The sequence below is a fragment of the Thiomonas bhubaneswarensis genome, from assembly GCF_001418255.1.
In the GTDB taxonomy this organism is placed as follows: Bacteria; Pseudomonadota; Gammaproteobacteria; order Burkholderiales; family Burkholderiaceae_C; genus Thiomonas; species Thiomonas bhubaneswarensis.
In genome coordinates this window covers 167,996-257,041 of record NZ_LIPV01000006.1, presented here as the reverse complement: position 1 = coordinate 257,041, position 89,046 = coordinate 167,996, and the positions used below count along the sequence as shown (strand labels likewise).

General features: G+C 65.0%; 77 protein-coding genes, 1 tRNA gene, 2 pseudogenes and 1 riboswitch (1 of these 81 running past the window's edge). Of the genes and pseudogenes, 29 read left to right on the top strand and 51 right to left on the bottom strand.

The features are described 5' to 3' along the window. Positions 1 to 1,251 (bottom strand): annotated as a pseudogene (locus tag ASC45_RS10080) (IS256 family transposase); the annotation flags it as partial. Positions 1,252 to 1,462: 211 nt separating this feature from the next. Between ASC45_RS10080 and ASC45_RS10075 the strand changes: the two are divergent. Continuing rightward, complete coding sequence (locus ASC45_RS10075; protein ID WP_055450895.1) at positions 1,463 to 2,398, top strand: alpha/beta hydrolase; 936 nt, start codon at positions 1,463 to 1,465, stop codon at positions 2,396 to 2,398. Here ASC45_RS10075 and ASC45_RS10070 read toward each other — a convergent pair. From ASC45_RS10070 to trhA, 3 genes are all read right to left on the bottom strand, one after another. Then, positions 2,368 to 4,644 (bottom strand): bifunctional diguanylate cyclase/phosphodiesterase, encoded by a 2,277-nt coding sequence (locus ASC45_RS10070; RefSeq protein ID WP_245610021.1) that lies wholly within the window; start codon positions 4,642 to 4,644, stop codon positions 2,368 to 2,370. The genes ASC45_RS10075 and ASC45_RS10070 overlap by 31 nt on opposite strands. Positions 4,645 to 4,877: 233 nt before the next feature. Beyond that, positions 4,878 to 6,563: an electron transfer flavoprotein-ubiquinone oxidoreductase gene (locus tag ASC45_RS10065; RefSeq protein WP_055450893.1), complete on the bottom strand. Its 1,686-nt coding sequence runs from the start codon at positions 6,561 to 6,563 to the stop codon at positions 4,878 to 4,880. Between the two features lie 91 nt (positions 6,564 to 6,654). Then, entirely contained in the window at positions 6,655 to 7,317 is a 663-nt protein-coding gene (trhA, locus tag ASC45_RS10060; RefSeq protein WP_055450892.1) for a PAQR family membrane homeostasis protein TrhA, read from the bottom strand. Between the two features lie 146 nt (positions 7,318 to 7,463). Between trhA and ASC45_RS10055 the strand changes: the two genes are divergently transcribed. Both ASC45_RS10055 and ASC45_RS10050 read left to right on the top strand, forming a co-directional pair. Beyond that, complete coding sequence (locus tag ASC45_RS10055) at positions 7,464 to 8,696, top strand: MFS transporter (protein WP_055450891.1); 1,233 nt, start codon at positions 7,464 to 7,466, stop codon at positions 8,694 to 8,696. 76 nt (positions 8,697 to 8,772) lie between these two features. Further along, on the top strand, positions 8,773 to 9,183 hold the full coding sequence (locus tag ASC45_RS10050; protein WP_055450890.1) for a hypothetical protein: 411 nt from the start codon (positions 8,773 to 8,775) through the stop codon (positions 9,181 to 9,183). Positions 9,184 to 9,192: 9 nt separating this feature from the next. Here the strand turns inward: ASC45_RS10050 and ASC45_RS10045 are convergent, their stop codons facing one another. The 3 genes from ASC45_RS10045 to ASC45_RS10035 all read right to left on the bottom strand — a co-directional run bounded on the left by ASC45_RS10045 (position 9,193) and on the right by ASC45_RS10035 (position 12,585). Next, positions 9,193 to 9,777, bottom strand: a complete 585-nt coding sequence (locus tag ASC45_RS10045; RefSeq protein WP_055450889.1) for a Tll0287-like domain-containing protein — start codon at positions 9,775 to 9,777, stop codon at positions 9,193 to 9,195. A 179-nt stretch (positions 9,778 to 9,956) separates the two neighbouring features. Continuing rightward, positions 9,957 to 10,736, bottom strand: coding sequence for a 2OG-Fe dioxygenase family protein (locus ASC45_RS10040; protein ID WP_082454353.1), 780 nt, complete (start codon positions 10,734 to 10,736; stop codon positions 9,957 to 9,959). Positions 10,737 to 10,815: 79 nt separating this feature from the next. Then, the gene (locus ASC45_RS10035) at positions 10,816 to 12,585 is read right to left on the bottom strand and encodes a glutamine--tRNA ligase/YqeY domain fusion protein (RefSeq protein WP_055450888.1); all 1,770 of its coding nucleotides are present in this window, start codon (positions 12,583 to 12,585) and stop codon (positions 10,816 to 10,818) included. Positions 12,586 to 12,753: 168 nt separating this feature from the next. On the opposite strand from ASC45_RS10035, the gene ASC45_RS10030 reads away from it, so the two are divergent. Continuing rightward, positions 12,754 to 13,125: a hypothetical protein gene (locus tag ASC45_RS10030; RefSeq protein ID WP_055450887.1), complete on the top strand. Its 372-nt coding sequence runs from the start codon at positions 12,754 to 12,756 to the stop codon at positions 13,123 to 13,125. Positions 13,126 to 13,136: 11 nt separating this feature from the next. Here the strand turns inward: ASC45_RS10030 and ASC45_RS10025 are convergent, their stop codons facing one another. Next, positions 13,137 to 14,651, bottom strand: a complete 1,515-nt coding sequence (locus tag ASC45_RS10025; protein WP_055450886.1) for a helicase HerA-like domain-containing protein — start codon at positions 14,649 to 14,651, stop codon at positions 13,137 to 13,139. 123 nt (positions 14,652 to 14,774) lie between these two features. Here ASC45_RS10025 and ASC45_RS10020 point away from each other — a divergent pair, with 123 nt between their 5' ends. After that, positions 14,775 to 15,497 carry a YebC/PmpR family DNA-binding transcriptional regulator gene (locus ASC45_RS10020; protein WP_055450922.1) on the top strand — a complete coding sequence of 241 codons (723 nt, stop codon included), beginning with the start codon at positions 14,775 to 14,777 and terminating at the stop codon, positions 15,495 to 15,497. A 9-nt stretch (positions 15,498 to 15,506) separates the two neighbouring features. Continuing rightward, positions 15,507 to 16,790: a phosphoribosylamine--glycine ligase gene (gene purD, locus ASC45_RS10015; RefSeq protein WP_055450885.1), complete on the top strand. Its 1,284-nt coding sequence runs from the start codon at positions 15,507 to 15,509 to the stop codon at positions 16,788 to 16,790. A 30-nt stretch (positions 16,791 to 16,820) separates the two neighbouring features. On the opposite strand, the gene ASC45_RS10010 is transcribed toward purD, so the two are convergent. From ASC45_RS10010 to apbC, 3 genes are read right to left on the bottom strand one after another with little or no spacing between them, the layout of a single operon-like run. Continuing rightward, positions 16,821 to 17,768, bottom strand: a complete 948-nt coding sequence (locus ASC45_RS10010) for a 1-phosphofructokinase family hexose kinase (protein ID WP_055450884.1) — start codon at positions 17,766 to 17,768, stop codon at positions 16,821 to 16,823. 18 nt (positions 17,769 to 17,786) lie between these two features. Further along, the gene (locus ASC45_RS10005) at positions 17,787 to 21,497 is read right to left on the bottom strand and encodes a hydantoinase B/oxoprolinase family protein (protein ID WP_055450883.1); all 3,711 of its coding nucleotides are present in this window, start codon (positions 21,495 to 21,497) and stop codon (positions 17,787 to 17,789) included. A gap of 14 nt (positions 21,498 to 21,511) precedes the next feature. Then, positions 21,512 to 22,603, bottom strand: a complete 1,092-nt coding sequence (gene apbC, locus ASC45_RS10000) for an iron-sulfur cluster carrier protein ApbC (RefSeq protein ID WP_055450882.1) — start codon at positions 22,601 to 22,603, stop codon at positions 21,512 to 21,514. A gap of 124 nt (positions 22,604 to 22,727) precedes the next feature. Between apbC and ASC45_RS09995 the strand changes: the two genes are divergently transcribed. Beyond that, on the top strand, positions 22,728 to 23,951 hold the full coding sequence (locus ASC45_RS09995) for an MFS transporter (RefSeq protein ID WP_055450881.1): 1,224 nt from the start codon (positions 22,728 to 22,730) through the stop codon (positions 23,949 to 23,951). On the opposite strand, the gene metF is transcribed toward ASC45_RS09995, so the two are convergent. The 8 genes and pseudogenes from metF to ppnP all read right to left on the bottom strand — a co-directional run bounded on the left by metF (position 23,948) and on the right by ppnP (position 32,047). Beyond that, positions 23,948 to 24,787, bottom strand: coding sequence for a methylenetetrahydrofolate reductase [NAD(P)H] (metF, locus tag ASC45_RS09990; protein WP_245610020.1), 840 nt, complete (start codon positions 24,785 to 24,787; stop codon positions 23,948 to 23,950). The genes ASC45_RS09995 and metF overlap by 4 nt on opposite strands. 5 nt (positions 24,788 to 24,792) lie before the next feature. Further along, the gene (gene ahcY, locus ASC45_RS09985; RefSeq protein ID WP_055450879.1) at positions 24,793 to 26,211 is read right to left on the bottom strand and encodes an adenosylhomocysteinase; all 1,419 of its coding nucleotides are present in this window, start codon (positions 26,209 to 26,211) and stop codon (positions 24,793 to 24,795) included. Positions 26,212 to 26,270: 59 nt separating this feature from the next. Then, positions 26,271 to 26,397: riboswitch (S-adenosyl-L-homocysteine riboswitch) on the bottom strand. A gap of 53 nt (positions 26,398 to 26,450) precedes the next feature. Continuing rightward, positions 26,451 to 27,104: a LysE family translocator gene (locus tag ASC45_RS09980; RefSeq protein WP_055450878.1), complete on the bottom strand. Its 654-nt coding sequence runs from the start codon at positions 27,102 to 27,104 to the stop codon at positions 26,451 to 26,453. A 65-nt stretch (positions 27,105 to 27,169) separates the two neighbouring features. Next, positions 27,170 to 28,123, bottom strand: a complete 954-nt coding sequence (corA, locus tag ASC45_RS09975; protein WP_245610019.1) for a magnesium/cobalt transporter CorA — start codon at positions 28,121 to 28,123, stop codon at positions 27,170 to 27,172. Between the two features lie 332 nt (positions 28,124 to 28,455). Beyond that, positions 28,456 to 28,803: pseudogene (locus ASC45_RS09970) on the bottom strand (type II toxin-antitoxin system VapC family toxin); the annotation flags it as partial. Between the two features lie 22 nt (positions 28,804 to 28,825). Further along, positions 28,826 to 30,247 (bottom strand): HDOD domain-containing protein, encoded by a 1,422-nt coding sequence (locus tag ASC45_RS09965; RefSeq protein ID WP_167344849.1) that lies wholly within the window; start codon positions 30,245 to 30,247, stop codon positions 28,826 to 28,828. 116 nt (positions 30,248 to 30,363) lie between these two features. Further along, a complete protein-coding gene (gene argG / locus ASC45_RS09960; protein ID WP_055450875.1) occupies positions 30,364 to 31,704 on the bottom strand; it encodes an argininosuccinate synthase in 1,341 nt (446 codons plus the stop codon). Between the two features lie 16 nt (positions 31,705 to 31,720). Beyond that, on the bottom strand, positions 31,721 to 32,047 hold the full coding sequence (ppnP, locus tag ASC45_RS09955) for a pyrimidine/purine nucleoside phosphorylase (protein ID WP_055450874.1): 327 nt from the start codon (positions 32,045 to 32,047) through the stop codon (positions 31,721 to 31,723). An 80-nt stretch (positions 32,048 to 32,127) separates the two neighbouring features. On the opposite strand from ppnP, the gene pip reads away from it, so the two are divergent. Beyond that, entirely contained in the window at positions 32,128 to 33,078 is a 951-nt protein-coding gene (gene pip / locus ASC45_RS09950; protein ID WP_055450873.1) for a prolyl aminopeptidase, read from the top strand. A gap of 28 nt (positions 33,079 to 33,106) precedes the next feature. On the opposite strand, the gene metK is transcribed toward pip, so the two are convergent. Next, positions 33,107 to 34,300, bottom strand: a complete 1,194-nt coding sequence (gene metK, locus ASC45_RS09945; RefSeq protein WP_055450872.1) for a methionine adenosyltransferase — start codon at positions 34,298 to 34,300, stop codon at positions 33,107 to 33,109. Positions 34,301 to 34,517: 217 nt separating this feature from the next. On the opposite strand from metK, the gene ASC45_RS09940 reads away from it, so the two are divergent. The 7 genes from ASC45_RS09940 to ASC45_RS09910 all read left to right on the top strand — a co-directional run bounded on the left by ASC45_RS09940 (position 34,518) and on the right by ASC45_RS09910 (position 41,241). After that, on the top strand, positions 34,518 to 35,390 hold the full coding sequence (locus tag ASC45_RS09940; protein ID WP_055450921.1) for a lysophospholipid acyltransferase family protein: 873 nt from the start codon (positions 34,518 to 34,520) through the stop codon (positions 35,388 to 35,390). Continuing rightward, positions 35,387 to 36,292 (top strand): LpxL/LpxP family acyltransferase, encoded by a 906-nt coding sequence (locus ASC45_RS09935; RefSeq protein ID WP_055450871.1) that lies wholly within the window; start codon positions 35,387 to 35,389, stop codon positions 36,290 to 36,292. The genes ASC45_RS09940 and ASC45_RS09935 overlap by 4 nt, the downstream gene beginning before the upstream one ends. A gap of 2 nt (positions 36,293 to 36,294) precedes the next feature. Beyond that, positions 36,295 to 37,158: a diaminopimelate epimerase gene (gene dapF, locus ASC45_RS09930; protein ID WP_055450870.1), complete on the top strand. Its 864-nt coding sequence runs from the start codon at positions 36,295 to 36,297 to the stop codon at positions 37,156 to 37,158. Between the two features lie 14 nt (positions 37,159 to 37,172). Further along, positions 37,173 to 37,844 (top strand): DUF484 family protein, encoded by a 672-nt coding sequence (locus tag ASC45_RS09925; RefSeq protein WP_055450869.1) that lies wholly within the window; start codon positions 37,173 to 37,175, stop codon positions 37,842 to 37,844. Between the two features lie 28 nt (positions 37,845 to 37,872). Next, entirely contained in the window at positions 37,873 to 38,907 is a 1,035-nt protein-coding gene (locus tag ASC45_RS09920) for a tyrosine recombinase XerC (RefSeq protein ID WP_245610018.1), read from the top strand. After that, on the top strand, positions 38,904 to 40,085 hold the full coding sequence (locus tag ASC45_RS09915; protein WP_055450867.1) for a class I SAM-dependent rRNA methyltransferase: 1,182 nt from the start codon (positions 38,904 to 38,906) through the stop codon (positions 40,083 to 40,085). The genes ASC45_RS09920 and ASC45_RS09915 overlap by 4 nt, the downstream gene beginning before the upstream one ends. 67 nt (positions 40,086 to 40,152) lie before the next feature. After that, complete coding sequence (locus tag ASC45_RS09910) at positions 40,153 to 41,241, top strand: CobW family GTP-binding protein (RefSeq protein ID WP_055450866.1); 1,089 nt, start codon at positions 40,153 to 40,155, stop codon at positions 41,239 to 41,241. A 299-nt stretch (positions 41,242 to 41,540) separates the two neighbouring features. Here the strand turns inward: ASC45_RS09910 and ASC45_RS16200 are convergent, their stop codons facing one another. Next, the gene (locus ASC45_RS16200) at positions 41,541 to 41,852 is read right to left on the bottom strand and encodes a hypothetical protein (protein WP_141655770.1); all 312 of its coding nucleotides are present in this window, start codon (positions 41,850 to 41,852) and stop codon (positions 41,541 to 41,543) included. Positions 41,853 to 41,889: 37 nt separating this feature from the next. Between ASC45_RS16200 and dksA the strand changes: the two genes are divergently transcribed. The 4 genes from dksA (at position 41,890) to hslU (ending at position 46,287) form a co-directional block, all read left to right on the top strand. After that, the gene (dksA, locus tag ASC45_RS16195; RefSeq protein WP_055450865.1) at positions 41,890 to 42,378 is read left to right on the top strand and encodes an RNA polymerase-binding protein DksA; all 489 of its coding nucleotides are present in this window, start codon (positions 41,890 to 41,892) and stop codon (positions 42,376 to 42,378) included. Positions 42,379 to 42,442: 64 nt separating this feature from the next. Further along, complete coding sequence (locus ASC45_RS09900) at positions 42,443 to 44,380, top strand: STAS domain-containing protein (protein WP_055450864.1); 1,938 nt, start codon at positions 42,443 to 42,445, stop codon at positions 44,378 to 44,380. 58 nt (positions 44,381 to 44,438) lie between these two features. Then, complete coding sequence (hslV, locus tag ASC45_RS09895; RefSeq protein ID WP_055450863.1) at positions 44,439 to 44,978, top strand: ATP-dependent protease subunit HslV; 540 nt, start codon at positions 44,439 to 44,441, stop codon at positions 44,976 to 44,978. A 4-nt stretch (positions 44,979 to 44,982) separates the two neighbouring features. Next, the gene (gene hslU / locus ASC45_RS09890; RefSeq protein ID WP_055450862.1) at positions 44,983 to 46,287 is read left to right on the top strand and encodes an ATP-dependent protease ATPase subunit HslU; all 1,305 of its coding nucleotides are present in this window, start codon (positions 44,983 to 44,985) and stop codon (positions 46,285 to 46,287) included. Between the two features lie 44 nt (positions 46,288 to 46,331). Here hslU and ASC45_RS09885 read toward each other — a convergent pair whose 3' ends face one another. The 4 genes from ASC45_RS09885 to uraH all read right to left on the bottom strand — a co-directional run bounded on the left by ASC45_RS09885 (position 46,332) and on the right by uraH (position 50,462). Next, on the bottom strand, positions 46,332 to 47,120 hold the full coding sequence (locus ASC45_RS09885; protein WP_055450861.1) for a type III pantothenate kinase: 789 nt from the start codon (positions 47,118 to 47,120) through the stop codon (positions 46,332 to 46,334). 81 nt (positions 47,121 to 47,201) lie between these two features. After that, the gene (locus ASC45_RS09880; protein WP_055450860.1) at positions 47,202 to 48,653 is read right to left on the bottom strand and encodes a nucleobase:cation symporter-2 family protein; all 1,452 of its coding nucleotides are present in this window, start codon (positions 48,651 to 48,653) and stop codon (positions 47,202 to 47,204) included. A gap of 127 nt (positions 48,654 to 48,780) precedes the next feature. Further along, on the bottom strand, positions 48,781 to 49,986 hold the full coding sequence (locus ASC45_RS09875; RefSeq protein WP_055450859.1) for a urate hydroxylase PuuD: 1,206 nt from the start codon (positions 49,984 to 49,986) through the stop codon (positions 48,781 to 48,783). A gap of 122 nt (positions 49,987 to 50,108) precedes the next feature. Continuing rightward, complete coding sequence (uraH, locus tag ASC45_RS09870) at positions 50,109 to 50,462, bottom strand: hydroxyisourate hydrolase (protein WP_055450920.1); 354 nt, start codon at positions 50,460 to 50,462, stop codon at positions 50,109 to 50,111. A gap of 222 nt (positions 50,463 to 50,684) precedes the next feature. Here uraH and ASC45_RS09865 point away from each other — a divergent pair, with 222 nt between their 5' ends. The 5 genes from ASC45_RS09865 to ASC45_RS09845 all read left to right on the top strand — a co-directional run bounded on the left by ASC45_RS09865 (position 50,685) and on the right by ASC45_RS09845 (position 56,229). Next, entirely contained in the window at positions 50,685 to 51,407 is a 723-nt protein-coding gene (locus tag ASC45_RS09865) for a GntR family transcriptional regulator (protein ID WP_055450919.1), read from the top strand. A gap of 33 nt (positions 51,408 to 51,440) precedes the next feature. After that, the gene (puuE, locus tag ASC45_RS09860) at positions 51,441 to 52,388 is read left to right on the top strand and encodes an allantoinase PuuE (protein WP_055450918.1); all 948 of its coding nucleotides are present in this window, start codon (positions 51,441 to 51,443) and stop codon (positions 52,386 to 52,388) included. A 2-nt stretch (positions 52,389 to 52,390) separates the two neighbouring features. Next, positions 52,391 to 54,178, top strand: a complete 1,788-nt coding sequence (gene uraD / locus ASC45_RS09855) for a 2-oxo-4-hydroxy-4-carboxy-5-ureidoimidazoline decarboxylase (RefSeq protein WP_055450858.1) — start codon at positions 52,391 to 52,393, stop codon at positions 54,176 to 54,178. Then, positions 54,175 to 55,446, top strand: a complete 1,272-nt coding sequence (locus ASC45_RS09850; protein WP_055450857.1) for a M20/M25/M40 family metallo-hydrolase — start codon at positions 54,175 to 54,177, stop codon at positions 55,444 to 55,446. The genes uraD and ASC45_RS09850 overlap by 4 nt, the downstream gene beginning before the upstream one ends. 213 nt (positions 55,447 to 55,659) lie before the next feature. Then, positions 55,660 to 56,229 (top strand): hypothetical protein, encoded by a 570-nt coding sequence (locus ASC45_RS09845; RefSeq protein WP_055450856.1) that lies wholly within the window; start codon positions 55,660 to 55,662, stop codon positions 56,227 to 56,229. Positions 56,230 to 56,236: 7 nt separating this feature from the next. Here ASC45_RS09845 and ASC45_RS09840 read toward each other — a convergent pair whose 3' ends face one another. Both ASC45_RS09840 and ASC45_RS09835 read right to left on the bottom strand, forming a co-directional pair. Continuing rightward, a complete protein-coding gene (locus ASC45_RS09840; protein WP_055450855.1) occupies positions 56,237 to 57,469 on the bottom strand; it encodes a nucleoside recognition domain-containing protein in 1,233 nt (410 codons plus the stop codon). Positions 57,470 to 57,497: 28 nt separating this feature from the next. Continuing rightward, positions 57,498 to 59,480, bottom strand: a complete 1,983-nt coding sequence (locus tag ASC45_RS09835; protein ID WP_055450854.1) for a DEAD/DEAH box helicase — start codon at positions 59,478 to 59,480, stop codon at positions 57,498 to 57,500. A gap of 254 nt (positions 59,481 to 59,734) precedes the next feature. Between ASC45_RS09835 and ASC45_RS09830 the strand changes: the two genes are divergently transcribed. Continuing rightward, complete coding sequence (locus tag ASC45_RS09830) at positions 59,735 to 60,769, top strand: peptidoglycan-binding protein (protein ID WP_055450853.1); 1,035 nt, start codon at positions 59,735 to 59,737, stop codon at positions 60,767 to 60,769. 412 nt (positions 60,770 to 61,181) lie between these two features. After that, the gene (locus tag ASC45_RS09825) at positions 61,182 to 62,819 is read left to right on the top strand and encodes an OFA family MFS transporter (protein WP_055450852.1); all 1,638 of its coding nucleotides are present in this window, start codon (positions 61,182 to 61,184) and stop codon (positions 62,817 to 62,819) included. 96 nt (positions 62,820 to 62,915) lie between these two features. Here ASC45_RS09825 and ASC45_RS09820 read toward each other — a convergent pair whose 3' ends face one another. Beyond that, complete coding sequence (locus ASC45_RS09820; protein WP_055450917.1) at positions 62,916 to 63,941, bottom strand: hypothetical protein; 1,026 nt, start codon at positions 63,939 to 63,941, stop codon at positions 62,916 to 62,918. Between the two features lie 23 nt (positions 63,942 to 63,964). Then, positions 63,965 to 65,233 carry a lipoprotein-releasing ABC transporter permease subunit gene (locus ASC45_RS09815; protein WP_055450851.1) on the bottom strand — a complete coding sequence of 423 codons (1,269 nt, stop codon included), beginning with the start codon at positions 65,231 to 65,233 and terminating at the stop codon, positions 63,965 to 63,967. A gap of 107 nt (positions 65,234 to 65,340) precedes the next feature. Between ASC45_RS09815 and ASC45_RS09810 the strand changes: the two genes are divergently transcribed. After that, on the top strand, positions 65,341 to 66,405 hold the full coding sequence (locus tag ASC45_RS09810; protein ID WP_055450850.1) for an MraY family glycosyltransferase: 1,065 nt from the start codon (positions 65,341 to 65,343) through the stop codon (positions 66,403 to 66,405). 25 nt (positions 66,406 to 66,430) lie between these two features. On the opposite strand, the gene ASC45_RS09805 is transcribed toward ASC45_RS09810, so the two are convergent. From ASC45_RS09805 to rpsO, 22 genes are all read right to left on the bottom strand, one after another. Continuing rightward, a complete protein-coding gene (locus tag ASC45_RS09805) occupies positions 66,431 to 66,964 on the bottom strand; it encodes an NUDIX domain-containing protein (RefSeq protein WP_211263359.1) in 534 nt (177 codons plus the stop codon). Positions 66,965 to 67,116: 152 nt separating this feature from the next. Continuing rightward, positions 67,117 to 67,434, bottom strand: coding sequence for a DUF2818 family protein (locus ASC45_RS09800; protein WP_055450849.1), 318 nt, complete (start codon positions 67,432 to 67,434; stop codon positions 67,117 to 67,119). A 191-nt stretch (positions 67,435 to 67,625) separates the two neighbouring features. Continuing rightward, positions 67,626 to 69,092 carry an NADH-quinone oxidoreductase subunit NuoN gene (nuoN, locus tag ASC45_RS09795; RefSeq protein ID WP_055450848.1) on the bottom strand — a complete coding sequence of 489 codons (1,467 nt, stop codon included), beginning with the start codon at positions 69,090 to 69,092 and terminating at the stop codon, positions 67,626 to 67,628. A gap of 11 nt (positions 69,093 to 69,103) precedes the next feature. Further along, entirely contained in the window at positions 69,104 to 70,588 is a 1,485-nt protein-coding gene (locus ASC45_RS09790; RefSeq protein WP_055450847.1) for an NADH-quinone oxidoreductase subunit M, read from the bottom strand. A 20-nt stretch (positions 70,589 to 70,608) separates the two neighbouring features. Next, a complete protein-coding gene (nuoL, locus tag ASC45_RS09785) occupies positions 70,609 to 72,633 on the bottom strand; it encodes an NADH-quinone oxidoreductase subunit L (protein ID WP_055450846.1) in 2,025 nt (674 codons plus the stop codon). Between the two features lie 4 nt (positions 72,634 to 72,637). Beyond that, positions 72,638 to 72,952, bottom strand: coding sequence for an NADH-quinone oxidoreductase subunit NuoK (nuoK, locus tag ASC45_RS09780; protein ID WP_055450845.1), 315 nt, complete (start codon positions 72,950 to 72,952; stop codon positions 72,638 to 72,640). A 3-nt stretch (positions 72,953 to 72,955) separates the two neighbouring features. Next, positions 72,956 to 73,585, bottom strand: coding sequence for an NADH-quinone oxidoreductase subunit J (locus tag ASC45_RS09775; protein WP_055450915.1), 630 nt, complete (start codon positions 73,583 to 73,585; stop codon positions 72,956 to 72,958). A gap of 99 nt (positions 73,586 to 73,684) precedes the next feature. Beyond that, positions 73,685 to 74,173, bottom strand: a complete 489-nt coding sequence (gene nuoI, locus ASC45_RS09770; protein ID WP_055450844.1) for an NADH-quinone oxidoreductase subunit NuoI — start codon at positions 74,171 to 74,173, stop codon at positions 73,685 to 73,687. Between the two features lie 9 nt (positions 74,174 to 74,182). Beyond that, positions 74,183 to 75,244, bottom strand: coding sequence for an NADH-quinone oxidoreductase subunit NuoH (nuoH, locus tag ASC45_RS09765; protein WP_055450843.1), 1,062 nt, complete (start codon positions 75,242 to 75,244; stop codon positions 74,183 to 74,185). Positions 75,245 to 75,349: 105 nt separating this feature from the next. Next, entirely contained in the window at positions 75,350 to 77,755 is a 2,406-nt protein-coding gene (gene nuoG, locus ASC45_RS09760) for an NADH-quinone oxidoreductase subunit NuoG (RefSeq protein WP_055450842.1), read from the bottom strand. A 35-nt stretch (positions 77,756 to 77,790) separates the two neighbouring features. Beyond that, a complete protein-coding gene (nuoF, locus tag ASC45_RS09755) occupies positions 77,791 to 79,119 on the bottom strand; it encodes an NADH-quinone oxidoreductase subunit NuoF (protein WP_055450841.1) in 1,329 nt (442 codons plus the stop codon). Then, a complete protein-coding gene (gene nuoE, locus ASC45_RS09750) occupies positions 79,116 to 79,616 on the bottom strand; it encodes an NADH-quinone oxidoreductase subunit NuoE (protein ID WP_055450914.1) in 501 nt (166 codons plus the stop codon). The genes nuoF and nuoE overlap by 4 nt, the downstream gene beginning before the upstream one ends. 38 nt (positions 79,617 to 79,654) lie before the next feature. Next, positions 79,655 to 80,908: an NADH-quinone oxidoreductase subunit D gene (locus ASC45_RS09745; RefSeq protein ID WP_055450913.1), complete on the bottom strand. Its 1,254-nt coding sequence runs from the start codon at positions 80,906 to 80,908 to the stop codon at positions 79,655 to 79,657. A gap of 1 nt (position 80,909) precedes the next feature. Beyond that, entirely contained in the window at positions 80,910 to 81,554 is a 645-nt protein-coding gene (locus ASC45_RS09740) for an NADH-quinone oxidoreductase subunit C (RefSeq protein WP_055450840.1), read from the bottom strand. Positions 81,555 to 81,611: 57 nt separating this feature from the next. After that, positions 81,612 to 82,088 (bottom strand): NuoB/complex I 20 kDa subunit family protein, encoded by a 477-nt coding sequence (locus ASC45_RS09735; RefSeq protein WP_013106540.1) that lies wholly within the window; start codon positions 82,086 to 82,088, stop codon positions 81,612 to 81,614. Between the two features lie 74 nt (positions 82,089 to 82,162). Further along, the gene (locus ASC45_RS09730; RefSeq protein ID WP_055450839.1) at positions 82,163 to 82,522 is read right to left on the bottom strand and encodes an NADH-quinone oxidoreductase subunit A; all 360 of its coding nucleotides are present in this window, start codon (positions 82,520 to 82,522) and stop codon (positions 82,163 to 82,165) included. Between the two features lie 57 nt (positions 82,523 to 82,579). Beyond that, positions 82,580 to 82,664: transfer RNA gene (locus tag ASC45_RS09725), tRNA-Leu, on the bottom strand. A 409-nt stretch (positions 82,665 to 83,073) separates the two neighbouring features. Beyond that, on the bottom strand, positions 83,074 to 83,502 hold the full coding sequence (gene secG, locus ASC45_RS09720; protein WP_055450838.1) for a preprotein translocase subunit SecG: 429 nt from the start codon (positions 83,500 to 83,502) through the stop codon (positions 83,074 to 83,076). An 80-nt stretch (positions 83,503 to 83,582) separates the two neighbouring features. Continuing rightward, positions 83,583 to 84,326 (bottom strand): triose-phosphate isomerase, encoded by a 744-nt coding sequence (gene tpiA, locus ASC45_RS09715; RefSeq protein ID WP_055450837.1) that lies wholly within the window; start codon positions 84,324 to 84,326, stop codon positions 83,583 to 83,585. A 38-nt stretch (positions 84,327 to 84,364) separates the two neighbouring features. Next, positions 84,365 to 85,345 carry an NAD(P)H-quinone oxidoreductase gene (locus tag ASC45_RS09710; RefSeq protein ID WP_055450836.1) on the bottom strand — a complete coding sequence of 327 codons (981 nt, stop codon included), beginning with the start codon at positions 85,343 to 85,345 and terminating at the stop codon, positions 84,365 to 84,367. A gap of 14 nt (positions 85,346 to 85,359) precedes the next feature. After that, positions 85,360 to 87,519 carry a polyribonucleotide nucleotidyltransferase gene (pnp, locus tag ASC45_RS09705; RefSeq protein WP_055450835.1) on the bottom strand — a complete coding sequence of 720 codons (2,160 nt, stop codon included), beginning with the start codon at positions 87,517 to 87,519 and terminating at the stop codon, positions 85,360 to 85,362. A 264-nt stretch (positions 87,520 to 87,783) separates the two neighbouring features. Then, positions 87,784 to 88,053 carry a 30S ribosomal protein S15 gene (gene rpsO / locus ASC45_RS09700; protein ID WP_055450834.1) on the bottom strand — a complete coding sequence of 90 codons (270 nt, stop codon included), beginning with the start codon at positions 88,051 to 88,053 and terminating at the stop codon, positions 87,784 to 87,786. A gap of 237 nt (positions 88,054 to 88,290) precedes the next feature. Here rpsO and ASC45_RS09695 point away from each other — a divergent pair, with 237 nt between their 5' ends. Beyond that, positions 88,291 to 88,749, top strand: coding sequence for an Hsp20/alpha crystallin family protein (locus tag ASC45_RS09695; protein ID WP_055450833.1), 459 nt, complete (start codon positions 88,291 to 88,293; stop codon positions 88,747 to 88,749). 171 nt (positions 88,750 to 88,920) lie between these two features. Then, positions 88,921 to 89,046, top strand: the 5' portion of a protein-coding gene (locus ASC45_RS09690; RefSeq protein ID WP_055450832.1) for a metallophosphoesterase. The gene runs 642 nt beyond the window's last position; the window shows 126 of its 768 coding nt (coding positions 1-126); the start codon lies at positions 88,921 to 88,923; its stop codon lies off the right edge, out of view.

Here is an 89,046-nt window from a genome sequence, read left to right as displayed (position 1 = left end):
TTTGCGTGAATCGGTCGGCGTACAGGATCGCGAATTGGTTCATCGCCACCTTCCAGTCATGCGCGGCACGGCCCCAGTCGGCCGTGATGTTGCGCAGCGCCAGCCAGATCAGCTTCGTGGCCGCGTCGTCGCTGGGAAAGTGCCCGCGGGTCTTGATGATTTTGCGTAGCCGCGAGTTGATGCTCTCGATGGCGTTGGTCGTGTAGATCACTTTGCGCACGGCTGGGGGAAATGCGAAAAACGGAATCACCTTGTCCCAGGCCCGGCGCCAGGCCATGGCCACCGTGGGGAACTTGGCGCCCCAGGGGCCTTGCTCGAAGGCCTCGAGCTCGGCCAGGGCGGCTTCGGCGCTGGGCGCGCTGTAGATCGGCTTGATCGCCGCGGCCAGCGCCTTGCGATCCTTCCAGCTGGCATAGTCCAGGCTGTTGCGGATCAGGTGCACGATGCACGTCTGCAACGTGGTGGCTGGGAAGACCGCGCCCAGCGCTTCGCCCATACCCTTGAGGCCATCGGTGACGGCGATCAGGATGTCGCCCACGCCGCGCGTCTTCAGGTCGTTGAACACCTTCATCCAGAACTTCGCGCCCTCGGTGGTCTCGATCCACAGCCCCAGAATATCGCGGGTGCCGTCAGGCAAGACGCCCAGCGCCAGGTACACCGCCTTGTTGCGCACCACCGCGTCCTCGCGGATCTTGACCCGCAGCGCGTCGAAAAACACCACCGGATACATCGGCTCCAGAGGCCGCGCCTGCCAGGCGGTGACCTCGGCCATGACCGCGTCCGTGACCGAGCTGATGAACTCCGGCGAGACCTCCGTGCCGTACTGCTCGGTGAGAAAGCCTTGGATCTCGCGCACCGCCATCCCGCGCGCATACATGGCCACGATCTTGTCGTCGAAGCCCGTAAAACGTCGCTCGTGCTTCGGGATGAGCACAGGCTCAAAACTGCCCTCGCGGTCGCGCGGCACCTCGATGCGCAGCGGACCGTCTTCCGTCAAGACCGTCTTGCCGCTTCGTCCATTGCGCTGGTTGTTCGTTTGATCGGGCTTCGTGGCCCCCGGCGCGTAGCCAAGATGGTGGCTGAGCTCGGCGCCCAACGCGCGCTCAATCAGCGCCTTCTTGAACGCCATCGAGGCAGCGTTCACCGCCTCGGCGCTCATCGGGCCGCTGACAAACTGGTCAATCAATTCCTTCGGAATCGACGGCAACGCGCCGTCGCGGCCGCAGCCGCTGTCTTCGTCTTGCGTGGCATACATGCTCCTGGTCGTCATGCTATGCCCCAAACACAAAATTCCTGACAGGCTCCCCATAGCCCGAGCTATGGGGCAAAAAGCCGCTGCCGCAGGGCGCCACAGGGCCATTTTGCAGCCCGCGATCCTCAAGTCCGACAGACTCCAAGCATCAAAAACCACCATTGGAACCGATCTGCCACCGCATCCATGCGCCTGTAAACTGTGCGCCCCATGCCGCGCTCCAGACTCGTGTCCTCTGTGCTGCCCACGGTGCTGCCGTGGATGGCCACGCCGCCGCTGCGCCCTTTGCTGCACTGGGGGCTGCGCCGCAGCCTACGCGCACCGCGTCTGGCGCACACCCGCAGTCCGGCGGATCTAGGGCTGGCCTTCACGACAGCGCGCATCGCAACCGCCAATGGCAAAACCCTGCATGCCTGGCTGATTCCACCGCCTGCGTCCGCGGCGCGGCCTGCGCCTGCCATGGTGGTCGTGCATGGCTGGGGCAGCAACGCTGATCTGATGCTGCCCCTGGCCCCGGCGCTGCATCAGGCTGGACTGGCTCTGCTGTTCATCGATGCCCGCTGCCACGGCGCCAGCGACGGCGACACCTTCGCCTCGTTGCCACGTTTTGCCGAAGACACGGTGCACGCGGTGGATTGGCTGGCGGCGCGGCCCGACATCGACCCGCGCCGCATCGCCCTGCTCGGCCACTCGGTCGGTGCCGGCGCGGTGCTGCTTGCGGCGAGCTGGCGGACGCAGATCGCCGCCGTGGTGAGCCTGGCCGCCTTTGCCCACCCGGCCGAGATGATGCAGCGCTGGATGGCCGAGCAGAACCTGCCCAGCGAGGTGATCGGCCCACTCGTGCTGCGCTACGTGCAGCGCACCATCGGCTACCGCTTCGACGCCATCGCCCCCATCAACACCCTGCCGCAACTGCGCTGCCCCGTGCTGCTGATGCACGGCGAGGACGACACCGTGGTTCCGGTGACCGACGCCCACCGGCTGATGGCAGTTGCGGATTCAAGCCGGGTGCAACTGCACATCGGCCCCGGCGGACACGACTCGATGGAAGCGTTTCTGAGCGTGATCGACCGGGTCAGCCGGTTTCTGGCGGCGCATGTCAGAAACACCATCTCTCAGTCTGAAATCTCCGGCCGCCCCCAGTAGTAGCCCTGCCCCCAGTCGACGCCGATGTGGCGCATGGCCTCGGCGGTGGCCTGGTCTTCGATGCCCTCGGCAATGGTGAGAATGCCGAGCTCGTGCGCCATGCTGTTGATCGAGCGCACCATCGCCTGCGCGCGCGGGCTGTGGGCGGCTTCTCGCACCAGTTCGGCCTCGATCTTGAGATACTTCACCGGCAACTTGAGCACGTAAAGGTAAGACGAATAGCCGCTGCCGAAATCGTCCACCGCGAGCTGGAAGCCGAAGTCGATCAGCGGCTGCACCAGCTTGCGCACCGCCTCGGCGTCGCCGATGAGCTGGCGCTCGGTGATCTCGATGACCATGGGCTTTTCGCGCCCCGTCATGTCGACGGCGCAACTCTCGCAGTAGTGCTGGGCACGGTCGAGCAGTTGCTGCACATCCTCCGGGCGACTGAGGAAGTCGGCCGAGCAGTTGATCATGTACTTCATCGGCGCGCCGGTCGCCTCGATGCGCTGGCTGCAGTGCGCCATGACCTGTTTGGACACGCGCGCGTCGATGCGGTGCTCCAGACGCAGGCGATTGGCCACGTCGATGAACTGACCGGCGGGAATCACTTCGCCATCTTCCCCGACCAGCCGCGCCAGCGCCTCGTAACCGACGACCTTTCCATCGGCGAGCGACACCAGCGGCTGGTAGGCCGCGCGGATACGGTCGTACTCGATGGCGCGCTTCAAGGTGAAGCCCCGCAGATAGTCCTGCGCCGATTTGCCCTCGAACTGCCTGACGCGGTTGCGCCCGCCCGCCTTCGCGTTGTAGAGCGCCGAGTCGCACTGGCCCAGCAGCTCGGCGATGGTCAGCCGGGCTGCGGGCTCCCAGGCCGAGACGCCGAAGCTCGCCGTCAGCCGCAACTCCGCTCCCCCTACCGACATGCGGGTATGGGCGATGAGGTCGCGCATCTTCTCGGCCGCAGCACGCGCCGTCTCCAGCGTGGAGTCGGGCAGCAGCACCAGAAATTCCTCGCCGCCCCAGCGCGCCACATGATCTTCCTTGCGCACGCGGGTCTGCAGAAGATGCGCCACCTGCTGCAGCACGGCATCGCCCGCGGCATGGCCGAAGCCGTCGTTGATGAGCTTGAAGTGATCGAGATCGAACAGCACCAGCGCGTAGCCGATGCCGTCCTGCTGCGCCCGGTCGTGGGCCCGCTGGAGGTGCTCGCCCATGCCGCGGCGGTTGAGCAGGCCGGTCAGACTGTCCTGATTGGCCAGCCGGTACATGATTTCGGCACGGTCGCGCAGTTGTGCGCTCTCGCGCTCGGTCTGCCGCGCCACCAGGCGATAGGTCAGGGTGAGAAGTCCGGTCCAAAGCGCCAGAATGCTCAGCGCAGGCCAGTAGGCACGCCAAAAGTCGCGCCAGAGTACGGCCTTTGGCACCGTCATGGTCACCACCACGCCGTATTTCGGCAGCCGTACCCAGGCGCCGGTGCGGGGCGTGCCATCCGAGTCCACCTTCCCGTCGAACAGGCCCGAAGGTGCCTGCGGCGCGTCGCGCGTGGCTGCCGCCAGCGCGCCCTGTCGGCGCGTGCCGTAGAACCGCTGCAGGTCAGGCGTCTGGGGAGTCGGCCAGCGTGCCAGCAAATAGCCATCGCTGCGTATCAGCGCCATCGACATGCCCGGCATGGTGTGCTGGGCAGCAGCCACCGAACGGCGCCAGCGGTCGAGAAACTCGTTGAGTTCGACCGGCACGGCGATCAAAACGACAGGCCGCCCCGCGGCGTCCTTGACCATCATGCGCAGCGGAATCACCCAGCGGTGCAGCATGGGCCCATAGACTGCCTTGCCCACTTCCAGGCTCTTCATCCGCGTGGCCTGCTCGATGCCGGACCAGATGTCGTGATGGGCTGCCAGGTTCGGCAGCTTTTCCTTCGAGACGACGGTCGAGGCGAACATCTGCCCGTCCGGGCGGGAGAGATTGATCGCCAGCGCCTGCTCCGGCCCGAGCAGCGCGCGGTAGCGCTGCAACAGCGGCGTGAGCTGATCGGGTGTTGCAAGGAGTTCGGGCCGACTCAGCAGATCGTTGCCCAGCGCCGACATGACCGATTCGTAGCGCTCGAAGTAGGAAGTAGCGGCGTCCGCCAGAAAGGCGGTCTCCACCCGCAAGGTGCTGTGCAGCATCTCGCCTTGGCGCTGCCAGTTAAGCCAGGCCAGCCACGCGCCGAAGAGCACGGTCAGCGCCACCAGCCCCCAATAGCCGCGACGAAGCCTGCGCCGCATGGACGAAGGGCCCTCAGGCGCCCGGAACTGGGCAGGGGTCAACAGCGGGGATGAACCGGGCATGCAAAAAAAGAGGGAGGATGGGGCCGATGGCCGCCGCCGTGGTCAACCCGGCGGTCTCGGCATTCGAGTGGGCGAAGTGTAAAGGTCGAACCGCCCCGCTCTTTGTCAATTTGTTCACACTTTCAGGCCCATCCCCCTGAACGCGCGTGTCGGGCGGCGGTTTCCCAACATCACATGCCGACGTAATTCGGCCCGCCCCCGCCCTCTGGCGCCACCCAGACGATGTTCTGCGTCGGGTCCTTGATGTCGCAGGTCTTGCAATGCACGCAGTTCTGCGCATTGATCTGCAGCCTGTCGCCGCCGTCCGGGCCCTTGACGAACTCGTACACCCCGGCCGGGCAATAGCGCGACTCGGGCCCGGCGTAGGTCTTGAGATTGATCTGCACCGGCACCGACACATCCTTGAGGGTGATGTGCGCAGGCTGGTTTTCCTCGTGATTGGTGTTGCTGAGATAGACCGAACTGAGCCGGTCGAAGGTGAGCACGCCGTCGGGCTTGGGGTAATCGATGCGCGGACAGTCTGCCGCCGACTTGAGCATGGCGTGATCGGGCACATGGTGGTGGATCGTCCACGGCGGCGACTTGATGCCCAGACGCGGCAGCAGCCAGCGCTCGATGCCGGTCATCAGCGTACCCACCAGACGGCCTTTCTTGAACCATTGCTTGAAATTACGCGCGGTCTTGAGCTCGGCATGCAGCCACGATTGCTCGAAGGCCTCGGGATAGGCGCCGAGTTCATCCTGCGCGCGGCCTGCGGCCAGGGCGTCGGCGATGGCCTGTGCCGCCAGCATGCCGGTCTTGATCGCGGCGTGGCTGCCCTTGATGCGCGAGGCGTTGAGAAAGCCGGCTTCGCAACCCACCAGGCAGCCGCCGGGAAACACCAGCTTGGGCAGCGACAGCAGACCGCCCGCGGTGATGGTGCGCGCGCCATAGCCCAGACGCTTGGCGCCGTCGAACAGGCCGCGAATCGCCGGGTGGGTTTTCAGCCGCTGGAATTCCTCGAACGGGCTCATCCACGGATTGGTGTAGTCCAGCCCGACGACAAAGCCGATGGCCACCTTGCGGTCTTCGAGGTGGTAGAGGAAGCCGCCGCCGTAGGTGTTGGCGTCGAGCGGCCAGCCTGCGGTGTGCAGCACCAGCCCGGGCTGGTGTTTGTCGGGAGCGACTTCCCAGACTTCCTTGATGCCGATGCCGTAGCTCTGCGGATCGCGGCCCGCGTCGAGCTTGAAACGGCCGATCAGCTCGCGGCCCAACTGCCCGCGCGAGCCCTCGGCGAACACGGTGTACTTGGCCCGCAATTCCATGCCGAGCGCGAAGTGATCGGTCGGCTCGCCATTCTTGCCCAGGCCCTGATTGCCCGTGGCCACGCCGCGCACCCGTCCCTGCTCGTCGTACAGCACCTCGGCCGCGGCGAAGCCGGGGAAGATCTCGACGCCAAGACTCTCGGCCTGTTGCGCCATCCAGCGCACCAGATTGCCCAGGCTGATGACGTAGTTGCCGTGGTTCTTGAAGCAGTCGGGCAGGAAGGCGGCGGGCGCGGGCTTGGCGTTGGTCTCGCTCAGAAACAGAAACTGATCGGCCGTCACCGGCTGGTTCAGCGGCGCGCCCATGGCTTTCCAGTCCGGGAACAGCTCGGTCAGCGCGCCGGGGTCCATGATGGCCCCGGACAGGATGTGTGCGCCGGGCTCGGAGCCCTTTTCGAGCACGCAGACCGAAATCTCGCGTCCAGCCTTCTGCGCCAGTTGTTTGAGATGGATGGCCGTGGCCAAGCCGCCGGGGCCGGCGCCGACGACGACGACGTCGTAGTCCATGGCCTCGCGCGGGCCGAATTGTTCCAAGAGTTGATGCGGGGTCATCGCGATCTCCACGGTCTGTCTGCCTGGCTCGGGATTCTAGCCACGGCGGCCACAAAAAAGAACGGTCGTTCGATTTTATGGCGACTGGGTTTCAGACAGCGTAATAAAGCACGGCGAAGAAATGACAGACGGTGCCAGCGAGGACGAACAGATGCCAGACGAAATGCGCGTAGCGCCAGCGCTCGTCAAAGACGAAGAACACCACGCCCAGGGTGTAGGCCACACCCCCGGCCACCAGCCAGAACAGGCCCATCGGCGCGATGCGCTCGGCCAGGGGCACGATGGCGATGAGCACCACCCAGCCCATGCCCAGATAGAGCGCGGTGGACAGGCGTGGAAAGCGCACCCCGGCCAGCGCCTTGAGCAGCAGGCCCATCGCCGCCATGCTCCAAACCAGCCCGAACAGCGTCCACCCCCAGCCCCCGCGCAACACGCCCAGGGTGAACGGGGTGTAGGTGCCGGCGATGAGCAGAAAGATCGCGGCGTGATCGAGCCGCTGCATCACGGCCTTCACCCGCGGCTGCGGCAAGGCGTGATACAGCGTGGAGGCCAGGTAGAGCAGGATGGCCGAGGCGCCAAAAATGCTCGCGCCGACGACACTGGCTGCCGGTTGATGCTGTACGGCATGCACGATCAGCACGGGCAGCGCGGCGACCGACAACAGCAGCCCGAGACCGTGGCTGATGCTGTTGGCGATTTCCTCGCCCAGACTCTGCGCACGCAGCGCGGCGGGGGCATTTGCGTTTTGTGCCATGCAGCAAATGGTAAGCCGGTTGAAAGCGCGGTGCGCCTTCTGCCGCAAAAATCCCTGCCTGTGCAAACAAGTCCGCGACGCACTATTCTTGCGCGAGCGCAAATTCGGGAATTTGCGCGCCCCTGCACTCTCCACAAGAACCGACCGTGAGTTCCACACCAACCACCGCCACGCTCGCCCCTGTCGGCGACGCCCCAGCGGAACAGACCCGCTTTCGCATCCTCGGTGCCATCAGTTTTTCGCACTTTCTCAACGACATGATCCAGTCGTTGATGCTGGCGATCTACCCGTTGTTCAAGACTGATTTTCACCTCAACTTCGCCCAGATCGGGCTCATCACCCTCACCTATCAGTTCACCGCCTCGCTGCTGCAGCCGCTGGTGGGCGCCTATACCGACAAGCATCCCAAGCCGTTTTCGCTGGCGGTGGGCATGGGGTGCACGCTGGCCGGGCTGCTGACGCTGTCGGTGGCGCCGAGCTTCCCCATTCTGCTGCTGGCCGCGGCCATGGTGGGCACCGGCTCGTCAATCTTCCACCCCGAGTCGTCGCGCGTGGCGCGCATGGCCTCTGGCGGTCGGCATGGGTTGGCGCAGTCCATCTTCCAGGTGGGTGGCAACGCCGGCACGGCCACCGGTCCGCTGCTGGCCGCGTGGATCGTGCTGCCGCATGGGCAGAAGAGCATCGCCTGGTTCTCGCTGGCCGCGCTGCTGGCCATCATCGTGCTCGCGGGCGTGGGGCGCTGGTACGGGCATCAGCATCGTCAGCCGAAGAAGACCGCTGCGGTCAAGCATTCACCCGTCCCGCCGCATCTGGTGCGTCGCACCCTGGCCGTGCTGCTGGCGTTGATCTTCTCCAAGTTCTTCTACCTGGCGAGCATCAACAGCTATCTCATTTTTTACCTCATGCACAAATTTCACGTCAGCACCGAGGTGGGGCAGTATCACTTGTTCGTGTTCCTGTTTTCGGTGGCGGCCGGCACCCTGCTGGGCGGGCCGATCGGTGATCGCATCGGGCGCAAGGCGGTGATCTGGGTGTCCATCCTCGGTGTGGCGCCGTTTACCCTGCTGCTGCCTTACGCCAGCCTGGAAACCTCGGCCATTCTCAGCGCCATCATCGGTTTCATGCTGGCTTCGGCCTTCCCGTCGATGGTGGTTTATGCGCAGGAACTCATCCCCGGCAAGGTGGGGACGGTGGCGGGATTGTTCTTCGGCCTGGCGTTCGGCCTGGGCGGCATCGGCGCTGCGGTGCTGGGCCAACTGGCCGACATGTGGGGCATCGACGCGGTGTACAAGCTGTGCTCCTTCCTGCCGCTGATCGGCCTGCTGGCGGTGTTTCTGCCCAACCTGCATCAACCGCGGGTTTCGATGAAGCGAAGCTGAAGGCGCCCGCGCACGCTGAACCTCGCTCGAGCTGGCCGGTCTGATCCCGCAGGCTTTGTCCTGAAAGGAGATCAGCATGTTTTCCACGCATCACGCCCTGCGCCGGGGCGCTTTGATCGGCGCGCTTGCCATCGGTTTTCTCAGCCCCGGCTTAAGCCAGGCCGCCGAGGTGCATCACAGCGGGGATGTGTCATATGCCTGCGGCGGCGTGGGAGAAGACAACCTCAAGGCATTGCAGGCCATGGCGCCCCGGTTCAACCTCGGCTTCTGGATGGTCGAAGGCCCGCAAGGTGCTTACTTGGCCAATGTGCCCATACAGGTCAAGCACGAAGGCAAGACCGTTGCGGCATTCACCGCAGACGGCCCACTCTGTTACCTGAAAGTACCCTCGGGGAGCTACACCATCGAGGGCACGCACCGGCAGCAAAAACAAAGCATCACGGTGCAGACGGGCAACAAGAATGCCTATCTGCGCTGGACGCAGTGAGCGCGACGCTTACAGCGGACGGCTGATGACCACCGCGCCGCGCAACTGGCCAGGCGCGTAGCCAGTGGCTTGATCATGCGGGTAGTTAGCCTTGAGTTTGTCGGCCACACCCGGCGCGAGCTGGGCCGCGGTGCCGTGGCAGGCGAGGCATTGCGTCTGCAACACGATGGCCTTGGCGTAGTGCAGGGTGGGCATGCCGTTTTCGGTGACCACCTCGCTCCACTCCAGGGTTTCGGGCTTGGCGCCCGACTTCAGGTCGGCGTTGAGATGGGCCAGCGCCTTGTGCTGCCAGACGTTGGGGGTGCCCATGTCGACGTTGCGCACGCGGGTTCCCACGCGGGTGATCTTCCAGCCGGTCTTGTCGGCCAGGCCGAGGGCGATCTGCGGGGCGATGGTCTTGCACACCGAAATGGACTCGGCGGGGCCGTTGGCCTTCATACTCTCCTGCAGCTTGCCGCTGAGGGTCTTGAGCAGCTCGCCGGTGACGGCGCGAGTAGCCTGCATTTGCTCGGGCGTGGCGGCAGACTCGGCCTGAGCCAGCATGGGGGTTGAAGCCAAGGCCAGGGCGGCCAGCAGGGAAGGCATGGGACGCATGTCGATCTCTCCAGAAAAGGTGCCCCGACAACTTGCCGGACGACATGGCGCATTGTGTAACAAAACGTGTTTTTTGATCTGCCTATCGCAGACTAGCGCAATGTGGTTTGATCGAAATCAATGCAAATGGGCACACCCGTCGGAGCGCGGCAACATGCCGCAGAGCGGGCCAACCCGCCTCATTGCGGAGGCTGCGGATCGAGAAAACCTCCGGCCCGGTAGGTCAGCACCAGGGTGTCGCGCCAGCCTGCTGCCGCTTCGCCCTCGGGCAGAACGGGCGTGCTCTCGTGAATCACCCGGGTGTCATCCATCAGCAGCACGCTGCACGGTTCGGTCAGGGTGAAGCGCACACCGCGATGACCGTCCAGCTCGAACACCCGGGTTTCGCCGCCGCGAATGCCGTGCCGGGCAATGAGTACCACGGCGACGAAATCGACACCGTCGCGGTGTGCGCCTTCCGGCGTGGGACGGCCCACGCCCTCACGGGTGTCGATGCGGAACTGATGCGCCTCGATGAACCACTGCGGCGTCGACCGGACCTGATCGAACAGCAGGCCCAGACCCGTGAGCAAAGGCTGCCAGAAAGCGGCCTGCAGCAAGGACTCGCCGAGCGGCGCGAACCAGCGCGACATGCCGCCGTGCAGCGCGTTGTAGACCGTGGGCTGCCAGTGGGCGCGATGCGGCACGGCCCAAAGCAGCGGCTGGCCTGCCTCAGGCCTCAAGGTCTGGATGAAGCTGCCGTGGCGACGGAAGCGGTAGTGACCACCGTCCTTGAGGTAATCGTCGGCGGGAAGGTCGTTCCAGGAGGCGAACGCTGCTGCGCAGTCAGGCAGCGCGAACCCGGCCATGTCGGCAAACTCGCGGGCGCGGAGCACGCAAAAGCCCTGCTGCCGCAGTCGCTGCAGTGCACTGCTGCCGCTGGGCAGGGGCGCGCCGAAGCTCAGCGTGTCAAAGCTCATGAGAAAACAACGCCGGGCCGCCCCAAGGTTTCTCCTCCCCCTCGGGGGGCCTGACGCCATGCGGCAGGTCTGGGGGCCCTCATTTGCCCCAACTGTCTTTGAGGGTAGTGGTGCGATTGAACACCGGCGCCCCCACAGCATGATCGACACGATCGGCGACGAAGTAGCCGTGACGCTCGAACTGGAACGACGCCCCGGCAGGCGCGGCCGCCGCCGCAGGTTCGACATAGGTCTGCACCGTCTGCTTGCTCTGCGGGTTGAGCACCGACAGAAAGTCGCGCCCGCCGACGTCGGGGTGCGCGTCGGTGAACAGGCGGTCGAACAACCGCACCTGCGCGGCCACGCCACGGCTGGCGCTCACCCAGGTAATCACGCCCTTGACCTTCACCGTGTCGGCGCCGGGGGTGCCGCTCTTGGTGTCGGGCAGCAGTTCGGCCAGCACCTTGACGACCCGGCCCTCGGCATCCTTTTCGCAGCCGGTGCAGCGGATCACATAGCCGTACTTCAGCCGCGCCATGCTGCCGGGGGTGAGACGGTGATAGCCCTTGGGCGGCACCTCCATGAAGTCCTCGCGCTCGATCCACACCTGCGAGGTGAGGTCGAAACTGCGCCGCCCCATCTCGGGGTGTGCCGGGTGCACGGGGGCGCTGCAGGGCTCGGCGTGGTCTGCGCTGCCGAACACCTCGGCCCAGTTGGTGAGTTCGAGCCTGAGCGGGTCGAGCACGGCCATGGCGCGCGGGGCGCGGGCGTCGAGATCGTCGCGCAGCGCCTGTTCGAGCACGCTGTAGTCGATCCAGGAATCGGCCTTGCTTACGCCGATGCGGTCGGTGAACAGGCGCAGGCTCTCGGGCGTGTAGCCGCGTCGACGCAGGCCCACCAGCGTGGGCATGCGCGGGTCGTCCCAGCCATCTACATGGCGCTCGGCCACGAGCTGCGCCAGCTTGCGCTTGCTCGTCACCACATACGTGAGGTTGAGCCGGGCGAACTCGTACTGGTGCGGGCGCGGGCTGGCCACCAGACCCAGCCGCACGAGATGATCGAGCAGCCAGTCGTAGAACGGCCGCTGGTCTTCGAACTCGAGGGTGCAGATGCTGTGGCTGATGCACTCCATCGCATCCTCGATCGGATGGGCGAAGGTGTACATCGGATAGATGCACCACTGGTCGCCGGTGCGGTGGTGATGGGCGAAGCGGATGCGGTAAATCGCCGGATCGCGCAGATTGATATTGGGCGAGGCCATGTCGATCTTCGCCCGCAGCACCATGCTGCCTTCGGGGTGCTGGCCCGCGCGCATCTCTTCGAAACGGCGCAGGTTCTCTTGCGGCGAACGCGCACGCCAGGGGCTTTCCACGCCCGGCTCGGTGAGGGTGCCGCGGTTGCGGCGCATGTCGTCGGCGCTCTGCTCGTCCACATAGGCCAGGTCGTCTTCGATCAGCGCGCAGGCGCAGCGATACATAAAGTTGAAATAGTCGCTGGCGTAGAACAGGTGCGAGACGCCGCCCACGTTCCAGTCGAAGCCCAGCCAGCGCACGGCGTCCAGAATGGCATCGACGTATTCCTGATCTTCCTTTTCGGGATTGGTGTCGTCGAAGCGCAGATGGCAGATGCCGCCAAAGTCTTGCGCCAGGCCGAAATTCAGGCAGATACTCTTGGCGTGGCCGATGTGCAGATAGCCGTTGGGCTCGGGCGGAAAGCGGGTGCGGATGCGCGCCGGATCGGGCTGCCCCGCGGCATGCCCGGCGGCATCCGCCGGATGACCTGCAAAGCGCCGATTGGCATAAGTGCCTTGCGCCAGATCGCGCTCGATGATCTGACGCAGGAAATTGGAGGGTTTGTCAGCGGATTCCATAGCCCCGCTATTTGAACAGGTCTGCAAACGACAGGTCGGTGCCGTGTTGCAGTGCAAACAAACGCTGAACACTAACGAGCCCAGAAAAAATTCACACTTGCTGTCGGCAAGAGGAAATTCCTGCCGTTGTTCCAACACTAACGACATGAAGATCAGGAGGTTTCCGCCATGTTCCGCCAACTCGTTCTCGCCCTCGCTGGCAGCGCAGCGCTCATGACCGCACCGGCGGCGCATGCCGACCGGGTGTTCTGGTCGGTCAATGTCGGCGTGCCCGGCGTGGTCACTTCGTTCTCGAATGCCTACCCGGTGTATGCGCCGCCACCCGCCCTGCCCCCGGTGTATTTCGCGCCGCCGCCCCCGCCCCCTCCGCCGCGGCCGGTGTATTACGGCTACGGTCAGGTTTACACCCCGGCAGGAATCGTCCCTGCACCACAGTATTACAGCTATTACGGTGTTCCGGTGCGCCGCTGGGACCGCGATCACTGGCGGCATGATCATGGCCACGGCTGGGGCCACCGCCGCGACTGGGACAACCGCTGAGCGGGCCTTGGTCAGCGCCGCTTGCTGCCCCCCAGCAGGCCGCCGAGCACGCCGCGAATGATTTCGCGGCCCACCGTGCTCCCAATGGTGCGTGCAGCCGACTTGGCCAGGGTTTCGAGCAACGAGTCCTTGCGCCCCGATCCGCGCGCCAGACCGCCCAGCCCCTGCCCCAGTGAATCGAGCAGGCCGCCGCCGGATGGAGCGCCCGCCGGCGCGGCGGTACCGGGTTCGGCACTTGGCGTCGTCGCCTCGACCCGTCCTTTGAGCAGTTCGTAGGCGGACTCGCGGTCCACCGTCTTTTCGTACACCCCAGCCACCAGCGAACCCTGCAGCAGCGCCTTGCGCTCTTCTGGCGTGATGGGGCCGATGCGGCTGCCCGGCGCCAGCATCCACACGCGCTCGGTCGGCGTGGGGCGGCCTTTTTCGTCGAGCAGCGACACCAGCGCCTCGCCCACCGCAAGCTCGGTGATGGCCTGCGCCACGTCCAGACCGGGGTTGGGGCGCATGGTGTCGGCTGCGGTCTTGACCGCCTTCTGATCGCGCGGCGTGAAGGCGCGCAGCGCATGCTGGATGCGGTTACCCAGTTGGCCGAGCACGGTGTCGGGAATGTCCAGCGGATTCTGCGTGACGAAGAACACCCCCACGCCCTTGGAGCGGATCAGACGCACGACCTGCTCGATCTTTTCCAGCAGGGGCTTGGGCGCATCGTTGAACAGCAGATGGGCCTCGTCGAAGAAAAACACCAGCTTCGGCTGATCGGGGTCGCCGATCTCGGGCAGACGCTCGAACAACTCCGACAGCAGCCAAAGCAGGAAGGTCGCGTACAGGCGAGGCGCCTGGTAGAGCTTGTCGGCGGCAAGAATGTTGACCATGCCGCGCCCTTGCCCATCGGTCTGCATCAGATCGACGATGTTGAGCATGGGCTCGCCGAAAAACCTGTCGGCGCCCTGCGACTCGAGCTGCAGCAGCCCGCGCTGAATGGCGCCCACGCTGGCCGCGCTGATGTTGCCGTACTCGGTGGTGAAGCTCGCCGCGTTGTCGCCCACCTCTTGCAGCATGGCGCGCAGGTCTTTCAGGTCGAGCAGCAGTAGGCCGTTGTCATCGGCGATTTTGAACACCAGATTGAGCACCCCGGTCTGCGTCTCGTTGAGTTGCAGCAGCCGTGCCAGCAGCAGCGGCCCCATGTCGGAGATGGTGGCGCGCACCGGGTGCCCCTGCTCGCCGAACACGTCCCACAGCGTCACCGGACAGGCGCCGAAGGTCGGCTCGGGCAGGCCGAGGGTCTTGAGCCGATCGGCCAGCTTGGGGCTCATCGCGCCGGCCTGGGAAAGCCCGGTCAGATCGCCCTTCACATCGGCCATGAAGACCGGCGTGCCGATGCGTGAGAACGCCTCGGCCAGCACCTGCAGGCTCACGGTTTTGCCGGTACCCGTGGCGCCGGTAATCAGTCCGTGACGGTTGGAAAGGCGCGGCAGCAGGTGGCATTGCACCTTGCCATGCTGGGCGATGAGAATGGGGTCGGACATGGCTGTAGCCTTGCTGTGAGGGGGGCGGGCGAACGGCGCGAAAGTAGAATCCGCAGTCTATCAACGCCCATGCAGCGCGCTTTCGCCCTGCCGCAGGGCTTCCCTCAGGAGCATCGCACCACCATGGCCGGACATTCCAAATGGGCCAATATCCAGCACCGCAAAGGCCGCCAGGACGAAAAGCGCGGCAAGGTCTGGACCAAGATCATCCGTGAAATCTCCGCAGCAGCCCGTCTGGGCGGCGGCGACCCCAGCGCCAACCCGCGTCTGCGCCTGGCGATCGACAAGGCCAAGGCGGCCAATATGCCGGCCGACACGGTGAAGAAGAATATCGACAAGGCCACCGGCGCGCTCGAAGGCGTGCATTACGAAGAAATCCGCTACGAAGGCTATGGCGTGGGCGGCGCGGCCATCATCATCGACTGCCTCACCGACAACAGAGTGCGCACCGTGGCCGAAGTGCGCCACGCGCTTTCCAAGCACGGCGGCAATCTGGGCACAGAAGGCTCGGTGGCGTTCCAGTTCAGGCATTGCGGCCAGTTGGTCTTTGCGCCCGGCACCTCGGAAGACAAGGTGATGGAGTCTGCGCTCGAAGCCGGTGCCGACGACGTCATCACCGATGACGACGGCGCCATCGAGGTGCTCACCCCGCCAGCCCAGTTCGAGACCGTGCGCGCCGCGCTGCAGGCCGCCGGGCTGCAGCCAGAGCTGGCCGTCATCACCATGCGTGCCGACAACACGGTCGAACTCGCGGGCGACGACGCCGAAAAAATGCAAAAACTCATCGACGCATTGGAAGACCTCGACGATGTGCAAGAGGTCTATCACAACGCCGTCTTCGGTTAAGGCGCCCACATGAAACTCCTCGTCATCGGTTCCGGCGGACGTGAACACGCGCTTGCCTGGAAGCTGGCGCAGTCGCCCCGAGTGCAGACCGTTTATGTCGCGCCGGGCAATGGTGGCACCGCGCTCGATTCCCGGCTGGAGAACCTGCAGGTCGCCAACGCCGAAGAACTGGCCGAGTTCTGCGTGCGCGAGAAGATCGCCTACACCGTGGTCGGGCCCGAAGCGCCGCTGGCTGCGGGCATCGTCGATGGGTTTCGCGCCCGTGGGCTGAAAATTTTCGGCCCCACGCGCGCCGCGGCCCAACTCGAAAGCTCCAAGGCCTTCTCCAAGGCTTTCATGGCGCGGCACCACATCCCCACTGCGGCCTTCGCCACGTTCGAAGATGCCGCGCAGGCCCATGCCTACGTCGATCAGCACGGCGCCCCCATCGTGGTCAAGGCCGATGGCCTGGCCGCGGGCAAGGGCGTGGTCGTGGCGCAGACCGCAGACGAGGCCCACGCCGCCATCGACGACATGCTGCAGGCCAACCGCTACGGCGTGCAGCACAACGCTGGCCGCGCGCGCGTGGTCATCGAAGAGTTCTTACAGGGCGAGGAAGCCAGCTTCATCGTCATGGTCGATGGTCAGCATGTGCTCGCGCTGGCCTCCAGCCAGGATCACAAACGCCTGCTCGACGGCGACCAAGGCCCGAACACCGGCGGCATGGGCGCCTATTCGCCCGCGCCCGTGGTCACGCCCGAAGTTCACGCCCGGGTAATGCGCGAGATCATCCTGCCCACGGTCAAGGGCATGGCCGCCGACGGCATTCCCTTCACCGGCTTTCTCTATGCCGGGCTGATGATCGACGCCTCCGGCCGCGCCAAGACGCTGGAATTCAACTGCCGCATGGGCGACCCCGAAACCCAGCCCATCATGGCCCGCCTCAAGAGCGATCTTTCCGTGGTGTTCGAGAAGGCCATCGCCGGTCAGCTCGATCAGGTGGAGCTGGAGTGGGATCGCCGCACCGCTCTGGGTGTGGTGCTCGCCGCGCACGGCTACCCCGAGAGCCCGCGCAAGGGTGACGCGATCACCGGCATTCCTCCCGAAGCGGACGACTGCATCACCTTCCATGCCGGCACCACGCTCGACGCCCAGGGCGTGCTGCGCACCTCGGGCGGGCGGGTGCTGGCCGTCACCGCGCTGGGCGATTCGCCGCGCATTGCGCAGCAACGCGCTTACGAGGCGATCAACACCATTCACTTCGACGGCATGCAATACCGCCGCGATATTGGCTGGCGCGCGATCAAGCGTTAAAGGCCCCTGAGCCTGCTCCAAAGCACGCTCTCAACTGAGTCGTTTCACCTCGGCGCGTTCCATCAGACCCGGCAACTGCGCCGGGTTGAACAACTCGGTGCCGGGCTGAGTCGAGGTGCCCGCGCCGCAAGCCAGCCCGAGGCGCAGGGCATCAGCGGGGTTGGCATCGCGCGCAAAGGCCGCGACCAGACCGCCCACCAGCGAATCGCCCGCGCCCACGGTGGACACCACCTCCACTTCGGGAGATGTACCGACGAACACCTCGTCTCCGACCAGCACCGCGCCTTGCGCCCCCAGCGACACGCAGACCCATTCCACACCCTGTTCGTGCAGCACCCGAGCGGCGGCGATCACCTCCTCTCGCGTCGGCAACGCATGGCCGATGAGCTGTTCGAGCTCGTAACGGTTGGGCTTGATGAGAAAGGGCTTTGCGGCGACGGCTTGAGCCAGTGCCTCGCCCGCCGAATCGACCACGGCCCGCGCGTTGCGCGCGCGCAGTGCGGTCGTGAGTTCGGCGTAGTAATCGGCCGCGACGCCAGGCGTACGTGAGCCGGTCAGCACCGCGTAGCCGCTGCCCGCCAGCGCCAGCACTTCGGCGGTGATGCGTTTGAGCGTGGCTGCGTCGATGGTCGGCCCCGGTGCGCTAACCTCGAACTGCGCACGCGGCTGCTGCTGCAGCAAGGTGGCGTTGATCCGGGTCTCGCCGTCCAGGCGCACCAGATGCGGGTGATCGACCTGCCCGCGCAACAGCCGCTCGAACAGCATGCCGATCTCGCCCGCCACCGTGGCGCAGGCCCACGCCGACACGTGCAGCCGACTCAAGGCGCGGGCCACGTTGATGCCGTTGCCGCCGGGGTCCAGACGGGCGGCGAGGGCGTGCGCCTTCTGGTCGGCAAGCAACTGCGGCACGTCGTAGCTGACGTCCACGCAGGGGTTGAGGGTCAGGGTGACGATGGGGGTCTGGCCGGAGAAGATCATGGGATGATGAGGAAAGGATCAAGCGCCAAAACCGCCGCCACCCGGGGTTTCGATGACGAACACATCGCCCAGCTGCATGTCCACGCTGGCACAGCCGGGCAGGACTTCGATGCGACCATCTGCGCGCTCCACGCGATTGACGCCCACCGCGCCCGGCTGCCCGCCTTGCAGGCCGAACGCCGCCACGCGCCGACCGTTGGAGAGAATGCCTGCGGTCATCGGCTCGAGAAAACGAATGCGCCGCACGCCGCCGTGGCCGCCGCGCCAGCGCCCCGCCCCGCCCGAGCCCGCGCGGATCGCAAAGCTCTCCAGCCGAACCGGGTAGCGCCACTCGAGCACCTCGGGGTCGGTCAGGCGCGAGTTGGTCATGTGGTTCTGCACCATATCGGCGCCGTCGAAGCCCCCGACGAGCTGGCCCAGCGCGTCGAACATGCCGCCCGCGCCCGCTCCCCCGGCGAGGGTTTCGTAATATTGGTGCCGCGTGTTGCCGAAGGTGAAGTTGTTCATGGTGCACTGGCTGGCCGCCTGCACGCCCAGCGCACCGAACAGCGCGTTGGTCACGGCCATGCTGACCTCCACATTGCCCGCGACCACCGCAGCAGGCCAGCGCGGGGCCAGCATCGACCCCTCGGGTACGATGAGCCGCAGCGGCTTGAGGCAACCCGCGTTGAGGGGAATGTCGTCATCGACCAGACAGCGGAAGACGTAGAGCACGGCGGCCACGGTGACCGCGCGCGGCGCGTTGAAGTTGTCGGGCTGCTGCGGCGAGGTGCCGGTGAAGTCGAGGGTGGCGCCGCGCGCGGTGCGATCCACGCGAATGGCCACGCAGATGCGCGCGCCCGAATCGAGTTCCAGAGTGAAGGCGCCATCGTGCAGCGCGCCGATCACGCGGCGCACTGCGGCCTCGGCGTTGTCCTGCACATGCTGCATATAGGCCTGCACCACGTCCAGCCCATGTTCGGCCACCATGCGGTGCAGCTCCTGGGCACCTTTGGCGTTGGCCGCGATCTGCGCCTTCAGATCGGCGAGGTTCTGCTGTGGGTTGCGCGCGGGCCATGCGCCGCTGGACAGAAGCTCGAGCACCTCGGCCTCGCGCAGCCGTCCGGCTTCGACCAGCTTGAAGTTGTCGATCACCACGCCTTCGTCTTCGATGCGGCGCGAGAACGGCGGCATCGAGCCGGGCGTGATGCCGCCGATGTCGGCATGGTGCCCGCGCGAGCCCACAAAGAACAGCACCTCGCGTCCCGCCGCGTCGAACACGGGCGTGACCACCGTGACGTCCGGCAGATGAGTGCCGCCGTGGTAGGGGTCGTTGAGCATGAACACGTCGCCGGGCTGCATCTGGCCGGCGTTGCGCTCGATGACGGTGCGGATGCTCTCGCCCATCGACCCCAGATGCACGGGCATGTGGGGCGCGTTGGCGATGAGATGACCCTGGCCGTCGAACAGCGCACAGGAAAAGTCGAGCCGCTCCTTGATGTTCACCGACACCGCGGTGTTCTGCAACTGCGCGCCCATTTGCTCGGCGATGTTCATGAACAGGTTGTTGAACACCTCCAGCAGCACCGGATCGACCGCGGTGCCGCTGCGCGCTTCGGCCCGCTGTTCCACGCGCGCCAGTTCCAGGTGCCCTTGCGCGGTGATGCGCGCCTGCCAGCCGGGCTCGACGACCACCGTGGTGTTGGGCGCCGCCACGATGGCCGGGCCGTCCACATGCTGTCCCGCCGTGCAGCGCTCACGCTGCACCAGCGCCGCATCGTGCCTTGCGCCGCGCAAAAACACCGGCACGCGCTGCGCGACCGGCGCGGGGCCCAGTGCCACTGCCGTCTCAGCGGGCTCCATCACCCGCTGCCCGCCGCCGCTGGCCTGCACGGCAACAGCCTCGACCACCAATTCGCGCTCGGGCAGGATGTGGGCGAAGCGCTGCGCGTAGGTCTGCTCGAACGCGGCGCGCATCGCGTCGGCATCAGTCGCGTCCACCACCAGCGCCGTGTCGGTTCCGGCATAGCGCAGATGCACCTGGCGCTTGACCCGCACATGCTCCTGCGCCACGCCGAAGTCGGTGAGTTCGCGCACAGCGTCTTGCTGGAGCTGGGCGAACAGCGGAGCGAGTGCGTGCGGACTGTCCGCCTGCAGCGGCGCTTCCACGCTGTGCAGTCGCATCGCGGTCTGCTCGGCAAGCCCCATGCCGTAGGCCGACAGCACGCCAGCGAAGCTGTGGATGAACACCCGCTCCATGCCCAGCGCATCGGCCACGCGGCAGGCATGCTGGCCACCGGCACCGCCGAAGCACTGCAGGGTGTAGCGGGTCACGTCATGGCCGCGAGCCACCGAAATGCGCTTGATCGCCCCGGCCATGGCCTGCACGGCAATGTCGAGGTAGCCCTCGGCCACGCCTTCGGGCGTCTGCGGCTGGCCGGTGTCTTTGGCGATCTGCGCCGCCAGCGCGGTGAACGCTTCCCGCACGACCGCATCGTCCAGCGGCTGGTCGGCGTGGGGGCCGAACACCGCCGGAAAATGCTCGGGGCGGATGCGCCCGAGCATCACGTTCGCGTCGGTGATGGTCAGCGGCCCGCCGCGCCGGTAACAAGCTGGTCCCGGATTGGCGCCCGCCGAATCCGGCCCCACGCGCATACGGACGCCGTCGAAGTGCAGGATGGAACTCCCCCCCGCCGCGACGGTGTGGATGGACAGCATGGGCGCGCGCACCCGGACCCCCGCCACCTGCGTGTCGAACACCCGCTCGAACTCGCCCGCGTAATGCGACACGTCGGTGGAGGTGCCGCCCATGTCGAAACCGATGACCCGCGCATGCCCCGCCTGCTCGGCCGTGCGCGCCATGCCGACGATGCCGCCCGCCGGGCCGGACAGTATGGCGTCTTTGCCGCGCAAGGCAACGCCGCGCCGCCCCAAGTTGACTTGCTCCCCGCGGGGGACGGGCTGGGCAGTTGCCAGCCCAAGGGATCGTCCGCCAGCGTGCGCCTCGGCCAGCCCGCCGCTGGACTGCATGAAAAGCAGCCGCACGCCGGGCATCTCGGCGGCCACCTGATCGACGTAGCGGCGCAGGATGGGCGACAGATAGGCGTCGACCACCGTGGTGTCGCCGCGCGAGACGAACTTCATCAGCGGGCTGGTCTCGTGCGAGGTGCTCACCTGGGTGAAGCCGATGTCGCGCGCCAGCGCCGCGGCTGCCTGCTCATGTGCAGAGTGCCGCCAGCCGTGCATGAACACAATGGCCACGGCGCGCAGCCCGGCGTCGAAGGCCTGCTGCAATTCGCGCCGCAGGGCATCGACGTCCAGCGGCTGCAACACCGTGCCGTCCGCGCCCACGCGCTCCTGCGCCTCGATTACTTGGCTGTACAGCATCTCTGGCAGCACGATGCGACGTTCGAACAGCCTGGGCCGGTTCTGATAGGCGATGCGCAGCGCGTCACTAAATCCCCGAGTCGTCACCAGCACCAGCGGCTCGCCCTTGCGTTCGAGCAGCGCATTGGTCGCCACTGTGGTGCCCATGCGCACGCTCTCCACGCGGTCGGGCGTGATCGGCGCTCCGGGCGGCAAATCGAGCAAGGCCCGTATGCCCGCGACCGCTGCGTCGCGGTACTGCCCCGGGTTGTCCGACAGCAGCTTGTGCGTCACCAGTGCACCGTCCGGCCGACGCGCGACGATGTCGGTAAAGGTGCCGCCTCGGTCGATCCAGAATTGCCAGCGCGCAAGCGGTGCGGACATGGCTTCGACCAGTCTCAGCTGTTCTGCACGCTGATGGTCGGAAACTTGGCCGTGTAATCACGGCCCTGTTCCGCCACCTTCACCGCAACTGCGCGGGCGATCGATTTGTAGCTCTGGGCAATGGCGCCATCGGGATCGGCGACCACCGTGGGACGGCCGCTGTCGGCCTGTTCGCGGATGCGGATGTCCAGCGGCAGGCCGCCGAGGTAATCGACACCGAAATCGCGGCTCATTTTCTCGCCGCCGCCCGCGCCGAAAATGTGCTCGACATGGCCGCAGTTGGAGCACACGTGCATGGCCATGTTCTCGACGATGCCCAGAATCGGCACGCCGACCTTCTCGAACATTTTCAGGCCCTTGCGCGCGTCGAGCAGGGCGATGTCCTGCGGTGTGGTGACGATGATGGCGCCGGTCAGCGGCACGCGCTGGCTGAGCGTGAGTTGAATGTCGCCGGTGCCTGGCGGCATGTCGACGATGAGGTAGTCGAGGTCCTGCCACGCCGTCTGCCGCAGCAGCTGCTCCAGCGCCTGGGTAGCCATGGGGCCGCGCCAGATCATGGGGTTGTCGGCCTCGATCAGCAGGCCGATGGACATGACCTGCACGCCGTAGTTCTCCAACGGCTCCATGCTCTGTCCGTCACGGCTTTGCGGCTGGCCGGACACGCCCATCATCATGGGCTGCGACGGGCCGTAGATGTCGGCATCGAGCAGACCCACGCGCGCGCCCTCGCTGTCCAGTGCCAGCGCCAGATTGGCCGCCGTGGTGCTCTTGCCCACTCCGCCCTTGCCCGAGGCGACGGCGATGATGTTCTTCACTTCGGGCAGCGGTTTGAGGCCGCGTTGCACCGCGTGCGGCACCACGCGGCTGCGCACCGTCACCGAGACGTTGCGCACGCCGGGCACGGCGCGCAGCGTGTCGATGATCTGTTTCTGCAGATCGGCATGCAGGCTGCGCGCGGGATAGCCCAGTTCGACCTCCAGCGACACGTCGCCGCCCTCCACCTGCAGATTCTTGATGGCCTTCTCGGAGGCCAGCGTTTTACCGGTTTGCGGATCTTGCAGTGATTGCACGGCGGCCTGAATGGCGGGATCGATGACTTGGGACATGGTCGAACGTCTGAAGAAAACACGAAGTGTTGGCAGTGTAGAGCCGCTGGCCGCTTCGCGATGACCCCTGCCGTGCAGCCGCGCCTAAGCGCCACGACAATGCAGCTTCCACACGGTTTTTCCCATGTCTTCAACCACCACCTCCACCACAGCCTCGCAGGCCGACGCGCACGCGCCCCTATCCCGCCATTTCATCGGCTATATGGCGGTGGCCTGCGGCATCTCCGTGGCCAATATCTACTACGCGCAGCCCCTGCTGGAGCAGTTCGCGCAGCAGTTCCATACCACCGTGGCGGGTGTGGCGGCGGTGCCCTCGGCCACGCAGATCGGCTACGCCGCCGGCTTGATGCTGCTCGGCCCGCTGGGTGACCGCCACCCGCGGCACCGGGTGATTCTGGTCATGGCGGCGCTGCTCGTCCCCGCGCTGATCGGCGCTGCGCTGGCGCCCAGTGTCGCCATCCTGGCGATCGCCTCGTTCGCCATCGGCATGCTCTCGAGCATTGCGCAGCAGATCATTCCCATGGTGGCGCATCTGGCGCCGCCGCAGGCTCGCGGCAAGGCCATCGGCCTGGTGATGAGCGGCCTGCTCGTGGGCATTCTGGGCGGCAGGGTGCTGGCCGGGGCGATTGCCAATGTGCTGGACTGGCAGGCGGTGTTCGTGTTCGCCACGGCGGTGAACGTCGGCATGTGGCTGATGCTCTGGCGCGTGCTGCCGCGCCTGCCCGTGGACACCTCGGCAGCGGGGCACAGCTATGCGGCGCTGCTGGGCTCCACGTTGGAGCAGTTTCGTCGCCACCGCGATCTGCGCTTTGCCGGGCTCACCGGCGGGCTTTTCTTCGCCAGCTTCAGCGTGTTCTGGGTCGGCCTGACGCCGCTGCTGCAGAGCCCGGCCTACGGCTTCGGGCCCGCGGTGGTCGGCGCCTTCGGCATTCTGGGCATCATGGGCGCGACGGTGGCGCCGATTTCCGGGCGGCAATCGGACAAGCCGGGCGGCCCGCGCCGCGTGCTGTTCGTGACCCTGGCCCTGACCCTGCTGTCATGGGCGGTGTTCGCTCCCGGCACGCATGGCCTGTGGTGGCTGATCGCCGGCGTGCTGGTGCTCGACGCCGGTGTGCAGGGCGCGCAGATCGCCAACCAGACCCGCATCTACGCTCTGGACGCGGCCGCGCGCAGCCGCATCAACGCCGTCTACATGACGCTGTATTTCATCGGTGGCTCGATCGGATCGTTCGTCGCCAGCCACGCCTGGACGGCCGGTGGCTGGCCCGCAGTGACCGCTGCGGGCGGGGGCTTCGCGCTGGCGGCGCTGCTGCTGCACGCCGCCAGCGGGCCACGCAACAGGGTTTAGCGCCCGAGATCGTCGAGCACCGCCAGCGTGGCTTCGGCCTGATTCAGGGTGTAGAAATGCAGCCCCGGCGCGCCGCTGGCGATGAGCTCTTCGCACAGGCTGCTCACGACTTCCCTGCCAAAAGCGCGGATGCTCTCGCGGTCGTCGCCGTAGCTTTGCAGACGCAGACGTATCCAGCGCGGAATCTCGGCACCGCAGACCTCCGAGAAGCGCAGAAGCTGGCTGGAATTGGTGATGGGCATGATGCCCGGCACCACCGGCACGTCCAGGCCGAGCGCGCGGACGTCATCGACGAAACGGCGATAGGCCGCGGCGCTGAAGAAGTACTGCGTGATGGCCGAGTTCGCCCCGGCGCGCACCTTGTCGGCGAAATGCCGCAGATCGTCGAGCGGGCTCCTGGCCTGCGGATGCATCTCGGGATAGGCGGCCACTTCGATGTGAAACGCGCTGCCGGTTTCTTCTCGGATGAACGCCACCAGATCGCGCGCGTGGTGGAACTCGCCGCCGATGCCATAGCCCGAAGGCAGGTCACCGCGCAGCGCCACGATGCGCTTGACGCCCGCAGCCTGAAAGGCGTGCAGATGCCCGCGCACCGAGTCGCGGCTGGCGCCGATGCAGGACAGATGCGGCGCCGCGTCCACGCCTTCGGCGAGGATTTCGCGCACCGTCTGCAGCGTGCCTTCCTGGGTGGAGCCGCCGGCGCCGAAGGTCACGGAACAGAACTCGGGCCGACGCGCATACAGACGCTGCCGCACGGCACAAAGCTTGTCCGCACCTTCGGGCGTCTTGGGCGGAAAGAACTCGAAGCTCAGGCTGACCGGGGGTTTGGAGTCCATGCGCATCAGTACCGGTAGTGGGCCGGTTTGTACGGGCCGTCCTTGGGCACGTTGATGTAGGCGGCCTGCTGGTCGGTCAGCGTGGTGAGCTGCACATTGAGGGTGCTGAGCTGCAGGCGAGCCACATGCTCATCGAGGTGCTTGGGCAGGGTGTAAACACCCACCGGATACTCGCAGGTCTTGGTGAACAGCTCGATCTGCGCCAGGGTCTGGTTGGCGAAGCTCGAACTCATCACATAGCTCGGATGGCCGGTGCCGCAGCCAAGGTTCACCAGCCGCCCCTTGGCCAGCAGGATGATGCGCTTGCCATCGGGGAAGATGACGTGATCGACCTGCGGCTTAATCTCTTCCCACTGGTACTTCTCGATGCCCGCGACGTCGATCTCGTTATCGAAGTGGCCGATGTTGCAGACAATGGCCTGGTTTTTCATGCGGGCCATGTGATCGTGGGTGATGACGTGATAGTTGCCGGTGGCGGTCACGAAAATGTCGGCGTGTTCGCAGGCATAGTCCATGGTCACCACGCGGTAGCCTTCCATCGCCGCTTGCAGGGCGCAGATCGGGTCGATCTCGGTCACCCACACTTGCGCGGACAGCGCGCGCAGCGCCTGCGCCGAGCCCTTGCCCACATCGCCATAACCCGCGACCACGGCGATCTTGCCCGCGATCATCACGTCGGTGGCGCGCTTGATGCCGTCCACCAGGCTCTCGCGGCAGCCATAGAGGTTGTCGAACTTGCTCTTGGTCACGCTGTCGTTGACGTTGATCGCGGGAAACTTCAGCTCGCCGCGCTGGTGCATCTGGTAGAGGCGATGCACGCCGGTGGTGGTCTCCTCGGTCACGCCCTTGATATGCGCCAGGCGGGTGGAATACCACTTGCCGTCCTTTGCCAGCTTGGCCTTGATGGCGGCGAACAGCACGCGCTCTTCTTCGCTGGTCGGGTGATTGAGCACGGCGGCGTCGGTCTCGGCACGCGCGCCCAGGTGCAGCAGCAGGGTGGCATCGCCACCGTCATCCAGGATCATGTTCGAGTAGCCGCCATCCGTCCACTCGAAAATGCGGTGGGTGTAGTCCCAGTAGTCTTCCAGCGACTCGCCCTTGACCGCGAACACCGGCGTGCCGTTGGCGGCAATGGCAGCGGCGGCGTGATCCTGGGTGGAAAAGATGTTGCACGACGCCCAGCGCACCTGCGCGCCCAGCGCCTGCAGGGTCTCAATCAGCACGGCCGTCTGGATGGTCATGTGCAGACTGCCGGTAATGCGCGCGCCACGCAGCGGCTGGCGGGCGGCGTATTCCTCGCGGATGGCCATGAGCGCGGGCATCTCGCTCTCGGCAATGGCGATCTCGCGGCGGCCCCAGTCGGCCAGCCCGATGTCGGCAATGCAGAAATCGGAAAAATTCTTCAAATCGACCACAGCGTTCATACAAACTCCGAACAAAGTGGCCGGGAACGGATGCACACCGCATCCCGCGCCCGGCACGGGTTGGGTGAGCGCCGTTGAAGGAAAGCCGCCAGCAAGGAGAAAGAAGCGGCCTGCGATCAAAGTCCCGAGCCTGGCACAGGGCGGCGAAGGGCTCGCGCGCCGTGCGTTGCAACGCTCCTCGGGCAAGGCCGCATTCTATCGTTGGCCCGTGCCGAGCGTCTGTCGGGCCCAAAGCCGCGTCACACCCGCGACGCCAAAGCCAGACGCAGCCCCAGGCCGACGAAGACCAGTCCGGTCAGCCGCCGCACCCACAGCGCCAGACGTTGCATGCGCCCCATGTCCGCCATGCGCCGGCGCACCCGCGCCGTGGCCCAGGCCACGCCCAGATTGAACAAGGTGCCGTTCACGGTAAACACCACGCCGAGCAAAAGAAAGGCCCAGCCCTGCCCCTGCGTCGAGGGGCCGACGAACTGCGGCAGAAAGGCCAGAAAAAACAACACCACCTTGGGGTTGAGGACATTGGTCAGCACCCCTTGCCCGAAGACCGCACGAAGCGAGGCCGAGCGCGATGGAAAACGCCGGGTATCGTCCGGCAGATTGGAGCCCGCGCGGCTGCGCAGCAGGCCGATGCCCAGCCACACCAGGTAGAACGCACCCAGCCACTTCACCACGCCGAACGCGGCGTCGGACGCGGCAATCAGCGCCGACAGCCCCACGGCGGTCGCGGTGACGTGCACCAGACAACCCGCCCCCACACCCAGCGCCGCCATAGCCCCGGCGCGCACACCCTGCCCGGCACTGCGCGACATGATGAACAGCATGTCCGCGCCCGGGGTCATGTTGAGCAGCAGTCCCGAGAGCAGAAACAAGGCGAAGTGGTGGATGTCGGGCATGAGCGGGAAACCTAGGATTCTGTCGGGCTAGGGCAAGACGTCAGCGCAGCATAGGACGGGCGCAGCTACAGCCAGCGGGACCGCTTGAGCCAGTAGTACAGCCCGCCGCACAAAGCCAGGGTGAACACGATCAGCGACGGGTAGGCCCAGCGCCAGTCCAGTTCGGGCATGTGATGGAAGTTCATGCCGAACCAGCCCGTGAGCAGCGTGGGCACGGCCAGCAGCGCGGCCCAGCCGGCCAGCCTCTTGACCACCTCGTTCTGCTCCAGCGTCACCAGAGACACCGAGACGTTCATGGCCGCCGAGAGCATTTCGCGCAGCGCGCCCACCGTGTCGTTGACGCGGTTGGCGTGGTCGTTCACATCTCGGAAGTAAGGCCGCATGGCCTCGGGCATCACGTCGCCCGGCAGACGCTGAAGCTGCGCCAAGACGTCCTGCAAGGGCGCCACGGCCAGCCGCAGGCGGGTGAGTTCGCGCTGCATCGCGTACAGCCGCTTGAGCGTGCCGCGACGCCATTGGCGAGCGAAGATCTCGCCCTCCAGTTCCTCCAGTTCGGCCCGATACGCCTCGACGATGGGCAGATAACCATCGACGATGGCATCGAGCACCCCGTAGAGCGCATACCCCGGCCCCAGCGCCAGCAGCGCCGGCGTCTGCTCGGCATTGCGACGCACCGTCGTATAGCCGGACGAATCGCTATGCCGGATGGTGAGGATGTAGTTGCGGCCCATAAAAATATGCGTCTCGCCGAACCGCACATGCACACCGCTGCGCGAGGCCGTGCGAGCCACGACAAAAAGCGATTCGCCATAAGCCTCCAGCTTGGGCCGCTGGTGCGCCTTGCCAGCGTCTTCCACCGCCAGCGGGTGCAGGCCGAACTCATGCTGCATCTGAGCCAGCAGGGCTGCATCGGGTTCGTACAGCCCCACCCAGACGAAGCGATCGGGCTGAGTCAGCACGTCACTGATCGACTCCAGGTCGATGTCACCCACCCGCTTGCCGCTTCGGTCATAGGCCACACAGGCACGGACGGGACTATCGGGTCTGGGAGTGTCAGTGGGAAGCATGGTTTTTCATCGGTTGAAATCATCAGAGCAGCGGGCTATTTTTCCACCGCACGTCAGCGTTCTTCGCGGCGCCACGCAGGCAACGGAAACTCGGCATGCCGCACGGCCTGAACTGTTGTGAGGATGCGCAATCGATTGGGGACGCATGCGCCTCCTGCAGGTTGACGTCACGCGTGACCAGCCACAACGCCTGCGCCGCTTCGGCAGCGTGAATGAACAGCCGCGCACACAACCGGGGTCACTCGCACAACCGGGTCCGCACAACCGCACAACCGAGGTCAGGTCTAGCTTCGTAGCATTTGCAGCAGCAACCCTTGCCATTTGCCTACCACCCAGTTCTCAAGCAACAAACCCGGTACCCGCGCAAATTCGCTCACATTATGGGTGATCAGGGTCAGCCCTTCGCTGCGGGCGTGGGCTGCGATGTTCAGGTCGTTCACACCGACGGGACGCACCGTCCTTTCGAGATCAGCGCGGATGGTGCCGCAGTGCTGCGATGCTTTCGCGCTGTAGGGCAGCACCTCCAGCAAGCTGGCGAACTCTTCGACCACGGCCAGGTTCTGTGTCACCTTGGCGTTCTTTTCCGCAGCGTGAAAAAGCTCGCTCAAAGCGATGGCTAAGATCGCCATACGCCCGGCGTGCTCGTTGAAGAGCCTACCCCCGCGGCAGGCCGCGCACGATCAGTTCGGTCTGCGCGACGAAGCCGCGAAAACCATCCACGATGGATTCGGCGATCTGTCGGCCCGAGGGTTTGCGGTCGGCATAAAACAGACCGATCACTTTCTTGTCGACGGTCAGCGTGGCGACCAGGCAATCCGCGGTGCCGGTGGACTCGTGCAGTGCACGCGGCGGCGGGTTGGCCGCACTGAACGCGCGCACCAACTGCGGCGGCAGCATGGCCTCGAGTTCCGGGGTCCATGGCCACTGCATGCGGGAGCGGAGTTCGCTGGCATCGAGACCCGCGGTCAGCCGCGCAACCAGGTGGGTGCGGTTCGGCGTGATCAGGCATAGCGCGCAGCGGTCCAGACCGACCGCACGGTGCATGCCTTCCAGGCAGGCTTCGAACAACATGGGCAGTTCGCGCCTGCTGCTGACCACTTGCCCCATTTCCGCCAGCATGCGTAGCTGCAGCGCGGGGTCTTGATCCGGAAAGGCCGGGGGCTCGTCAGCGGGCGGCATGGCCTCGGCCGCCGCCATCAACGGATGCGCGGCAGATTCGGCGGCATCGGCGGCTGGGAGCTGGATGTACTGCGCGGCTTCGCAAGCGCCCAGCGCGGCCGCAAGCAGGGTCGCCTGTTCGGCATTGGCTTGCAGACGCTTGCATGTCACCTCGTGCGCTTGCCCGAGGTAGCCAGCAATGTCCTTGATGGTCCGGACGGATTCGGGCGTATCCCATCCCTTTTGCGTGCACCGACTCAGCTGCAGGGCCTGATCGACGTCCTGCGTATCGACCAGCACGCCGTCGAGCTTCCACGCTCGGTGCAGTTCGCGGCTGAACTGCCGCAGCGTGGTGCCGAGCACCGCCTTTTCGGCCGATTCACCGTCCATGCCCGATTGCAGCGCGGCGTCGAGTGCGGTCGCGAATTGGGCGCCATGGCACCAAAAGGCCATTTCGCCCACGCTCGACAGCATGGCCGAGACAAACTGCTTTTCGGCCGCGTCGCGGCGCAGTCCGCGCGCGGTGCCGATGTCGCGGGCCTGCACCGCCGCATGCAGCGCACGGCCCAGCGCCGCCTGCACCCGGTGGCGAAACGAGTTGGCTGTGGCCATGCTCTCCACGGCCATGGCCGAAACGCAAAGCGAGCGCAGCGTGTTGATGCCCAGGAGCACCACCGCACGGCTGACCGTGGCCACCCGAGCATGACCGGACAGGCCGAGGTACGCCGCGTTGGCCGCCCGCAGCACCATGGAGGTGAGCGCCGGATCACGCAGGATGATCTCGGTCATCTGGTGAACCGAGACGTCGTCCCCGTCGACGGCGCGGAACATCTCCGCCAAGGTCGCGCCAAAGGCGGGAAGATCGGTAGCGGCGATTTGCTGGCCCAACTCGCGGAAGGTCTGGGCGTCTTGCGTCATCAGCGTATCCGCGGTGGGCATGTTGACCGAGAGCTGGCGAAATCGACCCTCGTAGGCCTGTCGGCCCACTCGGGGACTCTATGAAAAAGGGGACTAACCTTGTTGCATCCCCACGATCACTCCCCTCTCTCCCCCTCCAGCCGCAGCATGCTCGCGCCTTCGCCCAGCGCAATCAGCCCTGTCTTGGCGTAGATGCCCAGCTTGGCGCGGGTGTCGGTGATGTCGAGGTTGCGCATGGTGAGCTGGCCGATACGGTCGGCAGGGCTGAACGGGGCATCTTCGACCTTTTCCATGCTCAGACGCTCGGGGGCGTAGGTCAGGTTGGGGCTCTCGGTGTCGAGGATGCTGTAGTCGTTGCCGCGGCGCAGTTCCAGCGTGACTTCGCCGGTCACGGCGCGGGCGATCCAGCGCTGGGCGGTTTCGCGCAGCATCATGGCCTGCGGGTCGAACCAGCGGCCCTGGTAGAGCAGACGGCCCAAGCGCAGGCCGTTGATACGGTATTGCTCGATGGTGTCTTCGTTGTGGATGCCGGTGACCAGACGCTCGTAGGCGATGTGCAGCAGCGCCATGCCGGGGGCTTCGTAAATGCCGCGGCTCTTGGCTTCGATGATGCGGTTCTCGATCTGGTCGCTCATGCCCAGGCCGTGGCGGCCGCCGATCTCGTTGGCCTTCATGAACAGTTCGACCGGCGAGGCGAAGGTCTGGCCGTTGAGGGCAACCGGGCGGCCTTCCTCGAAACGCACGGTCACCTCCTCGGCCTTGACCTCGACCTCGGGTTTCCAGAACGCCACGCCCATGATGGGGTTGACGATGCGGATGCCGGAATTCAGATGTTCCAGATCCTTGGCTTCGTGCGTGGCGCCGAGCATATTGCTGTCGGTGCTGTAGGCCTTCTCGACCGACATCTTGTAGTCGAAGCCGTTCGCGATGAGGAACTCGCTCATCTCCTTGCGGCCACCGAGTTCGTCGATGAAGGTCTGGTCCAGCCAGGGCTTGTAGATCTTGAGGCTGGGGTTGGTCAGCAGGCCGTAGCGGTAGAAGCGCTCGATGTCGTTGCCCTTGAAGGTGGAACCGTCGCCCCAGATGTTGACATCGTCTTCCTTCATGGCGGCCACCAGCATGGTGCCGGTCACGGCGCGGCCCAGCGGGGTGGTGTTGAAGTAGGTGATGCCGCCGGTGCTGATGTGGAAGGCGCCGCACTGGATGGCGGCGATGCCTTCGTGCGCCAACTGCTCGCGGCAGTCCACCAGGCGGGCTTTTTCAGCGCCGTAGGCCATGGCCTTGCGCGGAATTTCGTCGTAGTCGCTCTCGTCGGGCTGGCCCAGGTTGGCGGTGTAGGCGTAGGGCTGGGCGCCCTTCTGTTTCATCCACAGCAGCGCTGCGGAGGTGTCAAGGCCGCCGGAGAAGGCGATGCCGACTTTTTGCCCGGTGGGCAGGTTTTGCAGGATGGTGGCCATAAGCGTTGCTTCCCGGTCAGCCGAAGTAGCAGATGTAGTGATAGGCGGTTTCGCCTTCGGCCACGCGGATGTCGAACCGGGTGTTGCCGGGGACACTGAACTTGTCGCCCACGCCAGCGCGCTGCCAGGTGTCGGTGCCGGGCAGACGATACTCGCACGCCCCGGCCACGCCTTCCATGATTTCAGGCGCGCCGGTGCCGAAAGTGAGGGTCGCAGGCAGAATCACACCGACGGACGCCTTGCGGCCGTCGGCCAGGGTGATGCTGTGGCTGACGCACTTGCCATCGAAATAGACATTGGCTTTGGGGTTGACGGCAGCGCCGTCGATCTGGGTGGTGCTCATGGGTGGGCGGGGACGCGGGGAAAGGGAAGCAATTATTCTAGAGAGCCGGGCAGCCCTTGCCCCCCGATTTGGCTCCATCCATGACCTTGCGCACCCCCTACCCGCCCATCGAACCCTTCAAGACCGGCCTGCTCGACACCGGCGACGGCCACCTGATCTATTGGGAGCTTTGCGGCAATCCGCAGGGCAAACCCGCAGTGTTTCTGCACGGCGGACCGGGCTCGGGCTGCTCGCCGGATCACCGCCGTCTGTTCGATCCGAAGCGCTATTGCGTGCTGCTGTTCGACCAGCGCGGCTGCGGGCGATCGACGCCGCACGCCGCGCTGGAGAACAACACCACCTGGCATCTGGTCGCCGACATCGAGCGGCTGCGCGCTCTGCTGGGGGTGGAGCGCTGGCTGGTGTTCGGCGGCTCCTGGGGCAGCACCCTGGCGCTGGCCTATGCGCAGACTCACCCCGAGCGCGTGTCGGCACTCGTGCTGCGCGGGATTTTCACCCTCAGGCGCGCGGAACTGCTCTGGTTCTATCAGGAAGGCGCGTCCTGGCTGTTCCCCGACCTATGGGAGGATTTCGTCGCACCGATTCCGCCCGCCGAGCGCGGCGATCTGATCGGCGCCTATCGCAAGCGTCTGACCGGCGCCGACCCGACAGAACAACTGGTCTGCGCCCGCGCCTGGAGCGTGTGGGAGGGGCGCACCATCCGCCTGCTCCCGAGCGAGGAAAACGTCGCGCAACATGCGCAGGATGCGTTCTCGCTGGCGTTCGCGCGCATCGAGAACCATTACTTCGTGCACGCGGGCTGGATGGACGAGGGCCAGCTCATCCGCGATGCGGGCAAGCTGGCGGGCATCCCCGGCGTCATCGTGCAAGGCCGCTACGACGCCTGCACCCCGGTGCGCACCGCCTGGGATCTGCATCGCGCCTGGCCGCAGGCCGATTTCCAGCTCGTGCCCGACGCCGGTCACGCCTACAACGAGCCGGGCATTCTGTCGCGGCTGATCGAGGCGACGGACCGGTTTGCGGCAGGATGAGGCGGGCGGAACTTCCGCCCGATCGCCCTTACGCCGCCGCCATGGCCTGCAGCGCACCCAACCCCGCATCGTCGCGCAGCTTGGCGGCCCGATCGGTGGCCTCCCAGCTGAACTCGGGCTCATCCCTGCCGAAGTGACCGTAGGCGGCGGTCTTGGCGTAGATCGGGCGGCGCAGATCGAGCATTTCGATGATGCCGCGCGGACGCAGATCGAAGTGCCGCCGCACCAGTTGTTCGAGCTTGGCATCGTCGATCACGCCGGTGCCCTGGGTCGTCACCATGATGCTGGTGGGCTGGGCCACGCCGATGGCGTAGGAAATCTGCACCAGACATTTCTTCGCCAGCCCGGCGGCGACGATGTTCTTGGCCACATAGCGCGCGGCATAGGCGGCGGAGCGGTCGACCTTGGTCGGGTCTTTGCCGGAAAACGCACCGCCGCCATGCGGTGCCGCGCCGCCATAGGTGTCCACAATGATCTTGCGCCCGGTTAGACCGCAGTCGCCCTGCGGGCCGCCGACGACGAAGCGCCCGGTCGGGTTGATCAGGTACTTCACTTCGCCACGCATGAATTCGGCGGGCAGCACCGGTTTGATGATGTGCTCGATCACGGCTTCGCGCAGATCGGCCAGCGCGATGTCGGGTGCGTGCTGGGTGGACAGCACCACGGTGTCGATGGCCACCGGATAGCCGTTTTCGTAGCGGAAGGTGATCTGGCTCTTGGCATCCGGGCGCAGCCAGGACAGGCGGCCGTCGCGGCGAATCTGGCTCTGGCGCTCGACCAGACGGTGCGCGTAGTAGATCGGCGCCGGCATGAGGTCGGGGGTTTCGTCGCAGGCGTAGCCAAACATCAGCCCCTGGTCGCCAGCGCCCATGTCGAGCTCGTCGTCGTGCGCCTTGTTCACGCCCTGGGCGATGTCGGGGCTTTGCTTGTCGTAGGCGACGAGCACGGCGCAGCTCTTGTGATCAATGCCGAAATCGGCGTCGTCGTAGCCGATGCGCTTGAGCGTATCGCGCGCCACCTGGATGTAATCGACCACGGCATTGGTGGTGATTTCGCCTGCCAGCACGATGAGGCCGGTGTTGGCCAGGGTTTCGGCGGCGACGCGCGACATCGGATCCTGCGCCAGATTGGCGTCGAGGATGGCATCGGAAATCTGGTCGGCCACCTTGTCAGGATGGCCTTCAGAGACCGACTCAGAAGTAAACAGGAAGGAGTTTGCCATGACGGACCTTTCTTCAAACGGTTGGACCTACGCCACCGTCTGGGTCTCGCACGGCGACGCTTTAGCGGATTTCCCAACGACAGATCACGAGGGCCTGCCGCACTGCCACCCCGCAAGTTGTCATTAACTCGGTGGCAATGTCATGCATTCTATGTCTGCGCATCGCCTTCAGGGCTTCGTAACATGGCACCCTTTGATCTACAGGGATTTCCCCATCGTGCTGCTCCGCGTGTTCCGCTGGCTGTCTGTTCTGCCCCTGGGCCTGCTTCAGGCGCTGGGGGCGGCGCTCGGCCTGCTGGTTTACGCCTTATCGGGCGTCTATCGCCAGCGGCTGCGCGCCCATCTGCAACAGGCAGGCTATGACCCGCAGCGGCTGGCACGCAAGGCCGCGGCTCACGCCGGGCGCATGGTCGGAGAGCTTCCCGTGGTCTGGTTCCGGCGCGGCGCGGCGGCTCCGGTGCATCGGGTCGAGGTGATCGGCAAGGAGCATGTCGATGCGGTGCGCGCCGAAGGGTTGGGGGTGCTGTACCTCACGCCGCACCTAGGGTGCTTCGAGATTTCGGCGCAGATGGCCGCGCTCTGGGGGCCGATCACGGTGATGTTTCGCCCGCCGCGCAAGCGTGCCCTGCTGCCGCTGGCACTGGCGTCGCGGCAGCGGCACAACCTGGCCACCGCTCCGGCCAATCTCGCCGGGGTGCGTCAGTTGCTGCGCGCGCTGCGCGCCGGTGAAGCCGTCGGCCTGCTGCCAGACCAGGCGCCAGGCAACGGCGAAGGCGTCTGGGCCGATTTTTTCGGCCGCCCGGCTTACACCATGACCCTGCCCGCCCGCCTGGTGCAACTGGGCAAGGCCCGCATCATTCTGGCCTCGGCGCTGCGACAGCCCAGCGGTCGTGGTTATGTCCTGACGCTCGAACCCTTCCCCGAGCCGCTGGACGCCGACCCGCAACGCGCCGCCACCCAGATCAATCATGCGCTCGAAGCCCTGATCCGCCGCGCTCCCGAGCAATACCTCTGGGCGTACAACCGCTACAAGCGGCCCGCGGGCGCCGAGCCGCCTCCGGCGCAGCACGGCGAGGAGCTTGCCGCGTGAAGTCGCTGTCCGCCCGCCTGAGCATAGGCCTGATCTGGCTGCTGCACCTGCTGCCCTACCCGCTGCTGGCCGCGTTGGGCACGGCGGTGGGCTGGCTGCTGTGGCCGCTGGCGCGATCCCGGCGGCGCATCACCCTGCGCAATCTGGAGTTGTGCTTTCCAGACTGGACGCCAGCGCAGCAGCGCGCCGTGGGGCGGCGGCATTTCGTCTATGTCGCCCGCGCCTTTCTGGAACGCGGCGTGCTCTGGTACGCCAGCCCGAAGCGCCTGCAGCGTCTGCTGCACATTGAAGGCCCGGTGCTTGAGGCGCTCGACGGCAGCCGCAATACCCTGCTGCTGGGCTTTCACTTCGAGGGGCTGGACGCCGGATGGACTGCACTGAGCCTGGTGGCGCCACGTCCGGTGTCGGGCATGTACACCCCACAGAAAAACAAGACGCTCGACGACTGGGTCGTGGCGCGGCGCAGCCGCTTTCACACTGCGGCCATCGTCTCCAGGCACGACGGCGCAGCGGCCATGCTGCGGCAGCTCAAGGCCGGGGTGCCGTTCTACACCCTGCCCGACATGGATTTCGGCCTGCGCAGCTCGCGCTTCATCGACTTTTTCGGCATCCCCGCCGCCACGCTGGACGTCGCACCTAGGCTGGCGGCCTCGGCACAAGCGCGGGTGTATCCGGTGGTCACGCGCATCCTGCCTGGCGCGCGCGGCTACGCCATCACCGTGCATCCGGCCTGGAGCGACTTCCCCGCGCTCGACGCCCGGGGCAGACCCGCCGATATCGACAACGATCTTCGCCGCATGAACCGCTTCATCGAAGACCAGGTGCGCACCATGCCGGCGCAATACCATTGGGTGCACAAGCGCTTCAAAAACCGCCCCGAGGGCGAGCCCTCTCTGTACTGACCATGCAACTCGCGTTCACCAAGATGCACGGCGCCGGCAACGACTTTGTCGTGCTAGACGCCACCCGGGCGCCGATCGCGCTGAGCGCGGCGCAGTTGCGTCTGCTGGCCGACCGGCATTTCGGCGTAGGCGCCGACCAGATCCTGATGGTCGAGCCGCCGCCGTCGTCCGAGGTGGATTTCCGCTACCGCATTTTCAACGCCGACGGCGGCGAGGTTGAGCAATGCGGCAACGGCGCACGCTGCTTCGTCGCCTATGTACATGGCAAGGGGCTGACCGACAAGCGCCGCATCCGGGTGCAGACGCTCTCCGGGATCATCGAGCCCGAACTGCAGGCCGACGGCCGGGTCACCGTGGACATGGGCGCCCCGGTTTTCAACCTGCCGCAAGTGCCTTTCGACGCCAGCGGCCTGTCGCCCCGGCAGGTGGACGCATGGGAACAATGGCCGCTCGACATCGACGGCGCAACCGCCTGGATCAGCGTGCTGTCGATGGGCAATCCGCACGCGGTGCAGCGGGTGGACGACGTGGACGCCGCCCCGGTGCATAGCGACGGCCCGCGCATCGAACATCACCCGCGCTTTCCCAAGCGCGTCAACGCCGGCTTCATGCAGATCGTCGATGCCCACCACATCCGCCTGCGGGTGTGGGAGCGCGGCGCCGGCGAAACCCTCGCCTGCGGCACCGGCGCCTGCGCTGCCGTGGTGGCGGGTCTGCGCCATGGCTGGCTCCGCGACTCGGTCGATGTGGAAACCCGCGGCGGCCTGCTGACCATCGCCTGGGCGGGGCCGGGTCAGCCCGTCCACATGACCGGCCCGGCCGCCTTCGTCTTCGACGGACTTATAGCCCTGCCCGACCTGCCCTGACTCTGGAGAACCTGATGGAACTGAGCGAACACGACCTGGCGGCCTATCTCGCCGCCAATCCCGAATTTTTCGAACGCCACGCCGAGCTGCTCACCACGGTGCAACTGCAAAGCCCGCATGGCAACCGTGCCGTGTCGCTGCAGGAGCGGCAGATGGAAATGCTGCGCGACAAAATGCGCACCCTGGAACATCGCCTCGCCGCGATGATGCGCAACGCCGTGGACAACGAAACCCTGGCGGGCAAGCTGCTGCTGTGGGCGCGCGATGTCATGCTGGCGCAGCAGGGCGAACCGGCGCAACTGCCGCAATCCCTGCAAGACGCGCTCAAGACCGGCTTCGATTTGCCGATGACCGCGCTCAAGCTCTGGCCCGTGCGCGAACAGTTCGCCGCGCTCGATTTCGCCACCGGGGTGAGCGACGACGCCAAGACCTTCGCCGCCAGCCTGGCAGCGCCCTTCGTCGGACCCAATCCGGGTTTCGAAGCCGCGCACTGGCTGCCCGACGCGCAGATGGCGCAGTCGCTCGCGCTCATCCCGCTGCAGAACCCGCACACCAGCATGTGCATGGGGCTTCTGGTGCTGGCCTCCCCTGACAGCCAGCGCTTCACCGCCGACATGGGCACCGATTTCCTCACCCTCATCGGCCAGCTGGCCAGCGCCGCGCTTGTGGGCCTGATCGCCCGCTAAAGGCGCGCTGGCCTTCCGCCGCCCTCGCATGACCGCGCCCGTTCAGCCGCCTTCCACGTCTTCGTCCATGTCGGCGTCCACCTTGCCGGATTTGCGGCAACGGGTGGCGGATTACCTTGTCCACGCCCAGACCGGGCGTCGTCTGGCCGAAGGCACCCTAGTCAACTACCGGCGCGACCTCGACGATCTACTGCAGCGTGCGCAGACGCTGGGCGGCGCGCCGATCGAATCGCAGCACATCCGCCGCTGGGCCGCGCAGCTCCATGCCGCCGGCATGAGCCCGCGCGCCATTGCCGCACGGCTGTCGGCGTGGCGCAGCTTTTTTCGCTGGATGGGACGGCTGGGCCTTGTCGCCGCCAACCCGGTGCAGGACATCCGCCCGCCCAAAGCGCCCAAGCCGCTGCCCAAGGCCTTGTCGGTCGATCAGGCCGTAGCGCTGGCCGCCTTTGACGCGCAGGCCCAGACGCCCGAAGCCTTACGCGCGGCACGTCCCCCTCAGGCCGAACCGCTGGCGACTCGCAGCGCACGCGCCCACGCCATGGCCGAGCTGCTGTATTCAAGCGGCCTGCGCGTGTCCGAACTCACCGGGCTGGACGTGCATGCCAGCCCCACCGCCCGCGGCTGGATCGACTGGGACGCCGCTGAAGCCACCGTTACCGGCAAGGGCAACAAGCGCCGCAGCGTGCCCATCGGTCGCCCCGCCCTGCTCGCCTTGCAGCAGTGGCTTGCGGTGAGAACCTCGCTGCTGCGACCCGAAGCTGATGCCGATGCCCACGCCGCATTGTTTCTGGGCGCACGCGGTGGCCGCATCACGCCGCAGCGGGTCTGGCTGGAATTGCGCGAGCAAGCCCGCGCCGCCGGGCTGGATGCGCGCGTGCATCCGCACATGCTGCGCCATTCCTTCGCCTCGCACGTGCTGCAGTCCAGCGGCGACCTGCGCGCGGTGCAGGAATTGCTCGGCCATTCCAGCATCGCGACCACCCAGGTCTATACCCGCCTTGACTTCCAGCATCTGGCCAAGGTGTACGACGCCGCACACCCGCGCGCCCGCAAAAAGCCATGAAAGTCATACGCCTGCATCCCGGCAAGGACCGCTCCTTGCTGCGCCGCCATCCCTGGGTCTTCGCCAGTTCCATTGCCAAGGGCGGCGCCGACTCGGGCGAGACCGTGCGGGTGGAATCTTCCGACGGACAGTTCCTGGCCTGGGCGGCGTACAGCCCGGCTTCGCAGATCCGGCTGCGCGCCTGGAGTTTCGACGCCAACGAGCGCATCGACGCGGGGTTTTTCGCCTCGCGCCTGCGCGCCGCGATCGCCCGCCGTCAAGCGCTGGGGATCGACCTCGGCGCTTGCCGACTGGTGCACGGCGAAAGCGATAGCCTGCCCGGCTGCATCGTCGATCGTTATGACGACATCGTGGTACTGCAGGCGGGGAGCGCGGGCATCGAGCGCTGGAAATCGGTGCTTGTCGCAGCGTTGCATGAGTTGATGCCCGAGGTACGCATCTATGAGCGCTCGGACGCCGCCCTGCGCGAGCGCGAAGGCCTGGCCGCGTCGACCGGATGGCTGCTCGGAGACGGCCCCACGCAAGTCGAGATCCGCGAAAACGGCCTGCGGCTGAAAGTCGATGTCGCCACCGGTCACAAGACCGGCTTCTACCTCGACCAGCGCGATGCCCGCGCCCGCTTCACCGAACTCGTGCGCGCTCAAGCTGCGCAGCGCGTGCTCAACTGCTTCAGCTACACCGGCGGCTTCTCGCTCGCCGCCCTGGCCGGTGGCGCAGAGCAGGTCGTCTCGGTCGATTCCTCCGCGCCCGCGCTGGCCCTCGCGGCCGAGCATGTGGCCCTGAACGGCTTCAATGCCGCACGCACGACCTTCCTCGACGCTGACGTCAACGCCACACTGCGCCGCCTGCGCGACGAGGGCGCGCAGTTCGACGCCATCGTGCTCGACCCACCCAAATTCGCCGCCACCCCGCAGCAGGTCGAGCGTGCCTCCCGGGCGTACAAGGACATCAATCGCCTCGCGTTCCATCTCTTGCCGCCGGGCGGCTGGCTGTTCACGTTTTCATGCTCGGGCGGCGTCAGCGCCGAGTTGTTCCAGAAAATCGTCGCCGGTGCCGCGCTCGACGCGGGTGCAGACGCCCAGATCGTCGCCCGTACGGGCGCCGGGCTCGATCACCCCTTGAGCCTGCACTTCCCCGAAGGCGAGTACCTCAAGGGGCTGCTGCTGCGTCGCTGTTGATCTGCCGGTTGATTTTTCGCCGATCGCCCCGATCTCTTTGCCCTGCTTCTTTCAAGGACGAATCTCCATGGCCACCCTCATCCCCGCCACCATCCTCACCGGCTTTCTCGGCAGCGGCAAAACCACCCTGCTCAAGCGCGTGCTGCACGAAGCGCACGGCTCCAAGATCGCCGTGATCGAAAACGAGTTCGGCGAGGAAAACATCGACAGCGACATCCTGGTGCAGGAAGCGGGCGAGCAGATCGTGCAGATGTCCAACGGCTGCATCTGCTGCACCATACGCGACGACCTGCGGGCCACGCTGGCCGACCTGGCCGCCAAGCGTCGCAAGGGCGAACTGGTGTTCGACCGCGTGATCATCGAAACCACGGGCGTGGCCGACCCCGGCCCGGTGGCGCAGACCTTTTTCATGGACGACGAGGTCGCCAGCCAGTACATGCTCGACGCCATCCTCACCCTGGTCGATGCCAAGCACGCCAACCAGCAGCTCGATACCCGCCAGGAAGCACGCCGCCAGGTGGGTTTTGCCGACCAGATTTTCATCAGCAAGGCCGATCTGGTGAGCGCCGACGAACTCGCCGCGCTGCAGCACCGGCTCGCCCACATGAACCCGCGTGCCAAGCAAAGCGTGGTGCATTTCGGCGAGGTGCCGCTTTCGCAAGTGCTCGACCTCAAAGGCTTCAACCTCAACGCCAAGCTCGACATCGACCCCGATTTCCTCAAGGCCGACGATCACGATCACGATCACGATCACGATCACGATCACGATCACGATCACGATCACGATCACGATCACGATCACCACGATCATGCGCACGGCGAGCACTGCAACCACCCGCACCATCACCATCACGACGACGACGTGAAATCCTTCGTTTACCGCGCCGACCAGCCCTTCGACCCCGCCAAACTCGAAGACTTTCTCGGCGCCATCGTGCAGGTCTACGGCCCGCGCATGCTGCGCTACAAGGGTGTGCTCAACATGCAGGGCATCGACCGCAAGGTCGTGTTCCAGGGCGTGCACCAGCTCATGGGCAGCGATCTTGCCGCGCCCTGGGGTCCGCAGGAACAGCGCCAGAGCAAGATGGTGTTCATCGGCATCGATCTGCCGCGCGACATTCTGGAGCAAGGACTGAAACAATGCCTCGTTGCCTGACGGCTTGCCCCGTCACCCGAAATGAATAGAATCGGGCGGTTTTGGCAAGGCCAGACAACGGTGGTCATGCAGGAGATAAGCTCAGGATCGCCTTGATACGCTCGGCAGAGACTCGTCACTGACAAGGCCGCGAAAAGGGCGACGAAGGGGGCCACGAAGGCAGTGCATGAGTCTGCCGTGAAAGCGCGTGGGTTGATCCCCGCCGGGGTTGATCCAGCCTGGCCAAGCGACGCGGCAGTTCAGGCGGCAATAAGCCGTCGGATGAAACAGTTCGGGAGGATTTTCGTGGTCAAGTCGCCTCAGAAAGCGGTCGCAACGCCTGGCAAAGGCCAGGCAGTGACTGCGGCAAAAAAACCCGCGGTCAAAGCAGCTGCAGGCAAGAGCAAGGCAGCAGCACCGGCGGCATCCGCGCCGCAGCCTGTACGTGCGAAGACCGCGACAGCTTCCGTCGCGAAAACCCCCAAAACGGCAGCGACAGCGCCGACCATGCCCGCAGCACCCCTCACTCCCGCCCCTACCGTTAAAAAAGTCACACCCACGCCGACACTTCGGCGTTCCTCTTCTTCTGGCGTCAGTAAACTCCACGGCTCAAAACCCTTGTCGGCGGCCATGGAGTCGCCTGAACCTATCCGACTCGACAGAAGCTCCATGAGCAGCACCATCACTCAACCCACCCCCAGAAAAACCGACCCCAAGCATGCCAATGCCTGGAAGAACAAATCGGCCTCCGAACTGACCGAGCAGGATCTGCTGGCCATGCCCGAGAGCGAGTACATGAACGAGGTTCAGCTCGATTACTTCAAGCGCCTGCTCAGCACCATGCGCGAAGACCTGATCAAAAGCGCGGGTGAAACCACCGAGCACCTGCGCGAGGACACCCTGCTGGTGCCCGACCCGGCAGACCGCGCCACCATCGAGGAAGAGCATGCGCTGGAGCTGCGCACCCGCGACCGCGAACGCAAGCTGCTGAAAAAGATCGAACAATCGCTGCAGCGCATCGACAGCGGCGACTACGGCTGGTGCGAGGAGACAGGCGAACCCATCGGCATCGGCCGCCTGCTGGCCAGGCCGACCGCGACGCTTTCGCTCGAAGCCCAGCAACGGCGCGAGCTCAAGCAGAAGATGTTCAACGACTGATTCACCGGGGCATCTCCGCGCCTGCAACCAGGGCGGAGATGCACAACGTAGAGGCCGCAGGGGCATGAGCCGTTCTGATTCAGGTGGTTTCTGGAAGCGGGTGGGTTCTTTCGTCAAGAACCCGACGCGCGACTGGTCGCTGACCGACGAACAGGCGCTGCAGGAACACGAGAACCTCGCCAAGGTCAAGGCCCGCGAAGACCAGAAGCGGCAGGACGATTTCATCCGCAAGCGCGAACTCGATGGCCTGCGCAAGTTGCGCAAGCGCGAGGCCACCGATCTGGGCATGGATGACAGCCTGCAGACCAACGTGCCCGAGCTGACTTCCCAGCCGGCCCCGGTTCACGATCGGGACGAGACGCTGCGCAAGATCAACGAAATCGAAAAATCGATGGCGGGCGACCACGCACCCGCCCCGACTCGGTCGCGCAGCCCAGGCCCCCTGACTCGGCAATTCCAGACCAAACCGCCGATCACCAGCCTGCCTCCTCTGACCGCTGCGCCAGCGCCTCTTGCAGCAAACACCGCCGCGCCCGACTCTGCCACCAGCCGCACTCTGGAATGGAAGGCGGACATGGCCTACGCAGATACGACCCTGATCACCAAGCCAGGGGCGCTGCCGGCCTCCACCAAGCTCCCGAGCGGCCCGTCCACCCAGGCGAGCCCCACGACGGCCCCGGGCGGGCCGCCCACGCAGCCGCCCGGCTATGCGCCGACCGTTCCCTTCGTGCCCAGTGCGCCGCCCCCGGTTGCGCGCCCAGGCGGCGCTGCGGCGGCCGTGCCGTTCGACGAACAGCCCACGCTTGCCGCAGCGACCCGCCTCAGCGACGACGCCCTGCCCTCGCGTACGGCTGCGCCCTCGGGAGACAGCTGGCTGCGTTCGAGCAACGACTTCATGCCCAGCGCCTTCTTCGCGGTGGAAGTGCACGAGGCCTTGAGCTCGAACCCGCTGTTCGACCAGGCCGTGATGGATTTCGCGAACGGTGACGACGCCGCTGCCGAAACGGCCTTGCGAGACGCCATCTCCAATTGCCAGGATCTGTCCTCGGAGAAGGAACTCTGGCTGGCGCTGTTCGACCTGTTCCGCGCCTCGGGGCAGATCGACAAGTTCGAAGCGCTGGTCGTCGATTTTGTCAGCCGCTTCCAGACTTCGGCCCCGATGGCCGACGACGGTCTGCCGTCTGCGCCTGCGAGCACCCAGCCGACCCAGAGCAACTTCAAGCCCTCATTGGTCTTCTCCGCAACCGTCGATGTCGCACAGGCCGAGCGCCTGCGCAAGCTGCTGACCAACGCGCCGGCGGCCATCGAGATCAGTTTCGCCGAGGTTCGCGCGCTCTCGGCGGGCACTCTGCCCGTCCTGGTCGATGCCTTGAAGCGGCTCAATCACTGCGCCTGCACCGTCACCCTCGCGGGAGCCGAGTCGCTGCTGTCGCTGTGTCAGGCGCAGGCGCCAGCCATGCAGCGCGAAGCCGACCCGCAGTGGTGGTCCTTGCGCCTCGAACTGCTCCGCCTGGCCAACCAGCAGGACGATTTCGACGCCATCGCGCTCGATTACTGCGTGACCTACGAGATCTCGCCCCCAACCTGGGAGCCCAGTCGCGCCAGCGTCGAACTGGCTGGAACCGAGGGTGCCGTCTCCCCGGCAGAGGGTTCGGCACCGCCGACCGAATTCAAAAGCTCCGGCCTGAATCCCCACTCCATGCTCGGCCAGGGCGGCTCGCGCTCGGCGCAGTTGCTCATCAGCGGCGAGATTGTCGGCAGCTCCAGCGACTTCCTCAGTCCCCTGGAGCAGGCCGCCAAGGCGCATGAGCAACTGAGCATTTCTCTGCGGCAGCTGCGTCGAATCGATTTCTCCAGTGCCGGCGCCCTGCTCAACTGGGCCATGATGCAGCACGACCAGGGCAAGACGCTGCAGTTCACCGGGGTGCACCGGCTCATCGCCGGTCTGTTCAGCATCCTCGGCTTGCACGAACACGCGCTCATCCAGCTTCGCCGCGACTGAGCGCCCGGGGCGGCCCTGCTTGCCCTTGAGTTTTCCCTTCCCATCCTCACATCCCCGCATGGACCAATATCACGGCACCACCATTCTCAGCGTGCGCCGCGGCGCCCGCGTTGCCCTGGGCGGCGACGGCCAGGTGACGCTGGGCAACATCGTCGTCAAGTCCACCGCGCGCAAGGTGCGCAGGCTTTACAACGATCAGATCCTGGCCGGTTTCGCCGGCGGTACGGCAGACGCCTTCACCCTGTTCGAGCGCTTCGAAGCCAAGCTGGAGAAACACCAGGGGCAGTTGTTGCGCAGCGCCGTCGAACTCGCCAAGGACTGGCGCACCGACCGCATGTTGCGCCGCCTGGAGGCCATGCTGTCGGTGGCCGATGCCGAGCACTCACTCATCATCACCGGCAACGGCGACGTGCTCGAACCCGAATACGGTATCGTCGCCATCGGCTCGGGCGGCGCCTATGCGCAGTCGGCCGCGCGCGCCCTGCTCGAACACACCACGCTGAGCCCGCGCGAGATCGTCGCCAAATCGCTGCAGATCGCGGGCGACATCTGCATCTACACCAACCAGTCGCACACCATTGAAACCCTGGGTGAATGAACCCATGAACATGACTCCCCGCGAAATCGTCTCCGAACTCGACCGCTTCGTGATCGGCCAGGCCAGGGCCAAGCAGGCGGTGGCCATTGCACTGCGCAACCGCTGGCGCCGCCAGCAGGTGGCCGAGCCGCTTCGACATGAAATCACGCCGAAGAACATCCTAATGATCGGCCCCACCGGCGTGGGCAAGACGGAGATCGCACGCCGCCTGGCCAAGCTGGCGAATGCGCCGTTCATCAAGGTGGAGGCCACCAAGTTCACCGAGGTGGGTTACGTCGGCCGCGATGTGGACACCATCATCCGCGATCTGATGGAAGCCGCCGTGAAGCTGGCGCGCGAGGACGCCATGCGGTCGCAGCGCAGCCGCGCGGAAGACCGCGCGGAAGACCGCATCCTCGACGTGCTGCTGCCCGGGGTGGGCGAAGGCGGCGACAACCTGACGCGACAGATCATGCGCAAGCGCCTGCGCGAGGGTCAGCTCGACGACAAGGAAATCGAGATCGACGTCGCCGTGCATCCGGCCAGCGTGGACATCATGGGCCCGCCCGGCATGGAAGACATGACCGAGCAGATCCGCGCCATGTTCGCCAACCTCGGCCAGACCCGCAGCAAGACGCGCAAGCTCACCGTGCGCGAAGCGCAGAAACTGCTGATCGACGAAGAGGCCTCGAAGCTGGTCAACGAAGACGAGATCAAGGCCGGGGCGCTGCGTGCGGTGGAGCAGAACGGCATCGTCTTCCTCGACGAGATCGACAAGGTCGCCTCGCGCAGCGACACCCAGGGCGCCGACGTCTCGCGCCAGGGCGTGCAGCGCGATCTGCTGCCGCTGGTGGAAGGCACCACCGTGAGCACCAAGTACGGCATGGTGCGCACCGATCACATCCTGTTCATCGCCAGCGGGGCGTTTCACGTCGCCAAGCCCTCCGACCTGATTCCCGAATTGCAGGGCCGCTTTCCCATCCGGGTGGAGCTCGAATCGCTGTCGGTCGCGGATTTCGAGGCCATTCTCACCAGCACCGACGCCAGCCTGACCAAGCAATACGTGGCACTGCTCGCCACTGACGGCGTGCTTCTCGAGTTCACCGCCGACGGCATCCGGCGCATGGCCGAAGTGGCCTTTCAGGTGAACGAGAAGACCGAAAACATTGGTGCGCGACGTCTGCACACCGTCATGGAGCGACTGCTCGAAGACGTGTCGTTTCACGCCGATGGCTCGCAGCACGTCACCGTGCAGGTGGACGCAGCCCTGGTCAACCAGCGTCTGGGCGACATTGCCCGCGACGAAGACCTGTCGCGCTACGTCCTGTGAGCATCCCCCAGGGCCGGGCTGCGCCCAGCCCGCCCCCGCGGGGGTCAAGAAAACTTGGGGCGGCCCTGCGTTTTCTTGAGATGAGCGCGCGTCTGCCGGGCGGCGATGCACAGCAGACCCTCGAACACCAGGTGCTCGACATGCTGATGCGGCAGGCCTAGCGCATCGCGCAACTTGGGCGCCGCGCCTCCGGTCAGCAGCACGCTGACGCCCGCAGGCTCTCTGGCCAGCAAACGTGCATGCATCTGCCGCGCCGCGCCTGAAATGGCCAGTGCGCCGCCGGTCATCAGCGCATCGCTGGTGTTGGTGGGGAAGTCCGTGATGCCGCCCTCAGGCACGCGCAGCCCGGCGGTGCCCATCTCCAGCGCCTTGAGCATCAGGCCGAAACCGGGCAGGATGATGCCGCCGATGAACACCCCTTCGCGGCTGAGGCAGTCCACCGTGACCGCCGTGCCTACGCTGATGACCATTGCCGCCTGGTCGGGCACGCGCTGACGCGCGCCGAGTTGCGCTGCCCAGCGGTCGGCACCCAGCAAGGAAGGCGTGGCATAGCTGTTGCGCACGCCGCATTGTTCCGCCTGCGCGCTGATCCAGTTGCAGCGCAGGCCAAGCGCGTCGAGCTCTGCGCAGACGCGTGCGGTCACCACGGCGCCCGCCACCGCACAGCCGATGACCTTGTGCGGCCGCGGCTGGGCTGCCAGCACCTGGTGCAACTGATCCACGTCTTCCAGCGCCATCGCACCGCCCGCGAGCAAGGCCGCGCCAAGCTCGACCTGCGCGTAAACGCCCCATTTCAGGCGGGTGTTGCCAACGTCGAGAACGAGAAGGTGCATGCGGTCTGCAGGTTGCGGCTTGAGGTTGGCTGAACCATAGCAGAGCGATCCCGCAGCGAAAGCGCGCGGGTGCGGATGCGGTCAGCGCAAGGCGCTGGTGTCCTCGGCGGCATGTTCGGCGTCGCGCAACCCCTGGGCGTCCAGTCGGCCGAACCCGTTGAAGAATGCATTGAGCACAAACGTCACCACCGCAGTGAGCAGGATGCCGCTGTGAAGCATGGGCGCCAGCACCTCAGGGAAGTGGATGAAAAACTGCGGCGCCACCAACGGAATCAGTCCAAAGCCTATACCCAGCGCCACGATGAGCAGGTTGTTGCGATTGCTCTTGTAGTCCACCTCGCTCAGGATGCGTATGCCCGTGGCGGCCACCATGCCAAACATCGCGATGCCGGTGCCGCCCAGCACCGGCTGCGGAATGGCTGCGACCAGTGTGCCAAGCTTGGGCACGAGTCCCAGCAGCAACATGATGACGCCGCCGGTCACTGTCACCCAGCGGCTGCGCACCCCGGTCATGCCGACCAGGCCGATGTTCTGCGAAAACGAAGTGGTGGGAAACGTGTTGAAAATACCCGCCAGTACCGTACCCAGCGCATCCACGCGCAAACCTCGCGCCAGTTCGATGCGCCCTACCTTACGGCCGACGATGTTGCCGAGGGCGAAAAACATGCCGGCCGATTCGACGAACACCACGAGTTGCGCCACGAACAGGGTTGCGATGGGGCCGACCGCGAACCGCGGCATGCCGAACTGAAACGGCAGCACCAGGCGAAACATATCGGCCTTGGCAACCTGATCGAAATGCATCATCCCCAAGGCCGCGGCCGCCGCGCTGCCGAGAACAAGTCCGGCCAGCACCGAAATGTTCTTGAGAAAGCTGCGCCCATATTTGCTGATGAGCAAAATGACGACCAGCACGAACAACGCCATGCCCAGGTTCTGCATCGACGCATAGGCCGGGTTGGGCACCATCTGCCCCATCTTGGCCAGCGGCGAGGGGTCGGCGATCATGGGCTTGAGCCACGCCCCGCCCACAGCCCACTGAATGCCGACCTGCATCAGGGAGATGCCGATGATGGTGATGACCGAGCCTGTCACCACGGGAGGAAACAGGCTCATCAGGCGGCAGGCGAAGGGCACCACGAGCAGGGCCAGCAGCCCTGCGGCGATGATGGCACCGAAAATGTCCTGCAGCCCCATCCCCGGCGTGGTGGCAATGGCGATCATCGGCGTCACCGAGGCAAAGGTCATGCCCATCATCACCGGCATGCGGATGCCGAACCACCGCGTCACTCCCAAAGACTGAATGATGCTGGCGACCCCACAGATGAACAGATCGGCCGTAATCAGCAGGGCGATATGCTCCGAGGGCAGTTTGAGCGCGGTGCCGATGATCAGCGGCACCGCCACCGCCCCCGCGTACATCACCAGCACATGCTGGATGCCCAGCGCGACCAGTTTGCCCGGTGAAAGCACTTCATCGACCGGGTGCACCGGCCGCGCCCCCGCACGCACCTCATCGATCTGATTCGCCATGGCTGCTCCTCGGTCTGGGCTGGTGAAAACCGGAATGGTCGGAATGCCTCATGAGAAAACGCTGGGCCGCCCCAAGTTTTCTCATCCCTTCGGGGGCCGACGCCTTGCGTCAGGTCTGGGGAGGCCCTCAGGGTTTTGCCCCGGCCGTGATCCAGGATGCCAGCTGGGCGCGCTCGGCATCGGTCATCTGCGTGGCGTTGTTCAGCGGCATGGCCTTGAGCACTACGACCTGCTGATAGATCGCCTGGGCGTGGCTGACGATGCCCTGTGCCGAATCCAGCCGCACGCCCTTGCTGGCCGCAGGTCCGGCGTGGCACATCAGACAGCGCTCCTGCACGATGTGCTGCACCTGCGCGAAGCTCACCGGCTGGTTCGATGCCAGCGCGGGCTGCGGCTTGGGGGCCAGAGCCACGACCACGGCCAGAATGAGGCCGGCGCCGATGATCCAGTACTGCCACTTCCAGGCACCCTTGTGCTTGAGCACGAAGAACTGGCGAATCAGCGCGCCGGCCAGCATCATCAGTACCAGCACCAGCCAGTTGTTCGGCGCGTCGTAGACGAAGCTGTAATGGTTGGACAGCATGGCGAACAGCACCGGCAGGGTGAAGTAAGTGTTGTGCACGCTGCGTTGCTTGCCACGCTTGCCATCCATCGGATCGGGGGTCTGTCCGGTGCGCATGGCAGCGACCACGCGGCGCTGACCGGGAATGATCCAGAAGAACACGTTGGCGCTCATCATGGTCGCCAGCATCGCGCCGGTCAGCAGAAACGCAGCGCGCCCGGCGAACAGGTGGCAGGCAAGCCAGGCCGCGACCACGACATACAGCGCCACCAGAATGCCCACGGTTCGATCGCCGTTCTTGCCCTGGCCGAACACACGGCAGATGCCGTCATAGACCAGCCAGCCGACCACGAGAAAGCCCAGCATCGCCGCCACAGCGTAACCCGGCGCGCTCCAGGCCAACACACGCGGATCGACGATGAAAATGCCAGCGTGATAGAAGTAAAGCACGCACAGCAGCGCGAAACCCGACAGCCAGGTGGAATAACTCTCCCAATAGAACCAGTGCAGATGCTGGGGCAGGTTCTTCGGTGCCACCATGTATTTCTGCGGGTTGTAAAAGCCCCCGCCGTGAACCGCCCACAACTCCCCGTCCACGCCCTTGGCCTGCAGTGCCGGATCGGTGGGTTTTTCCAGGCTGTTGTCGAGCCAGACGAAATAGAAGGAAGAGCCGATCCAGGCAATCGCCACGATGACATGCAGCCAGCGCAGCAGAAGGTCGGCCCAGTTCATGGCATAGGGCAGGAAGGTGGTCATCAAGTCGCTCATCATGACAGCTCCAGAAGTCATATGAATCGACTTTCGCCACGGCAGGCCCTGCGAAAGTCTGTCGGATCGCGTGCCATCGACATGGCGCACCGCACTGCGGCGATCCCGTTGAAACGGCGGCCCTGTCAGCTGCCGCGGTAAGTCGAATAACTCCAGGGCGACACCAGCAGAGGCACGTGATAGTGCTGCTGCGCGTCACCCACCCCGAACTCCAGGGGAATCTGATCGAGGAAGGTCGGCTGCGGCAGGGCCAGACCCAGACCCTTGAAATAGGCGCCGATCTGAAACACCAGGCGATAGCGGCCGGGCACGAAGTCGGCCCCCTGCAGCAGTGGCGCATCGCAGCGTCCATCAGCGTTGGTCTGGGCGGAACGCAGCAGCGCCCAGCCTGCCCCCTGATACGCGAACAGATCGATGTGGACTGCCACGGCGGGCCGGCCATGCGCGGTGTCGAGAATGTGTGTGGTCAAGGCGCCCATGGCGGTCTTCATCCTTTGACTGACTGTGGTTTGCAGGCTTCGATTGGGGCTTTATTGCATACAATCGCAAGATAAGTTGTATGCTAACGGCAAACCAAGCAGAATCACAACTACTGGAAGACACGGTCTGTTGCCCACCCTGGACCTAGCAAACACCATGCCGGAAACCACTCAAGGAGCGAGACCATGAATGCGCGCAGCAAACCCGACGCGAAGGCACAGATGCCAGCAGGCAAGGCGCTGAGCGCGGTGGCCGCCGCCAAGAGCACGACTGGCGATTCGACGCAGACCATCGTCGCCGCCATCACTGGGGCCATCATCGAACATCGTCTCGCGCCCGGTGCCAAGCTCACGGAGCAGAAGATCGCGGCGATTTACGGTGTGTCGCGCACCATCGTGCGGCAAGCCCTGTTTCAGTTGGCGCGCGATCATCTGGTCACGCTCGAACCGGCGCGGGGCGCGTTTGTCGCGCAGCCCTCGGTGGAGGAGGCGCAGCAGGTGTTCGCGGTACGCCGCATGCTCGAACAGCATCTGATCGAGGCGTTTTGCGACAAGGCCACGGCCAGCGATTTCCGCGCCATGCGCGCCCACCTCAAGCAAGAACAAGCCGTGGTCGGCAGGGTGGACGTCACAGGTCGCACGCGGCTGCTGGGCGATTTCCATGTACTGATGGCCGAGCGCATCGGCAACCATGTGCTGGCGCAGATTCTGTCGGAGCTGATCTCCCGCTGCGCCCTCATCACGCTGATGTATCAATCGTCGCGCGCGGCGCAGCATTCGTCCGACGAACACGTCGACATCCTCAAGGCTCTGGAAGCTCGCGATGCGCCCAAGGCCAAGGCGCTGATGGAAGCCCATCTGCTGGCCACCGAAAGCAGTCTGCTCTATCACCCCAGAACCAGCAGTGCCGACCTCGCCCAGGCGCTGGGCAGCTACGCGGCCTGAGCGCCGGCCTGAGCGATTGTGAACGAATTCATCATGCCGACCCCACCCTACCCCCGCGACCTCGTCGGCTACGGCCGCAATCCGCCGCACGCCAACTGGCCGGGTCAGGCCCGCGTGGCGTTGCAGTTCGTGCTCAATGTGGAAGAAGGCGGCGAGAACTGCGTGCTGCATGGCGACGCGGGCAGCGAGCAGTTCCTCTCCGAGCTGTTCAATCCCGCCGCCTATCCGGCACGACACCTGAGCATGGAAAGCATCTATGAATACGGCAGCCGCGCCGGGGTGTGGCGCATCCTGGGCGAATTCGAGCGCCGCGGCCTGCCGCTGACGGTGTTCGGCGTGGGCATGGCGCTGCAACGCACGCCCGACATCGCCCGCGCCTGCGTCGAACTCGGACATGAAATCGCCTGCCACGGATGGCGCTGGATTCATTATCAAGCTCTCGACGAAGCCACCGAGCGCGAGCACATGCGCCTGGGCATGGAGGCGATCGAAGCCGTCTGCGGCGTGCGCCCGCTGGGCTGGTATACCGGCCGCGACAGCCCCAACACCCGCCGCCTGGTGGCCGACTTCGGCGGCTTCGCCTACGACAGCGACTATTACGGCGACGACCTGCCTTTCTGGCTGCAGGTGCGCAAGACCGACGGCAGCCTCAGCCCCCATCTCGTCGTGCCCTACACCCTCGACAGCAACGACATGCGCTTCGCTCTGCCTCAGGGTTTCGCGCAGGCCGAAGACTTCTACATCTACCTGCGCGACAGCTTCGACGCGCTCTACGCCGAGGGCGAAGACCGGCCGAAGATGCTCAGCATCGGCATGCACGCGCGTCTGCTGGGGCGGCCCGGCCGCATCCGCGCGGTGCAGCGCTTTCTCGATCATGTGCAGCGACACGACCGCGTGTGGATCGCCCGGCGCATCGACATCGCGCGTCACTGGCAGGCCGAGCATCCCTTCGATGCCGCCACGGCCTTTGTCTGGGAGTGACCATGTCCACCCATGCCGATCTCGACACCCTCAATGTCGCGTCCCAGGCCGATTTCATCGCCGCGCTGCAGGGGGTATATGAACATTCCCCCTGGGTAGCCGAGCGCGCATGGTCGGCGCGCCCCTTTGCCACGCTGGCCGCGCTCAAGCAGGCCATGGTGCAGGCGGTGCGTCAGGCCAGCCGCGACGAACAGCTCGCGCTGATCCGCGCCCACCCCGAGCTGGCGGGCAAGGCCGCGGTGAGCGGCGAGCTCACGGCCGAGTCCACTGATGAACAGTCCCGCGCCGGGCTCGCGCACTGCACGCCCGAGGAGTTTGCGCGCATCAACACGTTGAACGCCGCCTACACCGCGCGCTTTGGCTGGCCTTTTATCCTCGCGGTGCGAGGCCCGCGCGGCACCGGGCTGAACCGCAGCCAGATCGTCGCCATCCTGGAACGCCGCCTCGACAACCCGGCGGAGTTCGAGTTTGCCGAAGCGCTGCGCCAGATCCACCGCATCGCCGAACTGCGGCTGAACGACAAGTTCGGCTTTATGCCTGAACAAGGCAACCGGGTCTGGGACTGGTGCGAACAGCTCGCCACGCACAGCGAACCTCCGTGGATCGAACGCGGCGAACTCACCGCCACCTATCTCACCGACGCCCACCGAGCCGCAGCGGCCGAGATCACCGCCACCATGCGCGATTGCGGCTTCGACCGGGTAGAAGTCGATGCCGTGGGCAACGTGGTCGGCATCTACCATGGCCGCGATCCGGCAGCGCTGCGGCTGCTCACCGGCAGTCATTACGACACCGTGCGCAATGCCGGCAAGTACGACGGCCGCATCGGCCACTTCGTGCCCATGGCCTGCGTGCGCGCCCTGCATCGCGCCGGGCGACGTCTTTCCTTCGGCCTCGAAGTCGTGGCCTTCGCCGAAGAAGAAGGCCAGCGCTACAAGGCCACTTTCCTGGGCTCGGGCGCGCTGGTGGGCGGCTTCGACCCCGCCTGGCTCGACCAGCGCGATCGCGACGGCATCGCCATGCGAGAGGCCATGAAGCATGCCGGGCTCCCCGCCAGCCTCCCCGCCATTGCCGCGCTCGAACGCGACCCGGCCCGCTACCTCGGCTTCGTCGAAGTCCACATCGAACAAGGGCCGGTGCTGAGTTCCCTCGATCTTCCCCTGGGCATCGTCACCTCGATCAACGCCAGCGTGCGCTATCAAGGCGAGATCGTCGGCATGGCCAGTCACGCCGGCACCACGCCGATGAACACCCGCCGCGACGCCGCCTGCGCCGCGGCCGAACTGGCGCTCTTCGTCGAGCGCCGCGCGGCGGCCGATGGCGACAGCGTAGGCACGGTCGGGATGCTCGAAGTGCCCGGCGGCTCGATCAACGTCGTGCCCGGACGCTGCCGCTTCAGCCTCGACCTGCGCGCGCCCAGCGACGACCAGCGCGACCGCCTGCGCGACGACGTACTGGCCGAACTCGCCGCGCTTTGCGCACGGCGCGGCCTGCGCCACACGGTCGAAGAAACCATGCGCGAATCCGCCGCCCCGAGCGATCCCGCCTGGCAGCGCCGCTGGGAACAGGCCGTCACCGCGCTGGGCCTGCCCTTGCACCGCCTGCCCAGCGGCGCCGGCCACGACGCGATGAAACTCCACACCGCCCTCCCCCAGGCCATGCTGTTCGTGCGCGGCGAAAACGCCGGCATCAGCCACAACCCGCTGGAGTCCAGTACCGCCGATGACCTCGACCTCGCCTGCGCCGCCTTCACCCGACTGCTCGATCTACTCGATTCAACCGCATCATGACCGACACCCACCTCGCCCCCGCCGCCCATGAAGCGCTCTACGCGACGCTCGACCACTGGATCGACGCCCATTTCAAAGAGCAGACCCGCATGCTGCAGGAACTGGTGCGCGTGCCCACCGACACCCCGCCGGGCAACAACGCGCCGCATGCCGAACGTACCGCCGAGCTTCTTGCCGCGTTCGGCATGAGCGCCGAGAAGATTGCCATTCCCGAGGCAGCTTGCCGCGAACAGGGCCTGCAATCCATCACCAATCTCATCGTGCGCCGACGGTATGGCGCGGGCGGCCCGGTCATTGCGCTCAACGCCCATGGCGACGTCGTGCCCCCAGGCGAAGGCTGGACACACGACCCCTACGGCGGCGACATTGTGGACGGCAAGCTCTACGGCCGCGCCGCCGCCGTGAGCAAATGCGACTTCACCACCTTCACCTTTGCCGTGCGTGCGCTTGAGGCACTGAGCGTGCCGCTCAAGGGCGGCATCGAACTGCACTTCACCTACGACGAAGAGTTCGGCGGCACCCTCGGCCCCGGCTGGCTGCTCGAACACGGTCTCACCCGCCCCGACCTGGAAATCGCCGCGGGCTTCAGCTACCAGGTGGTCAACGCCCACAATGGCTGCCTGCAGCTCGAAGTGACAGTGCACGGCGTCATGGCCCATGCCGCCATTCCGCACACCGGGGTCGATGCGCTGCAAGGGGCGGTCGGCATCCTCAACGCCCTTTACGCCCAGAACGCGATCTATCGCCAGCGGCACTCCAAGGTGCCAGGTATCGACCATCCCTACCTCAATGTCGGGCTGATCGAGGGCGGCACCAACACCAACGTCGTGCCCGGCAAGGTCATCCTCAAACTCGACCGCCGCATGATTCCCGAGGAAGACCCGGCCGCGGTCGAAGCCGAGCTGCGAAGCGTCATCCTACAGGCCGCCGCCAGCGTGCCTGGCATTACGGTGGACATCCGCCGCATGCTGCTCGCGCGCGCCCTGACCCCACTGCCCGGTCACGAACAACTCGCCGCACCGCTGCAACGCCACGCGCAAGCCCTGTTCCACGAGCCCATCCCCATCGTCGGCACGCCGCTCTACACCGATGTGCGCCTCTACGCCGAACACGGCATTCCCGCCGTCATCTACGGCGCCGGCCCGCGTACCGTGCTGGAGAGCAACGCAAAGCGCGCCGACGAACACATCGTCCTCGAAGACCTGCGCCGCGCAACCCAAGTCGTGGCGCGCACGCTGCTCGATCTGCTCGGCCCGCCTCCGAACTGACCCTAGGAGTCTGTCGGGCTTGAGGCGCGGAAAGCGAGAAATGGGCCTGCGGATGCCATGTGGCGGCGGATTTGCAGCCCCATAGCCGTAGCTATGGGGCAAAAAACCGCTGCCGCAGGGCGCCTCAGGGCCATTTTGCAGCCCGCGATCCTCAAGTCCGACAGACTCCTAAACTTGGGCCTGTCAAGGAACCTCCCGCAACATGGCCCACACATGAAACCTGAGACCTTGCTGTTCAAGACCGAGCTCGGACAGCGTGAAATGGCCCGTCAATCGGTGCTGAAGTCCCGCCCTCTGCGCAATGTGCTGTTGCTGGTGGACGGCAAGCGCGATGTGCAAAGCCTGCAGGCGATGATGCGGGCGATCTCGGCACCTGACGATGCGCTGGAGCAACTGCTAGCGCTCGGCCTGATCGCCGCCCCGGAAGAACCCGAGGTGGCCGTCCCCACCACCGCGCCGACTTCCGAAGCCCCCGAGACACCGCCGGACGCCTCGGGCTTCCTGCATGACGACGACGAGCTGCCGTCGGAGCTGCATCTCGATACCCGCAGCGCCCTCGAGCACGAAGCCGATGCGCAGGCCTTTTCCGTTCTTTATCAACGCATCAACGCCCTGGTCAGCGACCAGCTGGGCATGATCAAGGCTTACGGCATGCAGCTCAAGATCGAGCAATGCCAGAACGCCGAGCAGTTGCTCGCCCTGCTGCCCGTGATCAAGGCCGCGCTGGCGGCCAGGCATGGCGAGAAACGGGCCGTTGAGCTGTTGCGCGAGCTTGGGCAATAGGCCAAATTCAATGCGGCGCGAAAAACCACGCGCACACCGCGATCGAGGCGATCACCCCTGCCAGATCGGCCGCCAGCGCGCAGCCCACGGAGTGGCGCACCCGGCGTATGCCCACCGCGCCGAAGTACACCGCGACGACGTAGAACGTGGTCTCGGTGCTGCCCTGCATGGTCGCGGCGAGCAGCGCGGGATAGCTGTCCACGCCGTAGTGCTGCATGGTTTCGATCAGCATGGCGCGCGCGGCGCTGCCCGAGAAGGGTTTGACCAGGGCCGTGGGCAGTGCGGCGACGAAGTCGGTGTTCAGCCCCAGCCCCTGCACTACCCAACGTATGCCTTCGAGCGCATAGCCCAGCGCGCCCGAAGCGCGCAGCACACCCACTGCGCACAGCATCGCCACGAGGTAAGGCAGCAGGTCGCGGGCCACGCCGAAACCGTCCTTCGCGCCCTCGATGAAGGCCTCGTAGACCGGCACTTTCCTGATCGCCCCGGCAAGCAGGAAGGCCAGGATGACGCCGAACAAGACCAGATTGCCCACCAGCGCCGACACGCTGGCCAGAGCCGCCGTGCTCAGCGTGGCCAAGCCCGCGAGCAGGACGCCCAGAAGCAGCGCGCCGCCGCCCAGATAGGCCAGCGCCACCGGATCCCACAGCTTGAGGCGCTGCATCCAGGCCACGCTGAGCAGGCCCACGAGGGTGGACGCACTGGTGGCGATGAGGATGGGCAGGAAGACCAGCGTCGGGTCGGGCGCGCCTTGCTGCGCGCGGTACATGAAAATGCTCACCGGCAGCAGCGTGAGCGACGAGGCGTTGAGCACCAGGAACAGGATCTGCGCGTTGCTGGCCGTGTCCGTGCTGGGGTTGAGCGTCTGCAGTTCGCGCATGGCGCGCAGGCCGATGGGCGTGGCGGCGTTGTCCAGGCCCAGCACATTCGCGGCGAAATTCAGCGTGATGAGTCCGATGGCCGGATGGCCCTGCGGCACTTCAGGCATCAGCCGCCGGAACAAGGGCCCCAGCGCACGCGCCAGCAGTTCGACCAAGCCCGCGCGCTCAGCGATGCGAAGCAGGCCCAGCCACAGCGTGAGCGTGCCGAACAGCAGCACCATGACCTCGACCGACAGCTTGGCCATGGCGAACAGGCTGTCGGTGACCGCGGCGAACACCGCGCCATCGCCGCCCAGCCACCGCGCCACCGCGGCGGCCGCGGCCACCAGAAAGAAGCCGAGCCAGAGCCGGTTCAGCATCGCCTGAAGAGGTTTCTCGACTGGGCCTTCAGGGCTTGCGCTTGAACGACTTGCCGCCCGCGGGCATCGGCGCGGCGCGGCGGCGTGGTGCCTGCGGCGCATCGCCGGCGTCGAAGCGTCTGGAAGCGCCACGCGCGGCCGGGCGATCGCGCGCCGTGTCGCGCACCGGCTCGGCCTTGCTCAGTTGCAGTTGCCGCCCGCTCACCCAGGTTTTCTGCAGGGTGCGAAACACGTCCTTGGGCATGCCTTCGGGCAGTTCGACGAAGCTGTGGTCGCCGCGAATGGCGATATTGCCGATGTGCTTGTTCTCCAGTCCGGCCTCGTTGGCGATGGCGCCTACCAGATTGCGCACCTCCACGCCATGATCGCGGCCGACTTCCACCCGATAGGTCTCGAAGCGCAGGCCTTCGGCCTCGTGCCCGGAGCGCGGCTGGCGTTCGGCACGCGGCGGGCGTGACTCGTGCTCGTCGCGCGCGTGGGCGTGGCGCTGCGGCACGCCGGATTCCTCACGCACCTGCATCAAGGTCTGCGTGAACGCCTCCAGATCGCGCGGCTTGGCGCGCTCACGGGGGGCGCGTTCCGGCGTCTTCTCGCCGTGCGGCGCGCGCTCGGCCCGCGGGGAACGGCTTTCGCGGGGCTCGCGTTCGCGGCGCGGCGTTTGAGCCTCTGCACTGAAGGCCAGATCACTCCCCGGGCGCATCAGCAGCGGCTTGTTGCCCTGCACCATGCGAGCGAGCGCGGCGGCGATCTCGATGGCCGGAATGTCGAACTCCTGCTCGTAGCGCTCGACCAGCCGCTGATAGTCCTCCAGCCCTTCCTGCTCGCGCGCTTCGGTGATGCGCTGCATGAAGCGGTTGATGCGGCTGTCGTTGACCGCTTCGGTGCTGGGCAGTTGCATCTGCGTGATAGGTTGGCGCGTGGCGCGCTCGATGGCGCGCAGCAGGTGCCGCTCGCGCGGGGTGACGAACAGAATGGCATCGCCACTGCGCCCGGCACGACCGGTGCGGCCAATGCGGTGCACATAGCTCTCGGTGTCGGTGGGAATGTCGTAGTTCACCACATGGCTGATGCGCTCCACATCCAGCCCGCGCGCCGCCACGTCGGTGGCTACGAGGATGTCGAGCTGGCCGTCCTTGAGCCGCTGCACCATGCGCTCGCGCAGCGCCTGCGGCACGTCGCCATTGAGCGCCGCCGCGGTGAAACCGCGCGCGGCGAGCTTCTCGGCCAATTCCTCGGTCGCCTGCTTGGTACGGGCGAAAATGATCATGCCGTCGAACGGCTCGACTTCGAGGATGCGGGTGAGCGCGTCGAGCTTGTGAAAGCCGCTGACCATCCAGTAGCGCTGCCGGATGTGCGTGGCGGTGGTCGTGGCCGCCTTGATGGTGATCTCCGCCGGATCGCGCAGGTAGGTCTGGGCAATCCGGCGTATGGCCGAAGGCATGGTGGCAGAGAACAGCGCCACCTGCCGCTCGGGGGGCGTCTTCTGCAGGATGGACTCGACATCGTCGATGAAGCCCATGCGCAACATCTCATCGGCTTCGTCGAGCACCATGTGCGAGAGCTGGTCGAGCTTGAGCGTGCCGCGCTCCAGATGGTCGATCACCCGCCCGGGCGTGCCCACCACCACATGCGCGCCGCGCTTGAGCGAGGCAAGCTGCGGAATGTAGCTTTGCCCGCCATAGATCGGCAGCACGTTGAAGCCCGGCAGATGGGTGGCATAGCGCGCAAACGCCTCGGCCACCTGGATGGCCAGCTCGCGCGTCGGCGCCAGCACCAGCGCCTGGGTATGCCGGGCGTTGCAATCGATTTTCGCCAGGATGGGCAGCGCAAACGCTGCCGTCTTGCCGGTGCCGGTCTGCGCCTGCCCCAGCACGTCGCGTCCGACCAGCAGCGGCGGAATGGTGGCCGCCTGAATGGGCGACGGGGTTTCATAACCCACATCGCGCAGGGCTTGCAGCAGCGGTTCGGGCAAGCCGAGTTCGGCAAAGGGAGAAAGTTCTTGGGAAGTCATGATGTTGGCCTACGGCTAAACCTCCATTGTGCGCGTAGTGCATGCTGCCCACCCGCCGCGATGGACTCTTGCGCCGCTGCACAGACCGTTTCGCAATCACTCATGTGACAAATTGCCGTAGATCAACACAAATTCACGGCTCCTGCCGCGCCGAAGGAATGGAGTGTCACCTGGGCTCTGTAAGACTGGCGTAACTGACCGCATAGTTGTCGGTGAGTCGATTTTCATACCGAACATAAAACTTGGAGCACCACATGAAACTTTTCCGTATCAAGCAATCCGTCGCCATCGCCGCAGTCTTGGCACTATCGGCCTGTTCCAGCATGGACATGGGCTCCACCGCGGCCAAGACCGAGGCCACCGGCTCTGCGGGGGGCGCCAACAGCCAGAATGCCAACGACAAACTGGCACGCTGCAACGCACCGCTGGGCACCATCGCCGTCGAAGAAGACACCAACGCCCCTTGGTACGGCATTCTCACCAGCCAATATCAACTCGGCCCGACCACGCCCGTGCTCAAGCTGATGATCCAGCAGTCGAACTGCTTCGTGGTCGTGGACCGTGGCCGCGCCATGAACAACATGATGCAGGAGCGGGCGCTGGCACAGAGTGGTGAACTGCGCCAGAACTCCAACTTCGGCAAGGGACAGATGGTTTCGGCCGACTACACGATAACGCCCACCATCACCTTCTCCAACAACAATGCCGGGGGCATGGGCGGCCTCGTCGGCGGGCTTCTCGGCCCCGTGGGCGCGATTGTCGGTGGCAGCCTGAGTGCCAAGGAAGCCAGCACCCTGCTGACCCTCGTGGACAACCGCTCGGGCGTACAACTCGCCGCGGCTGAGGGCAGCGCCAAGAATTGGGATTTCGGCGCCATCGGCGGTCTTTTTGGCGGCGCGGCCGGCGGCATCGGCGGCGGCTATGCCAACACGGCGCAGGGCAAAGTGATCGTGGCCGCTTTCATGGACTCTTACAACGGTATCGTCAAAGCGGTGCAGAACTACACGGCGCAGGAGGTCAAGGGTGGCCTGGGCACCGGCGGTCAGCTCGGCGTGCAGGGCGGCTCCACGCCGGCTGCGCAGCCCGTCGCAGCCACTCAGGCCGCCCCGGTGACCATGACGCTGAAACAGGCGCAGGAAAGGCTCAACACCCTGGGCTTTCCGGTGGGCACCCCCGACGGTCTCATGGGCCCCAAGACGCGCAGCGAACTGGTTCGCTTCCAGAAGTCGCGTGGCCTGCCTGCAACCGGGGCGCTCGATCCGGCCACGATGAACGCGCTCAGCCAGTAAAGATCGTTGCAGGTCGAAGGTTGACGGAAAGCTGATCGCCACCCTTCGACCCCGCAAGATGGGCCGACGCCGTGTCGGCCCTTTCTTTTTTCAGGCGCCCAGCCGAGGCAACCGCCTTCCCGCATCAAGGTTCGCGCAAGATAAGAGTTCATTGGGCGACGGCGCGTCTCTGCTGCTTTCTTTCTCGGTAAGACCGACTCGTCATCGTGGCGGCAACCTCCACTCGCATGCGTGGCTTGTCGATGTTCAGCGCCACCAAGCCTCGCACGCAGAATTCTCCCAATGTTGCAAGCCTGACAAACCCGCCCATCAAAGTTGCATTTTTTCACGATATAGTGTTTTTATCGCGGCGGCGTCTTGTGGGCGCCCCCGTGTACGTGTTAAGGCCAAACAACAACCACTTGGAGAAAGCATGTCCGCATCCATCACCGCATCCCCGCCCCGCCCGGGTCTTCTCGATCGCGAGCGCACGGTGGCCGGTCCGCGTTTCAACCGCTGGCTGGTTCCCACCGCGGCGCTGGCCATTCATCTTTGTATTGGCATGGCGTATGGCTTTTCCGTGTTCTGGCTGCCCATGAGCAAGCTGCTTGGAGGCACCGATCCGGCCGTCTGTGGCTCGATGGGCTTCTGGGCGCAGCTCACCACGACGAGCTGCAACTGGAGCGTTCCTGCGGTGACGCACATCTTCGAGGTATTCATCGCCTTTCTCGGCATTTCAGCCGCGATCTGGGGGGCCTGGCTGGAACATGCGGGCCCGCGCAAGGCTGGGTTCATTGCGGCGCTGTGCTGGGGCGGCGGACTGGTTCTGGGTGGCATCGGCGTGTCCATTCACCAGCTCTGGCTGGTGATTCTGGGCGCCGGGGTGCTGGGCGGCATCGGCCTGGGCTTGGGCTACATCACGCCGGTGTCCACGCTGATCAAGTGGTTCCCCGACCGTCGCGGCCTGGCCACGGGCTTTGCCATCATGGGCTTTGGCGGCGGCGCGATGATCGGCGCCCCGCTGGCCGTGGCGCTGATGAAGTATTTCAGTGCCTCCAGCCCGCAGGGCGTGGCACCGACCCTGATCGTCATGGGTGTGATCTATCTGGTGGTGATGAGCATCGGGGCCTTCGGCTTTCGCGTGCCACCGAGCGGCTGGAAGCCTCTGGGCTGGACCCCCAAGGCCAAAGGCAGCAATGCGATGATCACCGATCATGAAGTGCACTTGAACAAGGCCATGAAAACGCCGCAGTTCTGGCTGGTATGGTGGATTCTGTGCCTCAACGTCACCGCGGGCATCGGGGTCATCGCCATGGCCAGCCCCATGCTGCAGGACGTGTTCGGCGGCCGTCTCATCGGCCTGGACGCTGGCGTCACCCTCGACGCCACGCAGAAGGCCGCGCTGGTGGCCGCTGCCGGTGGCCTGGTCGGCCTGATCAGCCTGTTCAACAGCGGAGGCCGCCTGTTCTGGGCCGCACTGTCCGACTACATCGGCCGCAAGGCGACCTATGCGCTGTTCTTCGCGCTCGGCGTGGCGCTCTATGCCAGCCTGCCGACGCTGGGACACAGTGGCGCTGCGGGTCTGTTCATCCTGGCGGTCTGCGTCATCATGACCATGTACGGCGGCGGCTTCGCCACGGTGCCCGCCTATCTGGCCGATTTGTTCGGTACGCAGATGGTCGGTGCCATTCACGGCCGCCTGCTCACGGCGTGGTCGGTCGCCGGCGTCGCCGGGCCCTTCCTCATCGCCGCCATCCGGCAGACCCAGCTCGACGCCGGCGTGGCGAAGAACCTGGTCTATGACCGCACGCTCTACATCCTGGCAGGCCTGCTGCTGGTGGGCTTCATCCTGAATCTGCTGGTTCGCCCGGTGGCGGCCAAGTACCGCATGACCCCGGAAGAACTCGCCCGCGAACGCGCGCTGAAACACGAAGACCGCATTCCGGGCGATGCCGAACATGCGGCGCGCGGCAGCTTCGGCCTCGGCGGCATCCTGGCCTGGGCAGCCGTGGGCATTCCGTTCTTCATTGGCGTTTACATCGCCTTGCAGAAGGCGGCCGTGCTGCTCTGACGGCTTCAGGGCGGGGAACCCACCCTGCCCTGAGAACATGGGCTGGGCGCGCGGGAACGAGTCTCCGCGGCGCTGTGCCCCGGCTTGGCTGACGCCCTACAAGCCGTTGCACAACTGAAGAAGCTCCGTCCGCTGCCAGAACTTCCAGCCATGCGGGCGGCGAATTTGCAGGGTGCGCCAGCGGTGTTCGCCAGCGAGCGTCAGACGCGCGCCTGCATCTCGCTCAAGCTCTTGCTGCAGGGCCGCTGCGAGTTGAGCATCGAGCTGGCGCAGGCCCGCAACGGGATCGCCGCTCAGGATGTCTTGGGCGTCTAGGAAGTGCAGACGGCTTAGGGCACCCGCTCCCGGCCTAAGGGCCAGGCCGCGCAGCGCCGCCTCCAGCGCCGGATCGCTCAAGTGTTGATCGGGTTCGGCAAGACGCATGGGACTGCACCAGTCGGGCGGCAAAGGCCCACAGCCGTGCAGCCAAAGCGTGTTGACGTCTGGCAGGCCGCGCTGCTCGCGCGCTTCGTTGACGGGGTGGTGTTGCCAGGTCATCTGCACTTCGGTGAGCAGTTGCCGCCAGGGCCGGGCGGCCGGGCCGCCGGGCATCCATGCGGCCACGTTTCGCCCCTGCGCCCGCGCCGCCCCCGCGGTGACGACCTCGCGCAGACTGGGGTGCGCGGCATACCAGCGCAACGGCGTGACCCAGCGCAGCCGCCACCCCGCGCCGTCGAACAAGGGCTCGATCGCGGCGAACAGTTGCTGGGCCTCATCCACCGTGAGGTCGAGCGCGTTGGGATCGGTGAGCGAGAGACTGTCGCGCCCCAGCCGCAGATGCGCCGGGGTGAGCAGACCGAGCGGCTGGTCCTCGGGGAAGACCTCCGACACGCCGTCGGCCAGCGCAGCCAGGCGGGCCCAAGGCGCCTGCTCGGCCTCGTCGCCGGGCAGACGCAGGGCGTGCAGCAACCAGCGCTCGGCAGGCGTCAACCAGGCCGCCTGGGCGTCGTCGCGTGGCGCTTCCTGCTCCAGCACCACGGCCTGCCGGCACAGCGCGGCGGTGGCGGGCAGGCCCGGCTCTGTCAGCAGCCGGGCGAAAGCCGGGGCGGACAAGGGCAGATCGGCCAGCAACAGGTGGAGCATCGGTTCAATTCCTTGCACACCCTTCATTCGTAGCGCAATGCCTGCGCCGGCTGCACCCGTGAAGCGCTCCAGCTCGGGTAAAGCGTGGCCAGCAGAGACAGCACCAGCGAGGCCACGGTGATGGTGGCGATGTCGGAAAAGCGCGGATCGCTGGGCATGGTGTGGATCAGGTACACGCTGCGCGGCAGAAACTGGGTGTGCAGCAGGGCTTCGAGAAACGACACGATGGGGTCGAGGTTGAACGCGATCAGACAGCCCAGCGCCACCCCGGCGAAGGTGCCGAGAAAGCCGGTGACGGCGCCTTGCAGCAAGAAGATGGTCATGATCGAGCCCGGACTGGCGCCTTGCGTGCGCAGAATGGCGATGTCGGCGAGCTTGTCGGTGACGGTCATCACCAAGGTGGACACCAGATTGAACGCCGCCACCGCGACGATCATGGTGAGGATGATGAACATCATGCGCTTCTCGATCACCACGGCCTCGAACCAGGTGCGGTTCTGCTCGGTCCAGGGCTGCGCCACCAGTTCGGGCGGCAGCACGCGCTGCAGTTCCTGCGCAATCTGCGGGGCGTCGTTCATATTGCGCGTCTGCACCCGCAGTCCCGTGGGGCCGCCGGTGCGGAACAGCGCGCTGGCGTCCTGCAGATTCACCAGGGCCAGGGTGCTGTCGTACTCGTAATGGCCCACATTGAAAATGCCGACCACGCGCAGGGTGCGAAGGCGCGGAATCATCCCCGCCGGGGTGATGGAGCCGCTGGGCACGACCATGGTGATCTGGTCGCCCAGGGTCACGCCCAGCGCGTTGGCCAATTCGTTGCCCAGCACCACGCCAAAGTCACCGGGCTTGAGCGCGGCCAGACTGCCCGCCACCATGTGTTCGGGAATTTGCGACACGCGGGTCTCCTCGCCCGGTTCCACCCCCCACACCAGCACACCCTGAAGCTGACTGCCCTGCGCCACCAGCGCCTGACCCTGCACGAAGGGCGCCACCCCGGTGACCGCCGGGTTGCGCTGCACCTGCTGCGCCACGCCGCGCCAGTCGGGCAGCGCCTGACCGTTGACGTTGAAAATCTGAATGTGCGGAATGACATTGAGCATGCGGTCGCGCACCTCTTTCTGAAAGCCGTTCATCACCGAGATGACCACGATCAGCGCAGCCACGCCCAGGGCAATGCCGCCGACCGAAACCGCCGAGATGAAAGAGATGAAACCGTTGCGCCGACTGCGCCGCCCGCTGCGGGTATAGCGCCAGCCGATGAGCAGCTCGTAGGGCCATGAGAAGGATGCAGACATGGAAGCGCAGTGTAGGCGACTGCGGACGTCGCCAAGGTCTCAGGGCCATGCGAAGTCCCTCTGTGCGGCAAGGCACAATGTCGCTTTCACACCCTTGTCATTGCCGCATGCTCCACGCCACCGCTCTGTCCGCCCTGCTCTGCTGGCTGGGCTGCGCCGTGCTGATCGTGTTGGGCCGCCGCAGGCACTTCGGCATGGACGAGACCCATGGCGTGCAAAAGTGGCACAAACACCCCACGCCACGCACCGGCGGCTTCGCCATGACCTTGGGCATCGCCGTGGCCATGCTGTGGCTGCTGCACCTCACCTACCTGACGCAGCAGACCACGGCCTTCACGGCGATCGCCGTCGCCCCGGTTCTGCTGGCCGGAATGATCGAGGACCTGCGCCGTCATGTGGCGCCGATCTGGCGGGCGCTGGCCACGGTGCTGGCTGCGGCGCTGGCGGTTTGGCTGCTGGGCGCCAGCGTTCATCGCCTGGGGCTTTGGCCGCTCGACCTCTGGCTGCAGGCCTGGCCCGTGCTCGGCTGGATCATCGCCCTAGTGGCCATTGGCGCCCTGCCTCATGCGGTGAACATGATCGACGGCTACAACGGCCTGGCCGGCATGGTGAGTTTCATGATCTTCGGTGCCATCGGCTATGTGGCTTTCAAAGTCAGCGACGTGCAGATCATGGCGCTGAGTCTGGCCGCCATCGGCGCGCTGCTGGGCTTTCTGTTCTGGAACTGGCCGCGCGGTCAGATCTTTCTAGGCGATACCGGCGCCTATCTGCTGGGCTTCTGGATGGCCTTACTCAGCGTGCTGCTGGTAGCGCACAACCCGATCGTCTCGCCCTGGTTCGCGCTCATGGTGTTGGCCTATCCGGTGCTGGAACTGTTGTACTCGCTGTGGCGACGCAAGCTCCGCCAGCGCGCGGGCACCGCGCCCGACACCCTGCATCTGCACCATCTGGTGTACTGGCGCCTTACCCGCCTGCTCGATCACGACGACCACCCCGACCCGAAACTGCGCCGCAATGCCGCGACCTCGCCCTACCTCTGGGCCGTTGCGGCCTTCAGCGTGGGCCCGGCCATGCTGTGGTGGGGCAATACCCCCATGTTGATGCTGTGCTGCGTGGGCTTCGTCACGCTGTATCTGCTGGCATATCGACTGCTGGTGCAGCGGCGGATCTGAACCGCGCTGCAGGGATGGAGAACGTTCAGCCCACATCCTTCCAATCGACGTTCCAAGTGTTTTGCAGCAGCTTTTCCAGCCAGAAGGCACCGATCACCGTCTTGACGTCGGTGATAAAGCCTTGCCGCACCCACTCCAGTACGTCCTGCGGGCTGGCCTCGAACACGTCGAGAACTTCGTTGTCATCGAGCGCCTGTTCTCCGGCGACCAGGCCCCGCGCCACCGCGAGATGGATGATCTCGTCGGAATAGGAAATCGCGTTGTTGATCGGCCCGATATACGCCCACTGCCGCGCGCTGTAGCCGGTTTCTTCGCGCAGCTCACGCTGGGCGCAGGCCAGCCAGCTCTCTCCCGCATCGAGCTTGCCCGCGGGAAATTCGACCATGACGCGTTGCATCGGCGTGCGGAACTGGCGCTCCATCAGCACATTGCCGTTGTCCAGCAGCGGGATCACCATGACCGCACCGGAATGGCGGATGTACTCGCGCGTGGCCTGCACGCCGTTGGGCAGTCGCACCAGATCACGCGCGACGTTCAGAAAATTGCCGCGAAACACCATCTCGCTGTCGAGGGTGTGTTCGCGCAGGGCAGCAGCCTGCGGCGCGCGTGCCGGGTCAACGACGCTGCTCTCAAGAAACTCGCCGGGCCGCCCCGAGAGTTTCTTGCCCCCTGAGGGGAGAACCGAGCGAAGCGAAGGCTTTTGGGGTGGGCTCATGTCCGATTCGGAGCCGGATGCCGCTTGACCATGTAGCGCAGCACATAGCCGGGAAACGCCAGCACCAGGAACATCGACACCGACACCGCGTAAAACTCCCAGTGCTGGGGATAGTTCTGGCCGATGCGCGCTTCGAGCGCCATGCCGATGAAGCCGACGACGAAAAACAGGATCAGCAGTTCAAGCAGCCGCAACCAGATCGATTTGGGCGTCTTCTTCAGCGGCATGACCAGAAAGAAGCGATTGGAGACGAAAGGCAGGTTGGCGGCAACGAAGGCCAGCACGATGACCAGCCAGATGGCGGAGTTTTGCATGAGACGATTCTTTCAACCCAGATTGTTCATTAGAGCATGGGATGATGGCGAGGCGCTTTGGGGATGGATTTGGCCCCGGGCGACAAGCCCATAGGCCGAGCTATGGGCGCGAAGCACGGGGGCAAAGACGCCCCAAATCGACCGCCAGCACCCATGCAGGCGCGAAGCGCCGTCTAATGGACGATCTGGGTTCAATGCAGGGTGTTGGCGATGGCCTGATAGCACAAGGTCATCAGACCGCCGGGCATGAGGCCGAGAAACAGCACCGCCAGACCGTTGAGCGAGAGCAGAGCGCGGGCACCACCAGCTCCCCGGGCCCGCGTGGCCGAAAGCGTGGTAGGCGAGTCGAAATACATGACCTTGACCATGCGGATGTAGTAGTAGGCGCCGATGACCGACAGGATCACCGCATACACCACCAGCCAGACGCGTCCGGTGTTGAACAGAATGGTGAGCACTTCGAGCTTGGCATAAAACCCGGCGAAGGGTGGAATACCAGCAAGTGAGAATAAAAGAAAGGTCATGACACCTGCCATCCAGGGGTCTGTCTTGGCCAAACCCGCGAAGTCGCGGATGTCTTCGGCCTCGAAGCCCTCACGGGCCAGCAGCAGAATGACGCCGAAGGTGCCCAGGGTGGTCAGCACGTAGATCACCATGTAGAACATCGCGCCGCTGTAGGCGGTGGAAGCCGAGAGGCCGTTGCCGTTGAGCATGCCCGACAACAGCGCCAGCAGCACGAAGCCGATCTGCGCGATGGTGGAATAGGCCAGCATGCGCTTGAAATTGGTCTGCGCAATCGCCGCAAGGTTGCCCAGGCCGATGGAAAGCACCGCCAACACCACCAGCATGCCCTGCCAGTCCATCGCCAGCGGGAACATGCCTTCGACCAGCAGGCGGATGGCCATGGCGAAAGCCGCCAGCTTGGGCGCCGCCCCCACCATGAGCACCACAGCGGTCGGTGCGCCCTGATACACGTCGGGAATCCACATGTGGAACGGCACGGCGCCGAGCTTGAACGCCAGCCCGGCGACGATGAACACCACGCCCAACACCAGCACGGCGCGATTGATCGGCTCGACCGCGATCATGCGGAAGATGGTGACGAGGTCGAGTGTGCCGGTGGCGCCGTACAGCATGGACATGCCGTAGAGCAGGAAGCCCGACGCCAGCGCGCCGAGCACGAAATACTTCATCGCCGCCTCGGTGGACTGCGTGTGGTCGCGGCGAAGCGCAACCAGCGCATAAAGCGCCAAGGAGAGCAACTCCAGCCCCAGATAGATGGTGAGGAGGTTGTTGCCCGAGATCATGATGAACTGCCCGAGCAGCGACAGCAGCACCAGGCTGAACAGCTCACCGCCCCACATGCCGCGATCCTGGGCGTAACGCCGTGAATACACCAGAGTCACAGCAGTGGCGATGACGGTGAACAGCTTGAGCAGCATGGCCATCGGATCGACGATGAGCGCACGCGCCATGGCGAACTGCTGCATGCCCGAGGCGTAGTAAAGCCCGCAGAGCACGCCAAGGCCGACCAAGCCCAGCAGGGTCAGCCAGTAGCTCACGCGGTGCTGCGCGTCCTTCACGAAAAGGTCGACGAGCATGACCACGCAGGCCAGCACGAGGAGAAGAATTTCCGGATAAATGGCGATCCAGTTCATGGCTGTCGTAGTCACTGCAATTTGGAAGACGCCGCAAACTGCAGCAGATGTTGCACCGAGGCCTGCATCGGGTCGGTGAAGAATTTGGGATACACGCCCATCCAGAGCACGGCGCCGACCAGTACGGCCAGCATGAAGAACTCACGCGCACTGATGTCTTTCAGCGCGGCCACATGCTCATTGGCAACGGGGCCGAAAAACACCCGCTTGACCATCCACAGCGTGTAGCTCGCAGCGAGGATGAGTGTGGTCGCGGCCAGCAGGCCGATCCAGAAGTTGAACTTCACCGCGGCCAGGATGACCATCCATTCGCCGACGAAGCCGCTGGTACCCGGCAGGCCCGCATTGGCCATGCCGAACAGCACGGCCAGGGCGGCGAATTTGGGCATGGTGTTGGTCACACCGCCGTAATCGGCAATCTGCCGGGTATGCATGCGGTCATACAGCACGCCGATGGTCAGGAACATGGCGCCGGAGATGAAGCCGTGCGAGATCATCTGCACCAGCCCCCCCTGCACGCCGAGGTCGGAGAACAGAAAGAAGCCCAGGGTCACGAAGCCCATGTGCGCGATGGAGGAATAGGCCACCAGCTTTTTCATGTCGGCCTGTACCAGGGCAACGAAGCCGATGTAGATCACCGCGATCAGCGACAGTGTGATCATGACCGGTGCGAGGGCATGGCTCGCGTCGGGCAGCATGGGCAGAGAAAAGCGGATGAAACCGTACGCGCCCAGCTTGAGCATGATGGCGGCCAGGATCACCGAGCCTCCGGTGGGCGCCTCGACGTGGGCGTCCGGCAGCCAGGTGTGCACCGGCCACATCGGGATCTTCACGGCGAAGGCGAAGAAGAAGGCGATGAAAATGAAAATCTGCGCCGTCATCGACAGCGGGACGTGGTACCAGTTGGCGATGTCGAAGCTCCCGCCCGACTGCAGGTACAGATAGATCAGCGCCACCAGCATGAGCAGCGAGCCGAGCAGGGTGTAGAGGAAGAACTTGAACGCGGCGTAAACGCGCCGCGGCCCGCCCCAGATACCGATGATCAGATACATCGGAATCAGCGTGGCCTCGAAAAACACGTAGAACAACAGCGCATCGGTGGCTGCGAACACCCCGATCATCAGACCCGACAGAATGAGGAATGCGCCGAGGTAGAGGCTGACCCGATCCTGAATGACTTCCCAGGCGCTGATCACCACGATCACCGTCATCAGCGCAGTCAGGGGCACGAACCACAGCGACACACCGTCGATGCCCAGCGCATAGTTGATGTTGAACGGCCGAATCCAGGGCACCGACTCGACGAACTGCATGCCGACCTGGGCATTGTCGAAGCCGGAGATCAGCGGCAGGGTAACGACAAAGGCGATCAGCGAACCGATCAGCGCCAGCCAGCGCGCGGCAGCCGCACGCTGCTCGCCCTGGACGAACAGCAGGATCACCCCGAAGACGATGGGAACCCAGATGGACAGACTGAGCAGAGGAAGAGATTGCATGCTTGTGTCGCGCTTCGCTGTTATCGGATGAACCAGCCGGACAACAGCTTGCCCGGAACAAAGTAGCCCATGAACACCACCACGCCGGCAATCATCGCCAGGGCGTAGTAGTAGATGTAGCCGGTCTGGACCAGACGCACCAGACGCGCCGTCCAGCCCACCACGCGCGCCGTGCCATTGACCAGCAGGCCGTCGATCAGCCCCACGTCGCCCCCCTTCCACAGCCCTTTGCCCAGCAGGCGTGCAGCAGCCGACAGCACGTGCTCGTTGAACCAGTCGAAGTAGTAGTTGTGATCGAGGATGGTGTAGATCGGACCCAGCGCGCGCTGCACGGTGCGCGGGAAATTCAGGTTCACCATGTAGGCGTAATAGGCCGTGGCGAATCCGGCCACCGCCAGCCACAGCGGCAGGGTGGTGAAGCCGTGCAGGGTCATGGCCAGAGCGCCATGGAAATGCTCGGCCAAATCGGTCATGGCCGGATGCGCCGCGGCATTGACGAAGATGGAACCCTGGAAGAACTGGCCGTAAAGCAGCGGCTGGATCAGGAAATAGCCCGAAACCGCAGACGGAATGGCCAACATGATCAGCGGGAAGGTCACCACCCAGGGCGACTCGTGCGGCTCGCCGCCGTGGCCGTGTCCATGGTCATGGGCGTCGTGGCCGTGATCATGCGACACCTCGCGGAAGCGCTCCTTGCCGTGGAACACCAGGAAATACAGGCGGAAGCTGTAGAGCGCGGTCACGAACACGCTGGCCACCACGGCGAAATAGGCGAACCCAGAGCCCGGAAGATCGCTGGCATGCACCGCCTCGATGATGCTGTCCTTGGAATAGAAGCCTGAAAAGAACGGGGTGCCAGTCAACGCCAGGGTGCCGATCAGGAAAGTGATCCAGGTGATGGGCATGTACTTGCGCAGCCCCCCCATGTGACGGATGTCCTGGTCGTGATGCATGCCCAGAATCACCGAACCGGCTGCGAGGAACAGCAGCGCCTTGAAAAAGGCATGGGTCATCAGGTGGAAGATCGCCACCGAATAGGCCGAGGCTCCCAGCGCCACCGTCATGTAGCCGAGTTGCGACAGCGTGGAGTAGGCGATGACGCGCTTGATGTCGTTCTGGATGACGCCGAGAAAGCCCATGAACAGGGCCGTGATGGCGCCGATCACCAGAATGAAGGACAGCGCCGTGTTCGACAGCTCGAAGAGCGGCGACATGCGCGCCACCATGAAGATGCCAGCGGTCACCATGGTCGCGGCGTGAATCAGCGCGGAAATGGGTGTCGGGCCTTCCATCGAATCGGGCAGCCAGACGTGCAGCGGAAACTGCGCGCTCTTGCCCATGGCGCCGATGAACAGCGAGATGCAGGCCACGGTGATCAGCATCCAGTCGGTGCCCGGCAGGTGCAGCAGCGCCAGCTCGGGCGCCTTGGAGAAGATCTCCGTGTAGTTGAGGCTGCCGGTGTAGGCGGCGAGCAGGCCGATGCCGAGGATGAAACCGAAATCGCCCACGCGGTTGACGATGAAGGCCTTCATGTTGGCGAACACCGCCGTAGGCTTGGTGAACCAGAAGCCGATCAGCAGATACGACACCAGACCCACGGCCTCCCAACCGAAGAACAACTGCAGCATGTTGTTGCTCATCACGAGCATCAGCATGGAGAAAGTGAACAGCGAGATATAGCTGAAGAAGCGCTGGTAGCCGTCGTCGTCGGCCATATAGCCCACGGTGTAGATATGCACCATGAACGAGACGAACGTCACCACGGTCATCATCAGCGCCGACAGGCCGTCGATCATGAAGCCGATTTCCATATGCAGCTTGCCCACCATCATCCAGTCGTAGATGGTGGCGTTGAAGCGGGCACCGTGGATCACGTCGTTCAGCACCACGAGCGACAGTACGAACGACAGCCCGACTGAAAGCGTGGTCAGCCAGTGCGACGCCGAGCGCCCGATCGTGCGCCCGAAAAGCCCGACGATGGTGGAGGAAACCAGCGGTGCCAGTGCGATGACCAGCAACAGGGTGGGGTTCAGCGTGGCTTGCATGGACTCAGCCCTTGAGTTGGTCGAGTTCTTCGACGTCGATGGTGTTGAGGTTGCGGAACAGCACGACCAGAATGGCCAGGCCGATGGCCGACTCCGCCGCGGCGACGGTCAGGATGAAGAACACGAACACCTGCCCGGAAAAATCCTGCAGGTAGTGGGAGAACGCGATGAAGTTCAGGTTCACCGCCAGCAGCATCAACTCGATCGCCATGAGAATGACGATGAGGTTGCGACGGTTGAGAAAAATGCCGACGACCGAAATCGCGAACAGGATGGCGCCAAGCACCAGGTAATGCGCCAGGGTCAATGATCCGAGCATGGCTTACTCCTTGGGTTGGGCGGGCATGGAGACCAGGCGCACGCGATCGGCGCGGCGGGCCTTGATCTGCTCCGACGCCGGCATGTGACGCACGTCCTTGCGCTTGCGCAGCGTCAGCGCGATGGCGGCGATGATGGCCACCAGCAGGATGACCGCCGCGATTTCAACCGCGAACAGATATTGCGAGTACAGCACCACGCCCAGCGCGCGGGTGTTGGACAGATGGGTGAGCGGGTTGTCGGCAGACACCGCCGCGCCGACCTGTGCGGCCCGCGTCATCCCACCGATCTGGAAGCCCTGCATCAGCACGGCCGCCATTTCCAGCACGATGAGCACGCCGACGAGCGCCGCAACCGGGAAGTAGCGCCAGAAACCCTTGCGCAGGGTGTCGAGGTTGATGTCGAGCATCATCACGACGAAGAGGAACAGCACCATCACCGCCCCGACATACACGAGCACGAGCACGATGGCGAGAAACTCCGCGCGCAGCAGCAGCCAGATGGCCGACATCTGAAAAAAAGCCAGCACAAGGTAGAGCGCCGAATGCACCGGGTTGCGCGCCGTGATCACCCGCAGCGCCGCAAACAGCAGCACGGCGGAGAACACATAGAACAGGATGGTTTGTACGTCCATGGTCACAGCAGAGGCTTTGCCGCGGCGAGAACCGCTGGCATCGAAACGTTGGGAAAGTCCGCCCACGGCCCACCTTTCATACGGGCGGGCTGGCGGCGATCAGCGGTATGGAGCGTCGGCCTCCTTGGTGGCGGCGATGTCCTTCTCGTAGCGGTCACCCACGGCCAGCAGCATCTCCTTGGTGAAGTAGAGATCGCCACGTTTCTCACCGTGGTACTCGAAAATGGGGGTCTCGACGATCGAGTCCACCGGGCAACTCTCCTCGCACAGACCGCAGAAAATGCATTTGGTCAGGTCGATGTCGTAGCGGCTGGTGCGGCGCGTGCCGTCTTCGCGTTGCTCCGATTCGATGGTGATGGCCACCGCAGGGCAGACGGCCTCGCAGAGCTTGCAGGCGATGCAGCGCTCTTCGCCGTTGGGATAGCGGCGCAGCGCATGCAGGCCGCGAAATCGCGGCGACAGCGGCGTCTTCTCTTCCGGATACTGCACCGTGATCTTGCTCTTGAAGGCGTACTTGCCCGTCAGCGCCAGACCCTTGAAGAGTTCGACCAGGAAAAAGCTGTTGAAGGTGTCACGCAAAGCGGCCATGGGTCTGCCTCACTTCCAGATATTCCAGGGGGTCTGCATCCACGCGGCCACCACGACCAGCCAGACGAGGGTGACGGGAATGAAAATCTTCCAGCCCAGACGCATGATCTGGTCGTAGCGATAGCGCGGGAACGTGGCCCGCAGCCAGAGAAACATGCTGACCACGATAAAGGTCTTGATACCCAGCCAGATCCAGCCCGGAATGAAGCCGAGGAAGGCTACCGGTGCATCCCACCCACCGAGGAACAGCACGGTGGTCAGGATGGAAATCAGGATCATGTTGGCGTATTCGGCCAGGAAGAACATGGCAAACGCCATGCCCGAATACTCGACCATGTGGCCGGCGACGATTTCCGATTCGCCTTCGACCACGTCGAATGGCGCGCGATTGGTCTCGGCCACCCCGGCGATGAAATACACCACGAAGATGGGCAGCAGCGGCAGCCAGTTCCAGGAAAGGAAGTTCAGGCCCATCGACGCAAACGTGCCCTTGGTCTGCCCCAGCACGATTTCGGTCAGGTTCAGACTGCCGGACACCATGAGCACGACGACCATGGCGAAACCCATGGCGATTTCGTAGCTCACCATCTGCGCCGACGCACGCATCGCACCGAGAAAGGCGTACTTGGAGTTGGAAGCCCAACCCGCGATGATGATGCCGTATACCTCCAGGGAGGTGAGTGCCAGCAGCAAGAGCAGCCCGGCGTTCACATTGGCCAGCGCCACATCAGGGCCGAACGGGATGACCGCCCAGGCCGCCAGTGCCGGCATGATGGTCATCACCGGTCCCAGCAGGAACAGGCGCTTGTTCGAGCGGAAGGGAATGACGATTTCCTTGAGCAGCAGCTTCAGGCCATCGGCCACCGGTTGCAGCAGGCCGAAGGGCCCTACCCGGTTGGGGCCGATGCGGATCTGAATCCAGCCGATCAGCTTGCGTTCCCACAGCGTGAGGTAGGCCACGGCCCCCATCAACGGCGCGACGATGACGACGATCTTGATCAGATTCCAGACGATCGGCCAGGCAATCGGCCCGAGCAGGGAAAGTCCGCCTTGGTTGAAGGATTCGAGCATGGTCAGCAGGATGCGTAGAGCAGCGCCAGACGCGCCTCATCCCCTTTTGCAGGGAGCGAAATGGACGAATGGGACGAATGTTGTGAAAGCCGCGAATGTTTCATCTCAGACCTTCTCGGGACTTGCATGGGCCACCGCGGAGGCCGCTGACGTTGCAGCGACCCGCTCGACCTGAACCGCGCCGAACATCGGGCCCAGCTCGGCGGCCTCGGCCCAGGCCGCAGGAATGCTCACCACGGTCGGCGCCAGCGTGGCGTCGCGGCGGGCTGGCAGCACGACGACGTCTGCGTCGGCCTTCACGCGCACCGAGTCTCCGTTCTGCAAGCCCAGTTGCTCCCACAGTGCGGCAGACACACCGACCATGCGCGCATCGCGGGCATCGCGGGTGCGCTGCAGGCTGGGCGCGCGGCGCACAATGGCGTCGCTCGAATAGATCGGCACCGGTGCGAAACGCTCGATCGCAGCCGCAGCGCGGGTGGGCAGAACCGTCGGCAGCGCGAGTGAAGCGGACGCAGCCAGGCGCGCCCCGATCTGATCGGCGCCGCCCAGCGCGGCAAAGGCCTCGGTGCGGATCTCAGCCGCGCTTTGGTAATCGAAGCCTTGCAGTTCGAGCAGGTTGCCCAGGACGCGAAGCACTTTCCATCCGGGACGGGTTTCACCCAGCGGCTGCACGACCGGGTTGAAGCTCTGCAACCGACCCTCGGCGTTCACCAGGCTGCCTGCGGTTTCGGTGAAGGGACTGATCGGCAGCATGACGTGCGCATAGCCTTCAGCCGCATTCACATAGGGACTGAATGACACGACGAACTCGGCCTGCTCCAGCGCGTGAGCCATGGCCACGGGGTTGGCGCAGTCTTCTTCAGGTTCCACCCCGAACAGCATCATGGCGCGCGGCGATTTCGCCACGATGCTGGCCACGTCGTGACCCGGCGTCATGGGAGACACGCCGATGAGCGCCGCGCCGACGGTGTTGGCCGCCTCGGTCAGGTCGCCGCAAACCCCACCGACCTCTTGGGCGATCCATTGCGCCAGGGCGCGCAGGGTGGCACTCTGGTCATGCTGCACGGCGGCGTCGCCCAGAAACACCGCCTTGCGCTCGGCGCCCAGCAGGCTTCTGGCGATGGCTTGGGCCTGTTCGCTCGGCGCCGAGACGCCCTGCAAGGCCGACGGCATGTCGATGCCCTTGGCTTGGGCCACGGCCGCAGCCACACCGGCCAGTTCGACAACCCATTGGCTCGGTGCCACGGCAATGCGTGCATGCATGGGCATGAGCCAGTCGTCGAGGGCGGCATGCAGCGTGGAAATCTTGGCGCCCGCCTTGGCCGCATGCCGCACCCGCGCCGACAGCAGCGGCTGCTCCTTACGCAAGGTACTGCCGATGAACAGGGCGGCCTGCAACTGCCCCATCTCGGCGATCGGCATGCCCAGCCAAGGCACACCAGCGCCCTGACCGTCGGCAGAAAAATCGCTTTGACGCAAGCGGGTATCCAGACTCTTGCTGCCCAGACCGGCCAGCAGTTTTTTCAGCAAATACAACTCTTCAACCGTGCTGGTCGGCACCGCGAGGGCCGCCAAGGCATCGCCGCCATGCTGGGAGACCACGCGCCGCAGGCCCTGCACGGTGAAGTCGAGCGCCGTTTGCCAATCGACCGACTTCCACTGCCCGTTCTCGCGGATCTGCGGAGAAGTGAGCCGCTCGACGCCGTTGAGCCCTTCGTAGGCGAAGCGATCGCGGTCGGACAGCCAGCATTCGTTGACCGCTTCGTTCTCCTGCGGCAGCACGCGCATGACGCGGTCGCCCTTGACCTGCACGATCAGGTTGGCGCCGACGCTGTCGTGCGGGCTGATGGAGGCGCGGCGAGACAGCTCCCAGGTGCGGGCGCTGTAACGGAACGGTTTGCTCGTCAGGGCGCCGACCGGGCAAAGATCGATCATATTGCCCGAGAGTTCGGAGTCCACCGTGCTGCCGACGAAGGCCATGATCTCGGAATGCTCACCGCGGTTGGCCATGCCGAGTTCCATGATGCCGGCCACCTCCTGACCGAAGCGCACGCAGCGGGTGCACTGGATGCAGCGGCTCATTTCTTCCATGGCGATGAGCGGGCCGACATCCTTGTGGAAGATGACGCGCTTTTCCTCGGTATAGCGCGAGGCCGAACTGCCGTAGCCCACGGCGAGATCCTGCAACTGACATTCACCGCCCTGATCGCAGATGGGGCAATCGAGCGGATGGTTGATAAGCAGGAACTCCATCACCCCTTTCTGCGCCTGGAGGGCACGCTCGGAATGAGTACGCACGACCATGCCCTGAGCCACCGGCGTGGCGCAGGCCGGCAGGGGCTTGGGGGCCTTCTCCACATCGACCAGACACATGCGGCAATTGGCGGCAATGGTCAGCTTGTGGTGGTAGCAAAAATGCGGCACGTAAATGCCGAGCTGGGTAGCCGCGTCCATGACCATGGCGCCATCGGGCACCTGGACTTTTTGACCGTCGATCTCGAGTTCAACCATGATGAAAGCGTCCTGAAGGCATCCGGTGCGGTGAATCAGACATAAGCCGGCACGAGGCAGGTCTTGTGCGTGATGTGATGTTCGAACTCATGACGGAAATGCTTGACGAACGACTTGACCGGCATCGCCGCGGCATCGCCGAGCGCACAGATGGTGCGACCGGCGATGTTGTCCGAGACCGAGTTGAGCAGGTCAAGGTCTTCCATCCGCCCCTTGCCGTTTTCGATGCGGTGGACGACGCGGTAGAGCCAGCCGGTACCTTCGCGGCACGGCGTGCATTGCCCGCACGATTCATGCTGATAGAAGTAGGACAGGCGCATCAGCGACTTGACCATGCAGCGAGTGTCGTTGAGCACGATGACCGCGCCCGAACCGAGCATCGACCCCGCCTTGGCGATGGAGTCGTAATCCATGGTGCAGTCCATCATGATGTCGGCGGGCAGCACGGGGGCGGATGATCCTCCGGGAATCACCGCCTTGAGCGCGCGCCCTTCGCGCATGCCACCGGCGAGTTCAAGCAGGGTGGCAAACGGCGTACCCATCGGCACTTCATAGTTGCCGGGCTTGGCCACATCGCCAGAGACCGAGTAGATCTTGGTGCCGCCGTTGTTGGGCTTGCCCACTTCGAGAAAGGCCTGACCGCCGTTGCGGATGATCCAGGGCACTGCGGCAAAAGTCTCGGTGTTGTTGATCGTGGTGGGCTTGCCGTAGAGCCCGAAGCTGGCCGGGAAAGGCGGCTTGAAGCGCGGCTGGCCCTTCTTGCCTTCGAGCGATTCGAGCAACGCGGTTTCCTCGCCGCAGATATAGGCGCCGAAGCCATGCGAGGCATGCAGTTGAAAGCTGAAGTTGCTGCCCAGAATATTGTCGCCGAGATACCCGGCAGCGCGGGCCTGGCGCAGCGCCTCCTCGAAGCGCTCATAGTCTTCGAAGATTTCGCCGTGGATGTAGTTGTAACCCACCGAGATACCCATGGCGAAGGCGGCGATGGCCATGCCTTCGATCACGGCATGCGGGTTGAAGCGCAGGATGTCGCGATCCTTGAAGGTGCCGGGCTCACCTTCGTCGGAGTTGCACACCAGATACTTCTGCCCCGGAAACTGCCGCGGCATGAAACTCCACTTCAGCCCGGTGGGAAAACCCGCGCCGCCACGTCCGCGCAGCGCCGACACCTTCACCTCGGCAATGACCTGCTCGGGCGTCCAGCCTTCGGTCAGGATTTTGCGCAGGGCTTTGTAGCCATCGCGCTGCAGATAACCCTCCAGCGCCCAGTTGTCGCCATTCAGGCCAGCGAGAATTTGCGGCTGGATGTGTCGGCCGTGGAAGCAGGTTTCCTGGCCAGTGCTTCGTCCGAAGGGGCGATTCATGCCTTGTCTCCCTTGGCTGCCTCGGCACGCAGCTCTTCCACCAGCGCGTCCAGACGCTCGGCGCGCATGAAGCTGCAAAGACGGCGATCGTTGACCAGCATCGCCGGGGCGTCACCGCAAGCACCCAGACATTCCGATTCCTGCAGGGTGAACAAGCCGTCCGCAGTGGTCTCACCCAACGCGACGCCCAGCTTCTCGCTGAGGTATTGCGCCGCGGCACCGCCGCCACTCAGGGCGCAGGGTAGATTGGTGCAGACGTTGAGCTTGAACCGTCCGACCGGGCGAGTGTTGAACATGTTGTAGAAAGTCACCACCTCGTGCACCGCAATCGGCGGCATGCCCAGGTAGTCAGCGACGGCTTGTTCCGCCTCGGGCGACACCCAGCCCTGCTCCTGCTGCACGATGGACAGCGCGGCAATCACGGCCGACTGCTTCTGTTCGGCCGGGTACTTGGCGACCTCCTGGTCGATACGCTGACGCGTGGATTCGGACAGCATCATGCTTTGCATTTCACGAGTGACAGGCGAGCGATCCATCAGCGGTCGATCTCCCCGAAAACGATGTCGAGCGTGCCGATGATGGCCACGACGTCGGCGATCATGTGGCCGCGAGACATTTCATCCAACGCGGCCAGATGGGCGAAGCCCGGTGCGCGAATCTTCAGGCGGTACGGTTTGTTGGCCCCGTCGGAGACCAGATAGATGCCGAACTCGCCCTTGGGATGTTCGACGGCGGCGTAAGCCTGCCCCTCGGGCACGCGCATGCCTTCGCTGAACAGCTTGAAATGATGGATCAGCGCTTCCATGCTGGTCTTCATTTCTTCGCGCGGCGGGGCAGCGACTTTGTGGTTGTCGGTAATCACCGGCCCCGGGTTGGCGCGCAACCAGTCCACGCACTGCTTGATGATGCGGTTGGACTGACGCATCTCTTCCATACGCACCAGATAGCGGTCGTAGCAGTCGCCGTTCTTGCCGACCGGGATGTCGAAATCGAGGCGGTCGTAGACGTCGTAGGGCTGGGTCTTGCGCAGGTCCCACACCACGCCGGAACCGCGCAACATGGGCCCGGTCATGCCCAGGTTCATGGCGCGCTCGGGCGTGACCACGCCAATCCCCACGGTACGCTGTTTCCAGATGCGGTTGTCGGTCAGCAGGGTCTCGTATTCATCGACATAGGCGGGAAAGCGCTTGGTGAAATCATCGATGAAGTCGAGCAGCGATCCCTGACGTCCGGCATTGCGGGCCTCGACGGCACGGGCATTGCGAATCCTGGACTCGCCATACTGCGCCATGCTGTCGGGCAGATCGCGGTATACGCCGCCGGGCCGGAAATAGGCCGCGTGCATGCGCGCGCCAGATACGGCCTCGTACATGTCGAACAGGTCTTCGCGCTCGCGGAAAGCGTAGAGGAAGATGGTCATCGCGCCGCAGTCCAGACCGTGCGCGCCTAGCCACATGAGGTGGTTGAGCAAGCGCGTGATCTCGGCAAACATGACCCGGATGTACTGCGCGCGGATCGGCACCTCGACGCCCAGCAGCTTCTCGATCGCCAGGCAGTAGGCGTGCTCGTTGCACATCATCGACACATAGTCGAGACGGTCCATGTAGGGCAACGCCTGGATGTAGGTCTTGTGCTCCGCGAGCTTCTCGGTGGCGCGGTGCAGCAGCCCGATGTGCGGATCGGCACGCTGCACCACTTCGCCGTCGAGTTCGAGCACCAGACGCAGCACGCCGTGGGCCGCAGGGTGCTGCGGCCCGAAGTTGAGGGTGTAATTCTTGATGTCGGCCATCTCAATGCCCCTGACCGCCACGCGCTGCGGCGGCGTCGAAATGACCGAGGCCACCATACCCCGACTCGCGGATGATGCGCGGCGTGACCTCGCGCGGCTCGATGGTGACAGGCTGATAGATCACGCGTTTGCTGTCGGGGTCGTAACGCATTTCCACGGTGCCCGAAAGAGGAAAATCCTTGCGGAAGGGATGTCCGATGAAACCATAGTCGGTCAGGATGCGGCGCAGGTCGGGATGGCCCTCGAAGATGATGCCGTAGAGGTCGAAGGCCTCGCGCTCGAACCAGTTGGCCGAGTTCCAGATGTCGTGAATGCTGTCCACCACCGGCAGATCGTCGTCGGCGCAACGTACGCGCAGGCGCAGGCGCCAGTTGTGATGCATCGACAGCAGATGCACGACCACCACGAAACGCCCTCCTGCATCATCGCGCACCGTGTTGCCGTACTGCGCGTAATCGACGCCGCACAAATCGATCAGCTGCTCGAAATGCAGCTCGGCCGAGTCGCGCAAAGCCAGGCAGGCGTCGCGGTAATAGGCCGGCGCGACGTCCAGGGTCAGTTCGCCCACGCTGGCCTGCAAGGCCAGGATGCGCTCCCCGAGAGTGGCACGCAATGCGCTGTCGAGTTGTTCGAGCTTGCTGGTCATGACGTCGATATTGCGAAGTTGGTGAGGGCTGGGCAGCGGGGTAGCAACAAGCCAAGATCAGCGCGCGATCGTCTCGGTTCTGCGGATCTTGTTCTGCAACTGGATCAGCCCGTAGAGCAGCGCCTCGGCCGTCGGCGGGCAGCCAGGCACATAAACATCCACCGGCACGATGCGATCGCAGCCACGCACCACCGAATAAGAGTAGTGGTAGTAACCGCCGCCATTGGCGCATGACCCCATGGAGAGCACCCAGCGCGGTTCGGCCATCTGGTCGTAGACCTTGCGCAAGGCCGGCGCCATCTTGTTGCACAACGTGCCGGCCACGATCATCAGATCGGACTGACGCGGACTCGGGCGGAACACGATGCCGAATCGGTCGAGGTCGTAACGGGCGGCCCCGGCGTGCATCATCTCCACCGCACAACAGGCCAGACCAAAAGTCATGGGCCAGAGGGAACCCGTGCGCGTCCAGTTGATCAGCTTGTCCGCGGACGTGGTGATGAAGCCTTCTTGCAATACGCCTTCAATACTCATGATGCACTCCTCTTCACCCAGTCAGACCTGCGCCATGGCGCACGAGTTCATACAGCAAGGGCTCATTCCCGGACTCACTCCCAATCGAGAGCCCCTTTTTTCCACTCGTAGATGAAGCCGATCGTGAGAATGGCGAGGAAAATCATCATCGCCCAGAAGCCAATCTGGCCAATGTCCTTGAGGGCGACGGCCCATGGAAACAGGAAGGCGATTTCGAGGTCGAAAAGAATGAACAGGATGGCGACGAGGTAATAGCGCACATCGAATTTCATTCGGGCGTCTTCGAAGGCCTCGAAGCCGCACTCATAGGGGGAGTTTTTCTCGGCGTCAGGGCGACGCGGAGCCATCAGATAACCGAGCAGCTGGGGCAAAACACCAACGCCAATGCCCACCAGGATGAACAACAAGACCGGCAGATACTGCTCAAGGTTCATCGCACTCCATCTCCTGTTGTTGTCTGGGTCGGGCTGGCGCCCTGCCCTTCGATCTTTTGGTGCCGACGGCGAGACTCGAACTCGCACAGCTTTCGCCACTACCCCCTCAAGATAGCGTGTCTACCAATTCCACCACGTCGGCTCAAAACCGGATACCGCCCGAACAAGCACCGCTCAACCTACGCGGCGAAGGCGGCCCAGCGCAACAAACATCATTCAAGAACAGGCCATGGCGATCTGGAGGATACTCGCCGGGGTGCCGATGCATCAGGGGGCAACCCCTCAAGAATCGGCTACAGCCCGCTCACCACATGCCTCAACGGTCGCCCGCCACAACCCGAGAACCGTCTCACAAAAGACATGCGTTAATGGTTGTTACTGGATTCGCAAAACAGAAGAATCTTACATGCTTCCAATGCCACGAAGCAACACGTGACCATCGGATTTTGCTCTGGCGCAATGCTCAACCATGGATCAGATTGACAAGTCGCAGAGCTTGTGTTTGCTGCAATGCACCATCTACCCTGATCGATGGTGCATTGCATGCGAATTTACGGCTTCGCGGGCACGACTGCCGAAGCCGCACTCGTGGCAGGCGCCGCCGCCTTGGATGCCTTGTCGGATGCACCGGGGACGCCAGGAATTTCGCTGATCGGCCCCGCAGGCTTGGAGGGCGCTGCAACGGAAGCCACCGGCGCGGGCGCGGCAAGCTTTTCCATCAGCCCACCATCGCCCGAATTGGCGCGATTGCCGAAATAGGCCATCATCAACGTCGCGACGAAGAAAAGCGTTGCAGCCACTGCGGTGCTGCGGCTCAGAAAGTTGGCCGATCCGGTTGCACCGAACAGACTGCCCGAAGCGCCGGAGCCGAAAGAGGCTCCCATGTCGGCGCCTTTGCCGTGCTGCATCAAGACCAGCACGATCATGACCAGTGCAGAGAGAATTTGCACCACCAGAGTCAATGTCATCAGAATTTGCATTTGTGCACTCAATCGCGCCAGGGCGCTTTACAACTTCACTTCCAAAGGCAGGCCCAGCCTGCGCAAGTCTCAATCGGTTTTCAGCGTGTCGCGGCAATGATGGCCAGAAAATCGGCCGCCTTGAGGGAGGCGCCACCGATGAGCCCGCCGTCGATGTCTTTCTGAGCGAACAGAACCTGCGCATTGTCCGGCTTCACACTGCCGCCGTACAGAATCTGCACGCCACCGGCGGCCTCGCCCAAGGTCTTCAGATGGTCACGCAACACGGCGTGAACGGCCTGGGCCTGTTCCGGCGTTGCGGTGCGGCCCGTACCGATGGCCCAGACGGGTTCGTAAGCGAGGACGATGCGTGAGGTCTGCTCGCCGAGTCGCTGGGTGACGGCCCGCAACTGGCGCAGGACGACCGCATCGGTCTGCCCGGACTCACGCTCCTCCAGAGTTTCGCCGACGCAGACGATGGGCGTCATGCCCGCCTCGATCACCCGCTGCGCCTTTTCCGCCACCTGTTCGTCAGACTCGTGATGATCGGCGCGGCGTTCGGAATGTCCGACGATGACGTACCGGCAGCCGAACTCCTGCAACATGCCCACGGCGACTTCACCGGTATGGGCACCGCTCAGGTGCACCGAGCAATCCTGTGCCCCGAAGGCGATCTTGCTGCCTTGCAACAGCTGCTGCGCCTGGGCCAGATAGGGAAAGGGCACACAGACGGCCACCTCGCACCTTGCCTGCGCGGCTCCAGCCATGACCTCGGCCAGCAGCGCGGCATTGCCTGCCAGGCTGCCGTTCATTTTCCAGTTTCCGGCGACGAATTGCTGACGCATGTTCTGCTCCTGTTTGATGTCGTGATGTAGCGCGCTGCTCAGCTCCAGCGCAGTACGATTTTGCCGATGTGCTGCCCCTGCTCCATGCGCTGGTGTGCGAGCACGATGTCCTCAGCCGGGAGCACCGTGTCGAGCACAGGCCGCACCCGGCCTTGTTCGATCCAGGGCCAGACAGTCTTGCGCAAGGCCTGCGCGATGGACGACTTGAACGCCACGCTGCGCGCGCGCAGGGTCGAGCCCGTGAGCGTCTGACGCCTGCGCATCAGCAGGCCGGCGTCGATTTCACCCCGTGCCCCGCCTTGAACCGCGATGACCACCAGCCGCCCCTCTTCGGCGAGACACTGCTGCTCACGCGCCAGATACTTGCCGGCAACCATGTCCAGAATGACGTCGGCGCCGCGCTGTCCGGTGTGGGCCTGGACGGCTTCGACGAAGTCCTGCGAGGGGTAGTGGATGGCGAGCTCCGCGCCGAGTTTGACGCAGGCCGCACACTTCTCCTGCGAGCCCGCAGTGACCAGGACGTGCGCACCGCTGGCCACCGCGAGCTGAATCGCCATGGTGCCAATGCCGCTGCTGCCGCCCTGCACCAGCAAGGTTTCGTCCGCTTGCAGCCGCCCCCGCTCGAACACGTTGTGCCAGACCGTGAACGCGGTCTCGGGCAAAGCGGCCCCTTCTTCCGGGCTCAAGCCCTTGGGCAGCGGCAGACACTGGCCCACGGGCGCGACGCAGTACTCCGCATACCCCCCGCCGGACACCAGAGCGCAGACCCGATCGCCGACACGCCAATCGGAGCCCGAGACATCGCCAGACACGATCTCCCCGCAGACTTCCAGACCGGGAATATCGGAAGCGCCCTCGGGAGGTGGATACAGGCCCATGCGCTGAAGCACATCGGGCCGGTTGACGCCGAAGGCCTCGACCCGCAGCACAACCTCCCCCGACCCTGCCTGCGGTATGGGCCGCTCGCAGAGCTTGAGGACATCGGGCCCGCCGGGCCGGGTGATCTCGATGGCGCGCATGGAACCCGCTTGAATCAGACGCCCGGTTCGGTATCGGCGTCCGCCGCGACCGGCGCCGCAGCCGACACCCCTGACTCGGCGGCAGGCTCCTCACCCAGCAAGGCCTTGATCGACAGACGGAACCGGCCCTTGTCATCCGTTTCGATGACCTTGACCCGCACCTTCTGGCCCTCTTGCAGGTAATCGCTGACCTTGTTGATGCGTTCGTTGGCGATCTGCGAAATGTGCAGCAGACCGTCCTTGCCCGGGAGAACGTTCACTAGCGCGCCGAAATCGAGGATCTTGACCACGCTGCCGTCGTACACCTGACCGACTTCCACTTCGGCGGTGAGATCCTTGATGCGCTGCTTGGCGATCTCGGCCTTGGCCGCATCGGTCGAGGCGATGGTGATGGTGCCGTCTTCACCAATGTCGATCTGGGTGCCGGTTTCTTCGGTCAGGGCGCGGATGGTCGCACCGCCCTTGCCGATGACGTCACGGATGCGCTCGGGATTGATCTTCAGGGTGTAGAGGCGAGGCGCGTAAAGCGAGACCTCCTGGCGCGCACCGCTGACCTCCTGCTGCATCACGCCCAGGATGTGCATGCGCGCCTCGCGGGCCTGCGCCAGGGCCACCTGCATGATCTCGCGGGTAATGCCCTGAATCTTGATGTCCATCTGCAGCGCAGTCACGCCGGTGGCCGAGCCGGCCACCTTGAAATCCATGTCGCCGAGGTGATCTTCGTCACCCAGGATGTCGGTCAGCACGGCAAAACGGTTGCCTTCCTTGATCAGGCCCATGGCGATACCCGCCACATGCGCCTTCAGCGGCACACCGGCGTCGAGCAGCGCTAGGCAGCCGCCGCAAACCGAGGCCATTGACGACGAACCGTTGGACTCGGTCACTTCCGACACCACGCGCATGGTGTAGGCAAAATCTTCCTTGCTCGGCAACACCGCCAGCAGCGCCCGCTTGGCCAGGCGGCCGTGGCCGATTTCGCGGCGCTTGGGGCTGCCCACGCGGCCGGTTTCGCCCGTGGCGAAAGGCGGCATGTTGTAGTGCAGCAGGAAACGGTCGCGGTATTCACCGGACAAGGCATCGATGATCTGCGCGTCCTGGTCGGTGCCCAGCGTGGCCACCGCCAGCGCCTGGGTTTCGCCGCGGGTGAACAGCGCGCTGCCATGCGTGCGCGGCAGCACCGAGGTGCGGATGCTCAGGGGACGCACGGTGCGGGTGTCGCGGCCATCGATGCGCGGCTCGCCCGCGAGAATCTGGTCGCGCACGATACGCGCCTCCATATCGAACAGAATGCCGTCCACCTTCGGGCCATCGACCTCGATGCCCGCCTCGGCCAGCCCGGCATGCGCCTTGGCCGATGCTTCGCGCAGCGCCTGGGTACGAGCCTGCTTTTGGGTGATCTTGTAGGCGGCACGGATGTCTTCGCCGACCAGCGCCTGGATACGGTCGATCAGCGCCTGATCCTTTTCAGGAGCCGACCACTCCCAGGCCGGCTTGCCGCCATCGCGCACCAGATCGTGGATGGCGTTGATCGCCGTCTGGAACTGCGCATGACCGAACATCACGGCTTCCAGCATGACCTCTTCGGACAACTGATCGGCTTCGCTCTCGACCATCAGCACCGCGGCTTCGGTGCCGGCAACCACCAGCTCCAGGCGGCTGTTGGCCAGTTCGGCGCGGCTGGGGTTGAGCACATACTCGCCGTTGACATAGCCCACGCGGGCCGCGCCAACAGGGCCGTTGAACGGCAGACCCGACACCGCCAGCGCCGCGCTCGATGCGAGCAAGGCGGGAATGTCCGGCTCGACTTCCGGGTTGATGGACAGCACATGCACCACCACCTGGACTTCATTGAAGAAGCCTTCGGGGAATAGCGGACGGATGGGACGGTCGATCAGTCGCGAGGTCAGCGTCTCGTTCTCGCTGGGACGACCCTCACGCTTGAAGAACCCGCCGGGAATGCGGCCCGCGGCGTAGGTCTTCTCGATGTAATCGACGGTCAGCGGGAAAAAATCCTGCCCCGCCTTGGCCGAGCGGGCACCCACCACGGTGGCCAGCACCACGGTATCGTCCATATTGAGCAGCACCGCGCCGCTGGCCTGACGCGCGATCTCGCCCGTTTCCATCGTGACTTGATGGCGGCCCCATTGAAATGATTTGACTACCTTGTTGAACATGGCTTACTCCTTGACCTGAGCGCAGCGGCGAGCCTCTTCCGCAGGGTCGAAGACACGACTCGCGGCGCCTGTTGAAAACCTGGCGGAGTGATGCCATTCCAGCGACGCCCGGCAGACCGACACGTCGGTGGAATGACACGGGTCACACCGCCCCCTTGAACCACACGCCTCACCGCATCAACGGTGCTGCGCTCTTTCGACCGCGCCAATACAAAAAACGCCTGTGCCGACAAACTCACACAGGCGTTCTTGCAAAGCGGGCATTTACTTACGCAGACTGAGCTTGGAGATCAGGGCGCGATAGCGATCGGCGTCCTTGTCCTTCAAGTAATCCAGCAACTTCCGGCGACGGCTCACCATCTTGAGCAGGCCGCGGCGACCGTGGTGGTCCTTGGCGTGCGTCTTGAAGTGGTCCGTCAACTCGTTGATGCGCGCGGTCAGCAACGCGACCTGCACCTCGGGAGATCCGGTATCGCCCGTACTGCGGGCATTGTCGGCGACGATTTGCGCCTTGTTGATATCAGCAACAGACATGTCAGTTTCCTAAGTTGAACTCGCGAACGCGGAAGAAACCATTCCGCGCCGTGACGGTGAAAAGCCGATTATTGTAGCCTGAACCAGAACCGGGAAGAGGCTCGCGCGAATCGCACCTTGCATCGTCTCGCCGATCTGATCGAAAAAGCCTTGTGCTCGCAGACTTGAAAACCGTCACAATGGCGGCATATCCTGGCCATCGGGGACGTGATCCCCTATACGTCAAGGAGAATCATCATGGCTTATTCTGTCACCACCCCATCCAACCGTGTTTCTCTCTACAGCAGCGGGCTGGAGCCCGTTTTTGGCCGCCTGTTCGACCAGGCGTTCCGTGATTTTTTCGCCGCAGGCGACAGTCCGGAACAGTCTTTGCGGAAACTGACCATGGACGTGAGCGAGACCGACAAAGGCTATCTCGTCCACGCCGATCTGCCCGGCATCGAAAAAGACGCAGTGAAAATCCAGATCGATGGACCTCGCGTCACCATCTCGGCCGAAACGCGCAAGACCGATGAAAAATCGGAAGGCGGCAAGGTGATCTACCGCGAGCGCAGCAGCAGCCAGTTCTACCGCTCTTTCGAGCTGCCTGCCGAGATCGACGCCACCGCGGCCGAAGCGAAACTGGAGAACGGTGTGCTAACCCTGAACCTGCCGCGCAAGGCGCAAGCCACCACGCAGCAGATCACGGTGAAGTAAGCGCCAGTGGCGGACGGCAGGACTCTGCCGCCGCCCCGGGGCGACTGTGATGGGCCGGGATGCGGATTTGTTCACATCCCGGCCCATTTGTTATCCGCAAAACCAGAGCCGACAGAGCGAACGGGTTTACAGTGCGTTAACAAACATCGATCACGCACCGCCCCTCGCGCCATGCGCATTCAGCTCCTGTCCGACCTGCATCTGGAAACCGAAACTTTCGCGCCGCGACCCGCGCCGGGCGCGGATCTGCTTGTTCTCGCGGGCGACATCGACGCCCAACACACCAAGATCGACCTG

What these genes read in the sequence shown, in the direction of transcription:
- ASC45_RS10075 (WP_055450895.1), top strand. Translation starts at nt 1,463, where the DNA reads ATGCCGCGCTCCAGACTCGTGTCCTCTGTGCTGCCCACGGTGCTGCCG.
- ASC45_RS10070 (WP_245610021.1), bottom strand. Translation starts at nt 4,644, where the DNA reads ATGCGGCGCAGGCTTCGTCGCGGCTATTGGGGGCTGGTGGCGCTGACC.
- ASC45_RS10065 (WP_055450893.1), bottom strand. Translation starts at nt 6,563, where the DNA reads ATGACCCCGCATCAACTCTTGGAACAATTCGGCCCGCGCGAGGCCATG.
- trhA (WP_055450892.1), bottom strand. Translation starts at nt 7,317, where the DNA reads ATGGCACAAAACGCAAATGCCCCCGCCGCGCTGCGTGCGCAGAGTCTG.
- ASC45_RS10050 (WP_055450890.1), top strand. Translation starts at nt 8,773, where the DNA reads ATGTTTTCCACGCATCACGCCCTGCGCCGGGGCGCTTTGATCGGCGCG.
- ASC45_RS10045 (WP_055450889.1), bottom strand. Translation starts at nt 9,777, where the DNA reads ATGCGTCCCATGCCTTCCCTGCTGGCCGCCCTGGCCTTGGCTTCAACC.
- ASC45_RS10040 (WP_082454353.1), bottom strand. Translation starts at nt 10,736, where the DNA reads ATGAGCTTTGACACGCTGAGCTTCGGCGCGCCCCTGCCCAGCGGCAGC.
- ASC45_RS10035 (WP_055450888.1), bottom strand. Translation starts at nt 12,585, where the DNA reads ATGGAATCCGCTGACAAACCCTCCAATTTCCTGCGTCAGATCATCGAG.
- ASC45_RS10030 (WP_055450887.1), top strand. Translation starts at nt 12,754, where the DNA reads ATGTTCCGCCAACTCGTTCTCGCCCTCGCTGGCAGCGCAGCGCTCATG.
- ASC45_RS10025 (WP_055450886.1), bottom strand. Translation starts at nt 14,651, where the DNA reads ATGTCCGACCCCATTCTCATCGCCCAGCATGGCAAGGTGCAATGCCAC.
- ASC45_RS10020 (WP_055450922.1), top strand. Translation starts at nt 14,775, where the DNA reads ATGGCCGGACATTCCAAATGGGCCAATATCCAGCACCGCAAAGGCCGC.
- purD (WP_055450885.1), top strand. Translation starts at nt 15,507, where the DNA reads ATGAAACTCCTCGTCATCGGTTCCGGCGGACGTGAACACGCGCTTGCC.
- ASC45_RS10010 (WP_055450884.1), bottom strand. Translation starts at nt 17,768, where the DNA reads ATGATCTTCTCCGGCCAGACCCCCATCGTCACCCTGACCCTCAACCCC.
- ASC45_RS10005 (WP_055450883.1), bottom strand. Translation starts at nt 21,497, where the DNA reads ATGTCCGCACCGCTTGCGCGCTGGCAATTCTGGATCGACCGAGGCGGC.
- apbC (WP_055450882.1), bottom strand. Translation starts at nt 22,603, where the DNA reads ATGTCCCAAGTCATCGATCCCGCCATTCAGGCCGCCGTGCAATCACTG.
- ASC45_RS09995 (WP_055450881.1), top strand. Translation starts at nt 22,728, where the DNA reads ATGTCTTCAACCACCACCTCCACCACAGCCTCGCAGGCCGACGCGCAC.
- metF (WP_245610020.1), bottom strand. Translation starts at nt 24,787, where the DNA reads ATGGACTCCAAACCCCCGGTCAGCCTGAGCTTCGAGTTCTTTCCGCCC.
- ahcY (WP_055450879.1), bottom strand. Translation starts at nt 26,211, where the DNA reads ATGAACGCTGTGGTCGATTTGAAGAATTTTTCCGATTTCTGCATTGCC.
- ASC45_RS09980 (WP_055450878.1), bottom strand. Translation starts at nt 27,104, where the DNA reads ATGCCCGACATCCACCACTTCGCCTTGTTTCTGCTCTCGGGACTGCTG.
- ASC45_RS09965 (WP_167344849.1), bottom strand. Translation starts at nt 30,247, where the DNA reads ATGACGCAAGACGCCCAGACCTTCCGCGAGTTGGGCCAGCAAATCGCC.
- argG (WP_055450875.1), bottom strand. Translation starts at nt 31,704, where the DNA reads ATGGCCACCATCCTGCAAAACCTGCCCACCGGGCAAAAAGTCGGCATC.
- ppnP (WP_055450874.1), bottom strand. Translation starts at nt 32,047, where the DNA reads ATGAGCACCACCCAGATCGACGGCGCTGCCGTCAACCCCAAAGCCAAT.
- pip (WP_055450873.1), top strand. Translation starts at nt 32,128, where the DNA reads ATGACCTTGCGCACCCCCTACCCGCCCATCGAACCCTTCAAGACCGGC.
- metK (WP_055450872.1), bottom strand. Translation starts at nt 34,300, where the DNA reads ATGGCAAACTCCTTCCTGTTTACTTCTGAGTCGGTCTCTGAAGGCCAT.
- dapF (WP_055450870.1), top strand. Translation starts at nt 36,295, where the DNA reads ATGCAACTCGCGTTCACCAAGATGCACGGCGCCGGCAACGACTTTGTC.
- ASC45_RS09925 (WP_055450869.1), top strand. Translation starts at nt 37,173, where the DNA reads ATGGAACTGAGCGAACACGACCTGGCGGCCTATCTCGCCGCCAATCCC.
- ASC45_RS09920 (WP_245610018.1), top strand. Translation starts at nt 37,873, where the DNA reads ATGACCGCGCCCGTTCAGCCGCCTTCCACGTCTTCGTCCATGTCGGCG.
- ASC45_RS09915 (WP_055450867.1), top strand. Translation starts at nt 38,904, where the DNA reads ATGAAAGTCATACGCCTGCATCCCGGCAAGGACCGCTCCTTGCTGCGC.
- ASC45_RS09910 (WP_055450866.1), top strand. Translation starts at nt 40,153, where the DNA reads ATGGCCACCCTCATCCCCGCCACCATCCTCACCGGCTTTCTCGGCAGC.
- ASC45_RS16200 (WP_141655770.1), bottom strand. Translation starts at nt 41,852, where the DNA reads ATGGCCGCCGACAAGGGTTTTGAGCCGTGGAGTTTACTGACGCCAGAA.
- dksA (WP_055450865.1), top strand. Translation starts at nt 41,890, where the DNA reads ATGAGCAGCACCATCACTCAACCCACCCCCAGAAAAACCGACCCCAAG.
- ASC45_RS09900 (WP_055450864.1), top strand. Translation starts at nt 42,443, where the DNA reads ATGAGCCGTTCTGATTCAGGTGGTTTCTGGAAGCGGGTGGGTTCTTTC.
- hslV (WP_055450863.1), top strand. Translation starts at nt 44,439, where the DNA reads ATGGACCAATATCACGGCACCACCATTCTCAGCGTGCGCCGCGGCGCC.
- hslU (WP_055450862.1), top strand. Translation starts at nt 44,983, where the DNA reads ATGAACATGACTCCCCGCGAAATCGTCTCCGAACTCGACCGCTTCGTG.
- ASC45_RS09885 (WP_055450861.1), bottom strand. Translation starts at nt 47,120, where the DNA reads ATGCACCTTCTCGTTCTCGACGTTGGCAACACCCGCCTGAAATGGGGC.
- ASC45_RS09880 (WP_055450860.1), bottom strand. Translation starts at nt 48,653, where the DNA reads ATGGCGAATCAGATCGATGAGGTGCGTGCGGGGGCGCGGCCGGTGCAC.
- ASC45_RS09875 (WP_055450859.1), bottom strand. Translation starts at nt 49,986, where the DNA reads ATGATGAGCGACTTGATGACCACCTTCCTGCCCTATGCCATGAACTGG.
- uraH (WP_055450920.1), bottom strand. Translation starts at nt 50,462, where the DNA reads ATGGGCGCCTTGACCACACACATTCTCGACACCGCGCATGGCCGGCCC.
- ASC45_RS09865 (WP_055450919.1), top strand. Translation starts at nt 50,685, where the DNA reads ATGCCAGCAGGCAAGGCGCTGAGCGCGGTGGCCGCCGCCAAGAGCACG.
- puuE (WP_055450918.1), top strand. Translation starts at nt 51,441, where the DNA reads ATGCCGACCCCACCCTACCCCCGCGACCTCGTCGGCTACGGCCGCAAT.
- uraD (WP_055450858.1), top strand. Translation starts at nt 52,391, where the DNA reads ATGTCCACCCATGCCGATCTCGACACCCTCAATGTCGCGTCCCAGGCC.
- ASC45_RS09850 (WP_055450857.1), top strand. Translation starts at nt 54,175, where the DNA reads ATGACCGACACCCACCTCGCCCCCGCCGCCCATGAAGCGCTCTACGCG.
- ASC45_RS09845 (WP_055450856.1), top strand. Translation starts at nt 55,660, where the DNA reads ATGAAACCTGAGACCTTGCTGTTCAAGACCGAGCTCGGACAGCGTGAA.
- ASC45_RS09840 (WP_055450855.1), bottom strand. Translation starts at nt 57,469, where the DNA reads ATGCTGAACCGGCTCTGGCTCGGCTTCTTTCTGGTGGCCGCGGCCGCC.
- ASC45_RS09835 (WP_055450854.1), bottom strand. Translation starts at nt 59,480, where the DNA reads ATGACTTCCCAAGAACTTTCTCCCTTTGCCGAACTCGGCTTGCCCGAA.
- ASC45_RS09830 (WP_055450853.1), top strand. Translation starts at nt 59,735, where the DNA reads ATGAAACTTTTCCGTATCAAGCAATCCGTCGCCATCGCCGCAGTCTTG.
- ASC45_RS09825 (WP_055450852.1), top strand. Translation starts at nt 61,182, where the DNA reads ATGTCCGCATCCATCACCGCATCCCCGCCCCGCCCGGGTCTTCTCGAT.
- ASC45_RS09820 (WP_055450917.1), bottom strand. Translation starts at nt 63,941, where the DNA reads ATGCTCCACCTGTTGCTGGCCGATCTGCCCTTGTCCGCCCCGGCTTTC.
- ASC45_RS09815 (WP_055450851.1), bottom strand. Translation starts at nt 65,233, where the DNA reads ATGTCTGCATCCTTCTCATGGCCCTACGAGCTGCTCATCGGCTGGCGC.
- ASC45_RS09810 (WP_055450850.1), top strand. Translation starts at nt 65,341, where the DNA reads ATGCTCCACGCCACCGCTCTGTCCGCCCTGCTCTGCTGGCTGGGCTGC.
- ASC45_RS09805 (WP_211263359.1), bottom strand. Translation starts at nt 66,964, where the DNA reads ATGGTGTTTCGCGGCAATTTTCTGAACGTCGCGCGTGATCTGGTGCGA.
- ASC45_RS09800 (WP_055450849.1), bottom strand. Translation starts at nt 67,434, where the DNA reads ATGCAAAACTCCGCCATCTGGCTGGTCATCGTGCTGGCCTTCGTTGCC.
- nuoN (WP_055450848.1), bottom strand. Translation starts at nt 69,092, where the DNA reads ATGAACTGGATCGCCATTTATCCGGAAATTCTTCTCCTCGTGCTGGCC.
- ASC45_RS09790 (WP_055450847.1), bottom strand. Translation starts at nt 70,588, where the DNA reads ATGCAATCTCTTCCTCTGCTCAGTCTGTCCATCTGGGTTCCCATCGTC.
- nuoL (WP_055450846.1), bottom strand. Translation starts at nt 72,633, where the DNA reads ATGCAAGCCACGCTGAACCCCACCCTGTTGCTGGTCATCGCACTGGCA.
- nuoK (WP_055450845.1), bottom strand. Translation starts at nt 72,952, where the DNA reads ATGCTCGGATCATTGACCCTGGCGCATTACCTGGTGCTTGGCGCCATC.
- ASC45_RS09775 (WP_055450915.1), bottom strand. Translation starts at nt 73,585, where the DNA reads ATGGACGTACAAACCATCCTGTTCTATGTGTTCTCCGCCGTGCTGCTG.
- nuoI (WP_055450844.1), bottom strand. Translation starts at nt 74,173, where the DNA reads ATGGCCGCTTTGCGTGACACCTTCAACAGCTTTTTCCTGGTCGAACTC.
- nuoH (WP_055450843.1), bottom strand. Translation starts at nt 75,244, where the DNA reads ATGCTCGAATCCTTCAACCAAGGCGGACTTTCCCTGCTCGGGCCGATT.
- nuoG (WP_055450842.1), bottom strand. Translation starts at nt 77,755, where the DNA reads ATGGTTGAACTCGAGATCGACGGTCAAAAAGTCCAGGTGCCCGATGGC.
- nuoF (WP_055450841.1), bottom strand. Translation starts at nt 79,119, where the DNA reads ATGAATCGCCCCTTCGGACGAAGCACTGGCCAGGAAACCTGCTTCCAC.
- nuoE (WP_055450914.1), bottom strand. Translation starts at nt 79,616, where the DNA reads ATGCTGTCCGAATCCACGCGTCAGCGTATCGACCAGGAGGTCGCCAAG.
- ASC45_RS09745 (WP_055450913.1), bottom strand. Translation starts at nt 80,908, where the DNA reads ATGGCCGACATCAAGAATTACACCCTCAACTTCGGGCCGCAGCACCCT.
- ASC45_RS09740 (WP_055450840.1), bottom strand. Translation starts at nt 81,554, where the DNA reads ATGACCAGCAAGCTCGAACAACTCGACAGCGCATTGCGTGCCACTCTC.
- ASC45_RS09735 (WP_013106540.1), bottom strand. Translation starts at nt 82,088, where the DNA reads ATGAGTATTGAAGGCGTATTGCAAGAAGGCTTCATCACCACGTCCGCG.
- ASC45_RS09730 (WP_055450839.1), bottom strand. Translation starts at nt 82,522, where the DNA reads ATGAACCTTGAGCAGTATCTGCCGGTCTTGTTGTTCATCCTGGTGGGC.
- secG (WP_055450838.1), bottom strand. Translation starts at nt 83,502, where the DNA reads ATGCAAATTCTGATGACATTGACTCTGGTGGTGCAAATTCTCTCTGCA.
- tpiA (WP_055450837.1), bottom strand. Translation starts at nt 84,326, where the DNA reads ATGCGTCAGCAATTCGTCGCCGGAAACTGGAAAATGAACGGCAGCCTG.
- ASC45_RS09710 (WP_055450836.1), bottom strand. Translation starts at nt 85,345, where the DNA reads ATGCGCGCCATCGAGATCACCCGGCCCGGCGGGCCCGATGTCCTCAAG.
- pnp (WP_055450835.1), bottom strand. Translation starts at nt 87,519, where the DNA reads ATGTTCAACAAGGTAGTCAAATCATTTCAATGGGGCCGCCATCAAGTC.
- rpsO (WP_055450834.1), bottom strand. Translation starts at nt 88,053, where the DNA reads ATGTCTGTTGCTGATATCAACAAGGCGCAAATCGTCGCCGACAATGCC.
- ASC45_RS09695 (WP_055450833.1), top strand. Translation starts at nt 88,291, where the DNA reads ATGGCTTATTCTGTCACCACCCCATCCAACCGTGTTTCTCTCTACAGC.